Raw genomic sequence first — 115343 nt, 5'->3', positions numbered from 1 at the left:
TTGGCAAAACCGAATTTTCCGGCGTGGAAAAGAAGTTTTTGGAAATGGGCTACAACCGCGTTTATAAACCGGGAACTTTGCCGGAAGATGTGATTCGTGACCTGAAAGCAGATTTGGCGTAAAGGGGACGAGAAAACTGTGAATGTATTACTGATTGATTTTGGTAGTACTTACACCAAGATTACGGCAGTTGACCTGGAAAAAGAAGAAGTGTTAGGTACAGCGAAAGGATTTACTACGGTAGAGACAGACATTACAGAAGGGCTAAAAGCGGCGCAGGAAGAACTATTCCGTCAGACCGGTCCACTGTCTTTTGCTAAAACGCTTGCCTGCTCAAGTGCTGCCGGGGGACTCAAGATGATTGCCATCGGACTAGTGCCGGAGTTAACAGCGGAAGCGGCGAAACGGGCGGCTTTAGGGGCTGGCGCTAAGGTACTTAAGGTATACTGCCACGAGTTAAGTTCTTATGAACTTGATGAAATTCAGTCGTTAGAGCCAGATATTATTCTCTTGGCAGGTGGAACTGACGGCGGGAATAAAAAGGTCTTGTTGCATAATGCCGAGATTTTGACAGGGCTAAAGGCCGATACGCCGATTGTTGTTGCTGGCAATAAATCGATAGCGCCTCAGGTTGTAAGTATTTTAGAAACGAAGTTTTCGAAAGTAGTACCTACTGAGAATGTAATGCCGAAACTCGATCAACTTCATATTGACCCGGCTCGCAAAGCGATTCGTGATATTTTCTTTGAGCGGATTGTGGCAGCCAAAGGGCTCGATAAAGCCAATGCCATGGTAGATCAACTTGTCATGCCTACGCCGGCGGCCGTGCTTCGCGCAGCAGAACTATTAAGTGTCGGTACGGCGAAGGAAACAGGGGTCGGCGATTTGATGGTTGTTGATATTGGCGGCGCTACGACAGATGTGTATTCCTTGGCCAAAGGACAGCCGACCAAGCCGAATGTGCAGCTTAGGGGCTTAGAGGAGCCTTTTGCGAAACGAACCGTTGAAGGCGATTTAGGAATGCGCTATAGTGCCACGGCCTTACTGAAGGCGGCAGGAGCGCCGAAAATTGCTGCTTATGGCGATGTAACAGAAGAATCTGTAACTCGTTATATCGAAAAAATTGATCGTGACAAAGACTACCTGGCAACAACGCAGGAAGAACATACTTTGGAAACGGCCATGGGCAAAGCCTGTACAGCCTTAGCGGCTGACCGGCATGTCGGGCAGATTGAAAGCGTCTATTCTATTGTCGGTACCGTTTTTGTACAGACTGGCAAAGATTTAACAAAGGTAGAAACGGTTTTGGGAACAGGCGGTGTCATTGTCAATCATGGTGAGCCTGAGAAGATTTTGGCAGGCATTGTCTTTGATGAAACGGCGCCGGATTTGTTAAAGCCGCAAAAACCAAACATGTATGTAGATAGACTTTATATTCTCGCGGCTATGGGACTTTTGGCAGAAGCCTACCCTGATACAGCTGTGCGCATGATGAAAAAATATATGTTGGAAAAATAGATGGAGGGAAGCAAAGTGGAACTAAAAAATAAGAAATGGTCCCGCGATGAATTTTTTGCAATGCGTGAAGAGGTGTTGAAACAATGGCCTACAGGTAGTGAGGTCGATTTTGATGAGGCTGTGAAATACCATGAAACGATTCCCGCCAAAAAACATTTTGCGAAACGGCTAGTAAAAGCCAAACGCGATAAAGAAACTTTAACTCAGCCGCGCGCTGGCGTTGCCTTAATTGATGAACACATTCAGCTCTTAAATTTCTTAAAAGAAGAAGGTTTAGCTGATCTTTTACCGACAACGATTGATAGCTATACGCGGCAAAATCAATATAAAGAAGCGCAAAACGGGATTGAAGAAAGTAAACGGGCCGGACGTTCGCTATTAAATGGTTTTCCGGCAGTAAATCATGGCGTTCATGGAGTTCGTCGTTTAATTGAAAGTGTCAACGGACCGCTACAGGTTCGGCATGGTACGCCTGACGCTAGATTGCTTACGGAAATCTCTTTAGCAGGCGGCTTTACTTCTTACGAAGGCGGCGGTATTTCTTATAATATTCCTTACGCTAAAAGCGTTTCATTGGAACAGACGATTTTAGACTGGCAGTATGCTGACCGTTTAGTAGGTCTCTACGCCGAAGCTGGAGTAGAAATTAACCGCGAGCCCTTCGGACCTTTAACAGGAACGCTTGTACCGCCTTGTGTTTCTCATGCTGTAGCAATTATTGAGGGCCTCTTAGCAGCAGAACAAGGTGTAAAAAATATTACGCTTGGCTACGGTCAGTGCGGTAACTTAATTCAAGATATTGCGGCGATTCGGGCCTTGGAAGAATTGGCTGCAGAGTATTTTGCGAAACATGGCTATAATGATTGCGTGCTTACTAGCGTTTTCCATCAGTGGATGGGCGGTTTCCCGCAGGATGAAGCCAAAGCCTTTGGGGTTATTTCCTGGGGAGCTGCTGCGGCTGTATTGTCAGGGGCTACGAAGGTTATTGTCAAGACTCCCCATGAAGCTCTGGGTATTCCGACGAAAGAAGCCAACGCGCAAGGCCTTAGAGCGACGAAACAGGTCGTTAATATGCTGCGTGATCAGGTATTCCCGGTTACCGCGGAAGTGGCGGCAGAAATCGCTGTTATTAAAGCAGAAACTCACTGCATTTTAAATAAAGTGCAAGAACTCGGCAATGGTGACTATGCTGTGGGCGTTGTACGGGCCTTTGAAACAGGCGTTCTTGACGTTCCTTTCGCACCTAGCCGCTACAATTTAAATAAGATTTTACCGGCTCGTGATAATAACGGCGCTGTTCGTCTCTTTGATGTAGGCAATCTGCCCTTTACGGACGACCTCATTGCCTTCCATCGCGATAAAATTGAAGAAAGAGCGCAAGAAGAAGATCGCGCAGCAAGTTTCCAAATGGTAATCGATGATATTTATGCAATTTCCAATGGTCGTCTTGTCGGCAGACCACGCTAAGTACACAGAAACTTTCTAGCCCGGCCTTGCCGGGCTCTGCCTAGTTTCCGTTCATAAATCTACGATAAAAAGTCAGGAGATGGAGTTATGAAAATTGTTGATGTGATTTGTTCCCGTAGTTTAACAGGTTTTTATTTTGATGACCAGAGAGCGATTAAAAATAATGCTGTACATGAAGGCTTTACCTATGCAGGTACGCCGATTACGCCAGGGTTTAAGGCGATTCGTCAAGCCGGGGAAGCTGTATCTGTTACGATTTTATTAGAAGATGGTCAGGTGGCTTACGGCGATTGCGCCGCTGTGCAATATAGCGGTGCTGGCGGACGGGATCCCGTTTTTTTAGCTGACGATTTTATTCCAGTCATTGAACAGCAAATTCGGCCACGCCTTTTAGGCCGCGAGTTGTCCTCTTTTAAAGCGCTTGCCGAAGAAATTGATAGTTTAGCTGATGCCAATACAGGCAAACGGATTCACACAGCGCTGCGTTATGGCGTAACTCAGGCCATTTTGGACGCAGTCGCTAAAGCAAAACATCAATTGATGTGCGAAGTCATTGCCGACGAATACAACACTACAGTCAGCGATCGCGAAATTCCTATTTTTACGCAGTCTGGCGATGACCGTTATGATAATGCCGATAAAATGATCATTAAAGGTGCGCAGGTATTGCCGCATGCGCTTATTAATAATGTCAAAGAAAAACTTGGTGAAAAAGGTGAACTCCTTCTTGATTATGTAACTTGGTTAAAAAACCGCGTCTTAAAACTGCGCACTGATGAAGCCTATCTGCCTACGCTGCATATTGATGTTTATGGTACCATTGGTCTTGCTTTTAAAGGGAATATTGACGCTATGGTCGAATATTTCCGTAGTCTTGAACAGGCCGCTGCGCCGTTAAAACTTCGCATCGAAGGTCCAATGGATGTAGAAGAACGGGAAGGCCAGATGAAAGCTCTTACCGAGCTTACGGCAAAACTTCATAAAGAAAATATCCAGGTAGAAGTAGTTGCCGATGAATGGTGCAATACTTACGAAGACATCAAAGATTTTGCTGACCGGAAAGCTGGCGATATGCTGCAGATTAAGACACCGGATCTTGGCGGTATCAATAACATTATTGAAGCTGTCTTATATTGCAAGGAAAAAGGCGTTGGCGCCTATCAAGGCGGTACTTGCAACGAAACAGATCGTAGCGCGCAAGTCTGCGTGCATGTGGCTATGGCGACCCAACCAGCACAGATGCTGGCTAAACCAGGTATGGGCGTCGATGAAGGTCTCATGATTGTCTATAATGAAATGCAGCGTATCCTGGCTGTTCGCAAGGCTCGTAAAAACAAATAAACAAAAGTTTCAGGAGGATTCATTCATGAGAAGTATGATGCTTGGCGATCATTTGATGTATGCCAGTTATTTTGCGCCGCGGGGCCGCAATCGGATTTATGACCTGGGACAACAGCTTAGCGAAAGATATTTATCTCCCTTAGATCGCCTTATCGGCATTATCGGCGGCCCGGGAGCAGGCAAATCTTCTCTCGTCAAAGGCATGTTTCCGGGACTTGAACTGACAAACGATGATGATGGCGTTAATATTCGACCTTTGCCACTACTCAAGAATATTGATAAAGGCTTTTTTAACAGTCATACCTATCATGTTGATATCCGTTTCGAAATGGCGTTTACGCAGCTTCATGTTTTGGCGGAAGCCGTGCAAAAGGCTCTATCTCATGGCAAGCGGGTTATTGTGGAACATTTTGATCTTCTATATCCAGCCCTAGAAGTCAACGCTGACGTGCTCTTTGGCGTAGGTGGCGAGGTCATTGCGGTAAGACCAACGGTTTTCGGCCCCTTGCCGCAAGAGGTGCTGGAAGTTGTTACTCATACACTGCGGTATCGGAAAATGGCTCATACGGCGGAAGATTTGACAGCTATGATTTTGCGCAACGACTATAATGCCATTTTAGATTTTAGTCATCGTGATGTGCATCATGGCTTTGTTCTTGAGTATCCTTTAAACATCGAAGCCGATTTGGCAGAAGTGGAGAAAAAAGTAAAGGACCTCATTGATGACGGGGTCAAAGTTTGTTATCACGATGAGGCTCATATCCGAATTGGGAAAGATTTATGGGATTGTTCCGGGCCACGGACTCATGTGAAAAATACGGAAGACATTGAAAATTTCCGGCTTGTTCACCATTATACTTATGATCCTAAGACCAAGAGTTATTTGATTATTGGAATTGTCGGCCCTAAAGCTGATGATTTAGACGGCTTTGCCGCTTTGAGCTACTCGGTTCGATAAGTATAGCGGCACCCGTCACAATGGAAAAGAGGAGGCAGACTCGATGCAAAAGCTTCAACCTGCCCAGGCGGGGACCTTGGAATCAAATGATATTCAAATTACTTTATCGCCAGCGGCTGCCGGCAGCGGCATCCAGATTGAGTTGACAAGTGCTGTTCTACTGCAATTTGGCGATCAGATTAAAGCGGTTCTTCTGGCTGTAGCGCAGGAGCAGAATGTAACCGATATTTTGGTGCAAGCCCATGATCGCGGTGCGTTAGATTGTACGATCCGGGCTAGAATGCTGGCAGTTTTAGCCAGAGCCGGTGTGACCATAAAGGAGGCGATGGCATGATTTCGCTTCGGAGAAGTTTGCTTTTTTTGCCGGGGAATAATCCGGGAATGTTGCAAAACGGCGGTGTATTTGGTGCCGACGGTGTCATTTTAGACTTAGAAGATTCTGTAGCGCCTAACCAAAAGGATGCTGCTCGGTTTCTTGTATCTCAGGCCTTAAAAACAGTAGATTATGAACAAAGCGAGACCATTGTCAGGGTAAATCCCCTGGACACTTTTGGGAAAACAGATATTCCGGCCATTGTTGCTTGCCGTCCTTCGGCATTGCTACTACCCAAGGTAGAAAGTCCTGATGATATTTTAGCGGCAGTACGCCTGATTGAAACGGCAGAAAAAACGCCGGGAGAGGTCAAGATTATTGCTCTGTTAGAAACGCCGAAAGGAATTGCCGAAGCCTATTCAATTGCGAAAGCCCATGAGCGGATTGTGGCTCTTGCCTTAGGGGCGGAAGATTACACGGCAGCGCTCGGAGCGAAGCGGACGAAAGAAGGCAATGAAATTTTCTCAGCTCGGACGCAAGTCATCAATTCGGCAGCTGCCGCCGGAATCCAATCGATTGATACACCCTTTACTGATGCGGCTGATGAAGCAGGCTTAATCGCTGATACGATGCTAGCAAAACGTCTTGGCTTCAAAGGGAAATTGAGCATTAATCCGCGGCAAATCGATTCGATTCATTCCGTCTTCAATCCATCGCCTCAAGATATTATCTGGGCTGATCAAGTGATTGCCGCTATTGAAAAAGCCGAATCGGAAGGAGCCGGTGTGGCGTCTTTGAACGGGAAAATGGTTGATGCTCCTGTTGTGAGTCGGGCGCAGACGATTCGTTTTCTGGCAGAACGGTTAGGACTCAAGGGGGAAGATGCGCTATGAAAAATAGTATTGGCAGAGAAGTACCAACAGAGTTGGCTGGACGTACTTTACAGCCCTTTCAAGGAGCCTTTGAGACACCGCCGACAATGCGTCGCGCTGCACCGCCGGTAAAAACGATTCACCCTGGCGAAGACAAACTATTTGACAGTTTGGAAGCCGTTTTTAAAGCGATTCCTGTCCGCGACGGAATGACATTAGGATTCCATCACCATTTGCGTAATGGCGACGGTGTTGTCAATCAGGTGCTAGCCGTAGCTGCCAAGCTTGGCTTGAAGAATTTAACCATTGCGTTAAGTTCGGTTTTTCCGGTTCATGCGCCGCTCGTTGACTATGTAAAACAAGGCGTTGTCGCCAAGTTAGATACCAATTATATGTCTGGCCCTGTAGCGCAGGCTGTTTCGGAAGGTCTTTTCACCGAACCAGTTATGCTCCGTACTCATGGCGGTAGAGCCAGAGCCATTGAGTGCGACCAGCTTCATATTGATGTGGCTTTTGTGGCTGCTCCAGCAGCAGATCCTTACGGGAATCTAAATGGCGTGGCTGGGCAGGCTGCTTGTGGTTCGCTTGGTTATGCTATGCCTGATGCTGAATACGGCGATGTTGTTGTTGCGGTGACAGATCATATTGAAGCGTATCCGCTTGCTCCTGTTTCGATTCCTCAGACGAGAGTAGATTATGTCGTCAAAGTCGATTCGATTGGCGATCCTAAGGGGATTGTATCAGGTACGACGAAAGTGACAAAAGATCCTGTTGCTTTAAAAATTGCGGAATCTGCCGCAAAAGTCATTGATGCTCTTGGCTTTATTAAAAACGGGTTTTCCTTCCAGACAGGCGCTGGCGGCGCTTCGCTGGCTACAGCGGCTTTTGTGAAAAAAATGATGCAGGAACGCCAGGTAAAAGGCAGTTTTGCTTTAGGCGGCATTACTGGTTTCATGGTTAATATGCTGGAAGAAGGCTTGTTTGAAAAGATCATTGACGTACAGGGATTTGATCTGGAAGCGGTTCATTCCATTGCGACGAATCCCAATCATCTCGAAATCAGCGCGGGCGGCTATGCCAGCCCCTTTAATAAAGGTTGTGCTGTAAATCAGCTTGATGTAGTGATTTTAGGCGCTACCGAAATTGATACGAAGTTCCATGTTAATGTTGTAACTGGTTCTGACGGCGTAATTATGGGCGGTTCTGGCGGACATAGCGACGCAGCGGCTGGCGCTAAAGTAACGATTGTTGTAGCAAATTTAATTCGCGGTCGGTTACCGATCATTGTTGATGAAGTGCTTACAGCGACTACGCCAGGTGAAACGATTGATATACTTGTTACCGAACGGGGAATTGCAGTGAATCCTAAGCGTCCGGAACTAACAGAAGCTCTCTTAAAACGGAAGCTTCCCGTAAAATCCATAGAGGAATTAAAAGCAAAAGCGGAGAAAATAGCAGGAAAACCGAAAGCGATCCCCCATGACGGTCCTGTTGTTGCTCTTGTTGAGTATCGCGACGGAACGATCATTGATGTGGTTCGCAAAGTTGTGAGGTAATGATATGTGGAATTCCTTTACGGAGAGAGTTGTAAATCTAAATAATCAGAAGGAAGTTGCGGAAATCAGAGATTTTCTTGCTCCTTTCGAGTTATCTTTTGATGGTCAAGTTGATTATACCGTTGCCATCATGGATAACGATACTTTGATAGCCACAGGATCGCTTAGCGGTCCTGTGCTTCGTAATTTTGCGGTAGATGAAAATTACCAAGGTGAAAATCTTACTGGTAAAGTAGTGACTCATTTACTGAGCGAAGCGGCAAGGCGTGGTCATTTTCACACATTTTTATTTACAAAACCGAAAATTGTCCAACTTTTTACGCAGCTTGGTTTTGCTTTGCTCTGCGAAGTCGAAAAAGCGGCGCTGCTGGAAACGGGCCTTCCGTCGATTGCGAACTATAAGCAAGATCTTGCGGCGCAGACTGCCGATCTGCCCCCAGGGCGGCGGGCTGTTCTGGTGATGAATTGCAATCCCTTTACGAAAGGCCATCAGGCAATTATCGAACAGGCAGCGAGAGAGTGTGATTCGGTAGTCGTGCTTGTCGTCAGTGAAGACCAGTCTGCGTTTCCGTTTGCCGTTCGCTATGAACTTGTCAAGGCAGGGGTGAAACATCTAGCGAATGTTCGCGTTGTGCCAAGTGGTCCCTATACGGTATCGCGGGCTACTTTCCCTGATTACTTTGTGAAAGGGAATGATGCTGTGACGGCGCAAACCCAGCTGGATGCTAAACTTTTTGCTGTGCATATTGCTCCAACGCTGCAAGCAACGGTGCGTTATGTAGGCGAAGAGCCTTATTGTGAAGTAACTAGAGCATATAATAGTGCTTTAGCGGTTGTTTTGCCCCAGCATGGCATCGAAGTAAAAGTAGTCCGCCGTTTAGCTCAGGATGATGAGGCGATTAGCGCTTCGAAAGTTCGCGAACTAATTCGGCAAGGAAAAATAGCCGAAATCGCTGCCATTGTGCCGGAAACTACATATGAATATTTACAGTCTGATCAGGCAAAAGTGATTATTGAAAAAATTCGCACCTTTTCCACGCGACATTAGTCAGAATGGGTTGAATATTGTCCCACTTTTCTATACAATATACATAGAAGCAGTTATTTAGAAAGTATGGGGCTGCTAACTCATTCATGAGGGGGAAGTGTTGTGGATTTAAATGAAGAATCAGTAGAAATGCATAAAAAATACCAAGGTAAACTAGCTGTTGCCAGTAAGGTGCCTGTAACAAACCGTCATGAGTTAAGCATTGCTTATACGCCGGGCGTTGCTGAACCTTGCCGACGCATTAAGGAAAATAAAGATTTGTCTTTTGAATATACTTGCCGTGGTAACATGGTTGCTGTTGTTTCTGATGGAACTCGCGTACTGGGCCTTGGCGACATTGGGCCAGAAGCGGCGCTTCCGGTTATGGAAGGAAAGTCCGTTTTATTTAAAACTTTTGCGGATGTGGATGCGGTGCCAATCTGTATTGACACCAAAGACCCTGCAAAGATTATTGAAACAGTTCGCTTATTGCAGCCTAATTTTGCCGGCATCAATTTAGAAGATATTTCTTCGCCAAAATGCTATGATGTAGAAGATGAGCTAAAGAAAATCATGGATATTCCTGTATTTCATGATGATCAGCATGGTACGGCAATTGCCGCTCTTTCGGCTTTGATCGGTGCGTTGCGTTTTGTAAAGAAAGATATTAAAACAGCGAAGATCATTGTAAATGGCGCTGGTGCTGCTGGTTCCGCTATTGCTCGTCTTATTGTTAATGCTGGGGCAGAAAACCTTTTTGTCATTGATCGCGATGGCGCTTTGTATGATGGTATGGAAGGCTTAAACCGCATTCAACAAGATTTAGCAAAACGGTCAAATAAAAATAAAATCAAAGGCTTCTTGGCTGACATTGCTAAAGGTGCCGACGTGCTTTTGGGTGTTTCAGCACCAAATGTATTTACAAAAGAAATTGTTTCAACGATGAATTCCGGTTCGATTGTGTTGGCTATGGCGAATCCTGTGCCAGAAATCAGCTATGCCGATGCGAAAGCAGCTGGCGCGGCTGTAGCTGGAACAGGCCGCAGCGATGCGCCGAACCAGGTTAATAATGTTACTGTATTCCCTGGCGTATTCCGCGGCGCTTTAGATGTTCGCGCTCGTCAGATCAATGAAGAAATGAAAATTGCCGCAGCTTATGCTATTGCTGGCTTGGTAACGGATGAAGAACTTCGCGAAGACTATGTGCTTCCTGATGCTTTTGATCCTCGTGTAGCTCCTGCTGTAGCAGCTGCTGTAGCCAAAGCAGCTATGGATACTGGCGTTGCCCGCATTACAGTAGATCCTGAAGTGATTCGGGAAAATACAGCAAAACGGGTAAAACGGTAATCAATTTTAAATTTTAAAATTTTAGTAATTATAGCATAGGATACGTATTGACATAACTATGGTCCTATGCTATAATTTTATCTTGTCGGGGATAACTTGAAAGAAAACTTCTGCTAAGCGAGAAAGTACAAAATACGATCTTGGAAAAAAGAAGTTGACAAATAAAAATATCTCTGGTATACTAAGTAAGTCGTTGATCGGGGCGTGGCTCAGTTTGGTAGAGTACCTGGCTTGGGACCAGGGGGTCGCAGGTTCGAATCCTGCCGCTCCGACCATATAAAAACAGTATGCGGGTGTAGCTCAATGGTAGAGCGCTAGCCTTCCAAGCTAGTTACGAGGGTTCGATTCCCTTCACCCGCTCCATAGTAAAATCAAGGCCTCACGGTACTTTCCGTGAGGCCTGTTTTTTTGCTATAACACCTTATTTACACCTTATTGCGAAAAAATAACTGAAAACCAATAACAATAAATGAAAATATGAGGAAAAACTGATTTGACAAGTAGTTTGATATTGGGTGAATTTTAAATTATATATTATAAAAATGATCAATAAGTGAATCTAAAAATAGTCAGGGCGTTGTGGGATTGTTCCACAACGCCTTTTTCTTTTTAAGTAACTATTAAAGATATGGTGACAATAAATCCAATAAGTATTGGCCAAATGTATCTTTTTTAGAATTTTTGCAGGAAGTAAAGTATTCTTTAAGTTTTTCTTTATTTAGTTCTAATCCCATAATACATATTGCGCCTCTATTATTGTGTTTATAAACTCGTTTTTCTAATTCGGTTTTATCTTTGCGATCTCCATAAATATTTCTTAATAGGGCATTTAATTTTTGCGGTGTTAAGGATAGGGGAGTGTTTGAGATTTTAGCCATTCTATGTAGGTAGCATAAAAATCTATGGTGCGAACCGTGGTATTTTTATCGAGATGATTTTCAATATTTGCTTTGCTTAGATCATAGGTGTCAATAGTAAATTCTTCTATAAATTGTTTAATTAATATTTGATCATCAGGAATTGCCTCATCTTCGAATATTGAAGAAGTGTAGCCGATCCAAAAGAGCAGCTATTGAGGGGGAGGCCTCAATAGCTGCTCTTTTATTCCTATATTCGCGGTGTGTAGATTTGACACAAAATCTATATATAAGCAAAGTTATTAAAAAAATATACAAAAATTTTTAGCATAAACTCGCGTAAGGTAATTTTGCCCAAGTTATGTTTTTATTGTAATTAGTCTTTAAAGAGTTATTATCCTAACTTAAGGAAACTATATACATAGTTCAGTTGTATTTTTGCACAAAAGGATAAGATAGGGAAGGGATAAGATTTGTTTAATACCATTGAGAAGGTCTTAGCAAGTATGGGCATTTTATTAGTAGCTCAATTTCTATCTCTTCGTGCCTATTGTATAATAACCAATTATGACCTTGAAGATAAGTTGGGAATTGAAACAATGAGCATGGGCGGTGGCATGTTGGGAATAATATTAATTTTTCTATGGATGGTTTTTAAAGTAGTTTATAGGTTGGAATTAGTATTTTAGGTTGGAATTGATTTCTTCATATAGTAGCAATTAATTGCCGCAAAATCTAATAAAGATGATTTCCGTCAACCAGGCAGAATTGAATTTCGTTATGCAAAGTATACTAATTCTAACTTGGGAGGTACCGTGTGAAATATTATAGGCCATTTATTCATGTGATAATTTACGGGATCGTAATATCACTCTTTTCTTTTAATCATGTATTAGCTGCAAACAAAGAAATCCCTAGTTTTTTTGCACACACTAGCTCTATTTTGTCATCAGATCAAATCGTCAATGATTTCATGGTGGCCGGAGGCGAGGGCACTATTTTTGGCCAAGTCAGAAAGTGTGTCATCGTTATTGATGGTAACTTAGCAATCAAAAATGGAGCAATCGTTGATGGGCAGATTATAATATTAGGCGGCGATGTGCAGATAGAAGATGGAGCAATAGTTGAACGGATTCCATGGATTATAGCACCGCAAGGACATCCTCTTGTTCCATTTTTGGTAGCAATTTTACTAGGCTTGGGAGCCTTCATCCTTATTGTTTTACCACTCTTTCTTTGGTTTATTTATCTACTCTTAAGAAAAACTTCATGGTATTCGAATATAGAGAGGCAATTGTTCTATGTAGAAAAGCGTTGGCCGTTTATTTATGTAACTATCGGCTTATTGATTAGCGGCTTAATGTTAGCTTTGTTTAGTGAAATTGCATGGAATACTCTATTTCGCCATACTCTTGTATTATTTGATGATAGTTTTATTTGGCTTATCAGATATTTTTCCAATCCCTATATGGATAAAGTGATGATAGGCCTATCTGACCTGGGGTTTGGTACTAGTTATATTGTACTTGTAGGACTTGCATTGCTGGTTCTTATTTATAGCAAGCGCTGGAAAGAACTTATGAGTATGGCTATTTGTTTAGCCGGAGGAGCAGTATTAAGTTCTTTATTGAAGAATTTATTTCATCGTGCAAGACCAGAGGCATTCTGGGTAGTTCCCGAAATAGGATATAGTTTTCCTAGCGGCCATGCGCTTGCAACTCTGTGCTTTTATGGTATGGTCGCTTTTTTACTTATGCGTTCTAGCACCAATTGGCACAAAAAAATAGTCGTCGTTGTTCTTACAATGGCAATGGTGGTAGTTGTTGGAATAAGCCGTGTTTACTTAGGTGTTCACTACCCTACTGATGTTATAGCGGGCTATGCTATAGGGTCCATGTGGTTGGCTTTTTGCATATCTTTTCTTTTGTGGTGGGAAGGCACAGAAAGATAGTCGTCTAGGAAAGCGACTTATTTTGCTTTACTATTCAGATGTCTTTATTTTTTAACCAGTGCATATAATTGCACTGGAGGTTTTTACGAATATGGGGCTTATTAGTAAAATTATCTTAATCCCGGTCATTATATGGGGATTTTTAGCTGTGCCTAATTTAAATTTAGGTGCGGATCAGGGAGAATTAAGAAAGATCATTGTGATAGATCCCGGGCATGGTGGTATTGATCCGGGAGCTAATCGACCTGGTATAGAAGAAAAGAATATTAATCTTGCGATTGCCCTTCAAGTTAGAGATCTTTTACAAAAATATAATTATAAGGTTATTATGACACGAGATATAGATCGCGAATTGAGCGACTTATGCGATAATACTAGGGTAAGAGGTCGGTATCATCGAGATCTTTACGCTAGGTTAGAAGCGATTCAAGAATCGCAGGCAGACCTCTTTGTAAGTATTCATGCAAATAGCAATAAGAATCCGGAAAAGCACGGAATTGAATGCTATTATTGGGGGAAATCTGGAAAAGGGAAAGAACTCGCTATAGCAATTCAAAAACAACTAAAAACAGTGACTCCAATTTGTAATCAGGCTAGGTCAGGTGACTTTTTCGTATTACGACGCAATAAGGTGCCTGCTGCTTTAATTGAAGTTGGGTTTATTACAAATCCAAGAGAGTATCAGTTATTGCAAGAGCCGGAATACCAGCATAAAATTGCTAATGCGATAGCTGCAGGAATTAAATTGTTTTATTCAAATTGAAGATAGTTCACATTGGATACTGAGGAATGGGATTATGAAGAAAAAACAAAAAACTGGTTAGCACTGCTTGGTTTTGAAAAAATGATGAAAAACAAAGTGTTTCTATAGCAAATGATGGGGAAAATTCAGAACGAGTTAAGTAGGATATAGCCTCTGAAATGCTTGATTTACAAAGATATTGAAGAACTTTCTAAATTCAAGAAAATGCAAGGAAAGTAAAATGTTGGTTTTTCCGAGCCGAATGAGCAATGTCATTGTTTAGCAGTTTAAAAAATGCTCATGTATGCGTTGGGGCCGTTTGGGGGGGCTTTATGTATGTAAAGAGACAAATACTATCGTCAAAGATTACAAATTTGATTATGGTTGTGTGATAACTCCCATCTTACCATTTGAGAAAAATGGTAAGATGGATTTTTTTTAACTGTTCAACTTTATTTTATTATGAAGCAAATAAAAGAAGCCACCGTAGGGCGATAAAATATTTTTAGTTTAGGATTTGTTTACATTTTTACCGTATACTTAGTGATGAGAGTGTATCCAGGAGAAAATCGGCTCAAGAATCGCAAGGAGATGATTCATACTGTGAAAATGCGAAATATATCTGTCCGAAAAAAGATTATGTTATTTAATTTTATGATGGTTTTGATTCCAGTCGTATTAATCCTGGTAATTGTCACTAGTATTGTAATTGGTTTGAGAATGTCTGGCAATGCTCGGCGCAGTGAAATTGCTTTGTTGTGGCCTGATACAGGACCTTCCTTATCGATTCAGTTGGCTGTTAGTTCTTTGCGGGCAGAGTTGGACCGGAAAAACGGGCCAAAGTTTCATGAAATTCTCGAAGCCTGTGAAGCTTTGGAGGAACAAGGAATACAAGTTGCTGTTACCGATGACAGCCAAGTATTTTATATAACAAAAGGGACAGAATTGCCATATTTGATCGAAAAAATACAAGAACGTTACAGAGGTAATGGATCGGCTTTACTTTGGGACGAAGAGGGGTTTGCTTTTCGCTATAGATCGGTGCGAAGTAATCTAGTAGTAATAGCCAGAGGCGATGTTCCATTATTGGTGCGGGGGAGCTTGTCAGAGGCGACTGCTAAAAATGTATTGGAAATTATGGCGTTGCTTGTCAGTGCCATAACGATAGCAATTATTATTGTCACGGGGGTTTTTCTTTCACGACGGTTATCACGGAAAATTGTAAAACCTTTACAAGAATTACGGCGCGCTGCCGGAGCAATCAGTCAAGGCAACTTGGACTATGCGATTTCTGTTGATGCAAAAGATGAACTTGGTATTGCCTGCCGGGAATTTGATGCAATGAGAGTACAATTGAAAGAGGCCAGACAGATACAGGAACGTTATGAGCAAAATCGCAAAGAGCTTATCGTTGGCATTTCGCACGATCTTTCTACGCCTTTGACAACAATCAAAGGCTATACCAGCGGTCTTTTAGATGGAATTGCTAATACACAAGAAAAACGAGAACGTTACCTGAGCCGCATTTACCAAACAACCTGCACGATGGAATCTTTGGTTGAACGTTTATTTTTGTTTTCTAAATTAGATCTTGGACAGGAAAATTTTTGTTTAGAATCAGTTCAGCTACAAGACTATTTCGCTGATTATATAGAAGAAAATAGAGAGCGTTTGGCAAAACGCGGCGTGAATGTTAATTTTGAAACAGACGGTCTTTGTGCCGTAGTAGCAATTGATCGCATCCAATTTCAGCGGGTCATTGAAAATATAGTAGAAAACACTATAAAATATAAGCAAAATGAGGTTGGGCAATTGATTGTTGCGCTAAAAGCAAATAATTCTAATGAAGCGATTCTCTTATTTAGCGATGATGGCTGCGGCGTTTCTGATGAAGATATTCCTAATTTATTTGAAAGCTTTTTCCGAACTGACCGAGCGCGGACGAACGTAAGCAAGGGAAGCGGCATGGGACTTAGTATTGTAAAGAAAATTATTTTGACAATGGGAGGCGCTGTTTGGGCGGAAAAGAGTAGGATTGGCGGTCTGGCTATAGGTATTTCACTGCCGATACAAGGGGGGATGGAACGTTGAAAAAAATATTAATCATTGAAGATGATGTGAGTATTGCGGAGTTAGAACGAGATTATCTGGAAGCCAATGGATTTTATGTGGAAATCACTGATAATGGAAAAACCGGATTGGAAAGAGCGTTGCTCGAAGATTATGATCTCATTATACTGGATCTTATGTTGCCGCAAGTCGATGGATTTGACGTTTGTCGCCAGATTCGGACTAAAAAAAATACACCGATTCTAATGGTGTCGGCGCGACGGGAAGATATTGATAAAATAAGGGGCTTGGGACTTGGTGCTGATGATTATGTTGTAAAGCCTTTTAGCCCCAGTGAACTGGTGGCGCGGGTTAAGGCGCATATTACGAGATATGAACGATTGACTGGCGGCGGAGATGTTGGCGGGACAAGTCTGCGTTTTGGCGAGTTAGAGATTTATCCTAAAGCACGCCGTGTAGTACTTCATGGCGAAGACGTAGTTTTAAAAAATCGAGAATTTGAATTGCTGGTATTTTTAGCAGAAAATGCCGGAATCGTATTTAGTAAAGAAACACTCTTTGATCGAGTTTGGGGAATGGAGGCTGTGGGCGATACGGCTACAGTGATGGTTCATATTAACCGCATCCGTGAAAAAATTGAACCTGATTCGACAAAACCGATCTACATTGAAACGGTTTGGGGAGCCGGATATCGCTTTCATAGATGCTAGTGATCATATATTGTAATTGCTTAGGAACAAGCTGTTTGATCTGACAAGAATCAGGTCAAACAGCTTGCTTTCTTTATTGGAAAAGTTTTAGAAATGTTTTTATTCTGTTTAGCTTTTGTTTAGATTTGCCATCTATACTGAGTTCATCAAACTGAGAGGAAGAATTAAGATGGAATGGTTTAGCATGACAGATCAAAGTATATTGTTTTGGATACAAGCGCATTTGGTTATGCCGGGAATAACCCCATATATGGTATTTATTACAAATTTAGGGGATGTAGGAGCCATCTGGATTGCCATTGGCTTAGCCTTAGTGGCCATGAAAAAATATCGTTCAACTGGCATCGCCGTGTTTATTGCTCTTGCAATTAGCTTGATTGTCGGAAATGGTATCTTAAAGCATATAGTGGAACGGTTGCGGCCTTGTATCGAGTATCCCTGGGTATCGCTGGCTATTGCAACTCCATTACCGACAGATTATTCGTTTCCTTCAGGCCATACATTCGGATCGTTTTCTGCTGCCACCGCTATCTTTTTTAGAAATAGGCGCGCGGGGCTAGCGGCGATAGCTTTGGCCGCTGCGATTGGTTTTTCCCGGTTGTATTTATTTGTGCATTATCCTAGTGATGTTTTGGCTGGCGTTGTGTTTGGGTTTCTGGCAGGATGGGCCGCTTATTACATGGGACGTTATGTTCCTTTTATCTGGCGAAAAATCAGGAGTGGTGCCATCGCGCCATTTTACGGTAGTCGAACTGTGAAGCAATAATGTAAAAGGAGGAGCTCATGGAATTATTTAATACTTTTTTTCTAGATCTGGAAAGGTTAATAGTCAGAAATTTCTATGCTATACCTTTCTAGGATCACTTCCCTGGACTGCACTGCTTTTATGGGCTGGAATTTTATTAGGAGAAAGTTGGAACGTATTGGTTATTATTGGACATAAGACTGCTATTGCTTTTGTTGGCGGAATTTTGACGATTTTATTTTTATGGTATATACGACAGAAGAGCAATAAAAAAGTCCGTTCCGATTTGAGGAGTTAAGTATGACAACGACAAGAAAACATTTGTTGCTTCTTTTTGTTTTAGGCTTAGTATTGTTTTTCTTTGGTAATTCTCTGATTGCCATTACCGATCCCGTCGAATCAAATTATACATTGACAGCATCAGAAATGCTTCGGTCTGGTGATTACCTGTCACCACGGATATATGGAAACTACTGGTATGATAAACCGGTTTTCTTTTACTGGGAATTGATCGCTGCATTTCAATTATTTGGTGTTAACGAGTTTGCGGCGCGATTTTTTCCTGCTGTTTTTGGTATTCTTGGTATGGGGATGACATATGGTTTTGCCCGGACTATTTATAATGCAAAAACAGGATTGTTTGCTGCAATTATCCTAGGAACTTCTTTTGAATATTGGCTAATTTCTAAAACAGTCATTACCGATATGACATTATTTCTTTTTTTTAATGCTGTACTTGTCTGCTTTTATCTGGCTTATAGAGGGGTTAATAAAAAGTATTACTATCTTTGCTATCTATTTGCCGGCCTTGCTGTTCTTACGAAAGGGCCTATCGGTATTTTACTCCCTGGACTCATTGTGACGGTATTTCTTATTTGCCGTCGGGATTTTGGCGAAATCAAACAGATGAAATTATTGGCTGGTACTGCCATTTTTCTTATAACTGGTGTGAGTTGGTACTATGCGATGTATCAGCTACATGGACCGATTTTTCTTGATACATTTTTAGGTGTTCATAATGTATTACGAGCTACTGTGTCAGAGCATCCGGGCTTTAATGTGTGGTATTACTATACAGCTATTTTCTTTATAGGTTTTTTTCCGTGGTGTTTTAGCCTGCCCATGGCATTTATAAAATACTGGCGTAGTAGACGATGGCCTGCTCTTGATCAGACGACTCTCTTTTTGCTGTTATGGGCAGTTCTGATCAATGGATTTTATCAATCTATGGCGACAAAATATACAACTTATACGCTGCCAGCGTTATTGCCAATTGCCGTTTTGACAGCCCGTCTTCTTTATACTCATACAAGACTTGTTAAAGGCATCGCTTGGGGAAGTATTGGCTTTTATGTGATAATCACTTGGTTTGTGGCCATTCCTTTTTGTAATAACAGTTATTCAGGCAAAGCGATTGCTGCCATTTTGAACGAGCAGATACAGTCTGGCGACATGATTGTAAGCTACGGTGACTATAAAGCATCAGCTGTTTTTTATGGGAATAGACCAGTTTATAATCTTGTCCACAAGGCGGAATTAGAGCAAGTTGCGCCAAAGGCCATGAGCTGGAGCAGTAAAAATGTGATGCCTTTCATTGCTTTCGAAGAGCTGCCGCGTGATAAAAATATCTATCTTATTCTGGATGAACGTAATTATGGACAGTTTAGTCAATACTTTCAGGCTGATGAATGGACCTATATTGCAGCCCTGCCAAAGGCAACCATTTATTTTCATCCGGCGCATTAGGAACCGTTTTCATCCGATAAGTGAGGGAATTTGTTAATGAACAAGTAGTATAGAAACATGAATAAGAAGAATTTAAGCGGTGTGGGTTTATTCTAGTCTTGATGAAAGCGATTTCACAAGGCTATTAAAATAAATACAAAAAAAGAGGGGGGAGAGTAGAATGAATATAGGAGCTGTTTCAACAGGCGGGCAGTATGCGCCGCTTCATCAAGCATTAAGCACGACCGCCAGTATGACGAGAGTCAAAGATAATGACGGTGATTACGATAATGGAACAGGTGCTGATGACGCTGTCAAATCAAAGTCTTTGCAGGCAAATGCACAACCAAACCTTGGCACAAAGGTTGACATGAAAGTATAATCCTGGCTTTTTAGTGGTGGAGAAGAATTCTTCTTCACCACTAAATCTATTAAAAGGGATGCGAGGGATTTTTCAAAGTAGAAAGAATTTTATTGATGGAGGTGAAGCGTATGGATTCGTTGCTTAAAATTGTTGCTATCGGGTTAGAATTTGCAGGAAAACGCATCATAGACTCTCTGTCTTTTCAGGTAAACTGTGGTGACATAGTCGTCGTAATGGGAAACTCAGGCTCAGGTAAAACATCTCTGTTTCGTATGATTAATTTATTGCAAAGTCCTACGTTAGGCAAAATTTTTTATCGGGAGCAAGATATTTTATCTTATCAGCCAACAATGCTTCGTCGGGAAATCGGATATGTTTTTCAAAAGCCATACCTTTTTGGCAATTCTGTTATGGATAACTTGATATATCCTTATCAACTGGCCAAACAAAAGCCAGATGAGGAAGAAATCGATCAGTATTTACGAGAGGCTAATTTGCCAGAGAGCATTAAACTGAAGAAAAATCATGACCTTTCTGGCGGAGAGCAGCAACGTATAGCATTGATTCGTTCGCTTTTGATTAAGCCTAAAGTTTTACTTTTAGATGAGGTGACTTCTTCGCTTGATGAGGAAAATACGCTTGCTATTGAACAACTCATCCGAAAACAGCATGAACAGCGTCAGATGACAATTTTGTTTATTTCGCACAGTTTGCAACAAGCAGAACGGTTGGCACAAAAAATATTGTTTATAAAAAATGGCCATCTCCACTTTTTTGGAAGCAAAAGTGATTATTTTTTAGGAAGAAGGTGCCCGCATGAGTGATACTTCTCTAGCCATGACTTTCAGTTTGATTATCCTGACTCTAGGGCTATCTTATAAAAATAAAATTGGCTTGGAAAAAGAAATTATTGTTGGTAGTATTCGGGCAGTTTTACAACTCACTTTAATCGGATTTGCGTTAACTTATATCTTCCATTTGAATAATTATGGAGTTACAACAATTCTCTTACTGATTATGATTTATAATGCCGCGACTGTTGCAGCGAAGCGCGGGCGCGGTATTCATCATGCTGTAAGGATTGCTTATATTTCTTTGTTTATCGGTCTAGTTGTTACATTGGGAAGTTTGCTTTTGTTTGGGGTTGTTACGTATCAGCCTAGTGAAGTAATTCCAATTAGCGGAATGATTGTAGGGAATTCTATGGTTGCAACTGGTCTAGTTTTTAACAGTTTGAGGGAAAGATTCGAAAAACAAAGAGACGAGATAGAAATTAAATTGTGTTTGGGGGCTACTGCGAAACAGGCTTCGCTGACTATTATCAGGGATACGGTTCGAACTGCTATGTTACCAACGGTTGATTCGATGAAAACTCTAGGAATTGTGCAGTTGCCAGGTATGATGACCGGCCTTATTTTAGCGGGAGTAGCACCGGTGAACGCTATTAAATATCAAATTATTGTCGCGTTTATGTTAACCGGAGCAGTGTCTGTTACTGCTTTTTTGGCAAGTTTTTGGGCTTATAAAACATTTTTCAATAAATTGATACAACTGAAATCAGATTCGTAACTCAACGAAATATGTTTCGTATAAAGATATTAAATTGTTAATGGGTGATCTAAAGCTGGTTTATGCTGCTATTGATGAACAAACTGCACTATATCAACTTGATGCATTTGATGAAAAATGGAGTGGTAAATACCCCCAAATTGCGCTGTCCTGGCGAGCGAATTGGGTTCATTTATCTACTTATTTTAAATATCCACAAGAAGTAAGAACGCTAATTTATACCACAAATGCAATAGAAAACTTTAATCGTTAGTTTCGTAAGGTTACGAAGTCTAAATCAGTTTTCCCCACGGATGACAGCTTGCTAAAAATACTGTATTTAGCAATGATAGATATTATGAAAAAATGGACAGGCCGCCGTAGAGACTGGGGGCAAATTCATTCCCAATTAGAAATATTTTTTGCTGACAGACTTGAATGACTTGACAGTGAGGAACTTTTTCGTATAATGCAAACAAGGGGCAACCAGTCCAGATGACTGTTTTGCCCCTATAAAAGCATATGCTCTTTTTATACCAATTGGCGTTTGCACAAAATGAGGGATACTCCCCAAATTGTACTTAAAAAGCTGTTTTGGGTTATGAAGAGCATCTTAAATAGGAGCAGCCAGACATCAACTTATTTCAATTGTTGTGATTGCTTTTAATGAGCAGGACAATATATAAGTGTTCTATCAGGAAGTATGTAATCACATGAAATCCTTGCCATATGATTTTCAACTAGTATTTTGTTCGTCAGAAGATAGTAAATTTCAAATGTAAGATGGCTAATTTAACCATTGTTTTTTGCCGCAGAATATAGGGCTTAGCGACTTGTCTAAGCCCTATATTTATTTCATTTTTCTTTGAGATAAAACGTAATTTGAAACACTCTGTTTAATATCTTTGAACGTATTCAATTAAAAATAAAACTGACACCGTATAAAAAACGATGCCAGTTTGCGTAATTTCAAGTTATTCTACCTCGGGGAGTTTTATTTTTTGTACGTTGCTTCTGGTTTAGTTCAGCTAGTTACGAGGGTTCGATTCCCTTCACCCGCTCCAGAGTAGATTTAAGACTTTACGGAATTTCCGTAAGGTCTGTTTTTTTGCGTTTATACCTTATTTGCACCTTATTGCGGAAAAATGGATAAACACGATGAAAAATAGGGTAGCGGTTTAAAATAGAATTTTGATTATGTTTTAGTTTCTAATGGTGAGGGATTTTTATATATTTGACAAAGAAAAAACGGCGAATTAGGAATTTCGCCGTTTTAAATACTTTGTGTCATTCCGATAGAATCTATAATTGAATTACTAAAGAATGATAAGTAACCTATTATATGACTTATAAATACCCAGAGCACTTCGCTTACAATTCAGCGTATTCTGCTTGGCCCGCCGTATATTGATTGCCGCCATTACAGTCGATCACAACCGTTACGGGAAAGTTCTCAACTTCAATCACTGCAAGTGCCTCAGGCCCTAAATCAGCATAGTCAATAATACTATAACTTTTTATACGTTTAGAGTTTAGAGCGCCAGCGCCGCCAATTGCTGCAAAGTAAACGCATCCATGTTCTTTCATTGCATTTATAACTTCCTTAGAACGTTGACCTTTGCCAATCATGCCTTTAAGACCCTGTTTTATTATTATAGGAGTGTATTTATCCATACGACTGGAAGTGGTTGGTCCGGCCGCTCCTATGGCATGGCCTGGCAAAGCCGGACTCGGTCCCATATAATAAATAACTCCTTCAGTAAAATCTACTGGTAAGGGTTCTCCGGCCTTGTTTGCTTCCATCATGCGCTTATGGGCAGCGTCCCGGGCAACAAATATTTTACCGGAAATTAATACCTCATCGCCGGCCTTAAGAGAACGAGCAACTACTTCACTTAAAGGAATCGAGACTTGAATACTTTGGCTCACAGTGTACTACCTCCTATAATATCATTTCAACATGTCTTATTGCATGGCAATTTAGATTCACTGCTACTGGCATTGAGCCAATATGGGTAGGCGCCCATTCAATATTTACTTTTAAAGCTGTAGTTTTTCCGCCTAGCCCCTGTGGACCTACTCCGGTTTTATTAACAAGCGTTAATAATTCATCTTCAAGTGCGGCATACTGTGGATCAGGATTTCGACTTTCAATACTGCGGATTGCAGCTTTTTTTGCACATAAAGCGGAATATTCAAGAGAACCGCCAATACCAACTCCAACTAAAAAGGGCGGACATCCGGCAGAACCTGCTTCTTTTACCGTATCTAAAACTACCTTTTTGACTCCTTCAATTCCATCGGCAGGAACAAGCATTTTGACGACGCTTTTATTTTCGGCACCAAATCCTTTAGTTGCTAACTTGATTTTTACTTGTTCACCAGGAACAAAATTTGTGTAAATAATGGCAGGGGTATTGTTTTTTGTATTTACTCGAGTAAATAATGGCTCTGCAACAACGGATTTACGTAAAAAGCCTTCTGTATATCCTTGGGCAACGCCTTGGTTAATCGCGTCTTCTAAGCTACCGCCAACAAAATGAACATCTTGGCCCACTTCTAGAAAAAAGAAGGCAAGACCGCAATCTTGACAGAGCGGTATTTTTTCATTGTGGGCAATTTCGGCATTTTCTCTTAACAATCCCAAAATATTTTTTGCTACTGCTGATGGCTCTGTTTCTCGATATTTTTCAATTGCCTGGCAAACATCAAGTGGAAGCTCTGTGCCCGATGTTTTAATCATTTGGCACACCAGCTTTGTAATATCTGCAACTTGGATTTCTTTCATTTATAAGCCTCCTATGATTTTCCGTATTATTTATGTTTTACTACCATAGACCTAAGAATTTCCACCATGCACCGCCAATGACAAGCCAGATTAATACATTTACTGTGGTGAGAATAAAACCAAGCCGCCACCATTCAGCTTGTGTTACGTAGCCAGCGCCAAAAAGAATTGGTCCGGCGGCGCCACTGTAGTGGGTCAAAGGAATCATAACATTAGATAAGAAGGCAAATCCCAATGCGGCGAGTAAAGGCGGTACACCTACGCCAACGGAGATGGCAAGAAAAGCTGCATACATAGCGCTAATATGGGCGGTAACACTAGCAAAACCATAATGAGAATATACATAAATGACAATCAAAATAATAAAGGCTGTAAGCCAGGGGAAGTTAGCTGTTGCAATTGCGGCGCCTGCGGTTTTGGCAATCCAGGCGATAAAACCGGATTTTGCAAGTTCTGTTGCCAAAGCGACCAGCGAACCCATCCAAAATAAGGTATCCCAAGCTCCCTTTTCCGAAAGGATATCATCCCAGCGGAGAACTTGAAAAATAACGAGTACAGATACGGCACACATGGCTACAACGGTTGCATCAAGCTTGGTAATTTCTGCTGTGGCCCACAGTAGCATGGCGCCGATAAATACGAAGGCCACGACTTTTTCTATTTTTGTCATAGGACCCATTGCTTTTAGTTCGTTTATCGCTAAATCTTTCGCATCAGGCATCTGTTTTAATTCTGGCGCGCAAAGTTTGTAAAGCAAGTAGGGGATTAGCAGCAGTGAAATAAGACCAGGAACAACGGCTGCGACAGCCCAGTTTGCCCAAGTAAGCTGAATACCGATTGTTTTAGAAGCCAGCTCTACTGCTAATGGGTTTCCTGCCATAGCAGTCATAAACATAGCACAGGTAATTGCATTGGCGTGATATTCCACTAGCATGATGTATGCGCCGAATTTACGTGCTGTAGCACCAGGTTCAGATCCCAGTGCTGAAGACAAACTTTTGATGATCGGAAAAATAATTCCGCCTGCCCGAGCTGCACTAGATGGAGTTGCGGGAGATATAATAAGATCGCTAAGGGTAATTGCGTAACCTAACGTCAAAGAAGACTTACCAATAAGCTTTATAACAACAAAGGCTATTCTTTTACCCAAGCCGCTTTTTATAAAGCCTCGGGCAAATAAAAATGCTGAAACAATCAGCCACATAGTCCCATTACCATAACCCATTAGGGCATCATTTACTTTAAGCGTTCCCGACAAAGCCGAAAAAGTAACTGCAATCAAAGCAATTGCCCCAATTGGCAGAGGCTGGAGAATATAACCTAAAATCGTAGTAATAAAAATAGCAAATAAGTGCCAGGCTTTTACACTTAAACCTGCCGGAGCGGGCAAGAACCAAATAATAGCACCAATTGCTAAAACGAGTAATCCCTTGCGTATAGTTCCGTTCATTTTAATATCCCTTCCTTATTGACTTCCCAGCATTTGTGCTGTAAGCCAGCTAACTTTGATGCTAAATAGATCATTATACAGGCTGATTTGCAGCTATTCACATGGCTTTTATGTCGTTACTTAGACCTCCTTACCGAATATAAATCTCACTTGCTCCATGAAATATGCAAAGAGCAATTATCTTGTTTAATGTTAACAGTTTAAAAATCATCAGTGAATTAAGAGTAATTTATTATTTTATAATCTTAATTTATAAAATAATAAATTGAGATTATAAAAACGCTTTAACTATATTTTTATATATACACTTAGTCGTTTTATCACTTTTTACAACGGTTCATAAATTTTATTTATTTTATTATAAAATTATCTTATCGCGCTTTTTTCTTTTAATGACAGCACCTATGATAAAATGAAATATATCACGTCAAGGAGCAGTAAACATGGAATTACGACAACTGGAATATTTTCTTATGGTAAGTAAGACCAATAGCTTTACACGAGCTGCAGAACGTCTTTACGTATCACAACCTGCCGTGACCACTGCGATTCGTAGCTTGGAAGAAGAACTTGGCATCCAATTATTTGACCGTAATCAAAAGCAGGCTTTCTTGACCGCAGAAGGACAGGTATTTTGTAAGCATGTTGAAACTATCATAAGCGGAGTATCAAAAACTATTTTCGAAATAAATGAACTAAAAAATCTTAATAGTGGTGTTCTGACAATTGCTATTACGCCGATTTCTGGTTTGAAAACAATTTCTACCATTTTCAAAGTGTTTCGAGAACGGCATCCTAATATTCAGCTCGTTTTTATTGAAGAAAACGTTGTGACAGTTCAAGAGTTATTAATAGAGGATCGGGCTGATCTTGGAATTATTATTTTAGGTGAGAATGATAATTTGCTTGATTATACGCTTCTCACTTCACAAGAATTAGTAGTTTGTTGCGCCAAAGATCATAAATTTAAGCGCAAGAACTCTATTTTTCTTGATGAATTAGTAGATGAGCCACTTATTTTATTTTCTCAAAACTGTTTGTTGCGAAACCTGGTTATTAAGGAATTTGAGAAACAAAATACACTTCCGAGGATTGCTTTTGAATCTAATCACGTACAAACAATTAAAAGCCTTGTGGCTTGTAACGCCGGTCTTGCTATTTTGCCGCAGGATTTATGTGATAGTTCCCTTGTCACAATTCAAATAGAGACTTCTTTATCGATTGATTACGCAATTGCCACTAAGAAGAATCGGTATCTGTCGCATGCAGGGCAGGCTTTTCTTGCTGTAGTTAACGAAATATTGGTTTAAACTTAAACGATCTTTCACTTTTAGTTTGTAAAGGAGCAGCCACATGGAATTAAAAATAGCGGTATTTGCCAGTGGACAATTAATTGCGCAAGAGGTCGTCAATATAATACAATCCATTATAGATGAGAACCTAATGATCCAAACTTACTTTACACCTGAAATGGTAAACAGGCCGGAGGCTGACATCTATATCTGTACGCCAACCCAAGTTCACCTTCTACAAAAATTAATTCCTAAAGAAGAGATTTTTACAATAGATCTGATGCCAAACTCAAGATTTTTTATTGATGTTGCTCGTATCCCTAAAAACGAAGACGTATATATATTTAATAATTATCTTAAATATATAAATGCGCTCATTAAGTATTGCAAAAAAATTGGCATTGATGGTGTCAACTTTATCCCTATTGCTTATTGGGAGTTGTCAGAAGAAGAAGTTGCTTCACGGATTCAGTGCGCAAAATATATAATTGGCGTTGACCGTTTTGTGGGAGAAGGCGGTCTTTTGTCGCCAACGTATCGTTCTTATCTTCGAAAAGATGTTACTATTATTCCCGCAGTACGCGCCATATCTGTTCCATCAGCGTTAAATCTAATCAAGTGTATTGCTGAAAATTTTCATTATCAAATTGCTGAATCCATAGATGCAATTAAAATTAAACTCGCAAATAACTCTTCGCCCGAAACAATCGTGAAACTTCGCGATGAAGTTACTCAACTGGCCATTGCTAGTAGTAAAATCAAAGATAGCATTCAAAGTGCAGTTATTAAATCAGTTCTGAAAAATATATCTGCCCAAGCTATGATATTGGACTCCTCCCCTGATGTAGTTTCACTTGAAACTCTGTCAATGAACGAACTTTTAACTATGGTTACAGATGCAAACTTCATGCTCAAATTAATAGCCAAGAAGCTGACACATCTAAGCTAAAGCTCTATAAGGATTAATCTAGAAACACTGAGAAACTAGAAAACGCCTGCTTTATAATGAATTTCATTATAGAGCAGGCGTTTTCTAGTTATTATTGATCCATTCAGTGACAACTTGAAATGCGTTGGCATCTCTTCAAACAAGGTAAAAATGATAGATTACGATTTATTATCTCAGCGGTTTTTGATATTGTAGCAGTTGGTGATCATACCGTAGCTTTGTCTACTATGATCATGACACGCCACAGTGGTATAATTAATATGAAGAAAACACTAAATGTAGGTGTATGGGTGATTTGGGGCAATTGTTTTCTTGCGGTTTTCTTATCGATGGTAATCATGGTGTTCTTATGGCAGTTTCTCTACTGGTTGTAGTAAATATACTTAGCAACAGTAGGTGATTTGCTGCTGAAAATATGAAAAAAAGGGGATAAGAAGATGACCGATCAAGCACTAAATAAAGAGCAATCTCAGGTAGTAAGAGTAAAAACAGCGAACAAAATTGCAATTATTACAATGAATCGACCCAAAGCCATGAATGCGTTGAATCAAGACATGGTGAATCAATTGCTTTGTACCTTACAGGAGGTAGAAAATGATCCGATTATCAGGACTGTTATACTGACTGGCGAAGGTCGGGCTTTTTCCGCTGGTGGTGACTTAGAATACATAAATAGTATTACTGACCCGATTGCCGCCAGAAAATTTATTTCAGAAGTAGGGGAAATCGTAACACGAATAATGACCATGAAAAAACCAGTCATTGCTATGGTAAATGGGGTAGCTGCTGGAGCTGGCTTTAATTTGGCATTAGCCTGTGATATCGTATTTTGTGCCGAATCTGCTCGATTTGCCCAGAGCTTTGTGAAAGTTGGACTTATTCCCGACTGTGGCGGCTTGTATTTGTTACCACGGATCGTTGGGATGCATAAAGCGAAAGAACTGATGTTTACTGCTGACCTGATTCATGCGCAAAAGGCATTAGAATTAAACATTATCAATAAGATCTTTGCCGATGCTGAGCTTGAAAGTAAGACGGTTGCCTTTGCTGAGCAGTTAACTAATGGTGCCCCAATTGCACTTAGTATGGTAAAATCAATGGTTAATCGCTCTGGCAATCTGGATTTGGCAAGTGTGTTGGAATTGGAATCTGATTTGCAAACGATTTGTATGCAAACGGAAGACCATAAAGAAGGCGTTAAAGCCTTTAAGGAAAAACGGCTGCCAATCTTTCAAGGAAAATAGCTTGTAATGGAGTAGCGCGTGGCATTGCAGTACATCTCTGTATAACAGAGGATAAGGAGTTGTAAAATGAAGGTTTATATTCTCATGGGAAGCCCAAGGAAAAACGGGAATACCATAGCGCTATTGGAGCCATTTATGGCGGAATTAGAGCAGAACCACGTCGAGCACACTCTGACTTGGCTTCATGAAACACAAATTGAGCCTTGTATTGCTTGTCGAATTTGCCAAAAGGATTGGGGGATTTTCGGCTGTCATTATAAGGATGATGTACAAGAAATTTTCGATAACATTCTTGCTTGTGATGTGATTGTGCTAGCGACGCCAATCTACTCATGGTATTGTACGCCGCCCATGAAAGCTTTATTGGACCGGATGGTGTATGGTATGAATAAGTACTATGGTGAGAAGGTTGGCCCAGCGCTTTGGAGTGGAAAACAGTTAGCGATCATTGCCACTTGTGGATATCGGCCTGAAAAAGGCGCTGATTTGTTTGAAGAAGGGATCAAACGATATTGTAAGCACTCGCAATTACAATATATGGGGATGCTAGCAGAGAGAGATTTAGGTTATCAATCGGTGTTTATGAATGAGGAGAAAGCGCAACATTCCCGTCAGTTTGCACAAAAGATGATTAGTCTAGCTTGAATATGACTTCAGCGGGAATAGATCATATGCGGAGAATAATTGATTATATTCATCAATTATCAGAGCGGCTATTCCATGCTGCTGGAAAATGAATGTTTGGGAATCGGGGTATGGTTTTATGAATGGAACAGAGCGAAGAAATATTAAACCAGGATCAAAGGTTAAAGTGGTACAAAAGATTCATCAAAGAACCGGGCAATTAACCGAAGGCATAGTAAAAGATATTCTCACGAATAGTGCCGTGCATCATCGCGGAATAAAAGTACGGCTGATCGATGGAATTGTCGGGAGAGTTCAAGAAGTAATCGATTAGAAGAATTTTCTCGTTATAAATGATACTCAGAGGTGTATTACTTCTGAGTATCATTTTAAGTTTTTTGCAAGAAATATTGTTGTAACATTTGGATTAGATTGCCCATAACCCAATATAAACCAAGTCCGGCGGGGAAATTCATTGTCATGTAGCCAACGAAAAAAGGCATGATGAGCAGCATTACTTTACTTTGTTCATTGGAAGTTGTTGCAGGCAGGCTTTGTTGCGAAGAAAAATAGGTTGTCAGAGCTGCTAATAAAGGTAAAATGTACAAGTGATCATAGCCAGATAGCGTTTTGATCCAGAGAAACCCGGGATGACTTACATAGTTATAATTACGCAGCGCATAGAACATACCGCTTAAAATTGGCATTTGTACGAGAAGCGGTAAACAGCCTGCGAGCGGGGTTATTTTTGCTTCTTTATATAAAAGAGAAATTTCTTTTTGTAACTGTACTTTGTCATCTTTATATTTTTCCTGCAAAATTTTTAATTGAGGATTTAATGATTTCATTGCGTTCATAGATTTTGTTTGTTTGGCTGCTAACGGAAATAAGATAGTTTTTATAACGAGTGTTAATAAAATGATGGCGATGCCATAATTAGGGAAGCCGAGGCTTAACGTGATATTATAAAAAAAGGTTAGCAGAGATTGCATAAATTCAATAAAATGATCAAACACATATTTCACATCCTTTAATGTGGTACATTCAATAGTAATCTTATGAAAGAGCTTATTCGCCATCGAACAAACAACTCCTTTATTATTGCAAAGTTGTTTGATTTACAAATGATAAGCCTACTTTAGTAATAACCGAATAAAATTTTGTCTGACAGGCATTTCCTAGATTTTTAGGAAATGCCTGTTTTTTGCGCGAATAGAAAACCCCACGCTAGGCGTGGGGTTTTAGAGATCCATACTGCGGTACTGACACAGGTCTATATTTCATCAGTAGCAAAGGTTGTTTTTATATATTCGATAAAAGCTTGAACTGCCGATAATTCCAAGGAATCGGCATGATATAGAAGCCAGGTACGTCGTTTGAGCGGCGTACCATCTTTCCAGAATAGATGTTGTACGAATAGATCATCTTGTTTAGGCAAACCAATTTCAGGAAAGACAGCCCAGCCAAGTCCGTTTAAGACCATTTGACGGCAAGTATCCATGCTATCAACTTCCATATTGATAAGCGGTGGAACGGCAAAAATCTGTCGCCACCACTCTTCAATCATTTTTTTTAGTGCAGAGTCTGTTCCATACGTAATTTGTGGTTTTTTCGGTAAATCCTCTAACGTAAGCGGCGAGGGGGATACAAGACAGATCGGCTCTTCTCGAATCAAATATTTTTCAGTATCCCAAGCAAAGTCACCGCGAACAATGGCGATTGAGATTTCTTCGGTTTGCAGCAAGCGGTTAATTTTTTGACTGAGTCCTGTTTTCAAAGAAATATCCACCAAAGGATACATTTCTAGGAATGTTTTGAGAAGTCGCGGTAACTCGTAGTAAGCAAAGATTGCCGAAGAGCCAAGACGTAAAGTCCCTTGTACCTTACCAGACATATCTTGAATTTTTTCTTTTGCAGCTCTAAACTCCAGAAGCATTTTTTTTGCATAAGCAAGAAGATATTCACCTTCGGGGGTTAGTGTGACGCCGGTCGAATTCCTGGAGACGATCTTCGTAGCAAATTCTTTTTCAAGTTGTTGCAAACGATACGTCATTGAGGGCTGTGCAATAAACAAGCGATTGGCTGCTTTCGTAATATTTTTTTCTTCAGCAATAATTTTTAACATAAGCCAGTCTTTTTCATTCATAAGACATACCTCGCTTTATCTCGATCGAAAAAATCTATGAGGATTAATAGAAATGAAATATTTTATATATTTTAATTATTGTACTACAATCAAAATCAACAGGCAATGTCCTATTTATTATCTGAATACTGTTTTCAGAATAAATTGTTTTTTTGATCATGAAAAATGAATGGAGGCTGGGAAATGGGAAAAAATTTAGTAGAAAAAATCATTGGTGCACATCTTGTCTCGGGAGAGATGACGCCAGGCAGCGAAGTTGGCATTCACGTAGATCAGACCTTAACGCAAGATGCCCTTGGTACCATGGCATATTTACAATTTGAATCTATGGGGATTGATCGAGTTAAAACGCTTTCAGTATCGTATATTGATCATAATACGTTGCAAGACGGTTTTGAAAATGCTGATGATCATCAATATTTGCAGACTGTAGCCGATAAATATGGGATTAAATGTTCTAAGGTCGGAAATGGTATTTGTCACCAGATTCATGTAGAAAGAGTGAGTCGTCCCGGTGAAGTACTCATTGGTTCAGACAGTCATACGCCTACTTCTGGTGCGGTAGGAATGTTGGCGATTGGTGTTGGTGGTCTTGATGTTGCTGTAGCGATGGCAGGCGGTCCTTTCTATCTTACTTACCCCAAAGTTATCAGAGTAAATTTAGAAGGAAAATTGCAGCCTTGGTGTTCGGCAAAAGATATTGTGCTCGAAATGTTGAAAATTCTCACTACGAAAGGGAATGTGGGAACATTAATTGAATATGGCGGCACTGGTCTAGCTCATCTTACCGTACCAGAGCGGGCAACGATTACGAATATGGGAGCAGAAATGGGAGTGACGACTTCTATATTCCCAAGTGATGAATTGACTCATACTTTCTTTAAAGCGCAAGAGCGCGAAGGCGATTGGCAAGAACTAAAACCTGATGCAGATGCTAAGTATGATCAGGTGATTAATTTGAATCTTGCAGCAATTCAGCCTAATGTCGCTTGTCCTCATTCACCTGATAATGTAAAAACGATCCGAGAAATTGAAGGATTAGAAGTGAATCAAGTACTTGTTGGCAGCTGTACGAACTCCTCCTATCGTGATCTGATGATGGTTGCCGCTATGCTAAAAGGCAAAAAGGTACATCCCAAAGTAAGCTTCGGCGTTGCACCAGGAAGTAAGCAGGTTCTTGCGATGATTGCTGAAAATGGTGCACTTGGTGATTTGATTGCAGCTGGAGCGCGGATTTTAGAAACGGCCTGCGGGTTTTGTGTTGGCTGTGGGCAGGCCCCGCAGACAAAAGCAGTATCCCTTAGAACCAATAATCGTAACTATGAAGGGCGCAGCGGCACGAAAGATGCAAATGTGTATCTAGTAAGCCCTGAAACAGCAGTGGCTGCTGCATTGACAGGAAAAGTTACGGATCCTCGTGACTTAGCGCTTGATTATCCGCAAATTGTACTGCCGGAAAAATATCTTATTGACGACAGTTTGATGATTGAACCATCCTGTCAGTCTGATATCGAAGTATTTCGCGGACCCAATATTGGTGAGCCGCCGAAAAATACACCTATGCCAGAAACGCTGACAGCGAAAGTTTCGATCAAGGTAGGCGATAAGATTACTACCGATCATATTATGCCTGCTGGACCTTATTTGAAATATCGCTCGAATGTGCCTAAATATTCGGGATATGTATTTTATCATATAGATCCGACTTTTTCGGAAAAATGTAAAACTAATAAACAATCAGGATTTGATTCAGTCATCGTAGCCGGATTAAGTTATGGACAAGGTTCTTCTCGGGAACATGCAGCACTTTGCCCGATGTATTTAGGCGTTCGCCTGTTGTTAGCCAAGAGCGCTGAACGAATTCACTCCGCTAATTTAATTAACTTTGGAATTTTGCAGCTGACCTTTGTGGATGATGCCGATTATGACCGCTTGCAAGACGGCGATGAGGTTGTAGTAGAAAACGTCTATGAAGCCGTCCAGTCAGAATTGATTACGGTGCTTAACAAAACACAAGGTTATAGCTTTAAAACAAGATGTTTGCTGACAAATCGCCAAAGAGAGATCGTGCTTAGCGGAGGTCTGTTGAATTACGCTGCTAAGGGCGGAAAATAAGCATCGAAGGATGTGGACAAATGAAAGAGTATGTAAAAATCCCAGCATTATATATGCGTGGCGGCACCAGTAAAGGTGTTTATCTAATGACGAAAGATTTGCCGAAAGATCCTGCGAAGCGTGATGAAGTCATTTTGGCGATTTACGGTAGTCCTGATATTCGCCAGATTAACGGGATGGGCGGGGCTGATCCTTTAACAAGCAAGGTAGCTCTTCTTAGTGTTTCCGAGCGCGAAAATGTGGATATTGACTACACTTTCGGTTATGTGGGGATTCAGGATCGCGTTGTCGATTATGAAGGGAATTGTGGTAATATTTCGTCAGGCGTAGGGGTTTATGCTATTTTACAAGGTCTTGTGAAAGCAGTAGAACCTATCACTTCTGTTAGGATTTACAACACAAATACAAAGAAAATTATTGAAGCATCGATCCCTGTGAAAGATGGCGAGGTTGTTACAGAGGGTGATTATGCAATTGACGGCGTGCCAGGAACAGGTGCTAAGATTGTACTCAATTTTTTAAATTCCGGTGGGGCAAAAACAGGAAAGTTGTTGCCAACAGGGAATGTGGTAGATGAAATTACGTTAAAAACAGGGAAAAAGGTACGAGTTAGTTTAGTTGATGCTGCCAATCCTTCTATATTTGTGAAGGCGGAAGATATTGGGCTTACTGGCTTGGAGTTGCCCCAGGATACGGAAACAAATCCGGAAATTTTAGCGATAATGGAAGATTTGCGTACGACAGCTGGTGTCATGATGGGACTTGCTGATAGTAAAGAAAAAGTTGGCCCAGCTGTACCTAAAGTTGCTTTTGTAGCTGCACCTAAGACGTATAAAACGACTACAGGAGCTGAAATACGCGCAGAAGAGATTGACTTGGTTGCTCGTACTAAGGCAATGGCTGTGCTGCATAAAGCGTATGCTGTCACTGGCGGAATTTGTGCATCGACAGCTGCTTTGATTGACGGGACTGTAGTCAATGAAATTGTAAGTGAAACAGCGAAAAAAAGCGGAATTGTCCGTCTAGGCCATCCGTCCGGTGTGCTAGGCTTTGAAATCGAGCTTCTAAATGAACAGAAAAAGTGGAATTTGGTCAAGGCTGGGGTCAGTCGTACAGCCAAGCCCATAATGGAAGGTTTTGTATACGTTTCACGCAAGGTTTTTCATGGTGAAGAGCCAAAATAAAAAGTGAATTGTAGGAGGAAAAGGCATGTCGGAAGTTATAAAAAAGAATCCCTATAAGCCAATTCATATTGGTATTGCGTTAGCTATATTAATCGGTATCGTTTTGTTGCCAAATCCTGATGGTTTGTCAATTGCAGGGCACAGAATGCTTGGAGTCCTTGCTTTTGCTGTGTATATTTGGATTTCAGAAGCAATGCCTTTTCCTGTTAGTGGTATAGCAATTACTTTTTTAATGATTATGCTGCTTGGATTATCACCGGAAAAAGGCGTTTCCGGTAAACTTTTAGGAACTGGGAAAGCGATTCCTATGGCTATGTCGGGTTTTGTGAATTCGGGCTGGGTCTTGGTTGCTGCCGGACTTTTTTTAGCAGAAGCTGTTCGGTTTACCGGGCTCGATCGTCGAATCGCTGTTAATATTCTGCGAGTTGTTGGGACAGAACCGAAGAAAATTATTGGCGGCATGATTATTGCCGGATTTTTACTGTCTTTTATCATTCCATCGATTGCGGCGCGGGCGGCAGCTTTGATTCCAGTGGCATTAGGTCTTATTACTGCGCTGAAAGTAGATAAAAAAAGTGCTTTTGCCAAGCAAATTATGTTAGTTACTGGCTTTACTGCAGCGATCACTGGCGGGACGGTTTTGACGGCAGGTGCACCAAATCCATTTACAGTAGGTCTGTTAGCCAGTCAATTGAATCACACAATTACTTGGTTAGACTGGTTTATTTATGCTGGACCGTTCACTGTGGTTCTGGGAATTATTATGTATGTGCTGGTTATTACCATGAATAAGTTTGAAAAGTTAGAAGGCGGCGAGGCGCTCATTACTAAGTATATGACCGAGCTTGGACCGATGACTTCGAAAGAAAAGCGGATTGGTTGGATTTTTGCGTTTACTATTTTGCTTTGGGGCACTGAGCATACCCATCATATTGATGCAAATACGATTACCGTATTTGCAGCATTGCTAATTTTCCTGACACAGGTGGCTACCTGGAAAGAAATGAGCGATCGCGTTGGCTGGGGTACTTTAGTTTTATTTGGTGCCGGTATTACGATCGGAGAAGTGCTTCTTAAGACGGGTGCTGCGGCCTGGGCTGCCAATGCTGCCCTGGGGCATATGGGGCTGCAATCGATGAGTGCTGCCATGATTCTTGCCACTATTTCGGTGCCGATTATCGTCATTCGTGTTGCTTTTTCTAGTATTGTCGCATTAGCAGCCATTGTTGTACCTACCATGCTCGGCTTATTGACTAACTTTAATAATCCTGATATTCCTATCTGGAGTGTCACTTTAATATCGTCATTTTTGGTTTACTTTTCCTTCTTATTGCCAGTTAATACGCCGGCAACCCTGTTGACTTATTCTACGGGGACCTATGAACAAAGTGATATGCTTAAAATTGGCATTCCGCTTACTTTATTAGGTTTGGGAGCGTATATTTTATTTGTTAACACCTATTGGCATTGGCTGGGATTAATTTAATTCATTAATAGTAGGGGCTTTATGCCCCTGCTCTTTTCATAGTCGCTAAGAGAGAGGATTCGTTATGAAAATAAACACTGTGCGTATTCGTCTTCTCATTTTATTTATACCGCTTTTTGCGGTTTCTTTTATTGTGCTTTCCGGTACTAGTTATTATTTGGCTATGAAAGCATTAGAACAAAGTAATCGAGAAGTTATCAATTCCATTGATTCCGATTACTCCAATCAAGTGAAAACACTTATTAGTAAACGGGTCACTGAACTAGAAGATTTGGCTTCGCAGGAAGCGATTCAAAAGAATACCGATTCAGCTAAAGTGGTAAGTATTTTAAAGGAAATGAAGCAGCGTACTGGCGATTTTGATAATATTAACTGTTTGCAGCCTAGTGGCAAAGGTGTCAGGTTTGATGGATCCACTACGGATGTATCTGATAAAGAGTATGTAAAAAACGTTGTAAAAACTCATAAACTATATATTTCTGATCCCATGTTGACAAGGGGAACAGGAAAGCTGGGCCTGATTATTGCAGTGCCAGTCATCGAAAACGGCATGTTGACTGGGATCGTTACAGGCAATGTATCACTAGAGCATGTTACAAGTTTAATTCAGGATAAGAAGGTTAAGGAAACTGGCTTTATTACTATTTTAGATCAACATGGCATTATTATTTCTCATGCACAAAAGCCAGAATTGAATGGTCAGATCAATATTACGAAAAAACAAATTGATCCGAGTTTTAAAACTGTTTTGCAAGAAGTAGATGAGCGGATGCTTGCTTTATTTCATGAAGCGGAGCAGGGACGACAAAGTAGTGGTCAATATACAAACTTTGATGGTGTAGTGCATCATGGGATCGCATCTTCAGTAGATTTAGGTGGCGGACAAAAATGGGTAGTTTTTGTTTCGGCACCAGAGCAGGAAATCGCAGCAGCAACGAATCAACTATCGCGTGTTCTACTAGTGATTTCTGCAATGTTTTTGCTATTGTCGGTTGCATTGATTGTTTTTTTCAGCAGGAAGTTTTCTTCGCCGATTCGCGAAATTCGCGATGAGTGTCTATTATTGGCTAAAGGCGATTTTAGAAGTCGGGAAGTAAAAGTTCAATCTCATGATGAAATTGGACAGCTTAGTACAGGCTTTATTACTATGAAAAATAATTTAGGTAACTTAGTCGGACAGGTACAGGACAAGTCGGATCATTTGGCGGCGGCAAGTGAAGAGTTTCTTGCCAGTGCGCAACAATCTTCCGAAGCTTCGTTACAAGTTGCTGAATCTATCACAAAAATTGCAGCAGGAACCGCCGATACAGCAGTATTGTCTAATAAGATTGCCACAATTACGCGGCAAATTGCTGAAAGGACAGAGCAGATTTCTTCTGCAAGCGACGCTATGGTTGATATAGCCCGTAATACATCGCAACAGGCAACGCGAGGTACTGTTGCTGTAGAAGAAGCTGTTGCACAAATGCAGCAAATTGGCAAAGGTTCCGAAGAGGTAGAACAAGCTGTTGCTAAATTGGCCGAAGGTTCGATGGAGATTGGTAATATTGTCAATTTGATTTCTCAAATTGCGGGACAAACGAACTTATTGGCTTTAAATGCAGCGATTGAAGCAGCAAGAGCCGGTGAACATGGTCGTGGTTTTGCGGTGGTTGCCGAGGAGGTTCGGAAATTAGCCGAAGCTTCTAACCAAGCAGCGCAGCAGATTGGCGCTTTGATTCAAACGAATCAGCACAATATGAATCAAGCTGTCGTAACAATGGAGTCTGGAACAAAAGGAATTCGGCGAGGGATTGAAGTGGTAACGTCAACTGGAACAACTTTTCAGGAAATTGTCCAATCCATTGTGGTATTGTCACGACAGATTACAGAATTCTCAACAGCCATTCATCAAGTTACCGAACATAGTAAAGGGTTAGTTGATCTTGTGTGTGATATAGATCGAATTACGAAAGACAATGCAGCTGAAACAGAAACGATTTCTGCAGCTGCCCAAGAACAAGCCGCCGCTTTAGGTGAGATTGCCGAAGCAAGTCGTTCTTTAGCTCAATTAGCTGGCGATTTAAGTGAAAATGTGAATCAATTTTTAATATGAAGTTATAAGAATTTTAGTATGAATATGGAGGGATCGAAGTGAGTCAAATTGTACAAATGGCGGTTGCCGGCACGATGGAGTCCAATGATATTTATATCACGGTAGCGCCAGCGACGGCAGGAGCAGGTCTCGCAATTGAACTGACCAGTCCGGTATTGAAACAGTATGGTAAACAGATCAAAGCGGTTATTGAAGCCGTACTTGCCGAAAATGGTGTTACAGAAGCAATCATTAAAGCCAGTGATAAAGGCGCTTTGGATTGCACAATACGGGCACGACTGAAAACAGCTCTTAATAGAGCAATGAAGTGAGGTGCGAGTAGTGGAAAAACTGAGAAGAACAATGATGTTTGTCCCTGGCAATAATCCAGGAATGCTGCAAAATGCTGATATTTATGGCGCCGATACGATTATTCTTGATTGTGAAGACGCAGTCTCTATTGCCGAAAAAGATTCGGCACGTAATTTAGTGTACCATGCCATAAAAGAAATGAATTATCAAACGGAAGTCGCTGTCCGTATTAATCATATTTCGACGCCTTACGGCTGGGATGACCTGGAACTTATTTTGGGAGCAAAACCTGATTTGATTCGTCTGCCTATGGCGCAAGACGCTGACGAAATTAAGCAAATTGATGCATTTATTACGAAAGCCGAAGAAAAACATGGCTTTGAACCTGGCTCAATTCGGATGATGGCAGCGATTGAAACGCCGCGCGGTTTGCGCAATGCCTATGATATTGCTTCGGCTAGCCCGCGTATGGTGGCCATTGCCATTGGCGCGGAAGACTTTATTGCCAATTTAAAAACATCCCGTAGCGCTTCCGGTCGAGAACTGGTAGTAGCTCGCGGCCAACTGATTCTTGCCGCGCGTGAAGCTGGGATTCAGTGCATTGATACCGTGTACTCTGATGTGAATAATGAAGAAGGCTTTAAAAATGAGCTGCAGCTCATTAAAGAATTGGGTTTTGACGGCAAATCGGTCATCAATCCGCGTCAAGTTCCGATTGTGCATCAATTCTTTACGCCGACAGAAAAAGAAATTGATTATGCAGAGCGGGTTCTTGCCGCTTATAAAGAAGCGCTAGCCAAGAATTCTGGCGTAATTTCGCTCAATGGTAAAATGATTGACTTACCGATTGTAGCCAGAGCCGAGCGGACGCTCGCTTATGCCCAGGCTGCGGCCGGACAAGGAGGCAAAGCGTAATGAAAAATGCAATAGGCAGAGAAATTCCCAGTGTAATTGCTGGATTTGATACATTTGAACTTTATGCAGGACCGTTTGCTAGACAACTTTCCGGTTCTGTACGCGGTCCGAAGCTGAGAAGCGTGACGCCGCGCAGTAATAAAATTTTAGCGTCCATTGAAGCAGCGATTGATGCAGTAGGCTTAAAAGACGGTATGACGATTTCTTTCCATCATCATTTCCGTAACGGCGATAAGATTTTAAATCGCGTAGTGGAAGCCATTGCTAAAAAAGGCATTAAAGATATTACTTTATCGCCCAGCTCTTTGAGTACGGTCAATGACGCCATTATTCCATTCATTGAACAAGGCGTTATTACGGCCATTGAAACAAGCGGCGCCCGCGGCAAGCTGGGAAGATTCTTAACAGCAGGCCACAAAAACCTGAAAAAACCGCTCCATATTCGTTCTCATGGCGGTCGCGCCAGAGCGATTGAAAGCGGCGATATTCATATTGATGTAGCGTTCCTTGGCGCACCAGCCTGTGATCGTTTTGGCAACATTAACGGTACACAAGGCCAGTCAGCCTGCGGTTCTTTAGGCTATGCCATTCAAGATGCTGCTTTTGCCGATCAAGTTGTAGCGATTACAGATCATCTAGTGGATCATCCATTGTTCCCGATCAGCATTCCCCAGACGCAGATTGATTACATCGTCGAAGTAGACAGCATCGGTGATGCTGCGGGAATCGCTTCCGGCGCGCTTCGTTATACGAAAGATCCGAAAGAATTGCTGATTGCGCAGTATGCAGCAGGCATTATTGAACACTCCGGCTATCTGAAAAATGATTTTTCCGTACAGCTGGGCAGTGGCGGTGCGTCCATGGCTGTAGGCCGCTTCATCAAGAGCAAAATGCAAGAGCAAGGGATTGTCGGCAGCTTTGGCGTTGGCGGTATGACCGGCGTATTTGCGGAAATGATGGAAGAAGGCCTCTTTAAAATGATGTTCGATGTGCAGAGCTTTGATATTCCGGCTATCGAATCGATTAAGAAAAATCTGAACCATGTAGAAATGTCGGCGTCGTACTATGCGAATCCGTATAATGGCGGCCCAATTGTGAATAATCTCGATGTAGTCATCTTAAGCGCCACGGAAGTAGACGTGGACTTTAACGTCAATGTAATTACTGACTCGAATGGTGTTATTATGGGCGCCTCAGGCGGTCATAGCGATACAGCGGCTGGCGCTAAAATGTCAATCGTTGTAGCACCGCTGTTGCGTGGCCGTCTGCCGATGGTTAAAGAATCCGTGCAGACCGTCGTAACGCCCGGGGAAACGGTAGACGTAATCGTCACGGAACGCGGGATTGCTGTAAATCCGAAACGCCCAGATCTAGTGGATCAGCTGAAACATGCGCCGCTGCCGATTGTTTCCATTGAGGAACTGCAGGCAAAAGCTTATGAATTGGCAGGCAAACCGGAAGAAATTGAAGTCACTGATGATGTTGTTGGTGTGGTAGAATATCGCGATGGTACGATTATCGATGTCATCCGTCGTCCCGTAGAAAAATAATCATAAAAAAACAAAGTCTCAAAATAGGATTTCAGCTATTTTGAGACTTTGTTTTTTTATGATTATTATTTAATCAAGATAATCAGGGAAAAAATCACCTTGCATAATGGCGAGTTCCCCCATATATTTCGATGCTGTATCTAGATCAATATGAAGCTTTTCTTGAATAAAAGTAAGTGTTGTATTTTCATCTTCTTTTTCCGTATGATCAACTTGTGCCAGAAGTAGTAAATTCGCATAAACTATATCCTTGTACGGATGATTTTCAAAGAAGCGACAAAGCTTGTTTAAAATAGCGTCATTCTCTAAAATGGAATTAGACGGAAATGGCGTTTCTAGTTCTTTTAGATAACAATCAAATAGTAGTTTTTGGGGGTAGTTAAAATGTCCTTCTGATTTCATGAGATATAATGCCAGGGCAGAAAAATTTTCTTTTTCTTCAATTGATTTTAGATAGTTTAATAACATAATCAATTCCCCTTTCTTATAAAAATCAGTAAAAATAGTAAAATTACTTATACTTAAGGAGCTAGTTTTACTCTTTATTTTTATTATAATGAATAAAAGCGCAATCTAAAAATAGAAAAAACAGCCTTTTAGTATAGGCTATTTTTATGGGTGGGAGTTTTATGGATATAAAACAGTTGAAATATTTTCAGGCCATTGTGAAAGAAAAAAATATTACGAAGGCGGCGCAACGTTTATTTATGACGCAGCCCTCGTTGAGTCAGCAAGTGAAAGCGTTGGAAACAGAGCTTGGTGTTAAGCTCTTTGAAAGAGGTAGCAGATCAGTTAGGTTGACTGCTGCTGGGGAACTATTACAGAAACGATCAGAAGTCATTTTAGAGTTTTTACGCGCAACGTCAGCAGACTTAAAAGCGTTGCAGAATGGCGAAGAGGGCACTTTGTCAATCGGAATGATTGCTTCAGCTGGGGTCACACTTTTGCCAAGCTTTTTTAAAAAGTTCAACGAGAAATATCCGAAGGTAACATTTCGGTGTTATGAAGGAAATACACAAAGAATTTTAGATTTACTAAATCGAGGCATGATCGAAATTGCTCTAGTTCGCTCCAATTTTAATAAAATGAACTATGTATATATGACTTTACCGTCTGATCCAATGGTTGTTGTTTGCCGAAAGGAACAGGAAAGTACAGTGCTTTCACCAATTGATCTTGACTATTTGAAGAATAAGCCTCTATTGCTTCACTCTAGTAACGAAACCATGATTGTGAAAAGTTGTAGACGCTATGGATTTATACCTAATATTCTTTGCCGGGGCGATGTTGTGAGATCTTTGCTTGTTTGGGCTGAGCAAGGCCTTGGTTATGCAGTGGTTCCTCGATCAGCATTAAAACTAATAGCAGTTTCTAACTTGCAATATTGGGAAGTCACAGATTCCTTGCTACGGATTGAACGATCCCTGATTTGGCTGGAAAAACGAGCCCTGTCTTTACCAGCAAGACGGTTTATTCAGCTCATGTTTCCGAGCGTTAAATTCGAATAAAGCGTTATAGAATAGGAGCAGGCATTGGCAATTTTATGTAAAGATACATTTTCGTGTTATAATAATAGGTAAAGGGGAGATGCAAGATGTTACAAAGAAAATATTGCCGATTATAAAATTACGGAATTTTACCCAACAAAATACGCCGATGCTTTCGCGAATTTTATTGGCTAAGATATAGTTATACATTGAAAAATCGTAATTGATTGACAAGAGGACTTGTTTATGCTAGTCTAAACAAGAATTAAATAGCTTCGTTAGGTGAGGCTCCTAAATGAACATAAGCCACTGCCCAAAAATGTCGAGAGACGCCAATGGGTAGAACAGGTATTACCGGATTAAGGTTTTACATAATGTGGCTGAGCGTTTTTGTATTTTGCTCTACGTTATTTAGTGCTAAAACTCAACGAGTGGGGAAGGAATCTGTTTATTTACGTTGCTTAAAAAGCCTTCCATTAGGGAGGCTTTTATTCTATTTGCGCAATGAAAAGCAAAGCCTTCTTTTTAAAGAAGTGCTTTGCTTTTTCTGTAATAAGGAGGTGGACGACAATGGATGGCGAGAGTGGACCTAGGTTTAGTAAGAGAATGGTTTACCCAGGAAAAACAAAATATGATGATTCAATAAGTCGTCCAGTTCTTTTACAGTAGGGCGCAAGGAGGATACCATGCAAAACGGAAAAGTTATAAACGGTTCCATTGGCATAAATGTCAAAAGTCAGTGGGCTCAAAGGCTCATGACATTTTTGATGGTGATGGGACCCGGTATTATTGTAATGGTTGCAGATAATGATGCTGGTGCTGTGTCAACGTATATACAGGCTGGGGCGAACTATGGACTGCATCTTATGTGGCTTTTAGTTTTATTACTGCCAATTACTTACTTTACGCAAGAAATGGTTGTTCGTTTAGGCATAGCTACAGGTCAGGGCCATGCTGCGATGATTTATAAGCGGTTTGGTAAATGGTGGGGCGCCTTTTCCTTATTTGATCTTTTACTCGTTAATTTTTTTACGTTAGTTACGGAATTTGCCGCTATTTATCTCGGGCTCGAAGGATTAGGTGTTAATCCTTTGTGGGGAGTGCCTGTAACAGCTATTGCTCTTATTGTTTTAGTACTTACGGGAAGTTATTTGCATTGGGAGCGAGCTACCATTGTTCTCTGCTTACTTGATCTATCCTGGGTGTTTTTGGCAAAGGTTGTGTCGCCTGGATGGACTGTAGTTGCTTACCATACAGTTATACCAACTTTGCCGCCAGGGCCGATTACATCTGATTATATTTTTTTAGTTATTGCAATTGTCGGAACAACGATTGCACCATGGCAGTTGTTTTTTCAGCAAAGTTGTATTGCTGATAAGAAATTGCGGTTTTCAGATTTAAAGCATGCTCGCGTTGATACCTTTATTGGTGCGTGCTGCACTATTTTTATTGCTGCTTGCATGATGATTGTGGGAAACTTTGCCTTAGAAAATGGTATTGCCTTTGAAGATCCAGCGAAAATGGCTATTGCGTTAGCGCCATTTCTGGGTGATCTTTTTAAAAATGGCTTACTTGTCTTAATGGTTAATGCCGCTGTATTAGGAGCAACGACTATTTCTCTTTCTAGTGCCTGGGCTTATGGCGAAGTGAAAGGTTTAGCCCATAGCTTACAAAAACCTTTTAGTGAAGCGCCTGGTTTTTACCTAGTCTATGGCTTTTGTGTGCTTGCAGCGGCAGTAATTGTTTTAATCCCCAACGCACCTTTGCAAATGATCATCGTGAGTGTGCAGGTGTTAGCTGGCTTGATGCTTCCTTCGGCCATCGTATTTTTACAGCTGCTCTTAAATGACAAAGAACTGTTAGGTGAACAGTTTGTCAATAAACGTTGGAATAATTGTATTAACTGGCTGGTGATTTTTGTTTTATTTGGGTTGTCTTTAACTTTAGCAGTGCAAGTTATATTACCAGAATGGTTTAATTAGGAGGCCGATAAAATGATTTGTAAAGAAAATGACAATAATAATAGCTTTTATGTAGTTCATCCTTTATTTGATAAGCCGGAAGAAAAATGCAAATTAGAAGGGTTAGGACTTATGAAGATGAGTCCAATGGTAAAATCGTCGTTACTTTTTCTACGGTTGTACTTGGTTTTCATGGTAGGACTTGTTTTTTACCGTGCGCTCAATGAGCTTGGGGTTATATAAGTATTTCCTATAGTTTGTTACTAATAGAGTAACGCCTGCTATATAACGGTTTTCATTGTATAGTAGGCGTTTTCAATTTATTATGAGTTTTTTGGGGGAGATGCATTTGTAATGTGTTACTTCTGATTGACAAGAGGCCGTGATTGCTATAGAATCTTATTGACTAAGGTCAATAAGATTCTTTCTTATCTTGTTAAAGATCTAAAGGGGATAAACTAGCGGGTCAACGTGAAAATATAACCGAAGAGGTGAGTGATACGACTAGAGTTAGAAAAGATCCTGAAGTACGTCAAATTGAGTTGATTGATGCGGCTACGGAGCTATTTTGTTCTAATGGCTACGAAAAAACAATGGTCGCTGATATTGTAAAGCAAGTCGGTGTGGCGAAAGGAACATTTTTTTATTATTTTCCTACCAAGGAAGCAATTTTAGAAGCGATTTGCACGCGCTGGGCTAGTGAACTCGTTGCCTCTGTGCAGTTGCAAAGCCGTCAGTTCACGGCATTACATAAATTGCAATTCTTTATTTCGCAGTTAACAGCTCCTACACAAATAGATATTATGATTGATAAGTTATGGAGTGAAAAGCAATTTAATTTAGTGTATACGACATGGCAGAAACAGGTTGAAAATATCTTCAATCCGCTTCTATCTGATATAATCGAACAGGGAAATCAAGAAGGGTCTATGCAGGTAAATTCTATAAAAGAAACAGCTGCTTTCTTTTGGAGTACCTTAGATTGTTTGTGGGAATCAGCCTATTTAGAAGAAGCGGCCGACGTTCTTTTGGCGAAGGAAAAGATCGCTGAGTCAGTACTGGAACACCTTTTGGGAATCGAGGCAGGCAGGATTAAACTGTCGGCTTTTTAAGCGAAACCTGTATTAGAGAACATCTTTTTTTGCAATGTTACTGACCTGGGTCATCATATTTTTTTGATTTATAACTGACCAGGGTCAATATTGCAATGCTTTTATTTTCAAACTATTAGGAGGATATCTATGCTAAGAAATAAACTTCGGTTTAGAAACGGGATCATCATATTGATTCTAATCGTACTTGTCAGTATGCTTGCTTGGCGAATTTATAATGTCCAGCAGCAAGCTGTTATTATGAATCAGCCGCTAGCAGTAACTACATCAGAGGCAAGAAAGATACAAAAGTCAAATATTCTACCTTTAACTGGCACCGTAGAGGGGATTACTTCTGCTATGATTAGTAGCCGTTTTGCTGGGAAAATTAATCAGATCTTGGTTGAAGATGGGCAAGCCGTCTTGAAAGGAACTATGCTTTTACAACTAGATACAGTCGAGCTGGCTAATGCAGTTCGGATTGCACAAAACAATGTCCGGCAAACTGAGGCCAGCTTAAATACAGCTCAGGCTGATTATGAACGATATAGAACTCTCTATGCCCAAAATGCTGTGACGAAGCAACAACTTGAAACAGCAGAAGCCCGTTTAATCGCTAGTCGCAGTGAAGTCGATAACGCCTATGCGAATTTGAATAATGCGCAAAAGCAAATGGAAGACGGCAGTATCATTAGTCCTGTGACGGGGGTAATTGCTAATAAAGCCGTTACCATTGGTCAGGTTGTGTCACCAGGCAATGCTCTTCTAACGGTAGAACAAATTGACCAGGTCTATGTAGTAGTAAACATTGAGCAAAAAGATATTGCTGTAGCGAAACCAGGCGTTCCTGTAACTATTACAGTAGATGCCTATCCGAATCAGACTTTTACCGGAACGATAGCGATCATCAATCCAGTGGCAGGCAGTGAAAGTCGTATGTTTCGAGTGAAAATTAAGGCAGATAACCCGAATCAGTTATTAAAGCCTGGTATGTTTGCACAAATCGCCTTAATTGCAGGCGAGTCGCAGGCTGTTCTTGTAGTGCCGCGAATGGCGGTTATAGCGCAAAAAGGGTTGAATTATGTTTATGTGGCAGTCGATGGTCAAGCAAAAAAAACATTGGTAGAAATAGGCGAATTAATTGGTGAGCAAATTGAAATCAAAGCAGGTCTTCAGGCCGGTATGCCTGTAGTCGTCAATAACTTAGATAAAATCAAAGCTGGCGATACCTTGTTAGTGAAGGAGGCAGCTAGCCCATGAGTTTACCGGAATTTAGTATTAAACGCCCGGTTTTTGCCACAGTAATCCTCTTGGCGCTTATTTTATTAGGCGCTGTTAGTTATTTTCGCATGAATGTAGATGAAATGCCTGATACAAGTCTACCCTATGTATCAGTTATTATTACCTATGAAGGGGCGCAGCCGGAACAAATTGATGCTCAAATAACGCAAAAAGTAGAAGAAGCAGTGGGGGAAGCCAAAGGCGTAAAACATGTTCGGTCCACTTCGCGTGAGGGCGAAGCCGAAATTGGCGTGGACTTTAATCTAGAGATTGATCCGGCCAGTGCGATTCAAGATGTTAGAGATAAAATCAGTGCAATTCGTAGTGAACTGCCTGACAAGATTAAAGAACCAGTTATTGCCCGTTTTGATATGAAAGCGGCTCCTGTTGTTGCGGTTGCACTTACAAGTGAAACCGCCAATAGTCGCGAATTAAGTGTTTTTGTCGACGACGTAATAAAACCTCGCTTGCAAAAGATTGCTGGTATTGGTCAACTGAAGATATCAGGTCGTCAACAACGAGAAATTCAGTTGTTGCTAGATCAGGAGAAAATGACTTCTTTCGCGCTTTCTATACCGGAGATTACGGAACGGTTACAGCAGGAAAACCTTGATGTTCCTGCCGGAAAACTCAGTGCAAGTAAGCAGGAATTATCAGTACGTACAGCAGGCAACTTCAAAAATCCGCAGGATTTTCTAAATGTTGTCGTCGGTATCAGAAATGGCTCCCCCATCTATTATCGGCAAATTGGGACTGTTAAGGATACCATCAAAGACATTGAGACGATTGCCCGTTACGACAATCAACCGGCTATTGGTCTAGAAATAGGCAAACAATCTGGCGCTAATGCCGTAAAGGTTGGGAATAAAGTAAAAGCTGAATTACAAAAAATTCAAAAGAACTTGCCAACGGGTATGGTATTGCATCTCGTTCGTGATGATGCTCAACGGGTTGAGGACTCCATTCATGAAGTGTGGTTTGATCTTATAATGGGCGGATTTTTCGCCGTATTCGTCGTACTGTGGTTCCTTGGCGATTGGCGGAGTACGTTTATTAGCGCGATAGCGATTCCTGTTTCGATTGTAGCGACTTTTTTCTTTATGAAACTCGCTGGTTTTTCTATTAATAGTATGTCCTTGTTAGGATTGTCCCTATCTGTGGGGCTGCTTATTGATGATGCCGTTGTAGTTATTGAAAATATTATTCGTCATAGGCAAATGGGAAAGAGTGCTATTCAAGCTGCTGCCGAAGGAACTAAGGAAATCTCTTTGGCAGTTATGGCCACCACTTTTACTGTAGTTGCTGTTTTTTTACCTGTCGGCTTTATGTCCGGTGCAGTGGGACAATTTTTTAAAGAATTTGGCCTAACGATTGCTATGGCTGTATTAGTATCTCTTTTTATTTCTTTTACACTGACGCCGATGATGGCAGCCTTATATCTACCAGTAGGACAGCAGCATACTTCAGGTCGGCTGAAAGCTTGGTGGCTAAAGTGGAATGGTTGGTTCGACTGCTTAGCTGAGGCTTATTCAGTGGTGCTGAAAACACTGCTTTACAAGCAACGAAAAAAAGTATTGCTAGGTGCAATGACCTTATTTCTATTCAGCATGATGTTGGTCCCGTATCTTGGATCTTCATTCTTTCCTGTGACCGACCAAGCGCAGTTTACCGTAAAAATAAAAATGCAGGAAGGGCCTACGTTGCCAGAGTTAGCCAATACTCTCAACAAAATGATTGAGGAGCTTCGGACTATTCCTGAAATTCGACATGTTTATGGTATATCGACTAAGGAAGAACAGAGCTTGTTTATAACTTTGGTTCCGAAAAATGAGCGACACCGGAGTCAAGCGGAGATGATCAATGAAGTACGTCAAAGACTCAATCGTATTTCTGGTATCAGAGTGGATATTGAGCAAGGCGATGGTAAACCTGTTGCGATTTCTGTGACTGGCGACTCTGTAGAAAAGCTGAGTGAAATTGCTGCTCGGTTACAGAAAAAAATCGAAAATATAGCTGGGGTGCAAGATGTGGTTTCGAGCTATCGTCCTGGTAAGCCCAATTTAAATGTTTCTATTAAATCACAGCAAGCCAGCGATTTATCCGTTTCCACTGCTACTATTGGTACGAGTTTGCAAACGCTGCTAGGCGGGGCTGTTATTGGAAAATACAGCGATGGTGAAGAGCGGATTGATATTCGTGCGCGGTTGACAGCGATGGATCGCAGTCAACCAGGCAATTTGAGCCATATCTATGTTCCCAGTGAAAAAATAAAAACTGATGGACAAAAAATGCTGATCCCGTTGTCTCAGGTTGCCGAGTGGAAATACACGACAAGTCCTGCTGAAATTAATCGTTATGATCGGCAAAAAGAAATTCGCCTGACTGCCAATTTAGAGAAAACGACTCTCGGTGAATTTAACAATCAACTGGATGGTGATATACAAGATATGCCACTTCCTGTGGGATATCAGATCAGTGCTGTTGGCGAATCCGATGATATGGATGAGTCTTTTTCTAGTATGGGAATTGCGTTAACACTGGCGATTGCCTTTATCTTTATGATTTTGGCGGCGCAGTTTGAAAGCTACAGCGAACCCTTGGCGATTATGCTATCTTTGCCTTTAGCCATCATTGGCGCTTTGCTTGGCTTATTTTTATCTGGCAGTGATCTTAGCATGATTTCAGCAATTGGGATTATGATGCTTTTGGGGCTCGTTACCAAAAATGCTATTCTCCTCATTGATTTTGCGAAGCACCATATCGAAAAGGGGAATTCCTGTAATGAATCTTTAGTAGCTGCCGGACGTATCAGGTTGCGTCCGATACTCATGACTAGTGTAGCTATGATTTTTGGTATGCTTCCGATCGCTTTGGGCGTTGGTCCCGGTGCGGAAGCTCGCGCCCCAATGGCGCATGCCATCATTGGCGGCCTGATTACATCAACGCTACTTACTCTATTTGTTGTTCCTGTCGTTTATTCGCTGTTTCATGATTGGAAGTTGCGAGATTCATGAAGATGATAGAAAGAGGGATTGAACTATGAAAAAGAATATTTTTGATGAAATTATTTTAAGCGAAGTGAGACGGGAAGAGTTTGGTGAAGTAGAAAAAGTTATCTATCATACCCTGGAGTCTACCTTACTCAATGAAAAGATGCTGGCGGTACTAGGGGAAGACGCTGAAACTATGTTGGCGGAAGAAGAGGATAAGCTTTTGGCAGCAGACTTTTTGGGCAGCTGTGGTGTAGCTTATAAAATTACTCATAATCAGGATGTCATTGGCGGAGTTTTTATCACCTTCAATCATGCCAGTCATAGCGGTGAATTAGTGCTTTTTGGACTTCAGCCGGATTATCAAGGTAAGGGAATTGGACAACGGGTTTAGCACTATATTGAAGAATTTTACTCAAACATTGAGCTTTGGGAGTTGGTAACACCGACAGCAGCTTTACTGAATATTGATTTTTACATTAATAAATGCGGCTTTCATATTGTGAAATTTATGAAAGCTACAGAATCCTTTAAATGGAGTTTCTTTAAATTTGAGAAAAGGCATAAATGGAAACCCAAGATCAGTCAAAATTTTTAAAAATCTCTAGAATTTATACTGTAGATTTGATCCAAAAAAACTCAGAAAAGCGGGTATAATCATTGTTGTTTGGGTATTTTGTCCTATTATAAAATATATAGGAGGGTTTAAAAAGAATATGTCGAAACTTAAAAGAATATTATTTGGAAATTTTAGCAATTAATTTTAGATATTAGATAATTAATATAGGGTATTAGGGGAATTATGAATAATCGCATAATAAATCATTTATCTTATGAGGAAACATTAAAAAATTTATTGGAATATGATGAAAAGCATACAAATGAATTATGCGATAGTCTCAAATTCCCTAAATTAGTTTCTACCCGGTTTATTGCTCTAAGAAAAAACGTTGAAATTGGATTTGTCGCTAGTAATTTAACAAAATGGGAACAGCAAAATATTGATAAATATGGTAAGAATCATATTTATCAAGAATATTACCCCGCAATATTTGATTTAGCGAAAAAAATTAGTATTCCTCGCAAAGTGGAATTTTACGGGTGTAATATCGACTATTATTACTTGTTTCCACCAACTTTTTATAAGAATATGATTTATAGTTTTTTTTACATCTTCTTTGCAAAACCTATTTTTAAAAAGTTTCATTCCCACCAAAATTCATTAGAATTAAAGCTTACCGGCGAAGTTTCGGCATTTTTTAGTAGACAAAATAGGTATGGACCCGAGCATATTTCAGTTGCTATCTTAGATAATCAATTTATTACTATTATGATTTCAGGTTTACTGACACCTTTTTTTGAATACATGATACATACAGATAGGGAAGAAGCTTGTTTTATTGAAAATATGCTTGTTTTACAAGCGAAAACCATTTTAGAACAAATTCTTAATAAGTATTTTAATACAGCTATAGACAATCCATTTATTTATTTTGATAAAAAAGCAGATAAATTGATTATATTATCACACCTATCACAAGAAGAATGGGTAAAATTTTTAGATGCAATGTCCGCTTAATTTAGAAGCTATATTTTTAAGAAATATTTTATGATATATTTTAAGGAATATAGTGTAAATTATGCTTGCATTGTATTTAGACGTAGTCTTGTGTTTTTAGTTTCATAGTTTTTTTATAGCAAGTTAGGCAGAACGTTAGATGCGAAGCTGTTTAATATACGCTTGTACTTTTATGTGCAAGCGTATATTTTTTTGTAAATTTATTAAAAATTTCTTTTGGAGCGAGAGGAAGTGCTATGAATTCGTCGCTATGATGGAATCGAAAGTGTAAACCAAAAATAATTAAAAGGAGAGAATGGAACTAATGAATTTTCTAACTAATTTAAAAGTGAGGATGAAATTAAGTTTTTTAATTGCTATTGCTTTCGTATCTTTGGGGATTGTAGGGATTACCGGTTACTATTATTTACAGCAAGCTAGTAAAGATATAGCAATTATGTATGAGAAGCGATTGATTCCTGTACGGCTTTCCGTAGAAATAGCCTCTTTTATAAGAACTGCCAATGGCAATGTATTAGAGCTAATGCTAACGACCGATGAAGCTAAAAATCGTGAATTGAAAAAATCAATTGATGGTCGCGCCGATGCTATCAACAAGAATATGGCGAGTATAGAACAGATGCATTTTGATCCAAAATCCGATGAATTGTTTGCTAAAGTGAAAGAGGCTCAACAAAAATATCGTGTAACTAGAGAGCCTATTATCGAACTTAGTATGCAAAATAAAAATGCTGAAGCCTATGCTCTTTATGTAACGACTTTAGAGCCGCGAGCTAATGAATACATTAGCGCTATGCGCGATTATACTTTATATATTCAAGATTTGGCGGATAAGATGAATACAAATGTTCAAGCAGCTGAGGCTAGATCAATACAGTTGTTAATTGGCATTATTGTGCTTGCGTTTATTATCCTTGGTGTGAGTGGTTGGCTCATTGGTCGAATGATTGCAAATCCGTTACAATTGATGGTAGCCTTTTGCAGTGAATTAGCTAGTGGTGATTTTCGTGAAAAAGTTCGTAAAGTCAGTAGAAAAGATGAAATTGGTCAAGTTGCCGATGCTTTGGCTAGCATGCGCAGTAACCTTCGTCAGGTTTTAAAACAAGTTAACAACTCGGCGGAGCAAGTGGCGGCGTCGTCAGAAGAATTAACCGCTAGTGCAGATCAGTCAGCTCAAGGAGTTACTCAAGTGGCTAGTTCAATTGCTAGTGTAGCATCTGGTGCAGAAAAACAATTAAAGGCTGTGGATGCAACTTTTTCTGTGGCAGAACAAATGTCTGCAGGAATTCAACAGGTTGCTGCCAGTGCGAATCAAGTAGCTGGCAGTACCTCACGAGCCGTAGAATCGGCGAAAGAAGGAACTAAATCAGTTGAGAAAGCGGTTAATCAAATGGTACATATTGAAGAGACCGTTAACCATTCAGCGCGAGTCGTAGCAAAGCTAGGAGAAAGATCCAAGGAAATCGGGCAAATTGTTGATACAATAGCTGGAATTGCTGGGCAAACTAACCTGTTGGCGTTAAACGCTGCGATTGAAGCAGCGAGAGCTGGTGAACAAGGGAGAGGGTTTGCCGTTGTTGCGGAAGAGGTTCGAAAATTAGCAGAACAATCACAGGAAGCAGCAAAACAGATTGCTGATTTAATTGGAGAAATTCAGGGGGATACTGATACAGCTGTACTCGCGATGACCGAAGGTACCCGCGAGGTTAAGGTTGGTTCCGAGGTTGTTACTACTGCTGGGGAGGCCTTTAAAGAAATCGCAAAAATGGTAGCAGATGCTGCTTCAGAAGTAAAAGATATTTCGGCTGCGATGCAACAGATGGCTGGTGGCAGTCAACAAATTGTTGCAGCAATGAAAGAAATTGATGGATATAGCAAAACTGCCGTTGGACAATCCCAGTCAGTATCGGCAGCAACAGAAGAACAATCCGCGTCGATGGAAGAAATTGCCGCTTCAAGTCAGAATCTTGCGAAGCTGGCGCAAGATCTCCAAGCAACTGTGGTACGATTCCAGATTTAACGGTCTATACTGGAAAATTTCTCATAGTTTCTCAAAAAAAATTATCATTTCTCAAATTATAGTGATAAATAAGGGGACGAATTAATGGTTTTTCGCACTTCTTTCCTTGGCATGAATTTTGCATTAATCATTTGATAAGCAAGCTTCATAAATGGAAGGTGAGAAAATTGAATCAAAATATGAATTTAGTAGAAAATCCCCTGTGGAATTCTTTTGTTAAAGCTTTGAAAAATGAAGTGGTGCCGGCAGTAGGATGTACGGAGCCTATTTCGTTGGCGTTAGCCGCTGCTATTGGCGCTCGGCGTTTGAACCAGCCAGTTGAGCGAATTGAAGCGAAGGTTTCTGCTAATTTACTAAAAAACGGCATGGGCGTTACGGTACCAGGAACAGGAACGGCCGGTTTATTAATTGCTGCTGCTGTAGGTGCTTTGGGTGGTGATCCTGAAGCAAAATTAGAAGTATTAAAAAGCCTTACACCAGAGCAAGTCACAGCCGGAAAAGCGATGGTAGCGCATAATCAAGTTCAAATTTCGGTGGCCGATGTTCCTAATATCCTTTACTCTGAGGCAAAACTATTTCATGGCGACCAATGGGTAAAAGTATGCATTGCTGATACACATACGAACGTGGTGAGAATTGAAGAAAATGGCGAGGTTGTGTTTGAGGCGTCTGCCGATAAAGACCAAAATAAGGAAAGCTCTTATTCATTAAGCGGCGTTCGGGCTCAAGATGTTTTTGAATTTGCTTTAACAGCGCCTTTAACGATGATTGATTTTATTTATGAAGCGGCTAGTTTAAATGAGTCTTTGTCCAAGGAAGGGATGAAAGGCGGCTATGGTTTGCGTATTGGCGCTACTATGCAGAGAAACATTGAAAAAGGTTTGATGGACAATAGTCTGTTAACAAAGATTCTTGTGCGTACAGCAGCGGCATCTGATGCGAGAATGGGTGGAGCTGCATTACCAGCTATGACGAATTCGGGATCAGGCAACCAGGGAATTGCGGCAACTATGCCTGTCGTGGTAGTGGCTGAGCATGTAGGCGCTAATCGTGAGAAACTCACGCGGGCTTTGATTTTGTCTCACTTGATGGCTATTTATATTCATGATAAATTGCCTACCCTTTCGGCGCTTTGTGCTGTAACGACGGCATCCATGGGAGCTGCAGCTGGGATGGCATGGCTATTAGATGGCAACTTTGATAGTGTTAGTATGGCCATTTCTAATATGATTGGCGATGTGTCTGGGATGATTTGTGACGGAGCTTCTAATAGTTGTGCAATGAAAGTTTCCACTTCAGCTACAGCCGCTTATAAAGCAGTACTCTTGGCTTTAGAGGGGACGCGAGTTACTAGTAGTGATGGCATTGTTGCTGAAGATGTGGATCAATCTATTGCCAATCTAGGTCAATTAGCTTCGCAAGGAATGGTTCAGACTGATGGACAGATTTTAAAAATTATGTTAAACAAGCAAGTCAATTAAGGAATAGGCAAAAGGAGGGTTTGGCGATTGCCGAACTCTCTTTTTATTTTAGGATGCTATTGTAAAAACACGATTCTTTTATCGTGAAAGCTGTAAATTATAGCTTTCAAAAAAAAAATTCCATTATATAATAAGGATAGAGAGTGAATTTTGCAGAAAGAGTACTTTTTTTGTCAAGGAGATGGTATTGTTAGATATTGCTATCTGATTCTCATTTTGCTATAATGCTCAATATTCCATGTCGTTACTGTGACTCATACTATGAAGAAAGCATGAAGAAAAAGTCTGGCTGCGGGACATATTATAAGAACACAGTAGGAATTGGTCTTTGAACACGACTTAGGCTGTAAAAGAGCAGGTTTTATAATCAGGAGGCTTATAATTGAATGATACGGGAATTACGCAGGATACTTATAGGTAAACCACTTCATAATCAGGAGTTGGCTCACGAAAGGCTGCCGAAATGGAAAGCGCTTTCGATTTTTTCATCAGATGCTTTATCATCTGTTGCCTATGGTCCCGAGCAGATTATGCTTATGTTAGTGTCAGTACCTGGGATTATTGCTTATGGGTACATGGCGCCGATCGCATTATCTATCTTACTATTACTGGGAATCGTTGCTTTATCTTATGTTCAAGTTGCTAAAGCGAATCCAACAGGCGGTGGCGCTTATGCAGTTGCTAAGAAGAATTTGGGAGAAATGCCTGCGCTGATTGTAGCAGGATCGGTTTTTTCCGATTATGTACTGACGGCTGCGGTGAGTGTTTCAGCAGGTACGGCAGCCATTGTTTCCGCTTTTCCATTTCTGTCTGAACACATAGTAGGACTTGATTTATTTGTCTTATTTGGTCTTTTAATGTTAGTGAATTTGCGCGGTGTTCGGGAATCATCCAACGCTTTTGTTGTGCCTACTTACGCCTTCTTGGCAGGTGTAACTGTTTTGATCTTAGTTGGTACCTGGAAAGCGTTTACTGGCGACATGTTTGTTCTACCGCCTGAATCGGCTGCAAAGCAGCAGCTTGATTTTGGCATGATTTTGCTTATTTTACGAGCTTTCGCTAATGGCTGTAGTTCTATGACAGGGATTGAGGCTATCGCTGATAGTGTACCTATGTTTAAAGCGCCGGAATCGAAAAATGCCTCGGTTACGACATACTGGATGGCAAGTATTCTTGGTTTTATGTTTATTGGTATTACTTATTTAATTATGCAAAATCACATTTTACCAATTCCTGAAGTGACAGCCATGTCACAGTTGGCAGAAAGTATTTTTGGCCGGTCTTATATTTACTTTTATATTCAAATTACTACTATGCTAGTTCTTTATTTGGCTGCTAATACAGCGTATAATGGATTGCCTATTCTTCTTTCGATTATTGCGAAGGATGGATACATGCCGCGATACTTAGCTACTAGAGGTGAAAGACTTACTTTTTCCAATGGCATCGTGCTACTAACCATAGCGGCAGCATTATTAATTGTTGTTTTTCACGGGAATACAGATCAACTTATTTCGCTTTATGCTATCGGCGTTTTTATTTCTTTTACGATTGCTCAAACGAGCATGGTTGTTCATTGGTTTAGGGAAAGAGGCAGTGCTTGGCAAATTCGGGCTTTTTTGAATGGTTTAGGCGCGATTACGACAGGGCTTGTCGTTGTTATTATTACTGTTACTAAGTTTATTCATGGTGCTTGGTTAATTTTATTATTTATTCCCATGATGATTTATTTGTTTAAAAAAATCAAGGCTCATTATAATAGTATTGCAGATCAATTGCACTTGCCAGAAGCATGCTATGAGGAAGGTCCGACTGTTTTTCCTAAAGGAAAACATATTGTCATTGTCCCTGTTTCATCACCAACGCGCGTTGTGTATGAATCCATTAAATATGCAAAAATGATTGGCGACAATATTATAGCAGTTCATATTTCCGATGATATAGAGATGCAAAAGAAGATCAAGGAAAAGTGGCGTAAATGGAATCCCGGTGTAGAACTCATCACGATTCATTCGCCCTATCGGCTGTTGATGCGGCCGTTGCTTCGCTTTATTGATAAGGTGGAAAGTAAGAAAGAGCCTGACGATTATATTACGGTCTTAATTCCTGAATTTGAAACGCGAAAATCTTGGCATCGTCTCTTGCATAATCAAACAGGATTGATTTTACGCAATATGCTTGTTTGGCGTCAAAACGTAATCGTTACAACCGTTCCATTTCATTTAAAAGAATAGTTTTTTTAATAAAAGCTCTTTGGCCTAATGCCAAAGAGCTTTTGCTATCTCTGTCATTTTTTTGTCACAAATTTACTGTAAACTAAAATTGATAAAAATGATTCGTTATATTTAGGAGGGACAGACGATGCAGAGAAAAGGAATTCTTTTGTCGATCATGATGCTTTGCATGGTAGTTTTGACCGGCACTGCCTTTGCCTGGACAGGAAAAGCGGATGTAGATGCTTGGGGTAAGCCAGTGCAATTTTATTCTGGTGGCCCCGAAGGATACTATATTTGGCAGGATGACAGAGGCTTTCATCTTTGGACGATGACAAGACCGGGAGAAAGGCACGTATTTACTGGTATGATTCGCACTGACGGTGATTTTTTACATGTAAGAGGTCATAATTTAGAACGTGGCGATTATTATGACGTTACGGAAAATGGTAAGAACCATTTTTGGTTTGATTTTTCGAATCGAAATGGTGATGAACGCATAAGCTTTGGGAATTCCGAAAGAATGAATAGTAATAAAAAAATTCGCTTTCGGCTTGATACCGACAGCCAGTCCGATGGATTGAACTTTAAAGTGCAAAATGCTCAATATGTTGATTTTGAATTATTTGAAGATGGTAAGCCAATTTCTCATAAACTAATTCGAATTGGCGAGATCGGTTGGCACCCTTACGCAAACCATTTCCACTTAGAACAATAAAAATAATTAATTAATAAAGATAATTGTTATCAATTGCGAAAATGTGTGGTATAATAGAAAAAAGAGAATTTTGAAGGAGGTTGTAGATTATGGAAATGACCTCATTGTATATTGCAACTTTACTTTTAGGCGCTTATTCTGGATTTCGCATTTTTGCTTGGAATCAAGTAAAGTCTGAAACAAAACCTGTTTTTTGGACGTCTGAACTTCTTAATATTGCCGAGGTTTGTAAGCGGTCGCCAGGATCTCCTTGTTGGCCTGCTGGAAAACTGACAAGAAATAGGACATCTTTTTAAAATCAAGACGATGATGAAAGCACTTCTTTAGGCTCATAGAGCTGTCAAGAAGTGCTCTTTTATTTATCTGATACTATATAAACTTTTCACGATGAGACTTTTGTTTTATAGTAAAGGAAAGTCTTGTTACGGTTGATTGGAAGGATGAGTATGACAAAGAAGGAAAGCGTGAATTTTTGGACTGTGCCGCAATTAGCAAACTTAGAGTTACTTCATGCAACTTATGTACAGCAGAATTTTTCCAAACATTTTCATGATGGTTTTGCTTTTGGTGTCATTGAGCAAGGAGCGTTACGATTTTCTTATCATGGTGAAAGTCTAGTTGCGGCTAGTGGCTGTATTAATTTGGCTAATCCCGGCGAAGCTCATGACGGGTTTGCTGCAACAGAAGCGGGCTGGACTTATCGCATGTTCTATTTGCAGCCGAAGCTTTTAGAACAAGCTGTCTATGATTTGTCAGGAAAAATCAATACACTTCCTTTTTTTGCAGCGGGAGTTATTGAAGATCCTTATTTAGCTATGTTTATAAGAAAGTTCCATTTCTTGTTGGAAAAGTCTGCTCTAATATTTTTAGAACAGGATTCACTATTGCTTATTATGCTAACAGAATTTATCTCTCGTTATGGCAGAGAGACAGTTCCGGTAAGACGGTTAGGGAAAGAAATGCCTAGAATTCGTTTAGTTCGAGAGTATATTGAGGAGAATTATCAAAGAAACTTTTCGTTGCAGGAGTTAGCCTCACTAGTACAGATTAGTCCTTTTTATTTAATTCGTTTATTCAAGGCGGCGATTGGGTTGCCGCCACATCTATATCTTAAACAAGTGCGAATTCGACGAGCTAAAGAACTTCTTGCTAGTGGTTTATCTTTAGCTTCTATTGCGCAGGCGATGGGGTTTACCGATCAAAGTCATTTTTCACGACAGTTTAAGGAGATTATGGGTATCACTCCTAAAAATTATAGCAAGATCATACAAGAAAAATCCCCCGGATTATTTACAATAAAGTAAAAGGCTTATTTGGTTTTGGCCGATATAAATAGGGGGTTAGTATTATGGTAATTGCTACAGATGCTTGGAGAAAAGATTATAGTGGGTCCATGATGGCGGTTTTAGTAGTAGAAAACTTGATAAATATATCTTTCTGTGAGGCTTTAGAACAGAAAAAACAAGAGATAGAATCAGAGCTACGGGCTCTATTTCAGTCAACGGAGGCTATTCGCGAGCATTTTCCGATTCCTATTTACAGCGACTACTATAAGAGATATAAAAAAACGTATCATGTTATGAAGCAAATCGAATCAATTGCTTTAAAAGCGAAAAAGATTCCTTCTGTAGCCGCGACAGTAGAAGCTATGTTTATGGCAGAAGTAAAAAATGGACTTTTAACGGCTGGCATGACTATGGAGCCCTGAGTTTTCCTTTAATATTAGATGTGGCTAAAGGTGAAGAAAGCTACTTCGGGATTGGCGGAAAAGAACAAAGGACAAAGCCTGGTGATATGATGCTTTCTGATCAGAAAGGAATTATATCTTCTATTATTTACGGACCAGATGATAGAACGCGAATTGAATTAGAAACCAATAAAGCATTATTTGCTATTTATGCGCCAGCGGGAATTTCACAAGCGGTGGTGCAAGCTCATTTTGATGATATTTATGAATTTCTTCAACTTGCATCGCCTCAAGCACAAATTATGCTAACTGAATTTATTAAGTAAATGGGTTTTGATGAAAAAAGGACTTGGCGTGTGCCGAGTCCTTTTTTATAAAAATCTTTATTATAAATTTTATCAAGATATTTATTCTATGTTTGAAATATAGGCTAATGATTCCGTAAGCCAGCCAATTTGGGCTTCTAATTGTGCCATTGCTCCGCGTAAAAGCAGGTAGTCGCCTAGTCTTTCTGGTGTGATTTCTTCACCATCATATTCGCTCATTTTTTGTTTATAACGACTTAACAGTTGACAGCACTTTTTTTGGCGGCTTTGTAGCTTTTCTTTTAATTGATCTTTGCTTAGATGTTCGGCAAAATACATGCGCAGCTTGAACACATCTTTATTTTGCGGCAACGGCGGTTCATCCTCTAGCATCCATTGATTTAGGGCCTGTTTGCCTGTAGCGGTGAGCGTGTATATTTTTTTTTCTAAAGCTTCACCTTGGATTATAATTTCATACTCAATAAGTCCAGCGCTGACTAGCTTTTTTAACTCAGGATAAATTTGACTCTGATTCGCACTCCAAAAATCAGCCACACTGTCATTGAATATCTTGGTTAAATCATAGCCAGTTACTTTTCCTTTATCAATTAATCCTAAAATGGCATAACTTAATATATTCATATAAAATGACTCCTTTTGCTTGACTATCTAAAATTTAGTATATATAATCAATATATAAATTACAACATGTAAAAACATACATATTATAATTTATATATTGATAGGGAGATGGTTTTATGGAAAAGGAATTGAAAAGCTTAATTGGGAAACACTTCATTTACACATATGATAATGGTTGGCAATATGAATTTTATGTTAAAAATGAGAATACTGTTGATTATCGGATTCATAGCGGTATCGTAGGCGGACGCTGGGTTACTGATCAAACAGCTTATATTGTAGCTCTAGGAGAAAATGTATATAAGGTATCCTGGGATGAACCGACAGGGACTTGTGTAAGTCTAGCTTTTAATTTGAGCACTCGTAAAATTCATGGGACGATTTTCTTCCCGGCATGGGTTGCTGAAGATCCAACCAAGACGGTTTGTTATCAAAATGAGCATCTGGCAAAAATGAATGAATATCGTGATCAGGGTCCAACTTATCCTAAAATGGTGGTTGATGAGTTTGCTACCATTACTTTTATTGAAGAATGCGGCGCTGATAATAATTCAGTCATTCAATGTGCGCCAAGCGAGCTGCCGACAGGGTATACAACACGGCAAAATTAAATATAAAAGAGAGGAAGAGAAAGTGTGAATTGGAGCAGTGTATGGCGAGCTTTAGTTATTTCTAGCTTTTTAGTAGTTGGTTTTTCCGGAAATCTTTTGGCGGCGCCCGCGGGAATGGATAGTCAGAACTTAAGCGTGGTTATTGAAAAACCTCTTATTAAATTAATTTCTAATGTTGTGTATGAGCAAGTGCCAATGCGCGGTTATGATAATGTCGCAATGAAAATGGACATATTGAAACCAGAAAAGAATGGAAAAATGCCAACCATTCTTTTCATTACAGGCGGCGGGTTTATTAACGCGAACAAAGATAGCTTTATACAGCAGAGGATGGATCTGGCAAATGCGGGATATGTTGTGGCAAGTATGACCTATCGCGTTGCGCCTACAGCCGTTTTTCCCGAGCCGCTCGAAGATGTAAAAGCTGCAATTCGTTACTTGAAAGCTCACGCTGAGCAATTTAATATTAATCCTGATAAAATTGGTGTTATGGGTGGTTCGGCTGGCGGATATTTATCAGCTTTTTCTGGAACGACTAGCGGTACAGGACTTTTTGATAAAGGCGATAATCTGAATCACACGAGCGATGTTCAGGCAGTTGTTGATTTATTTGGTTTGTCAGATTTGACAAAGGTTGGAGATGATTTTTCACAGCAAGTGCAAAATTATCATAAATCGGCCGGGGCTACAGAAGCCTTATGGGTTAATGGGAGCCCAGTATTTACAGGAAAAGACGGTGGGGTTTTAGCGAATCAAGAGAAAGCTAAATCCGCCAATCCAATTACTTACATTTCTTCAAAAACGCCACCATTTCTTTTGATGCATGGTGATAAAGATACGGTTGTTTCTCCCAGTCAAACAGAGATTTTGCATCAATCTCTTGTTGCTCATGGCATAGAATCAACTCGATATGTTGTGCACGGTGCGCAACATGGCGGAATTTATTGGGCACAGCCGGAAGTAATGAATATCATAATTCATTTTTTTGATGAGCATTTAAAATAGCATGAGGCTGATGGTTAATATTTAATTTAAATATTGCTTTTAACATATCTCTATGCTATAATAAATAAGTCGTAATTATGCGACTTGTGCTTGTAGCTCAGTTGGATAGAGCAACGGCCTTCTAAGCCGTGGGTCGCAGGTTCGAATCCTGCCAGGCACACCAACTTAAAACTAGTAATGGCAAGGCTTCCGAGATTTCGGGGTCTTGCCGTTTTTGTTATATGCTGGGAATGTGGGGCTGATGCTTAGTTCTAGCTTGCTCTGAATACAGAAACTAGCTGCTTTATCTATTGTTATTTGATAATTGCGGTGCTATCATGAGAGACAAAATACCCTTTATAGGGATGGGATGCAATTCGAAATGCATTTCGATAGAGAATTTATATCGTGAAATTTTATCGAGTTCTGTATATGGGAAGACGAAAGAATTCAAGAACAATAGATACAGGATAAATTTGTTAGTTGGAGGGGCTACTATTGGATATTAAAGACATATTGGAGGATTTAGGAACGAAGCGTGAAGGCGGTGAAGATAGTCATAGCTTTAATTCCGAAGAGGTAGAAAAGGGTCTTGCCGAATTAAACAAACAGCTTTTGGGTCTTGTTTCTTCTGGAAACGCTGAAAAAGCTCGCGAATTGGTTGAAGCTATCGCCTTGATAAATAGAAATCTGGGACGCTTGGAAAGCGGTTTCTCGCAGGAAATGCTTATCATGATAAGGCCAGAAAAAATTGAGGAGCCCGAAGAATTCCTAAAAGGCTTGAGGAAATTGGCGAACAGGCATTTAGGCCAGTTTGCTATTGGCAGCAATATTGCTATTGACGGAAAGCCTTTTTTGAAACCGGAAGGAGATCCTGCAAAATTGAATTAGTCATTTCATGAGAACTTATTTTTAACGGTTATTTACTCTTTTATTGTAAATCTATGGTACATTCACACTAACTTAAAACTAGTAATGGCAGGGTTTCCGAGGTTTCGAAACCTTGCCATTTTTATGTATTGGTAAATGAAGTGCAATTATCTACGGAGCGAGTGTTTTCACTGCTGTTATGAACTGGATGGAATAGGAGTCGCTTTGTATGTTATAGTTGATGGCCACAAACTATGTTTACAGGTTATTCTGATAAAGGGGATAAGCATTCGATCAGGATTGAATGCGGAGCCAAAAGTAGTATGAGTTAATAGATTGATTACTGGTGATTTAGAGTATTTCTCCTTTTGAATTACGATACCGCGGTTGACTAAAGTCCCATGTATCCATTGATTTACTAGTGGGGTAATATTTATCTCAATGGCTACAGCGGGCGTAAAGGGGTAGAATTCCTGCTGTAGCTTTGGATTGAAATTTATTGTACTATTATTTTCATAGGTCGAACAACTGCTAAATAATTTTAGCAGCGGATGTATGATAAACTTCGGAAATGGTGAGGAAAAGAAGTCTGATGTTTTGAATAGCACTAATTCGGCTGATTGCAAAAGTATATCACAGGGAATGGAACTAAGATCAAAATACAAATAACTGTAGTAGATATACGTCCTGTCTGTTCCTACGATAAGCTCTGTACTATTTATGTTACTTCGTGGCATTTTATTAGATAAAGTGAGACTTCTATTGGCTGAAATAGTTATTACTGCCATACGACCACTCCTTCAGAATATTCCTTACAACCAATCTGAGTAAGAGGAAGTGGAGATGAATTACATAAATTTATGTAGAGAACCGGAGTAACCAGTTCTCTTAAAAACTTGCTATGAAGAGAATGCAATACATACATGCATTTTTGTTGGATCATAGGTTGCTTCATTAACTAGAGATAAGGGAGTTAAGTCTTTTGATGCTCCTGCAGCTAATGCAGAGACCTGTTCTGAATAATAATACGTTTTTGTTCCCTCATAAATTTGAGTAACATAAAACGTTAGGGCGTTTCCGCCAGAGGCGTTACCGTTAGTTACTGTAACTTGAACGCCTAAGCCTTCATTGTTAGAATCGGCAAGTGAAAAGGGAATGCTGGTAATGCCAACTGCCATAATATAGTTCCTCCTTTTAGTAGGATATAATTCTCCTACATTCCATAATATGTATCGTAAAGTAGAAGGTGATTACAACTCGTCGTGACAAGGTTCGATTTTTACAATGTAACCTAGGCGAGAATATTTAGCTGGTCTTTTTTTGTTTTTCGTATAAAATAGTAGTGATGGGGTGATAAAATGGATGATAAAAAATTGTCGCTTATTTTAGAGAAACTATTGCAACTAGGTGCAGAGCTTAATGAATCGTCAGTAGAGTTTTCTAATGGACTTAAGGATAAGCGTGATTCTGATGATATTATGGCTGCTGTATTTTTAAAGAGACAAAATGAATATTTTAGCTCTGTGTTAGCATTGACACTTAATCAGGGTCACTATTTTCATTCTGTAGCTATAATCGTAAGTAGAATGATTGAGACTATGGCGCATTTATACTATTCAGATCTTGATAAAGAGTACTCTAAAAAGTGGATTGCTTATCAATATATTGATAAGCTTCGCTTATGTGAACAGAAAATATTAAACGGATTTCTCGTGACACAAGAAGAAGAGAATTTGATTATGGACAAACTAAAAGAACATTGCGTGAGATTTGTTAAGCATGAATATGGTAAACTTGTTAGACGCAAATTAGAAGAAAGAGCCTTGCCAAAAGGAAAATGGTTTCATTCGTCGTGGGGAGGCACGATCAGTTATATCATTGATAAAGTGAGTGATGATATTGATGCGCAAAAACACGATGTTTTAAACGAACATACTACAAGCGAATCGCTTAGATATATTTATCATAAATGGAATTTTAAATCACAGATGCTGGCCAGTGAATCTGATGATGCTGAGTATGAATTGAAGTGGGAAATAGAGCGTGCAAGTCAGAAAATCGAATTATTGATTGTTGCTATAGATCTTATGATTCAGACAGTCGATATTGCTAATCGACGATTTCAAGGGAACGAATTAAATACGTTACAGAGCATTGTGAATGATTTTGGCTGTGTTAAAAAGATATACCAAGAGTTGAATTGATCTTATTGAATTATTATTAATGTATTACCGTATGAAAGTAAAGACCTTTGAGGGCGACCTCAAAGGTCTTTACTATTTTGGGAAAAAGTAGATACAACGTTAAAAGCTCCCTGGTTTGCCAAAAAGAACAGAATTGACCGCAATTAGAAAAGGTATTAAGATTAATAATGTTAAAGTTAATTGATTATGTAAACATAAAGAGGTGTAAATATGTCACTTGCTACAAATGAGCGAAAAATGTGGATTAAGCTTGTAACAGGCTTTCTTATTATAACGATTTTAAAAGAAAAATCAGCCTATGGTAATCAAATTGCCGAGGAAATTAGTCGGCTTACGGAAGATACAATTAAGCCCAATCCCAATTTTATTTATCCGTTGCTGCGCCAAATGGAGGAAGATGGCTATGTACACGGAAGCTGGGAGAATCCTAAAACACGGGGAAAGAGGATTTATACTTTAACTGTCTCGGGACTAGCTTATTTTGAACGTGTAAAAGAAGTCGTGAAATTTAAATTTTTAGAACTGGAACAGTGTCAAACCGTAATGCGCCGTCTTTTATTTGGCGAAGCAATTAAAGAAAAGAGTGAGAACTATGATTAAAATAAAGAACTTTAGTAAGCGCCAGATCACGATAGCAGCTAGTGCGGTTGTAGGAGTTCTGACTGCAGCGGGCTTTTGGTGGTGGACTATTTCTAGCAGTATAATTTCGACAGATGATGCTAGAGTTAAAAATAACATAGTCAATGTAAGCACTAAGATTCCTGGACAAATTGATAAATTGCTGGTAAAAGAAGGCGAGTATGTAGAAGTTGGTCAAATTCTTGCTGAGATAGACAGCAGCTCTTTGAAAATTCAGGTGGAACAGGCTCAGGCTAATTTGAATTCGACTCAGGCAAAATTGGCTTCGCTTCAAGTGGGAAGCCGTCCACAGCAAGTTACTCAGTCCGAGGCTTCTGTTGAACAAGCAGCGGCAAATTTAGCGAATGCGCAAAAAAATTATGAACGAGTTGAAAGACTGTTCGAACAAGGCGCTATCGCGGAACAGCAGCGTGACGCGAGTCAAACTGCCCTAAAAGTAGCAGAATCTCAATATAATGGCGCTACAGCAGGATTGAGTCTCATGAACGAGGGGGCGACAGAGCAAGATCGCCAAGCTGCCAAGGCTCAAGTGGATCAAGCGTTCGCTGCATTAAAAAATGCTCAACTACAGTTGGAGTATTCCGTAATCAAAGCGCCTGTTGCTGGTGTTGTTGCTAAAGTGCCTATCGATATGGGAGAGATGGTGGCAGTAGGTCAGACTTTATACAGTGTTACCAATCCGGCTGGCGCTTGGATTGAGGCAAATATAGAGGAAACAGAAGTTGGACAAGTTAAACTAGGGCAGCAAGTCGATTTTATTGTTGATGCCTATCCAGGAAAAACTTTAAAAGGAGAAGTCATGGATATTGGCGCAGCTACAGGATCACAATTTGCATTGCTGCCTGCTGATAATAGTTCAGGCAATTTCACGAAAGTGACGCAACGCCTTGCTGTGAAAATCAAAGTGATTGACGCAGAAAACTTAATTTTAAAGCCTGGCATGTCTTCTACTGTTAAAATTCATACAAGGTAGGTGGAAGAAATGCTAGAGTCTATAACTCAAAAACCCCATAAGTATCTGGTTCTATTTACTGTTTCACTGGGAACCGTGCTAAGTGGTTATGTAACAAGCTCTTTAGATATTGCTTTATCCAATATTATGAATACCTTTGGTTTTACTATGGATACGGTTACCTGGGTATTACTTTCTTACATGATTCCTTATGGTGCTACTTTGCCAATCATGGGGAAGTTTGGTGACCAATTTGGGCGTAAAAAAATGTATGTTAGTGGACTCGTTGTGTTTACTTTGGCAACCATGATGGTTGGTTTAGCTTGGAGTAGCAGTTCTGTCATTGGATTTCGAGTATTGCAGGGGCTTGGGGCAGCGATGTTTTTCCCTAACGCTATGACCTTGGTGTCTGATGCCTTTCCACCGAATGAACGCGGCCAAGCTATGGGGATGTGGGGGGCGTTTGCTGCTTCCGGCGCTGTACTTGGACCGACTGTTGGTGGTTATATTGTCGAGTATATGAATTGGCGCATGCTCTTTAATAGCATTGTACCAATTTCCGCCCTGGGAATTATCTTGGCCGTGACAGTACTGCAGGAGTCGGAACTTGGCAATGTTTCCGAAAAAATCGACTATGTTGGCGGTATCGCGCTGGTAACAAGTTTAAGCACTTTGATTATTGCTTTAAATCGTGGGGCTAAAGAAGGCTGGACTTCCCTTTATATTCTTAGTTTATTTACAATTATGCTTTTCAGTATGGCGGCTTTTTTATATGTAGAAAGTCATAGCCAAGCTCCATTAGTAGATTTGCATTTATTTGAAAACACCACCTTTGCAGCAGCCAATATTGTTGGTTTTCTAACCTTCATGGCTTTAAATGGCGGTTTGTTTTTAATTCCCTTTTTTCTAAGAAATATTTTACACTATACGCCGATTCATGCCGGTCTTGCTTTATTTCCCTTAATTGGTTCAATGATACTATTAGCTCCGATGGGAGGAAAACTGGCTGACCGAGTGGGCGGCAAACTTCCAACTTTAGCTGGAATGACGCTACTATCTATTTCACTCTATTCTTTTCACACGATGACAAGCGATACAGGGTATTTATTTATTGCTGTGCGATTGGTTTTGATGGGGGCCGGGCTCGCATTGACTATGTCTCCTTTATCTAACGCAGCTATGGCCACTTTGCCCAAAGAGAAAACGGGTGTAGGCTCAGGCGTTTTTAATCTATTTAAAAACGTTGGCGGCAGTGTGGGAATTGCTGTTTTAGGGACTATTCTAGATCAGAGACAGGTATTTCATCGTGAGATACTTTCTAACCATATTGATAGTTTTTCCTTACTAGCGCAACAAGTTATATCGACATTGCAGGCCGGTTTTGTACTGAATGGTATGCCGGTAAGCCAGGCTTATACAGCAGCGCTTGCTGTTCTACAGTCAATGGTCGAACAGCAAGCGGCGGTCATGGCCTATGGTGATACTTTTCAGATTGCCGCATTACTAGCAAGTGGCGGCATTATTGCGTCATTGCTAATTGGTAAGTCTGCGAAACCCGTTTTAAAAGAAGCCGCTTTGGGCGATTCGGAGTCTGTATCATCAGTTTCAAGTTCGTAAATTTATAAAGCTATCTGCTTTTTTGGCAGATAGCTTTTTTATAAACTGACGGGAAAATGGCACCTATAAAGCTATTTGAGAATAAAGTATAAGCAGAGGAGGCGTATTCTATTGCGTAAGTATTTATTACAGAAAGATTCAACGGACCTAAGAGATTATATTTTTTGCACAACTTGTTTTAAAGAAGTAAAAGCTTTGCCAGTCAAAATAGACCTTCGCGAGAAATGTAGTCCCATTGTTGATCAAGGGCAGTTAGGTTCTTGCACTGCCAATGCGATTGCCAGTGGCTTACGTGAATATATGCTGAAAACGGCAAATGCCTGGGTTGCCCTGTCACGCTTATTTTTGTACTGGGAAGAACGATATTTAGAGGGAACTGTGAATGAAGATAGTGGAGCGCAAATTCGTGATGGCATGAAAGTATTACAAAAAATTGGCGTGTGTCCTGAAGCGGTTTGGCCATATAATATTCAAACATTTGCACAATCCCCGACAGAGCAAGAGCTTGCCGCTGCTGCTCTTTATAAAATAACGGAATATCATCGGATTACTTCCTTAATTCAGATTAAAGCGTCTGTTGCAGAAGAGCTTCCCGTAGTTATTGGGATGGAAGTGTATTCATCTTTTGAAGGGAAAGACGTAGCTGCTACCGGGATTGTTCCTTTACCTAAAACAGACGTGGAAGAACTGCTTGGTGGCCATGCTGTACTTGTTGTTGGCTATGATGATTCTAACGAGCAATTCATTGTGAGAAATTCTTGGGGAGTAAAATGGGGTGACCAAGGGTATTTTTACCTTCCCTATGACTATTATCGGAAAGGCTATATCAATGACTGTTGGACTAGTAGAGGATAGCTATCAGCGGTTGAGAGGAGAATAGCCACAATGAGTAAGGAGAAGATTAAAATTGTCTTTATTCATGGTGAGGGTTTCGTGTCGGAGACGATTCGGAATATACAGAAGCTTAAAGCTACTGTAAAGGATGGATTCATTCCATCTCACTGCGGTATTATTGTTGATGAGTGTTATGGCGAAGCGCTTATTGATGGTTTTCAGACAAAGGATAAATATTGTTTTGATCCAGAAATTGTGCGTGTCTATGAACTTGAAATTCCTGATATGGAGTCTTGTCGAGCAAAATTCAATGAAATTACGGGCCGAGGCTATGGTTGGCTCGCTGTTTGGAATGGTTTAATTTATACAGTAGCTGGGATCATTACAGAAGGCGATGGCGAAAAAACGGGCGATTGCTCAGAAGATGATACTAGAATTATTCGCGCTGGGGGAATTGACATACTACCGGGGATTCCTGCTGATGATATAACTCCGCTTATCTTAATGGAGGCTGTGCAGAAAATTGGCAGTTTAGTTTTATCGGAGGTTTGCAAAAAATAAATTTTACGCTCAGGCTTATGCACCGAATAATATATTTTCCAAGTAAAGATTTAAGTAGAAAATTTGACAAAGCGTTCGATAAGGTGTAAGATAAGGAAACAACGACGCGGGGTGGAGCAGCTGGCAGCTCGTCGGGCTCATAACCCGAAGGTCACAGGTTCAAGTCCTGTCCCCGCAACCATTTAAACTATAAAACAAGCCCCTGTGTTTAACAGGGGCTTGTTTTATAGTTTCTAGCAGGAAAGTTGCCTTAACTCTTGAATTTTTATGTATATAGTATTTTTAGTCGCTGTATTTTCGTATATTCAAGGAAGATTGCGATGCTCGTGGTTGTGGAGCGGAGGGCGAATTTATGAAGAATAATAAAACTTGTATGTTGCTCCTAGAAAGTATGCAGCGAGATTTGTGCGATTTTAAAGAGCGGTGTCGTGCTGATGTTCATTTAACAAATAAGATGACTTCTGTTATGGAATTTTTATCACAATTGAGCGATGTGAAACAACAGGAAGGGCAGCAACAAAAAATAAGTAATGGCTCTTCGGCTGAGTGTGACAATGTTTTAGGACTTTTAGAAATTTCTGAAACGAATGAGGTTGCTGCACAAATTCTTGATAAAGCGGTACAATTATTTCAAGCATCTCATGGATTTTTCTTTTTTTGGGAAAAACGTCGAGAATTTATTTTGAAACAAGGTTTTGGGTTCTTTCGACAGTTCACAGGACGAGCAGTTCGAGTTAATGAAGGATTTATCGGTGAAATCTGGCATACGGGACAGCCCTTTTTTGTAGAGGATTATTCTGTATGGGAGAAGCGGATTTTTACAGTCGATTTTAAGACGATCATTGGTGTTCCTTTGCTTATAGACGGAAAGATACAAGGGGTTTTAGGACTGGCTTTTGATGAAGTTCGTATTGAAATGGCTAATTATGGCTTATTATGGCTAGCTCGTTTTGCCGAAGTAGCTAGTATTGCCTTTGCTAATACATTGGTATGCTCTAAGGATCTTGATATGGCTGGGGATATTGCAGCATGGGCTGTTGTACAGGAAGAAATACGACAGGTTGCAGCAGCGTTGGAACAAAGCTCGGGTGTTACGATTATTACTGACTTAGATAGTTGTGTTACTTATGCCAGTTCTCATTTTAAGCAATTGACAAAAGCGGTAAATGGTGAAACCTATTGCGAAGAATTGTATCAGGCTATAATAGAGACTGTTTCACAGGGCGAAAAATGGCATGGAGAAGTTTATAATTGGAAAAAAGATGGTCAACGCCATTGGGCCTTGATTTCCATTTCACCTATCAGTACTGAGCAAGGCCATCGGGCCTATGCTTTGGAAGTAGAGCAGGATATTACTGAACAACATGTATTTGAAGAAATATTACAAACGGAGCCCTTTGAATTTACCAACATTTTGGGGAAATTTAAAACACAACAGCATGAATTTCTAAATCTGAAACATATCAAGAAACATTCGCGATTGTATTGGATTTTAGATGATTTTTCTATGCTGCAACAATATTTGGAGCGTATTGTTGCTATAATTCATATTTTTCAGGCGTTGCATGAATTTTCTTTACGAGAAAAAATGATATTACTGCAAACAAAAGCGGACGCAATTACAGAACTAATCAAGAAGCAGAAGCTTGATTATGGCTTGGTTGATTTAGATATGACTTTGGCGGAAACGGATCAACGTTTAAATCATGTGGTAAATATTGTACGAGCTTTGAAGCTTTTTGCTAGAGCCGAACAAGAAGAAACTTTGGCGGAGTATCAAATAAATGAAGGGGTAAAGGCGGCGTTAAGTGTCGTTGCGCATGAGATTCAAGCTGTGGCTGATCTTGTTGTTGAATTGGGAAACGTCCCTTCCTTGTATGTCAGAGAACGTCAGATTAATCAGGCAATTTTTCATCTTTTAACGAATGCTGCGCAGGCTATTGCTTGTCAAAAGTCTGAAAAAAAGGGGTCTATTCGTATTCGAACTTATGAAGAATCGGGGTGGGTTTGCTGTTCCATTCATGATTCGGGGATCGGTATTGATGAGACTGTTTTAAAGGAAATTTTTAATCCATTTTATACAACCAAGTTAACAAAAACAGAAATTGGTCTGGGGCTTAGTATTTCGCGTGATATTATTGTCAATAAACATCAGGGAAGATTACTTGTTACGAGCGAACCGGGGAGTGGCAGCAGCTTTATAATTCAATTGCCTTATACGCTAGAATAGTTAAAAGACAAGATGTTGGGAGGAAAAGCTGTGAAGCGATTGATCTGTTATTTTCGAGATACTCATATTATGAGCCAGAAATCACGAGAGTTTTTGCGCTATATCGGACCGGGAATATTGGTAACGGTAGGATTTATTGACCCTGGCAATTGGGCTGCCAATATGGCGGCAGGTGCTGATTACGGTTATGCATTATTATGGATGGTTACGATATCAACAATTATGCTGATTTTTTTGCAGCATAATGTGGCTCATTTGGGGATTGTTACAGGACTTTGTCTATCGGAAGCCGCCACGATATATTTAAAGCCTTGGATATCACGATCCTTGCTGATTTCCGCTGTTGGCGCCTCTATTGCTACAAGTCTAGCTGAAATTTTAGGTGGCGCCATTGCGATACATATTTTATTTCATCTGCCCATAAAGGTTGCCGCTGTACTTTCAGCTCTTTTGTGTGGCTGGCTGCTTTGGTCTAATTCTTATAAAAAACTAGAAACACTTATTATTGGCTTTGTTTCAATTATTGGCTTTTCTTTTTTGTTTGAAGTAAGCTTGGTAAATCTTGATTGGCCGCAGGCCGCTGTGGGCTGGGTAACACCAGCTGTTCCCGAAGGGGCTATGACTGTAGTTATGAGCGTTTTAGGTGCCGTTGTTATGCCTCATAATTTGTTTTTGCATTCGGAAATTATTCAGAGCCGCCAATGGAACTTGGCAGATCGAGCTGTAATTAAAAGACAGCTTCGTTATGAATTTATTGATACGCTAGCCTCAATGGGCATTGGTTGGGCAATTAATAGTGCCATGATTTTGATTGCTGCAGCTGTTTTTTTCACAAATCACGTGGAAGTCACTGAATTAGAGCAAGCTCAGGAAATGTTGAAGCCTCTTTTGGGGAATCATGCGGCCATGATTTTTGCTGTAGCTCTCTTGTTTTCAGGCATTGCCTCTACGACTACAGCTGGGATGGCTGGCGGAAGTATTTTTGCCGGGATTTTTAAAGAACCCTACGATATAAAAGATCGTCATTCCTGGCTAGGTGTTTTGTTGACCTACGGCTTTTCTGTACTCATCATTCTTTTTATTGACGATCCCTTTCAGGGATTGATTTACTCGCAAGTTGCGCTTAGTATACAGCTTCCTTGGACGATTTTTATGCAGATTTATCTGACCTCTTCGTCGAAAGTAATGGGGGAGTATGCCAATACGAAGTTGCAGAAAATTTTATTATGGTCGATCGGCATTATTGTTTCGGTTCTAAATATTCTTTTGCTTATTGATATGCTGTTTTAATGAATATCCATTGACACTTTTTGTGTTTTATGATATATTTTGCATCATAAGTGTTAAGCAATGAAGCTTGCTGGAGGATTTTTTCAGTAAGCTTTTTATTTTTATTGCATAAATTGCAGGAAAAATAAATAAGATATAGAATATTCTAAAAATAAACCCTTATTGGAAAGGTGGCGGTACCTATGATTTTTACAATTATTGCTGCGCTCTTGTTTGCGACTTTATTAGGATGGTTTTTTGTTCGTCCGCATACCTATGTTACGTTATGTCGCTTATTCGAAGAAAAAGAACATTAAACAATTTTATCATGAATAAAAGCTGCCCTAGCGTTTTTCGCATAGGACAGCTTTTTTTGCGTTGTGACCAGAGTGCAATTTAAAGTTGGAAGCGGAGTAGTGATCCTTGTAGATCGGAAGCTAGTTTGGCTAAGGCTTGACTAGCAGCTGCAATTTCTTCCATCGAAGCAGATTGTTCCTCTGTTGCAGCAGAGACTGTTTCTGTTTCGCTGGAAGCGTTACGACTTACGCGATCAATCTCTTGAACGGAATTAAGGACTTCTTGGCTGGAAGTGGCGATTTCCTTAATTGCAGCAGAAATTTCCCGAGCTTGCTCAGAGACAAGCTGTACTTTTGTACTGATTTCTTGGAAGGATTGGCCCGACGCAGCTACGGTTGTGGCACCTACTTTTACTTCGCGAGTGCCTGTATTCATGGCAGTGACTGCTTTATCTGTATCAATTTGAATTTCTTCAATAAGTGAGGCAATTTGTTTGGCAGCATCTTGGGATTGTTCCGCTAGTTTTCGTACTTCCTCGGCGACGACAGCGAAGCCTCGTCCTTGCTCGCCAGCTCTGGCGGCTTCAATTGCTGCGTTTAAAGCCAGTAAATTCGTCTGACCGGCAATTCCTGAAATGGTGTCGACAATTTGGCCAATCTCTTTAGAACGTTCGCCCAGTTTTTCAACTACTTGGGCGGAGGAAAGAACAGTTGTTTCAATCGATTGCATTTGGTGAACGGCTTTTTCTACCGCCTGATTACCAGCAGAGGCTGTTTCCGTTGTTTCTGATGACTGATTGGCAGCTTCATTCGCCTTTTGAGAGACTTGCTGTAGTGAACTGCTAATTTGATTGACTACAGTGGCTGTTCGATTCGTAGAGACTAACTGAGCTTGAGCGCCGCTAGCTACTGCAGTAATAGATTCGGCTACCTGCGTAGAAGCTAAGGCAGATTGTTCGGCGCTCGCTGTCAATTCTTCTGAGGCGCTAGCAAGTTGCTCAGAAGAACTTTTTACTTGATGCATAAGGGTACGTAAGCTATTTTTCATCGCAACAAGTTCATTGGCTACTGTCCCAATTTCGTCTTGTTGCAATACGGTACGCGGTTTATCGCGAAAATCACCGGATGCCAACTCTTGACAAAATAAGACCATTTTATTTAAAGGTATTGTAATTAAACGTGAGAAATATAAGCCGCTACCGACAAGTAGTAGAAGGGAAAAGAGAATCATCGCTATTGTGATCAGTGATGCAGTAGCTACCGCTTTTTGCGTATTATTATTCGTTGTTTCAGCTAGTTTGTTGTAGTACAATGCAAGTTCGCGCATGTTGTCGACTACTTCTACGGCTATTTTATCAACATCGCGGGCGTAAATCTCATAAGCTTCCTTATTTTTATTTTCTAGAGATAGTTTATAACTTGTTTGACTTATAGCGTGGTATTTTTCCAGTGATTGTTTAACTTTATTGATTAGTTCAGCTGTAGTAGCATCACTGGGAAGTTTTTCTACTAGTGCTACATTATTGCTTAATTTTTCCTTGCGATCAGAAATAATATTTTTTAATTCATCATTTTTTTTCGGATCTGTTGTGAGCATAAGTTCTAATAAAGCGGAATTCATGCGAACTACGTTGGCGCGGCTTTCATTTAAAACCTGTACCGGAATCAGTCGGTCTTTGTATAAATCTTCCATGTCGTGGGCCGACTTTTGTAAGTAAAGATAGCCAGTTGTTCCGACGAGGATCAGACTGAGTACGGCAATACCAATCAGACATCCTAACTTAAAGGGCACTTTTAAGTTTCTAAAAAAGGCCATTTTTTTCCCTCCCTATGTATCTTGTTTAGGCTATTTTATTTTATAATTTTACATGATTTTCTCTTGCTGTCAAAACAAATGTAACAAAATATCTATTTGTGTAAAAAGATGAGACTAAAAACCTAGACAATCAGTTGATGTTAACGAGTATTTTTAATATTTGGAATTTGTTCTAGAGGAATTGACAGTTACTGATAAAGAGAATAGAATAAGTTTAAATCCTAGTAATTCGGTAGGAATAGTATGCTTTTTTATCCAGAAATAATCAGTTTGGGTAAAGCTGTTTGATAAGAATGAATGAGGTGAATAAAATGGCGGAAACTTTGTTAGAAATTCATGATTTACACGCGGCCGTAGATGGCAAGGAAATCTTAAAAGGTCTTGATTTAACAATTCGTAAAGGGGAAGTCCATGTTATTATGGGACCCAATGGTTCAGGTAAATCCACGTTGATGAATTTGATTATGGGACACCCCAAATATGAAATTACCGCAGGTTCTATTCAATTTGAAGGCGAAGATATTGGCGCATTAAAAACGGATGAACGGGCGAGACGGGGTTTGTTTCTTTCGTTTCAAAACCCGGAAGAAATTCCTGGGATTACTGTAGAGAATTTTTTACGTACTGCCAAAAATGCAATTACGGGCGAACCGGTAAAAATTCTTCCCTTTAAAAAAGAATTAAAGAAAACAATGGAATCTCTAAAGATGGACAGCAGCTATGCAGCGAGATATCTTAATGTGGGCTTTTCTGGCGGCGAAAAGAAGCGCAATGAAATTTTGCAAATGATGATTACGAATCCAAAACTGGCTTTGCTTGATGAAACTGACTCTGGTCTTGATGTGGATGCAGTTCGTATTGTATCAGCAGGCGTAAGTCAGTTCAAAAACGAGGACAATGCCGTTTTGATCATTACTCATAACACAAAAATCTTGGAACATTTAGCGGTCGACTGTGTGCATGTATTAATGCATGGCAAGATCATTCAAACAGGTGATGCGGCCTTGATTTCGGAAATTAATGAAAATGGTTTCCTCCATTTAGATGTGGCGGCCAACCAGTAAACGTTGGCCTATTAGGCTAATGGCAGAAACCGTGAGGTGAATAGAGTGGAAAAGAAAAGAACAGCTGTAGCTGATATTGATAGAGGTCTTTATGATATTAAAAATGAAGATCGCTACCGCTATAAAGTTTCCCAAGGATTAACAGCAGAGATTGTGACAAAAATTTCCCGCGAAAAGAATGAACCAGAGTGGATGCTTCAATTTCGTCTCCATTCCTTAGAGGTTTATAATCAGATTGCTCTGCCTGAGTGGGGACCGTCGCTTGATGAATTGAATATGGATGAAATTGTTACGTATGTGCGTCCTGATACAGAGATGAAAGGAAATTGGCAAGAAGTTCCCGACGACATTAAAAATACTTTTGAACGCTTAGGAATTCCTCAAGCTGAAAAAGAATCCTTAGCTGGTGTTGGCGCTCAGTATGATTCTGAGGTTGTCTATCATAGTGTTCGCGAAGATCTTGTTAAACAGGGCGTTGTTTATACGGATATGGAAACAGCGGTGAAAGAATATGAGCCGATGGTTAAGGAATATTTTATGAAGCTGGTTCCGCCAAGCGACCATAAGTTTGTTGCTCTACATGGAGCTGTTTGGTCTGGTGGCTCTTTTGTCTACGTGCCGCCAGGAGTGACAGTAGATATTCCGCTTCAATCGTATTTCCGTCTTAACTCACCGGGTTCAGGTCAATTTGAACATACCTTGATTATTGTTGATAAAGGAGCGAAGCTTCATTTTATTGAAGGGTGTTCTGCGCCGAAGTATAATGTAACAAATCTTCACGCCGGTTGTGTAGAACTTTATGTAAAAGAAGATGCAACGCTACGCTACTCGACAATTGAAAATTGGTCAAGAAATATGCTCAATTTGAATACAAAACGGGCTGTTGTCGAGAAAAATGGTTCCATAGAATGGGTATCAGGATCATTCGGTTCGAAAATTTCGATGCTCTATCCTATGAGTATTTTAAAAGGAGAAGGTGCGAAGGCTGATTTTAGCGGCATTACTTTTGCATCGGCTGGTCAGACCCTTGATACAGGGGCTAAGATTGTTCATGCTGCTCCTTATACATCTTCTAATATTAGCTCTCGTTCTATTTCCAAGGGAGGCGGCGTAGCCGTTTATCGTGGTGCAATTAAAGTCGGTTCTAATGCCCATCACTGTAAGTCGTCGGTAAACTGTGAATCCCTTATGCTCGATTCCGAGTCACGGTCTGATACTTTACCGACCATGGATATTTTAAATGATGAAGTCGATATTGGTCATGAAGCGAAAATCGGCAGAATTAGTGATGAAGCAATTTTTTACCTTATGAGTCGCGGCATTAGTGAAAAGGAAGCCAAAGCGATGATTGTTCGGGGCTTTGCCGAACCGATCGCCAAGGAACTACCCTTAGAATATGCCGTGGAAATGAATAATTTGATTAATTTAGAGTTGGAAGGAACGATTGGTTAGGAGGCGCTCGCATGCAAGAATTGATGAAAAAAATGAACCCGATTCCTGTAAAGACATGGCGATGGCTGGGCGTGAATGAAGTGAATTTAGAAGAAACCATTCCGACTATAATGCCTTATCATAAATCGGTTTTAAAAACCAAAATACCTGACGGTGTTGTTGTGACGGAAGATCACAAGACACGCCAAGATTACGCTGCGTTAGCAGGTAAAATAGCTGCAGGCGTTAGTGAACCTATGGAACAGTTTGTAGCTTTAAATGAAAACAGCGGTCATTTAGTGACGATAGCAAAAGACGCAAAAGTCACTGAACCGATTGTATTTCATTATGAGTTTGATTCGGAAAATCCAACTGTAATAGATCAGCAAGTCGTTGTCGCAGAAGAGGATAGTGAAGCGACGATTATCCTTTGCTATACTGGTGAAAGCACCGCTTTTCATAGTGGTTTGACGAAAGTCTACGCTAAAAAAGGCGCCAAAATCCATATTATCAAAGTGCAGCTTCTTAGCGATCAGTCCTTGCAGTTTGATGGTACTGGTTCGGTTGTAGAAGCGGGAGCCCGCGTTGACTTTACGTTAGTGGAGCTCGGTTCGAAGTGTTCGGTGACGAATCATAAGACGAGTCTTAATGGTAAAGAGGCTGAAGGCAAAGTGTATTCTATTTATTTTGGCGATCAGGCGCGAAAAATTGATATCAATTATGTCATGACCTTTCTTGGTAAGCAAGTAAACGGTGAAATAATCAGCCGTGGCGCTTTGCTTGACGAAAGTCAAAAAATATTTAGAGGTACGCTTGATTTTGTAACAGGCTCACGGGGAGCTGTTGGGAAAGAAGAAGAATATACAGTGCTTCTCAGTCCGAAAGTGCGCAATCGTTCTATTCCGCTCATGCTTTGTTCTGAAGCTGATGTAGAAGGGCAGCATGCTGCTAGCACCGGCCAAATGGATGAAGAACAACTTTTTTATCTGATGAGCCGTGGGATTAGCGAGATCGAGGCGAAAAAACTGATTATAGAAGCTTCATTTCAACCAATTATTGATAAAATACCTGTTGCTGCGATTCAAGAAGCGATTGGCGAATTTATTAGGAGGCGTTTAGCACATGTCGGGTAATCCTTATGTACAAGATTTTCCTATTTTAAACAAACCTATGAATGGCAAGCGGCTAGTGTATCTCGATAATGGCGCAACGACGCAAAAGCCTCTATCAGTGATTCGAGCTGTTGATGAGTATTATGAAACGTTCAATGCCAATCCCCATCGTGGCGCTTATGATTTAAGTGTAAAAGCTACAGAAATCTATGAGAATTCTCGTGAAATTGTCAAAGATTTTATTGGTGCAAGTAAGAGTTGTGAAGTTATTTTTACGAAAAATGCTACAGAGTCTTTAAATCTGATTGCTTATAGTTACGGTATGACCTTTATTCAACCTGGCGATGAAATTGTCATTTCCATTGCCGAGCATCATAGCAATCTTGTTCCTTGGCAGCAAGTTGCTAGGGCGAAGGGCGCCGTTTTGAAATACTTGTATATTAATGACCAAGGCTTAATTACCGATGAAGAGCTTGCTGCTAAAATTACGGATAAAACGAAAATTATAGCAGTGACTCAGATTTCTAATGTACTGGGGATTGTGAATCCCGTTGAGAAAATTATCGCTAAAGCCCATTCTGTTGGTGCTATTGCTATTTTAGACGGAGCTCAGAGTACGCCCCATATGAAAGTGGATGTAACGGCGCTAGACGTAGATTTCTTTGTGTTTTCAGGCCATAAAATGATGTCTCCTATGGGAATCGGCGTACTTTATGGTAAAGAAAAACTGTTGAATCAAATGCCGCCTTTCCTTTGCGGTGGTGATATGATTGAGTATGTACAGGAACAGGAAACAACTTTTGCCGAACTTCCCGCTAAATTTGAGGCTGGTACGCAAAATGTAGGCGGGGCCCTGGGATTGGCCAAAGCTGTGGAGTATTTAAATCAAGTCGGTATGGATACGGTTCATAAAGTAGAGCAAGAGCTTGTTTCTTATGCTCTGGAAAAAATGGCGAAAGAGCCCTACCTGACGATCTATGGTACGAAAGATGCCGCTTTAAAATCAGGAGTTATTTCTTTTAACGTCGAAGACGTTCACCCGCATGACGTTTCATCGATTCTTGATGCTGATGGTGTTGCCATTCGGGCAGGTCATCATTGCGCTCATCCGTTGATGCAATTTTTGCAGGTTAATGCAACTTGCCGGGCAAGCTTCTATTTTTATAACACGAAAGAAGATGTAGATCAGTTGATTTTAAGTTTATCCCGTGTGAGAGGGGTTCTTGGCTATGGATCTAAGTGAAGTATATACAGAGATTATTGCCGAACATAACCAATCAAGACGGAACAAAAGAGCGCTTGAGCAACCGACAGTGGTCTTGAAAGGCCGAAATCCAAGCTGCGGTGATGAAATAGAACTGTCATTGAAACTGTCCGATGGCTTGATTGAAGACGCAGCTTTTACGGGAGTTGGTTGTGCTATCTCTCAAGCATCTACCTCTATGATGATTGATCTTGTTAAGGGACAAACCGTTGAGAAAGCGCAAGAATTGATTCAGACTTTTTTGGGCATGATTAAACGGGAAATTACTGATGACGATGCCTTAGAAGTGCTTGATGAAGCAATTGCTTTAAAAAATATTTCGAATATGCCAGCGCGAGTAAAATGTGCTGTCTTATCTTGGCACACTTTAGAAGGCGCCATAAAAAAAGAATAGTAATGGATTTTTGGTAAATCCTAAAAAGCTGCAGTTCACTTTAAAAGTGCTGCAGCTTTTTTATGTGTGTTGTCATAAAAGTAAAGGGGGGGTTAAAATAAAATTTGATGATTATTAATTTGCAATAACAAATAAAATTTATTAATAAATAATATTGACAAAATAATACGATGTAACTATAATGGTTACAAGAGGAGGTGATCCTCATGAGAACAAGCAGTCGGTTTACTGTAGCAGTACATATCCTTTCAGTCATTGCAATTGCCAAAGAAGTTCTCTGTACTTCCGAATTTATTGCAGCAAGTGTGAATACGAATCCTGTCGTCATCCGCCGTCTGATTGCTCAATTAAAACAAGCTGGTTTCATCGGTGTTTATCCTGGTACTGGCGGTGCCTATTTGACAAAAGGATTAGAGGAAATCACTTTACTAGCAGTCTATCGTGCGGTGGAGAAAAAAGAGCAAGAACGACTCTTTCGGTTTCATGAAAAACCGAATCCACATTGCCCGATCGGAGCTAATTTGCAAGAGATACTTGAAAAATTTTTATGGCAGGCGCAAGTTGCGATGGAAGAGGTTTTGGAAAATATTACATTAGCCTCTGTGATTGCTACATTACAAACTAAGATTTCCTAAATAGATTTACGTAAAAATAAAAGTGAGGCGATTGAAAATGGCAAAAGAATTTTTAACAGCAGTGAAAGACAGACGGTCTTTTTATGGAATTAGCAAAGAAGCGGTGCTTTCTGACGAAAAGATTCAAGAGATCATTCGTCATGCCATCCAGTTTGCTCCTTCAGCTTTTAACTCGCAAAGCGCTAGAGTTTTACTCTTATTAGGAAAAGAGCATGACCGTCTTTGGGAATTGACGAAAGATGTCTTGCGGAAAATAGTTCCCAGTGAAAATTTTGCAGCTACTGAACAAAAAATTGATTCTTTTAAAAATGGCTATGGAACTGTATTGTATTTTGAAGATCAAACAGTTGTGGCTGAATTGCAAAATAAATTTGCTGCCTACAAGGATAATTTTCCTCGGTGGTCAGAACAGTCGTCAGGGATGCTGCAATTTATTATCTGGACGGCTTTAGAAGAAGAGGGGCTTGGGGCTAGTTTGCAGCATTATAGTCCGCTGATCGATGAAGGGGTTCAAAAGAATTGGCAAGTGCCTGATACCTGGAAGTTAATTGCTCAAATGCCTTTCGGCAAACCTATAGCGGTGCCGGATCCGAAAGAAAGCCAGCCGCTCGAAACGCGGTTTAAGGTTTTCAAATAAGCAAGATAAAGCTCTTAGTTCTAGGATCTATACGCTAACATAGTTAAAAAAGCTGTCTCTAGTGGAGTTTTTACTCCTTAGAGACAGCTTTTTCGTTTGTTTTTGCTTATTGGCCAGGCAGAGAATCGCCTTCTTTTACCTCTTTAATATTGCCTGAAGCGATTAATGTTTGTTCTGGTAAGTCTGTTACAATTTCCACAAAATCACCAACGGGATCCCCTAATTGTACGGCTTGTTTTGAAGCTTTTCCGCCTTTGGCAACATAGATATAGGAAAGACCTTTTTCTTCAAACACTGCTGTTTTCGGGACGGCGATAACGGGAACCGTTTGTGTTGTGTAAAAGCGCGCTGTTACGGGCATACCTGGTTTTAAAAGATCATTGGGGTTATCAATTCGAATTTGCGTGCGAAATAATTGGTTAGCCCCAGGAAATATACTTTCTACTTGCGCGGAGAAAGTTTGTCCTGGCAATGCGTCACATTGAATTTCCGCTTTGCTGCCAGAGCGAACAAAATATAAGTCCTTTTGGCTAAGTTGCACGACCGTCTGAACACCCGTACCATTTGACAATGTTAAAAGTTGTTGTCCTGTTTGCACAGTATTGCCGACTGCTAAAGCAAATCCTGTCACAATTCCGTCAGTTGGCGCAGTCACTTTTACAAGACCGCCGCCGACTATTTGGGTCGTAACATTTTCCGCTGGATCAGAAGTAGGCGCCGAAGCGGGTGTTGCTTCGCTTTCGTTGGCGCCTGCTTGAGCGGCTTCTAAGCGGGCGCGCGCCTCATCAAGTTTTTTTCGAGCAATGGCGCCTTGTTCATAAAGTTTCTGATAGCGTTGGTATTCTTTTTCTAGAGTGGCATATTGTCCATTGCCCGCTGCTTGAGAGTCGGTAGGACTGCGCCGATCTATGCTGTAATTCGGTGTACTTGCGGCGACTGCAATGGTTCGTGGGGTTGTTTCAATGGTTAATAGAACTTGTCCTGCTTGAACCAAGTCGCCTTCCTTTACGTTCACTTCTTTTACTTGCCCTAGTGAATCAGCAGATACAGTAGCGGCTTTATGGCCTTCAATTGTACCGCTGAATTGAATCGTTACCGGTTTATCCATTTTACTGACAGGTACTACAATGACATTGCCGGAACCGTAGAAACTTTTGTGGCCAGGCCAATGTCCGGCCCGATAGAGAGCATAGGAAAAGAGGCCCGCAAGAACTAGGGAAATTCCTGTAATACATAAAATACGATGAGTTTGCCATAGCTTTTTCATGGGGTCATCTCCAATAGGGTTAATCGCAATCGCTATTATGTTGCCACTTTTTATTATATTCGTCAAGCCTTAAGAGTACTATAAGCAAATGAAAAAAATGTAACTAAATGTTGAAAGTGAGTTCATAAAATGATAAACTACAATTGAAACACTGTTTAAATCGTAGTTTTAAAAATAGTTTAATTTTAATACATTTACTTTATTGTAATTTGTGCACTGCTTTGCACTTTTATTGCTGGGGAGGAGTCAAAATGAATAAGTTATTTCATGTGGGGATTGATATTGGCTCGACGACTGTAAAACTTGTTGTCTTAGATCAAAATTTACAAATGATTTACCATACATATGAAAGACACTATTCTGAGGTGCGAAAAAAAGCTAAAGAATTATTAGAAGCCGCCTATGCCAACTTTTATGATGCCTATATTACCATTTTGATAACTGGATCTGGCGGTATTTCTGTGGCTAAGGCGCTTAAAGTTGATTTTACGCAGGAAGTCGTTGCGGGAGCACAGGCTGTGAGATCACTGTATCCGCAAACGGATGTGGCGATTGAACTGGGTGGCGAAGATGCTAAGCTTATGTATTTTTCTGACGGCATGGACCAGCGGATGAACGGAACCTGTGCTGGTGGGACTGGTTCTTTTATTGATCAGATGGCGACACTGTTAAAGACCGATGCGGCTGGACTCAATGAGCTGGCTAAGAAACATAAAGTGATTTATCCGATTGCGGCGCGTTGTGGCGTTTTTGCGAAAACAGATGTACAGCCCTTAATTAATGAAGGGGCGGAAAAAGCCGATATTGCAGCTTCCATTTTTCAAGCTGTTGTCGTACAGACTGTGAGCGGCTTAGCTTGCGGTCGTCCAATTCGTGGGAATGTTGCTTTTTTAGGTGGGCCGTTGTACTTTTTATCAGAACTAAGAAACCGATTTATTGCCACACTGGATCTCCAAGAAGATGCGGTGATTTTGCCGCAATCATCGCAGGTTTTTGTAGCGCAAGGAGCTGCCCTCTTATCGGTAAAGGAAAAACCGCTCTTATTCTCAGAACTCATGGGACGTCTTGATCAGCTATTGTTAGAGGGTGGCGAACAGACGAAGACTTTGCCGCCCTTGTTTCACTCGCCGGAAGACTTAGCTCTTTTCCGTCAGCGTCATAGTTTAGCAAAAGTTAAACAAGCGGAGCTTACTCAATATGTTGGAAACTGCTATTTAGGGATTGATGCTGGTTCGACCACGACAAAAGCGGCTCTGATAGGTGAAGATGGCTCACTGCTTTATACGTATTATAGTAGCAATGAAGGGCATCCGCTTCGCTTAGCTGCCGCTATTTTGCGTGAAATTTACAGAAAATTGCCTAAAACGGCGCAGATTGCTTATGCTGCAGTAACTGGTTATGGCGAAATGCTGCTTAAGAAGGCTCTGAAAATTGATATAGGTGAGATCGAAACGATTGCGCATTATAAAGCTGCCGCTTTTTTCTGCCCGGAAGTCGATTTTATCCTTGATATTGGCGGCCAAGATATGAAATGTTTAAAAATTAAAGAGGGTCGTATTGAGGAAATTCTGCTTAATGAGGCCTGCTCCAGTGGCTGTGGTTCTTTTCTAGAGACTTTTGCTAAGTCTTTAGGACTTACGGTGCAAGAGTTTGCCGCAGCGGCGCTTACTGCGCAGGCTCCTGTTGAGCTTGGTTCCCGTTGTACTGTCTTTATGAACTCAAAAGTAAAGCAAGCACAAAAAGAGGGAACGGGAATCGGTGACTTATCGGCTGGACTTTCCTATTCCGTTGTGCAAAATGCATTGTATAAAGTCATCAAAGTACGTAGTAAAGCGGATGTAGGCGATCATGTTGTTGTACAGGGCGGAACTTTTTATAATGAAGCGGTGTTGCGCAGCTTAGAACTTTTACTGGAACGACCTGTGATTCGGCCTGATATTTCGGGAATTATGGGAGCTTTTGGCGCGGCTTTATTGGCAAAAGAAAATTATGAGGCAGGAAAAGAAACGACACTGTTATCAGAAGCTGCCTTAGAAAAATTAACAATGACGACTACGACAGGAAGATGCAGTCGTTGTTCCAATCATTGTTTGCTTACGATTAGTCGTTTTGGCGACGGTGAACACTTTATTTCGGGAAATCGCTGTGAAAAAGGCGCCGGAGCGGAAACCGTTGGTGAAGCGATTCCTAATCTATATCATTATAAGTATGAACGATTATTTAGTTATAAGCCGTTAACAGCAGAGGCGGCGCCGCGAGGCCAGATTGGCTTACCAAGGGTGCTGAATATGTATGCTGATTATCCTTTTTGGTTTACTTTGTTTACCAAGCTTGGCTTTCAAGTTGTTTTATCAGATGGATCATCGAAAGAATTGTACGAATCAGGTATGGAAACGATCCCCTCTGAGTCTCTCTGCTATCCCGGTAAGCTGATTCATGGTCATATCATGAATCTTGTTGAAAAAGGCGTCTCACTAATCTTTTATCCTTCGATTATGCATAGTCCCAAAGAATTTTCGGAAGCGGAAAACCACTATAATTGTCCTATTGTGACATCCTATCCAGAAGTAATTCGTAATAACATGGATATTTTACGCGAGCAGGGTATCCGTTTTTTGAATCCATTTCTGCCGCTGGATCAGAAAAAGGGACTCGCTAAACTATTGCAGTCAGAATTCGCTGCGTATCATTTATCCCGGCAAGAGCTTTATGCTGCCATTGAGCAAGCCGAAGCGGAGCGAAGACGCTTTCAATTGGATATGCAGCAGGCGGGGAAAAATGCTCTAGCGTGGTTGCAAGAAACGGGCCGTAGGGGGATTGTTCTTGCTGGTCATCCCTATCATGTAGATCCAGAAATTCACCATGGCATACCACAGCTTATCACCCAGCTAGGCATGGCTGTTTTAACAGAAGACGCTGTGGCCTTCCTGGGAAAACTTGATGGCACTCTACGTGTAGTTGACCAATGGGTTTATCATTCTAGGCTGTATCGAGCGGCAAGTTTCGTGGCAAAGGCTCCCAATATAGAGCTTGTACAGCTTACTTCTTTTGGTTGCGGTCTTGATGCTGTAACAACAGATCAGGTCCAGGAAATTTTACAGCAAAATGGCAAACTATATACGGGTTTAAAGATAGATGAAGGAAATAATCTTGGCGCTGCGCGAATTCGGTTACGGTCATTAGCGGCGGCTTTACGCGACAGAGATAAAAAGCCTGCTCCAACGGCGTTAGCACCAAAAGTTCAATATAAGCGATCGGTTTTTACCAAGCCGATGAAAGAGACGCATACAATTTTATTGCCACAAATGTCGCCAATTCACTTTGGCTTTTTAGAGGAAGCGTTCCGTTTGTCAGGCTATAAGGCGGTTGTACTGCCTTATGATCATGCGAAAGCCGTTCAGGCTGGACTTCGTTTTGTAAATCATGATGCTTGTTATCCGGCCATTTTGGCTGTGGGGCAGTTGATTGCCGCCTTAGAGTCCGGCGAATATGATCTTTCGCGGACGGCGGTTATGATGACACAGACTGGCGGTGGCTGCCGGGCGACAAACTATATTGGTTTTTTGCGAAAAGCGCTTCATGATGCGGGTATGGGGCAAGTGCCGATTTTATCATTTAATGCGAATGGCCTGGAAAAACAGCCGGGATTTTCTCTGTCGCCACGGCTTTTACATCGTCTGATAATGGGCGTTGTTTACGGCGATGTGCTCATGAAAGTTCTTTATCGTGTGCGTCCTTATGAGCGCGAAAAAGGAACGGCAAATGCTCTTTATGAAAAATGGGCAGCTTATTGTCGTGAGTCTCTGAGAGAAAGCAGTCTTACGACTTATGTAAATAATATTCATTCGATTATGGAAGAGTTTGATCAATTGCCGATTTTGCGACAGCGCAAACCAAAGGTCGGCTTAGTTGGCGAGATTTATGTGAAGTTCCAGGGCGCTGCTAACAACCACATTGTAGATGTGTTGGAAGCTGAGGGAGCTGAAGCGGTTATGCCTGGCCTACTAGATTTTTTACTCTATGCTGCTTTTGATGCTGACTTTCAGGCGAAATATTTGGCGGGTAGTAAAAAGGCGCAGTTATTTGGTTGGGGGGCTATCGCTATTTTAGAGCTTTATCGTCAGGCTTATAAGCGGGCGGCACGTTCTAGTAAACGCTTTTGTGTGCCACCAACCATTCAAGAAATCGCTGCAGGCGCTAAGCCGGTTCTATCACTGGGCCATCAGACGGGGGAAGGCTGGTTTTTAACGGGTGAAATGGTTGAACTCATTCAAAGTGGTGTAAGAAATATTGTATGCATGCAGCCCTTTGGCTGTTTACCTAATCACGTAACAGGCAAAGGTATGATTAAAGAATTGAAGCGTCAATTTGCTAAGACGAATATTATTGCCTTAGATTACGATCCAGGCGCAAGTGAGGTAAATCAACTGAACCGTTTGAAGCTTATGCTGGCTACTGCTTTTGAAGCGGAACGAACTTTACAGGAGCAAGAGCTTTCTGTTGGGGCAACGGGAGTTTTGTCACCGGAAAATATGGATGCTTTGTATGAAACTTGAACATAAAAGAGATGAAAGGAGGAAGGCCTATGCGATGTGAGCACGATCATAAACAGTCGACAAGAGAAAAAATTCTTTTGGCAGCGTTGGATCTGATTGGTAGGGAAGGCGTGCAGCAAGTTACAACCCGGAAAATTGCTGCAGCGGCGGAAGTCAATGTGGCCGCTGTAAACTATTATTTTGGTTCAAAAGATAATGTAATTAACGAGGCTCTTGTGATTTTAACAAATCGTCTAACGAAATCTTTTTGCTGTTTAGAAGATGTTTCATTGGAACCGGAAGAACGATTACGACGCTTTCTCTATAGTTATGCTGAAGCTACCTTAGAGCATGCCGATATATTTCGTAACTTTATGCACCAAATGACAAATTATGGCGAAGTGACTTTTGAATATCGGGAATTTATGCGTCGCGTTGGTTGGGAGACTTTGAAGGTAGTACTGCGGGATATTACGGGGATTGAAGCGGACTCTGTTTTAAATATGAAAATTTTTCAACTCTTTAGCAGTTTGGAATTTCCGGTGCTATTAGGCGAGCAAATGCGCGAGCTATGTTCCTTTGACTATGAAAATCCAGGAGATCGCCGTCAGTATGTCGAATTATTACTCGTGTCGCTGATTCAGCCGCAGAAAATAGCTTTAAGCAGAAAAGAGGCATAAATGATATAGAGGAGGATGAATTTGAAAAGAAATCTGAGTGTCAAAAGCAAGGTATTGCAAAATGTTAAAAAATATTTACTTTTGTTTGTGGGGGCAATTATTGCTTCTATCGGTCTAGAAATTTTTTTAGTTCCCAATGATATTATTGATGGCGGAGTTGTGGGCATATCTATTATGGCCAGCCATTTGACCGGATACCCTTTGGGAGTCTTTCTCATTTTACTCAATCTGCCGTTTTTATATTTGGGTTATAAGCAAATTGGCGCATCTTTTACAATTGCTACGGCATTTTCAATTGCCTCACTTTCCTATTGGGTAAGTATTTTCTTACCGATTCCAGAATTAACGCATGATTTATTTTTAGCTGCTGTCTTCGGCGGGATTATACTAGGACTTGGCGTGGGACTCATTATTCGTTCCGGCGGATCGCTTGATGGAACAGAAATTGTAGCAATTTTACTTGATAAACGTACCAGCTTTTCTGTCGGGGAAGTGGTCATGTTTTTCAATCTGTTCATTTTAACAAGTGCTGGCCTTGTCTTTAGCTGGGATAAGGCAATGTATTCGTTGGTAGCTTACTTTATAGCTTTTAAAGTGATTGATGTAACGATTGAAGGTCTGAATGAATCAAAAGCGGTGTTAATTGTTTCGGAGCAACCTGATGAAATTGCGGATGCCCTGATGGCGCGACTCGGCAGGGGAGTAACAATTCTTCATGGTGAAGGCGGTTTTACGAAAGAAAAGAAAAATGTTTTATATTCTGTTGTTACTCGCCTAGAAATAGCTAAATTAAAATCGATTGTTGATGAAATTGATGATAGTGCTTTTGTAACGATTAACGATGTCCATGATGTAATGGGCGGACGATTTAAGAAAAAAGCAATCCATTAAAATAGACAGAAAACCTAGACAATTCCCTCTAAAATAGGGATGTCTAGGTTTTATTTTGTAAACTTATCATAATAAAAAAGGTTTTATTTGTTTCTGATTGCATTTTGTAATAAAAGAGAAAATTCGAAATTGACGCAAGTGATTTTCTTTTTGTACGTTGTATTTTGTATCTATTATATCAGTAAAATCTGTGATAGAATGAACTCAATCGTATGTGGGTATGTTTGAATACAATCACTCATACGGCGATCAGAGTGGATAATTTTAGTAGTAAGTGTTTTCTTAGAAGCAGGAGTTTATGACTCCTTTAGACAAATAAACAAGTGGGACGCATTTACTCCGGTTTATCCACCAAAATTGCAAAGAAAGAAGGATGTATTCATGGCAAAAATGAAAACCATGGATGGAAACACAGCTGCAGCTTATATTTCTTATGCATTTACAGATGTGGCAGCGATCTATCCTATCACACCTTCGTCTCCAATGGCTGAACATGTAGACGAATGGGTAGCAAAAGACCAGAAAAACCTTTTCGGACAACCAGTGAAAGTCGTAGAAATGCAGTCAGAAGCTGGTGCCGCCGGAGCGGTTCACGGGTCATTGCAAGCAGGGGCGTTAACGACGACTTATACTGCTTCGCAAGGTTTATTGCTCATGATTCCGAACATGTACAAAATTGCTGGTGAATTACTGCCTTGCGTATTTCATGTAAGCGCCAGAGCCCTGGCAGCCAATTCTTTGAACATTTTTGGCGATCATCAGGATGTTATGGCTGCAAGACAGACCGGTTTTGCTTTGCTTGCTGAAAGCAGTGTACAACAGGTTATGGATCTTAGCGCAGTAGCTCATCTTTCCGCAATTAAAGGACGTGTTCCTTTCGTAAACTTCTTTGATGGATTTAGAACTTCTCATGAAATTCAAAAGATTGAAGTCCTTGATTATGCTGATCTTGACAAAATGCTTGATCGTGAAGCAGTAAATGCTTTCAGAAGAAGAGCTTTAAACCCTGATCATCCAGTTGTTCGTGGTACGGCGCAAAATCCGGACATTTATTTCCAGGAAAGAGAAGTTTCCAATAAATGCTACGAAGCAATTCCGGCTATTGTTGAAGATTATATGGCACAGATTAGTAAAGTAACAGGCCGTGAATATCATTTATTTAATTACTATGGAGCAGAAGATGCAGATCGTTTGATCATCGCTATGGGTTCTGCTTGCGAAACGATAGAAGAAACTGTTGATTACTTAATGGCGAAGGGCGAAAAAGTCGGTTTACTGACAGTTCACTTATATCGTCCGTTCTCTCTGGAACATTTCTTTAAATATATTCCTAAAACAGTGAAGAAAATTGCTGTTCTTGATCGTACGAAAGAACCAGGCTCCTTAGCTGAACCGCTTTATCTTGATGTTAAGAGCGCTTTCTATGGTAAAGATTGGCAGCCGATGATTGTTGGCGGCCGTTATGGTCTTGGCTCGAAAGAAGTTGTTCCTGCCAATATCGCTGCTGTTTATGACAATCTGAAAGCAGATCAGCCGAAAGATGGTTTCACAATCGGTATTAATGATGATGTAACCTTTAAATCGATCGCTCCTGCTGCTGATATTGATGCAACGCTTCCTGGTACGAAAGCATGTAAGTTCTGGGGTCTTGGCTCTGATGGTACGGTTGGCGCTAATAAGAGTGCAATCAAGATTATCGGTGACCATACTGACATGTATGCTCAGGGATATTTCGCGTATGATTCGAAAAAATCCGGTGGTATTACTGTATCACATTTGCGTTTTGGTAAAAAACCGATTAAATCGCCTTATCTCGTTGATAAAGCCGATTTCGTCGCTTGCCACAACCAGTCTTATGTTGATAAATATGATGTACTTGCTGGCCTTAAGAAAAACGGCACTTTCCTTCTGAACACTATTTGGGGTCAGGATGAAGTGGAAGAACATTTACCAAACTTCATGAAACGCTACATTGCTAATAACAACATTAGCTTCTATACGCTGAATGCTGTTAAGATTGCCCAGGAAATTGGTCTTGGCGGTCGCGTTAACATGATTATGCAATCGGCTTTCTTTAAACTGGCTGACATTATTCCAGTTGAAGATGCAGTAAAATATCTGAAAGACGCTGTTGTTTCTTCCTATGGCAAAAAAGGCCAGAAGGTTGTTGACATGAACAATGCCGCTATTGATCGCGGGATTGAATCCATTGTGAAAGTCAATGTACCTGAAAGCTGGAAAACCATTGCTGACAGAACAGAAGACATTCAGAAAATGGAATGTGCTTGCAGTAGCACAGCTACGAAAGAAGTACCTGAATTCATCACGAAACTTCTTGTTCCGATGAATCGTCAAGAAGGCGACGCACTTCCTGTCAGCGCTTTTGTTGGTATGGAAGACGGTACGTTCCCTGTAGGTACTTCCGCTTATGAAAAACGTGGTATTGCTATTAATGTTCCTGAATGGCAGCTCGATAAATGTATCCAATGTAACCAATGCGCTTACGTTTGCCCTCATGCTGTAATTCGTCCGGTACTGGCAACTGCAGCTGAAGTAGATATGGCTCCAGAAGGTTTCGCTACGAAACCGGCTGTTGGCGCTAAAGATCTTCAGTTTAGAATTGCTGTTTCTCCGCTTGACTGTACTGGTTGCGGCAACTGTGCACAGGTTTGCCCAGCTAAAGAAAAAGCGCTTGTTATGCAGCCGCTTAGCACGCAGCTTGGTCAAGAACCGCTGTGGGATTATGCTCAGTCCTTAGCTCCGAAAGATAACCCTATGAATAAACAAACTGTAAAAGGCAGCCAGTTCGAACAGCCTCTGCTCGAATTCTCCGGCGCTTGCGCAGGTTGCGGCGAAACGCCTTATGCAAAACTTGTTACGCAGCTTTATGGCGATCGTATGATGATCTCCAATGCTACAGGCTGTTCCTCCATCTGGGGCGCTAGTGCACCAGCAATGCCTTATACAACGAACCACAGAGGCCATGGTCCTTCTTGGGCTAACTCCCTCTTTGAAGACAATGCTGAATATGGCTTTGGCATGTATTTAGGTACAAAACAAGTTCGTGAAAAAGTTTCCACCGATATGCAGGCTGCTATTGCTGCTGGCATCAGTGCTGAACTTAGCGCTGCTTTCACGGACTGGATTGAAAACTTTGCTAACAGCAATGGAACTCGCGAACGGGCTGATAAATTGATCGCTCTTCTCGAAGCTGAAAAAGGTTCGAATGCTCTCTTAAATGAAATTTATGAAAACAAAGACTTCTTCGTGAAAAGATCTCACTGGATCTTCGGTGGTGACGGTTGGGCTTATGATATCGGTTTCGGCGGCCTTGACCATGTACTTGCTTCTGGTGAAGATGTTAATGTTCTCGTATTTGATACCGAAGTATACTCTAATACAGGCGGTCAGTCTTCCAAATCGACTCCGACTGCAGCTATTGCACAATTTGCTGCCAGCGGTAAGAGAACGAAGAAAAAAGATCTTGGCATGATGGCTATGAGCTATGGTTATGTTTATGTTGCTCAGATTTCTATGGGCGCAGACAAAAACCAAACCTTAAAAGCAATTGCTGAAGCAGAAGCTTATCCAGGACCTTCCTTGATTATTGCTTATGCTCCTTGTATCAACCATGGTATTAAAGGCGGCATGGGTGTTAGCCAGCTTGAAGCTAAAAAGGCAGTTGAATCAGGTTACTGGGCGATGTACAGATTTAATCCTGAACTGAAAGAACAGGGTAAAAATCCATTTGCTCTCGATTCCAAAGAACCTGTAAGCGACTTTAAAGAATTCCTCATGGGCGAAGTTCGTTATGCTTCTCTTAAAAAGGCATTCCCAGAAATTGCTGATAAACTGTTCGATAAAACCGAAAAAGACGCCAAGGATAGATTGGCGGGTTATAAAAAATTGGCTTCTGAATAAGTCAAAGCAAAAAGAGAACCGCCGCGGTTATCGCGGCGGTTTCTTTGTTTGTAGGCAGATTTAGCAGGAGCCCTTTTATTTGTTGCCGAACCAATACATAATTATGTTATGTAGGGAGTCGATTATCTGATGCTGGACAAATATGAAGAGACCGTGCTAGTGGAGATTGCCCGTCATATTGTAGAACCGGGATCGTTAGTTAAAGTGGCTGGTTTAGTTGCTCGCCCGTTAGAAAGTGTCCTGTCGACAGTCCGATCAGGTAATAATCCTTTGATACAACGTGTAGAAAAAACGGTAAGCCAGGCGGCACAGCGTGGGATCGAAAAAGTGATTACTACGGCAGGTTCCTTCACTAAAGAAATGAATATTTTGCAGCAGTATCAAAAAAATCGTATCTATCTGGCGTCGCTTGGTGATATTAAAAATTTACGACTTGAGTATATTGATAAAGTAGCCGCTGCTTATACGTGGGATAATCGAGCCCTGATCGGTGCGGAAGGAGTCGTTATGGGGGCTGCTACTGCGTTAGCCGAAGGTAGTATAATTGGTACAGCAGCTGTTCCTGCTTTAATTACAGCTGATGTTTCTTTATCGTTTGCCTTTTTGGCAAGAGCCGTTTGTCAGACGTCCGCAATCTATGGCTATGCTCCGCGTGATCCGTTACATTTACCGCATTTACTTGCGGCGTTAGTACCGCATCAGAGCTTGACAGAAGAGAGTTATTTTGCTGGTAAGGGGTTAGCGGTTCAGGCCATTTTACAGTCAAAGCAGTTTTTGTTGCAAAATGCTGGTCGCGCGATGGAAGAAAAACTGTTAAAACAGCAAGCGCCACAACTATTAAGATTGATCACTTTTGTTCTTTCGCGAGTTGGATTATTGATTACGGAGAAAGAACTTGCTCTGCTGCTGCCGGTGGCAGGGGCTGCATTAAATAGCGGTGCCAATCTTTTGTTTCAGGAGATTACGAAAAAAGCTGCGAAAGATTATTTTCGCCTTCTTTTCTTAGAAGATCGCTATGGTTCAGAACTGATTCAAAATCGCTTAGCCCTAGAAATCGAACGGTTACGGCGACAATGACTTTTCATTATAGCGTAAAAGGAGTATACTATTTTAGAAAACTTGATATTTATTATAAAACAGAAAGAAGTCGTGGAGTGACACTATGAAAGAACGGTTTATTTCTTTGTTGCAACAGGTAGAACGCAATGGCATTGAAGAATTTATTGCCTACCTTGAACAGGATACAGATTTTTTTTCCGCACCAGCCAGTGCGTATCATCATGGGAATTATATGGGAGGCCTTGTTGACCATTCCGTAGCTGTATATGATAATCTTGTAAAAATTATTGAAACTTTTGACTTGAGTCAGCGTTATGATAAAGAGACTTTAATTTTATCCGCTTTATTGCATGATTTATGTAAAGCAAATTTCTATCGTAAAGTGCTCAGAAATCGTAAGAATGAAAAAACAGGTCAGTGGGAAAAGGTTGAGATTTATGAAATTAATGATCAGTTTCCTATTGGCCATGGTGAAAAATCAGTGATTCTGTTAAGCCGCTATATTGCGTTGACCGAAGACGAAATGCTCGCAATTCGCTGGCATATGGGTGGTTTTGATGATGCGGCTAGAGCGTATACAGGTGGGCAGAGCTTGTCAAAAGCGATGAAATCGACGCCGCTTGTGGCTGCGTTGCATATGGCTGATATGGCAACTTGCTATTTTGAAGGAGTTTAAGTCTAACAATAAAATTTATCTGGATTTGCTGCGGCGAGATACTTTATAATAACATCAGGAGGTGGGGCTATGCGCCGTCTGATTCAAAAAGCGGAAGAAACAGGAAGCTTAACGAAAGATGAATTAATTACTCTGCTAACTTCATCGGAAGAGGATGATGTTTTATTTCAAGCAGCTGATCGGGTACGTAAACTCTATATGACAGATGCAGTGCATTTGCGAGGCCTTATTGAATTCTCTAATATTTGTAAGCAAAACTGCCTCTATTGCGGTCTGCGACGGGATAATCATGTAGTAGAACGATATCGTTTGGAAGAAGAAACGATTCTTGATTTTGCGAAAAAAGCAAAAGCTTATGGTTATAAGACTGTTGTTTTGCAGTCCGGTGAGGATAGTTACTATACAATAGAGAAAATGACCTCGATTCTTCGCCAAATTAAAGCGCTCGATTTGGCAATTACCGTAAGTATCGGTGAAAAAAGCCGCGAAGAATATGAAGCCTATCGGAAAGCCGGTGCTGACCGTTATTTATTACGCATTGAAACGACCGATAAAGAGCTTTATGAACGCCTTGACCCAGGGATGAGCTGGGATAACCGAGTTCGTTGCCTCATGGATTTAAAAGATCTAGGCTATGAGGTGGGGAGCGGCTCGCTTGTGGGCCTTCCTGGCCAAACAATAGAATCTTTAGCTGATGATATTTTATTTTTTAAAAATCTCGATGTGGATATGCTAGGTATTGGGCCGTTTATTCCCAATGGCGATACGCCACTCAAAGATGCTCCCGGTAATCATTTTATGATGGCTGTAAAGGTGATGGCACTAGCGCGACTGTTATTACGGAATATTAATATTCCGGCCACTACAGCTATGGAAACGCTGCATCCGCAGGGTCGTATTTTTGCGCTAAAAAGCGGTGCTAATGTAGTTATGCCTAATGTAACAGAAGGCGATTATCGGCGGATGTACGCCTTGTATCCAGGAAAGATCTGTATTAATGATACACCGGCTCATTGTCGTGGCTGTATTACTGGCAAGATTCAAGCGATTGGCCGCCATGTGTCCGAAGAGTATGGCTTTCGCCCCAACGGCGTGGCAAAATAAGTTGAGCAGGAGTGTGGCAACTTGGGCTCAAGTAATTCACACTCCTGCTTTTAAGCTTTGTTTTCCTTGTTTCATAGAGGTTTTTTGCCAGTTTTCTAATTGAAAATGAACTTTTTCATTGAATTATAAAAATATCCTTGACAGATGAAACTTATATTGCTATAATATCAAAGTAGTCGCAAGACAGTAGACATAATAAATGACTCCGTAGCTCAGCTGGATAGAGCGTTTGACTACGAATCAAAAGGTCGCAGGTTCGAATCCTGCCGGGGTCACCATTTTATTAAATCTACCAAAACTTCATTATGACTCCGTAGCTCAGCTGGATAGAGCGTTTGACTACGAATCAAAAGGTCGCAGGTTCGAATCCTGCCGGGGTCACCATTTAAAACCACTCATATATGGGTGGTTTTGTTTTGTGTTTTTTGTAATTTTTATGTATGATTCTTCTTTCATAAAAATTATTTTGAAAGATAAAATAGGGACTTGGTATAATAAGATAAAGTAGAATTTTGACGCATTTGAGAAATGAGGCGAAGTGATGACATCTATTTTTTCGAAGGAGAGCACAGTGCTTATTGTAGTGATGGTGGCTTCTTTTTTAACTACCTTTATCGGCAGTTCGATCAATCTTGCTTTGCCTTCAATTGGAACGCAATTTCAGGGAGGCGCTTTGCTCTTAAGCTGGATTGTTACGGCTTATTTATTAGCCACAGCGGCCTTTTTGCTGCCCTTTGGGCGTTTAGCTGATATGCTTGGTCGCCGGAAGGTGTTTTTAACTGGTTTGGCGCTTTTTTCCTGTTCGTCTTTTTTATCAGGTATGGCCTGGTCGGTAGAGGTGCTTTTTTTCTTTCGAATTATCCAAGGAATGGCAAGTGCTATGATTTTCAGTACAGGAATGGCCATTTTAGTGTCTTCTTATCCAGCAGAAAAGCGCGGTAAGGTGATCGGGTTTAACTCTGCGGCTGTTTATATTGGGTTATCGCTAGGGCCAGTGCTGGGCGGATTTTTAAATTATTATTTTGGCTGGCGAAGTATTTTTTATTTTACTACGGTTTTAAGTGTTGTTGCCTTTGGTCTTACTTTGCTGCAATTCAAAGAGGCTAAAAGTAAAACCCAGGAAGAAACTTTTGATTTTGCTGGCAGTATTGGCTATATGATTGCCATTGTAGCTACGCTCTATGGTTTTTCCGACTTAGCCCGCGCTGCGAGCGCTAAATATATTTTGGGGCTGGGCATTTTCATCATGATATTATTTTTATATTATGAGACGAAACAAAAACAACCACTTTTTCCTGTGTCACTCTTTTTCGAGAATATGCAGTTTGCTTTTTCTAATTTAGCAGCTATGGTTAATTATAGTGCTACTTTTGCTATCGGTTTTTTACTGTCATTGCATTTGCAAGTCGTTGTACAGTTGGATTCGCAGGCTGCTGGTTTAGTTTTATTGGCGCAACCGTTAGTGATGGCCTTATTTTCACCCTTTGCTGGAGCGCTTTCTGATCGACGTAGCCCTACTGTTGTCGCCTCCATTGGTATGGCCATTAGTGCTATCGGTTTATTTTGTTTTAGCTTTATTACGATAGAAAGTTCTCTCTTATGGATTATTGCTGTTCTTGCTTTGGTGGGGTTTGGTTTTGCCTTGTTTGGGCCTCCCAATAATAATGCTATTATGGGCTCTGTGACGAAAGAGTTCTATGGTGCCGCCTCCTCGGCGTTAGCGGCGATGCGATTGATTGGACAAGCTGTTAGTATGGCCATTGTTACCTTACTGTTATCAGATCATTCTCAGTCACTTCGCGCCGACTTAGCCTATAAACAACAATTGATTGACGATTTTCATAAAGCCTTCCTAATTTTTGCTGTTTTGTGCACACTAGGCATTGTGGCATCGGTGGCTAGGGGTAGGAAAAGAACCAAAGGATAAAGTTAAAAAGAAAACGAAAAAAGTACTTGCAACTTTAAATAGGATTTGTTATAATAACTTCTGCCGCTAGTAATCGACAAACGATGAAAAGTGGTTGTTGAAAAAAGTTTTAAAAAGTATTGACACAACAAGATAAAGATAGTATAATAAATTCTGTTGTGACATGAAACTTGGTGGCTGTGGTGAAGTGGTTAACACGCCGGATTGTGGCTCCGGTACTCGAGGGTTCGAGACCCTCCAGTCACCCCATTTAATTCAATACTTTTTGTTGGGGCGTAGCCAAGTCGGTAAGGCACGGGACTTTGACTCCCGCACGCGTTGGTTCGAGTCCAGCCGCCCCAGCCATTATCATGATCCACTAGCTCAGTCGGTAGAGCACCTGACTTTTAATCAGGGTGTCCCGCGTTCGAGTCGCGGGTGGATCACCACTTGCGGAAGTGGCGGAATTGGCAGACGCACCAGACTTAGGATCTGGCGCTTTACGGCGTGGGGGTTCAAGTCCCTTCTTCCGCACCATCTTTAAAAAGGCCTCGCGGCATTCGCGAGGTCTTTTTTCTACATTAGTTTAGTGCGCAAATGTAGTAACCCTGTAGCAAAGAAAAAAAGACAGAGAGCGATCAATGTTGTATAATAAAAACATTGGATTAAATAAGGAGACTCATAGGTCATATGAAAAATGTCTACGAAAAAATTCGTCTCTTTTACGATAAGTATAGTGATGAGGCGGTGCCAATCCGTCAGGATTGGATTGAGGGATTTTTGCGTCATAAGGCTTGGCAGGGAGCCAGTGAAAAAGAACTAAATCATTTGTGGCGCAACATGATGTATTTTTTGCAATTTATGGTTGAGACACGAATTTCATCCATTGAATCATTTGGCATAGAAACATATTATATTTTGCTTTCTTGGCTGGATCTTGTGCCAGAGTTTAAGGTCTCGCTTGCATCCATTCGAGAGTTGTTTGCGATTTTAACAGCTTTCTACGAGTATCTTGCATCACGCCATTTGTTATACGATTGGCAAGATATTCTTACAGCGTCACAAGAAATTGCCGGTGGGGAAGAATTACACCGTCACAAGACGATTTTTGATGGTATCTCCGCGCTGGAAGGGGAAGAAAATTTTTCAGCGTTAGAGCAAAAGCCGCAAACGGAAGAAGAATTTGCTTACCGCATTACGGCAGCTGTGGAAAGCCTTATGAACAAGTTGGGAACATATTTTCAGCAGAATATGTTTATGAATGATTTTGAAAGAGCTTTGTTTTTGTATGCTGGTCCATTTGAAAGTGTCCCAGAAGAAGAATACCATGAATTCTGGCTTGGCTTTTGGGACTATTTTTTGTTTGATTACCACTTGCTTGATAGTGATGCTACGCCGCTGCGATTTTTTACTAAGGGAAAGAATTTGAACTTGTCGCGGGAAGAAAAACAACTCCTACAGGAACTCTTAAAAGCTCGTTATACCGTATTTTATATTAGCCGAATTATTGATGAGAACTTTGTAGAGTGTGTAAATTTATTTACGGAAGAAGTATTTCGATTGCCTCAACCTGACTTTGAGTATAAGAAAATCAAAAAGCTACTCTTTTTCGGCCATGTTTTTTCCGGAGAAATGACTTTGATTAATTATGTTGCTAGTATTGAAGTGAGCCCCAATTTAAAGCGCCGTATCAAGGAAGAGATTATCCGGCAAAAGGATATTTTTACGATTAAACAACCGGAGGCAACCTGGGATGATTTTTTTGCTCGCCATGCGTTAAATATAAAATATACTGTTGATGTTTTATTATCACTGGCCAAGGTGAATGTAACGCCATTTCAAATCTTGCAGCGTCAGTATAAACAGAGCGAATTGCCAGCACGGCAAGATGGTGTCTCTGACTCTATAAAGAGAATATTGCCTGCTTACGGTTTTTCGTTGTATGACATAAGTATGGCACAGAAACTTTGGGCGGATTATGCTCATTTTTCTGTGGCAAAAGTACGGGATGAACGCTTGTGGGCGGCGGCTGTTGCTTATGTTTATAGCAAAATGAATGGCCATAAACGAATTATGGCCACGCGGCTTGCTGATGAATTGGAGCAGACAAGTGCTAGTATTTATGCCTGCGCCAATAAAATTAAAAAAGTATTGGAGTTAGAAGAGTTTGATCCTCGTTATTTAAGCGAAGAAGGATTTGTGTTTTTATTATTAAAAAGTTAATGGGTTCTGGTTTGGTTTAAAAGCGGCCTGTATCATTAAATTTAGGTAATGTACGATCTTGAAACTGTTCGACCATGGCTTTTGCTGTGGCGAGCAGTTTTTCTTTGTCTTCTGGTAGGGTACCGGCTAATGGCAGCAGGTTTGATACGTGATTGCTGCGGAAAATACAGGGACGTTTTACGTCGATGTGTTCGAGCATAAGGGCAAGCTCCGTCATAAGCTCAGAAGGACTTAGCATGGTAAACTTGCCAGCTTCAGCAAGTGCTCTTAATTCGGTTCCTTCATGAAGCATCAGCGTCAGCGCGCTTAGCATAGTAGGTTCAATAGCGCTGACTACTTCAGCTGTGTGAATCGCATGTTCGCGAGAGCGTTCAATTCCCCCGGCGCCGAGAATGACCATCATCGACAATTTTAAACCAGAGGACACTACCTTTTGGCCGGCTTGAATCATTTCTGAAGGCGTAGCTCCTTTGCCAAGCAGCGCTAGGACTGCTTCATCGCCGCTTTCGAGGCCGAGGTAAATGATTTTTAATCCGGCTGCTTTTAAGGTTGCTAACTCTTCTGGGGTTTTGCGTAAAATATCCTGTGGACCGCCGTATAGAGTAATTCGTGTTAAATGCGGAAAAGCTTCATGGAGCCACCCCATAATAGTCAGGAGTCGTTCTGTCGGCAGAACCAAGGCATTACCATCTGCTAGAAAAATTCGGCGAGTTGTCGGAAATTCTCTTGCCGCCTGCTCGATAAGATGTTTTACTTCCTCTAACGGGCGGGGACGAAATTGCACGGAACGATACATACTGCAAAAAGTGCAGCGATTATGAGAACAGCCGATCGTAACGCGTAAAATCAGACTGCGCGCCTCACTGGGGGGGCGAAATACCATTCCTTCTGCCGGATCAAAGTACATTAAATATTCCTCCCTTGCTGTATAAGTTCGTGTTTTAGGATTTGGTATTTTTGTGTATAATAAGGCTGATTTTGGGCTTCACGATGATCAAAGCCAAAGGCGCGACGACTGATAGCCAGTACGGGCGGCGCTTGGATTCGTTTAGCGATTCCCATGCCAGAATAAAGATTCCACCAACGTTCTAAATCGCTAATAAAGGCGTCGGCAGTGGCAAAATGTTTTTGAATGAGGCCTTGTTTACAGCCAAGTTTGTCCTCGAGAATGCCCTGACTATACCAAAGCAGGATATCTTCTGGGGTCGCTCTCTGCCAATGCTCGACAAAGGCGCGAAAGAGGTAGTCATGGTAAGGGTAAATAATCGGATCACCTTTGCCTTCATCTACAGACTGATTGGCTGACAATTCAGCACTGGGAACGAGTTGAATTGATTCTTGGGGAATTACTTCGCGTTCATAAACAGAATCATTTAGGTAGCGAGCTAGCTCATAAACCTGATGTTTCCATAAGTCGGCAGTTGCAGCTAAACAGCCGGCTTCATCGCCATAAAGCGTACAGTAACCGACGGTCATTTCACTTTTATTGGCATTACAGGTAAAGGCCCCGCCAAAGGCGGCCGCTACTCCGGCTAAAAGACGTGAGGAACGGTCGCGGGCCTGGATATTTTCTTTTACAAGATCGGTTAAGGTAAGATACTGTGTTTTAGAATCAGAAAAATGATAGATAGGCGTTGTGGTAAGCTGGTTGATTGTATGCTGAACAGCTTCTTCAATAGGGAGAACGCCATAATGGCAGCCGAGATTTTTAGCTAGTTTTTCGGCAGCCGAGATTGTTGTCTGTGAATTATAGCGACTGGGCATATTAACAAGCAAAATATGATCGGCGCCTAGAATGCGACTATAGAGTGCGGCATTCACGGCGGAGTCAATACCACCAGAAATGCCGATTACAATTTTATTTATTCCTGTCTGAATTAAAAATTTTTTCATGCCGTATTGAAGAGCATTATAGATTGTTTCAATTGTGCTGTCATCTTGGGGTTGTACTGGCTTGCTACAATTCAACTCAAACTGGTCGTCAAAGGTGACGCATTCGAGTGTTTCTAAAAAGGAGTTACAGCTATGTTGTATTTGCCCTTCTTTGTTATAGACGGTACTATAGCCATCAAAAGTATAAATTGTTTTTCCGTTGTTTTGCATACCTACAGCATTTACATAAATGAGTGGTACAGAGGCTGCTTTCACTTGTGCCGAGAAGAGACGATTTCGCTTATTGTTTTTGCCTGCCGTAAAGGGGGAACTGGAAATGTTGATAAAAAAGTCGGTAGTTGCTGTAGCTGTTTGCGCTAGCGGTTTTATCGAATAATCATCAGACCAACCGTCCTCGCAGATTAAGCAGCCAATATGATAGGTCTTATCTTTCATCGTAACTGGTAATGGTTTGAGGAAGTTTTCGATGGGTTCGCCAAAATCACAAGCGAGTTCCTGAAGGCTATAAAAGTGGCGCGAATCATCAAACTCGCGATAGTTAGGTAGCAATGTTTTAATACGGAAGGGATAGGGAAAAGCAGGATCTTTGACAAATCTCCCATTTTGCGCGGTAAAAAAGGCGTTATATTTGCGGTAGCGACCGTCATGATTTTTCTGATTCCAGTCCATTGCAATATTGCCGAACATCACTGTAATATCTTGCGCTGCCTGGGCAATTTGTCTTCCGTAGTCTTCGCAATCTTTCAAAAAGGCTTTTTGCTCCCAAAGATCGCCTAGCAAATAACCGGGAATTGCCATTTCGGGAAACACAATTAAATCAGCGTGCTGTTGCTTGGCTTTATTTATCATGTGAAGCATTGTTTGTGTATTTAAATCAGGTCGGCCAGGAATGACTTCCATTTGGCCAAGTGCGACAGTTAGCAAAATAGTGACACCTCTTTAAAAGTTTTCTTACCATTTCTCTATATTTCCCGTTATGTCCTGTTTGTTTCACCTTTTTTATAAAGTTTTCGTCACTTTTCTCTTTTTTTGCAGGAGATTTTAAACAGGATATAAAATATGTAACAATTAAGTTCTATATGCGTTTAACTTCATCAGGCCTAGTTACTTTAGGATAGTAGAAGCGGAAAGGCGGAGGAATTATGGAAAATTGCTCAATGATTATGGCGATTTTACAGGAAAATCGTGTTGAAACAGCTAAGGCAGTGCAGGATGTACTTACAAAATACGGCTGTTTTATCAGAGTCAGGCTGGGAATTCACGATTCAGCAGTTGATCAATGTAGCAATAGTGGTATGATTCTCTTACAGCTTTGCGGTGAAAATCTTCCGGCTTCGGAAATGGAGCAGGAGCTTCAGTCAATTCCTTATGTAAAGGTCAGGTATATGAAACTTGATTTTTGAAGTAATTGAGCGCGGGAAGCCGCGCTCCTACTTTTACCTGTTATGAGTAGTCAATAAGGAGATTATAGTAGTACGATGAAAAAAACAAATGCGGCTCGTATTTTAGATTCTTTACACATTTCTTACGAAATCAAAGAATATGAAGTAGACGAAAATGATCTGGGGGCGCAGCATGTGGCAGAACTTGTACAAATGCCTGTCAATCAGGTCTTTAAAACCCTTGTAGCAAAGGGCGATAAACAAGGAATCTTGATGGCTGTTGTGCCTGGCGGCGCAGAACTGAATTTAAAGGCGCTGGCTACAGCCAGTCAAAATAAAAAGGTAGAGCTTGTTGCGCTAAAGGATGTACTGCCGCTCACTGGTTATGTGCGTGGGGGAGTTTCCCCGTTAGGGGCGAAAAAAAAGTATCCCGTATATATTGATGATAGCTGTCTTGTTTGGCCAGCTCTTTCAATCAGTGCGGGTCAGCGGGGCGTGCAGATTTTTTTAGCGCCACAAGACTTGATTCGAGCAGTGAATGGGACCGTTTGCCCGATTGCCAGGCAGGAGGAAAAAGATGCAGATCACAATTCATGAAAATGTAAGCCAAGTAGTGCCTCACTGTCGACTGGGTTATGCCTTGATTACCGATGTAGCAGTGAAAGGATCACCGCCGCCCTTAGCGCAGGCCTTTTTTAAACTACAGCAAGAAGCGGCTGCGGCCTATAAGATTGATTTATTGACTAAAGTGCCTCGTATTGCTGCAGTTCGCTCGATGTTCAAAAAACTATCCTATGATCCTACTCGCTATCGTCCTGCCTCAGAAGCCTTGGTGCGGCGCGTTTTAGGCGGTAAGGGGCTCTATTATGTTAATAGTGCTGTGGATGTGAATAATTATTGCTCGCTGAAATATTTGTTGCCTTTTGGTCTTTATGATGCTGATCAGATTCACGGTGATATTGTTTATGCTAAGGCGGCATTAGGGCAGTATCAATGTATTTCCGGTCAGGAACGTCCTACGGGAAATCGACCTTTCCTTCATGATGGAGAAGGCGTTTTTGGTAACCCCACAGCTGACGCAGCGCGAACAGCTGTAACTTTACAGACTAAGACGCTGCTTTCCGTGCTCTATGCCGATGAAGAGGTTAGCGACGAAGAGATGAAGGAAATTATTGCTTTTACCGCTAATATGCTGGTGGAATTTAATGGTGGACAAGTTGTAGAACAAGGAATTGCGTTTGCATAAAGGGAGGACTAAGATCATGTTTATCAGTACGCGAGGCGGCAGCCAATCAGTGACTTCTGCCGAAGCTATTATTGCCGGTTTGGCCGAAAATGGCGGCTTATTTGTGCCAGAGGAAATTCCGCAGCTTTCTTTAGACCAGATTGCGGAATGGGTAGATCTTACGTATCAGCAGCGAGCTTTAGCTATACTGCGGTTATTTTTAACGGATTATAGTGAAGGTGAATTGAAACAGTGCATTGATTCGGCTTACTCAGTGCCTAAATTTGATGCTGCTGCCATTGCTCCATTAAAGACAGTAAAAGAGAATTTTTCCGTACTGGAATTGTGGCATGGTCCAACTAGTGCATTTAAAGATATGGCGTTGCAGCTTTTACCACGCCTGTTGTCGACAGCTCTTGTAAAAACAGAAAAGCAAGAAAAAATAGTAATTCTCGTTGCAACTTCAGGTGATACTGGTAAGGCCGCGTTGGAAGGCTTCCAAGATGTCAATCAGATTGAGATTATTACGTTTTACCCTGAAGATGGTGTTAGCGCCATTCAAAAACTGCAGATGATTACACAGGAAGGGAAAAATGTAGCTGTCGTAGCGGTAAAAGGAAACTTTGATGATGCCCAGACTGGCGTTAAGGAAATCTTTCAAGATACTGCGTTTAATCAGGAGTTGGCGAAACAAGGTTTGCAGCTTTCTTCGGCGAATTCGATTAACTGGGGCAGACTTGTACCGCAGATTGTCTACTATTTTAGCGCCTATCTTGACGGTGTAAAACAAAACCTCTTTGCTTTGGGAGATGCAGTCAATTTTAGTGTACCGACAGGTAATTTTGGCAATATCTTAGCGGGATATTATGCAAAAAAAATGGGCCTTCCTATTGGAAAACTTCTTTGTGGTTCGAATGCGAACCATGTTTTGACAGATTTTTTTGAGCAAGGTGTTTATAATGCTAACCGACCTTTCTACAAGACTTCGTCGCCCTCGATGGATATTCTAGTTTCCAGTAATTTAGAACGACTTCTCTATCTGGCTACGCAAGGGGATAGTGAAAAAGTAACTACATGGATGACGGAGCTTAAGACGAAAGGTGATTATGCCATAACAGGCGATTTGGCCAAGGCACTATCAGAAGATTTTTACGCTCTGTGGGCCAATGAGACAGAGATCACTGCTACGATTCATGAAGTATTTACTGCTTCCTCTTATTTACTGGATCCACATACGGCTGTTGCCTGGCATACGGCGAAAGTATATCGGGAACGTACTGGCGATGAAAGACACTGCATTGTGGTGTCTACAGCAAGCCCTTTTAAGTTTAATGACAGTGTGATTGAGGCCTTAAAGCCTGGCGCGTCCAGCGGGAAAGATGAGTTTGCTTTACTTGATACTTTGACAGATTTGTCAACTTGGCAAGCTCCTATCGGCCTAGCTTCGCTCAAAGGAAAAGCAAAGCTGCATCAGCGTTGTTGTGAAAAAGGCGCTATGAAAGAAACGGTTTTAGCAATTTTAGAAAAATAAAGATAAGAAAGCGGCTGCTCTTTGAGCAGCCGCTTTTTTCTGAACAGCTATGTTTTAAACTTATAATAAGGCTTCTAATTTGTCGAGCAGTTGGGAAAACTTAACTAAAGTCTGTTCAATTGGTTTGCCTGATGCTAAATCAACTCCACCTGCTTTTAAGAGATTCAGAGAATAATCAGAACCGCCACTGCTTAAAAAGTTTAGGTATTGTTTCTGGGCAGTTTTTTCATCGGTACTGAGATGATTGGCAAAGGCGGTTGCGGCGGAATACCCTGTAGCGTATTTGTAAACATAAAAGCTGCGATAAAAATGCGGGATTCTTGACCATTCACTGACGAGGCTGTCGTCAATGACTAGTTCAGGCCCGTAATATTTGGCATTTAACTCACGCCAGAGATTTTCAAAAAGCTCGGCTGTGAGGCTTTCCCCTGTTTCAGCTAACATATAAACCTTTTGTTCAAATTCAGCGAACATGGTTTGGCGGTACACAGTGGTGCGAATGGATTCCAGATATTGATTTAAGAGGTAGGCTTGGATAGAGCGGTCAGCTGTGGTAGCGAGTACATGATCAATTAAGAGGATTTCGTTGGTTGTAGAAGCAACTTCAGCGCAAAAAATGGTATAAGATGACGTAGGGTACGGTTGCTTTTTTTGACTATAATAGCTATGCATAGCGTGGCCGAGTTCATGGGCTAAAGTCGATACGTCATTGTATTTGCCGTCAAAATTGAGGAGGACGAAAGGATGAACGCCGTAGACGCCCCAGGAATAAGCGCCTGTCTGCTTTCCTTTATTCTCGTAGACATCAACCCAGCCTGAAGCAAGACCAGTTGATAGATCAGCGAGATATTCTTTGCCGAGCGGGGCGAGGGCTTGTTTTACTAGTTTTACGGCCTCTTCATAAGAATAAGCGAGGCGGATCTGGTTCGTCAGGGGAGCATACATATCATACATGTGCAGCTCTGGTACGTTAAGAATCTTTTTTTTGAGAGATACGTAACGCTCCATGGCGGGAAGATGTTTATGAACTGTTGCGATTAGCTGATCGTAAAAGGAGAGCGGAATTTCATCAGGTTCCAGGGAAGCTGCCAAATGAGAGCTGTAGTGCCGTGTCTTTGCATAAAAAATATCTTTTTTGATATTGCCTCGCAGCGTTGAGGCAAACGTATTTCGATAGTTCTTATAAGTGCCCAGGAGATTTTTAAAAGCCTGCTGGCGTACTTGACGGTCTGGTGATATCATGAAAGAATGGTAGCGGCCTTCACTTAAAGGAAGCTCCTGTTTTGAAGTGTCATAAACCGCTGGAAAAGTTATATCAGCCCGCGCTAGCATCTGAAAGGTTTCGGCAGAAGCCTGTGCTACATCACCAAACGCCGACAGTAAAGCTTCTTCTTGTGCTGAGAGAATGTGTTTTTTTTGTTTTGTGAGATTTTCTAGATAAAAGCGATACTCTTCAAGTCCCTGTTCTTCGCGAAGGAAGTTTTCCAATGTTTTTGTTGGCAGTGTCAGAATTTCTGGCTCCATAAAGGCGTAAGCGGCTGAGGCTTCTGCTTCAAGGGCTTGAATTTTATTTGTCATTGCTTGGTATACGGGACTGGCGGCGTTTTCATCACGATGCATGCGAGCATAGGCGAAAAGCTTTTCGAGTGTTTGGTTGATTTTACTGCGGAGATCGAGCGCAGTCCAGAGCAGGTGGGCTGATTGGGTGATTTGACCTTTTTTGCTTTGAATTTGTGGCATTTGTTTTTTTACAGCGTCAATATCGCTTTCCCAAATTGTATCGGTAGCATAAATATCGGTTAATTTCCATTGGAATTCAGCGGAGATTTCGTTTCGTTCGGGAATGATAAACTTGTCCATATGAGCAGGCTCCTTTGTAAATGAATTGGTATAGTATATAGTATTAGCAAATCAATGCATCTTTCCTGTAGGATGGGGCAACTTTTTTATAGATTATACTTTAAAATATTGCATAATTCCTTCAAAAAGCGCCTCGGCAGCGCTGGCACGACCATCAGCACTGGCAAGTAAAACCTCTTCTTCGGGATTAGAAATAAAACCAACCTCTACCAGAGCTGCTGGCATGGATGCATAGCGGATTACATAAAAGCTGCCAAAACGAGCATTACGGTCTTTCGTTCCTAAGCGATCAACTAGTTTTTTTTGCAGACATTGGGCCAGGCGGGAAGAGTCTCCTTTACTGTAATAATAAGTGGTTGTACCTGACGCTTCTTTGCTGGTGAAGGCGTCATTATGAATGCTCAAAAACAAATCGGCTTGATTATCATTGGCAATACTGACGCGGCTACGCAATTCTTCTACTGTCGTTTCGGCGGTGACTGTAGCGAAATGGTCGCCGTCGCGTGTTAGGAGAACTTGAGCGCCGTTATTTTCTAATTTATCGCGTAAAGCTAGGGCGATGGCCAGCGTATTGTTTTTTTCAAAAGTTCCTGTGGGACCAACCGCCCCGGGGTCTTTGCCGCCGTGTCCAGGATCAAGGCAGATTTTTTTCCCCAGCAGTCGAATGCTTTCAGGAACTTCGGTAGCAAGAGTGGCAGGGCGCTCGGCAGTTGGCGCTGGAATTGCCTGCGATTTGCTATTAATATAGATCACTTCTTTTAAGGGATCGTAAAAAACGCCCCAGCCGAGCTGGCGGCTTAAGGCTTTGATGGTCGTGAGCAGATCGCGGCTGACTTTTACCATAAGCGGAAGCTGTTGTCCGTCAACGAAAAGGCGCATAAAGAAACCTCCATTCAGTGAGCTTTGTTTATGTTATGCACCGATCATAGCGACGGTGAAAAAACTCAGTAGGTGATTTGATGAATATTTTATTAACAACTTTAAACGCGAAATATATCCATTCTTCTTTAGCGCTTCTGACCTTGCGGCAAGCTTGTCGCGAGCAGATTTTAAGCCCAATTCGGGTAGAAGAATATACGATTAACCATTCTTTACTTGACATTGTCAGCGACATATTTGCGGCGCGGCCTGATGTAATTGCTTTGGCTTGCTATATTTGGAACTGGGAAATGACGAAAGATCTTGTGTCGTTACTTCGGAAAGTACTACCTGAGGCAAAAATTATTTTAGGCGGTCCAGAAGTTTCCTATGATCCAAAAGTAATTTTTGCCGAATGTGCGGAAGCTGATTTTGTGATTAGCGGCGAAGGAGAAAACGCTTTGCCAGCATTGCTGCAAAAGCTCGAATCAAAAACGTCACACTCTCTTGTGATTCCTGGCGTGACAGCTAGAGAAGATGCTATTTCGGCGCAGCCTGTCGCAGTGGCCGATCTTGACGCACTGCGCTTTCCTTATGAACCAGGCGATATGGAACCGCTTAAAGAAAAGATTATTTACTATGAAAGCTCGCGCGGCTGTCCTTTTTCCTGTCAGTACTGTCTTTCCAGTGCAAGCCAGGGGGTAAGGTATCGTAGTCTAGAAAAAGTTTTGGCAGAAATTGATTTTTTTGTTGCCAATAAGGTTCGACAGGTAAAATTTGTTGATCGGACTTTTAATGCTTTTGAAAAGCACTATTTTCCCATTTTGCAGCATATAAAAGAACTTGAAACAAAGACTAATTTTCATTTTGAAATTGCCGTAGAACTTTTAAATGATGAAATCATTGAGTTTTTGGCGGATATGCCTAAAGGACGAATTCAATTTGAGATTGGCGTACAATCGACTCATGAACCAACTTTGGTGGCGATTGATCGAAAAAATGATTGGCAGGAGATTGTTCGTAAGGTAACTCAGCTAAGATCCTATAACAATATGCATTTGCATCTTGACTTAATTATCGGGTTGCCCTTTGAAGACAAAAAAACCTTCGGCCGTTCTTTTAATCATTTATATGCATTGCAACCTCATATGCTGCAGCTAGGTTTTTTAAAAATGCTCCGCGGTGCAAAAATTCATTCTCATGCTATAGAACATCACTATATCTGGATGGATCAGGCGCCATATGAGGTGTTAGCCAACGATGTATTACCTTATGAAGATGTACGTCAATTGAAGATTTTTGAAGAGGTTTTTGAACTTTACTATAATAAGGGGCGTTTTCAAGCGACTCTGACCTACATGACGCTGTTAGCAGGCGATGCCTTTACTTTTTATGAGAATTTTAGTCAGTGGTGGGAACAGCAGGGATTTCATAAAATTTCTCATTCGACAAAACAGCTATATCAACATTTGCTTGATTATGGGCGGTTGTATTATGAGGAAAAGATACTTCTTTTAGTACAATTATTAAAGTTCGATGCTTTAACGAATGACCAGGGGAAAATTAGACAAGAAGGACTCGACTGGAATGAACGCCGTTTTGATAAGGAAATTACAGCATTTTGGCGCAGTGAGAAAGCAGAGCAGTATGTAGCTGATTTTTCTTTTCAGACTTGGCGAACGCTGCAGAAAGAATTCCACATAGAAGTATTTACAGCGGCTGTGAAAGATTTTGTCACAACGGGGCAGCTAATAACTAGACCAACAGCTTATCTTTTTGATTATCGCCAGAAGGACGTTTTATGCTGTGAAATTGCTTGTGAAGATTTTTGGCTGGAGGAGACAAGACCGTGAATCGATATAGAACTTATTCTACATATTTAAAAGAACGTTATGGAGAAAAGGTTTATAAGTTACCTGTAAGTATTCCCGTTACCTGTCCCAATCGCGATGGTTCCTGTGGGGTTGGCGGCTGTATTTTTTGCGGAGAAATCGGTGCTGGTTATGAGAATCTGCCTGCTTCCATGACTGTCGCGATGCAGCTTAATGCGAATAGAGAACATATTGCTCCTAAGTATAAGGCGGAAAAATACATTCCTTATTTTCAGAATTTCAGTAATACCTATTTGCCTGTAGCTGATTTGCGCCGTTATCTTGTGGAAGCCTGTGAAAATGGGCGACAACATAATAATGACATTGTGGGAATTGCTATTGCTACGAGACCGGATTGTGTGGCAAAACCTTATCTAGAACTTTTTCAAGAAATTCGCGAACACTACGGTGTGGCTATTTTTCTCGAATTGGGTTTGCAGACTGTGAATTATCACACGCTTGCTAAAATTCAGCGAGGCCATGGTTTAGCCGAATATGTCGATGCTGTGCTTATGGCTAAAGCTTATGGCGTAGAAATTTGTACGCACTTAATTTTAAATCTGCCGTGGGACGATGAAGCAGATGTCATTGAAAATGCGAAGCTCATGTCGGCTTTACGGATCGAACAAGTAAAACTTCACGCACTTTATATTGTAAAGGGAACTTTGATGGCCCAATGGTATGAAGAACAACGCTTTGCGCTTATATCCAAAGACGAATATGTACAACGAGTTATTACCTTTTTGAACTACCTCCATCCTGATATTGTTTTGCAGCGATTAATTGGGCGGGCGCCAGAAAGCAATACTCTCTTTAGTAATTGGCAGACTGGTTGGTGGAAAATTCGCGATCAAATTGAGGCGGATCTTATTGCAACTGACAGTTATCAAGGGAAGTTGTGTGATTATTTAGGGGGTAAGCAGAGTCGGAAATTCTTTTAATCGCTTTTTGAGAAATTTCTAAGCAGGAAAAATAGATTTTTAGGAAGAAAATAGAAATGGAGTTTTTTGACGAATTATAGGACAAAGTTTATGGATAAGTGAATCGCTTTTGTAGAGTTAAATGGAGGGAAGTGTGATTATTGTGAAAAAATTTACTGGTATTGGAGCATCACCAGGAATTGCGATTGGCAAGATTACGTATCTCCACAATGAGAGCCTGTCCTATTCCCGTGAGCCGCAAGGGACGGTAGAGGAAGAACAAGCTCGTTTTGTTTCCATGCAAAAAGCGGGGGTTAGTGAGTTAAAGCTACTAGAACAAAAAACAGAAACAACCATGGGGGCGGAGGCCGCTCAAGTTTTTGCCGCCCATGCACTTATGTTAGAAGATCCTATGTTTGAGTCTGCTATTAAAGATAAAATTAATTCTGGCCTATCGGCAGAGGCTGCTGTGGAAGACGCCGGAGCCGAAATTGCCGCTATGTTTCAGGCCTTAGAAGACGAATATATGCGAGAAAGAGCGGCCGATATTAAAGATATTTCCAAGCGTCTGATCCGTTTGCTTCAGGGAAGGCCAGCGGCGGAGAATCTTTCCGGTATTATTGTAGCCGAAGATTTGTTGCCATCTGATACGGCTATGCTTGATTTGTCGACAGTACAGGGGTTTATTACTGCTTTGGGCGGCAGAACATCGCATAGCTCCATTTTAGCTAGAGCAGCGGGGATTCCTGCTGTAGTGGGAGTGGGACAGCATCTTGCTGAACTTACTGAAAACGATCAGGTCATTTTAGATGGTTCAGCGGGGCTAGTTGTTTTACTGCCTGATGAAGAAACTTGCGAAGAATATAAGGAAAAAATTGCAGCAGACGAGCGCGAAAGAGAAAGATTAGCGGCTCTGCGAACTTTACCTGCGGTTACGACGGATGGGATTCGTTTAGAAGTAGCTGCTAATATTGGCTCACCTGAAGACATGAAAAAAGTTCTTGACGCTGGTACTGATGGAATAGGGCTGTTCCGTACAGAGTTTTTGTTTTTAAAGCGCGAATCGCTTCCCTCAGAAGATGAACAAGTAGAAGCTTATCGCCAAGTCTTGGCAGCTATGCCTGAGAAAAAAGTGATTATTCGTACCCTTGATGCTGGCGGTGATAAAGAATTACCTTACTTAGAAAGCAGTGAAGAGGCGAATCCGGCGCTTGGTTTGCGAGCCATTCGGCTTTGTTTGTCACGACGAGATATTTTCAAGACACAATTGCGGGCTCTACTTCGCGCTAGTACGGCAGGTAATCTCCATATTATGTTTCCCATGATAGCCACAGTGGAGGAATTAGAAGCGGCAAAAGCTTTATTAGCAGAAGTAAAGCAAGAACTGACTTTGGCGAAAGCTCCTTTCAAAAAAGATATTCCTGTAGGAATTATGATTGAAGTGCCGGCAGCAGCTGTGAACGCGGGCTTGCTAGCGCCAGAAGTAGATTTCTTTAGCATTGGTACGAATGATCTTGTGCAGTATACTTTGGCGGCGGATCGTATGAATGATAAGGTTTCTTATTTAGGTGACTATTTCCAGCCAGCCGTGATTCGACTCATTCGGGCGGTAACTGATGCCGCCAGGGAATGTGGAAAATGGGTTGGAATGTGTGGCGAAATGGCTGGTGATCCTTTAGCTACGCCGTTGTTAGTTGGTTTAGGCGTGACCGAGCTTTCGATGGCGGCGCAATCTGTACCAGCTGTAAAACAGAGAATTCGCAACATGAGTCTTTTAGCGGCCAGAGAGTGGGCTGCCTGTGCTGCGACTTTTAAACGTTGTGGTGAAGTGCGAGAGTATTTGGAAAAGCTTTCTGAACGTCTTACTCAGGAAATGGATGTTAAGGTGCTCGATCAAAAGAAACCGCTGCGGAAAATTGCTATTATGACAAGTGGTGGCGACTGTCCTGGCATGAATGCGGCAATTCGTGCGGCAGTTCGTGTAGCGCTCAAACAAGATATGGAAGTATGGGGTATTAAAAATGGCTATTTGGGAATGACGGCGAATGAGTTTATTCCACTTGACTCGCGGTCAGTAGGCGACATTATCCAAAAAGGCGGGACTTTCTTAGGTACAGCTCGGTCAGAAGAATTCAGAACTTCGGCAGGACGTCAGCGGGCTTTTGATAATATGAAACGCCGTGGGATTGAGGGGCTGCTTGTTCTCGGTGGCGATGGTTCACTTACAGGAGCTTCGCTTTTAGGCGATCTCGGCATGAATATTGTAGGGTTGCCAGCGACGATTGATAATGATATTTATGGCACGGACTATACAATCGGTTTTGATACAGCTGTGAATACGGCAGTAGACGCTATTAATAAGCTAAGAGATACTGCTTCATCGCATGGCCGTGTTATGGTGATCGAAGTAATGGGCCGCCATTGTGGTGCGATTGCTGTTACTGCGGGCCTTGCTGGTGGTGCCGAAAGTATTTTAGTACCAGAGGCCTCTTTTGATCTTGATCAAATTTGCAAGCAACTCGTTGCGTCCAAAAATGCTGGCAAACAGTATAGTATTGTCGTAGTTGCTGAAGGGGTAGGCAGTGCTATTCCGATTGGCGAGCGAATTGCGAGTCAAACTGGTCTTGATACGCGTGTATCCGTTCTGGGGCATATACAACGAGGTGGTGCGCCGAGTGTATTTGACCGTATGTTGGCGAGTGAATTGGCTGAAAGAGCTGTTCTTGGCCTCGCTGCAGGGGTTTCACAAGTTATGTATGGCATTCAAGCTGGTAAAATTGTTCCGATTGAACTTCATGAAGTGGTAAGCCGTAAAAAACGCTTTGATGGCAACCTAAGCATTCTTGGTGATACATTGTCTAAATAAAGGGTATATGTTCGAATCAGCAGTAACTTGTTTGGGTGATCTACCGAAGTGAGCATATGGTTTTGCAAAGTATAGTGTCGCTGCTTGCTGAATGGCTGCAAGCAGCGATAACTTGTTCTTTTGACGGTAGTTTCGTGAAAATGTAAAAATGAAGTATAAAAAGTGTTGACAAAAGTAAAAGCAGTATGCTATTATTAACAAGTCGCCGATGGGCGGCACGAAAACAGAAAAGAATCATCGCTTCTGCAAACGAAGACGAAACGGTTAAAAAAGAAACTTTGAAAAAAAGTGCTTGACAAACTGGTTCGAAAGATGGTAAACTATCTAAGCTGCTTCGGTAGCGGCTCTCTGAAAACTAAACGATGGATAAGTAACAACAAGCCAGATGTGCGGGTTTCGTAAGAAACCAACTTAAATAATTTCTTTATTTTGTAATTAGAGCCTTATCGGTTCTTCATAAAACTTTTATGGAGAGTTTGATCCTGGCTCAGGACGAACGCTGGCGGCGTGCCTAACACATGCAAGTCGAACGGAGATTCAGCAATGGATCTTAGTGGCGA

Annotated in this window: 99 protein-coding genes, 10 tRNA genes, 1 rRNA gene, 1 pseudogene and 1 riboswitch (1 of these 112 running past the window's edge); of the genes and pseudogenes, 95 read left to right on the top strand and 16 right to left on the bottom strand. The window is 41.0% G+C overall.

The features are described from left to right. From glmS to AC0MXB_RS11515, 12 genes are all read left to right on the top strand, one after another. Positions 1-122 carry the 3' end of a methylaspartate mutase subunit S gene (gene glmS, locus AC0MXB_RS11570; protein WP_474039841.1) on the top strand. It extends 292 nt beyond the left edge of the window, so 122 of the gene's 414 nt are visible here — the last part of the coding sequence; its start codon lies beyond the left edge, outside the window; its stop codon occupies positions 120-122. Positions 123-138: 16 nt separating this feature from the next. After that, positions 139-1518: a methylaspartate mutase accessory protein GlmL gene (glmL, locus tag AC0MXB_RS11565; RefSeq protein WP_474039840.1), complete on the top strand. Its 1380-nt coding sequence runs from the start codon at positions 139-141 to the stop codon at positions 1516-1518. A 15-nt stretch (positions 1519-1533) separates the two neighbouring features. Further along, positions 1534-2985, top strand: a complete 1452-nt coding sequence (locus tag AC0MXB_RS11560) for a methylaspartate mutase subunit E (RefSeq protein ID WP_474039839.1) — start codon at positions 1534-1536, stop codon at positions 2983-2985. 87 nt (positions 2986-3072) lie between these two features. Then, the gene (locus AC0MXB_RS11555) at positions 3073-4326 is read left to right on the top strand and encodes a methylaspartate ammonia-lyase (protein WP_474039838.1); all 1254 of its coding nucleotides are present in this window, start codon (positions 3073-3075) and stop codon (positions 4324-4326) included. Between the two features lie 25 nt (positions 4327-4351). Then, positions 4352-5284, top strand: a complete 933-nt coding sequence (locus AC0MXB_RS11550) for an alanyl-tRNA editing protein (RefSeq protein WP_474039837.1) — start codon at positions 4352-4354, stop codon at positions 5282-5284. Positions 5285-5327: 43 nt separating this feature from the next. After that, a complete protein-coding gene (gene citD / locus AC0MXB_RS11545; RefSeq protein WP_474039836.1) occupies positions 5328-5618 on the top strand; it encodes a citrate lyase acyl carrier protein in 291 nt (96 codons plus the stop codon). Next, complete coding sequence (locus AC0MXB_RS11540; RefSeq protein ID WP_474040066.1) at positions 5618-6490, top strand: HpcH/HpaI aldolase/citrate lyase family protein; 873 nt, start codon at positions 5618-5620, stop codon at positions 6488-6490. Before citD (AC0MXB_RS11545) ends, AC0MXB_RS11540 begins: the two co-directional genes overlap by 1 nt. Next, positions 6487-8025, top strand: a complete 1539-nt coding sequence (gene citF, locus AC0MXB_RS11535; protein ID WP_474039835.1) for a citrate lyase subunit alpha — start codon at positions 6487-6489, stop codon at positions 8023-8025. Before AC0MXB_RS11540 ends, citF (AC0MXB_RS11535) begins: the two co-directional genes overlap by 4 nt. Before the next feature lie 4 nt (positions 8026-8029). Next, on the top strand, positions 8030-9073 hold the full coding sequence (citC, locus tag AC0MXB_RS11530; protein ID WP_474039834.1) for a [citrate (pro-3S)-lyase] ligase: 1044 nt from the start codon (positions 8030-8032) through the stop codon (positions 9071-9073). Between the two features lie 102 nt (positions 9074-9175). Then, positions 9176-10399 carry an NAD(P)-dependent malic enzyme gene (locus tag AC0MXB_RS11525; RefSeq protein WP_474039833.1) on the top strand — a complete coding sequence of 408 codons (1224 nt, stop codon included), beginning with the start codon at positions 9176-9178 and terminating at the stop codon, positions 10397-10399. Between the two features lie 198 nt (positions 10400-10597). Then, positions 10598-10674 (top strand) — tRNA-Pro (locus AC0MXB_RS11520). A 14-nt stretch (positions 10675-10688) separates the two neighbouring features. Beyond that, positions 10689-10762 (top strand) — tRNA-Gly (locus tag AC0MXB_RS11515). 257 nt (positions 10763-11019) lie between these two features. Here AC0MXB_RS11515 and AC0MXB_RS11510 read toward each other — a convergent pair. After that, entirely contained in the window at positions 11020-11277 is a 258-nt protein-coding gene (locus AC0MXB_RS11510) for a hypothetical protein (RefSeq protein WP_474039832.1), read from the bottom strand. Between the two features lie 452 nt (positions 11278-11729). Here AC0MXB_RS11510 and AC0MXB_RS11505 point away from each other — a divergent pair, with 452 nt between their 5' ends. The 11 genes from AC0MXB_RS11505 (at position 11730) to AC0MXB_RS11455 (ending at position 21385) form a co-directional block, all read left to right on the top strand. Beyond that, positions 11730-11945 carry a hypothetical protein gene (locus AC0MXB_RS11505; RefSeq protein ID WP_474039831.1) on the top strand — a complete coding sequence of 72 codons (216 nt, stop codon included), beginning with the start codon at positions 11730-11732 and terminating at the stop codon, positions 11943-11945. 128 nt (positions 11946-12073) lie between these two features. Beyond that, positions 12074-13207 (top strand): phosphatase PAP2 family protein, encoded by a 1134-nt coding sequence (locus AC0MXB_RS11500; protein ID WP_474039830.1) that lies wholly within the window; start codon positions 12074-12076, stop codon positions 13205-13207. Positions 13208-13298: 91 nt separating this feature from the next. Then, positions 13299-13970 (top strand): N-acetylmuramoyl-L-alanine amidase family protein, encoded by a 672-nt coding sequence (locus AC0MXB_RS11495; protein ID WP_474039829.1) that lies wholly within the window; start codon positions 13299-13301, stop codon positions 13968-13970. Between the two features lie 588 nt (positions 13971-14558). After that, positions 14559-16040, top strand: a complete 1482-nt coding sequence (locus AC0MXB_RS11490) for a sensor histidine kinase (RefSeq protein WP_474040065.1) — start codon at positions 14559-14561, stop codon at positions 16038-16040. Then, a complete protein-coding gene (locus AC0MXB_RS11485) occupies positions 16037-16729 on the top strand; it encodes a response regulator transcription factor (protein WP_474039828.1) in 693 nt (230 codons plus the stop codon). Before AC0MXB_RS11490 ends, AC0MXB_RS11485 begins: the two co-directional genes overlap by 4 nt. 169 nt (positions 16730-16898) lie before the next feature. Continuing rightward, on the top strand, positions 16899-17495 hold the full coding sequence (locus AC0MXB_RS11480; protein WP_474039827.1) for a phosphatase PAP2 family protein: 597 nt from the start codon (positions 16899-16901) through the stop codon (positions 17493-17495). 279 nt (positions 17496-17774) lie between these two features. Further along, complete coding sequence (locus AC0MXB_RS11475) at positions 17775-19220, top strand: ArnT family glycosyltransferase (RefSeq protein ID WP_474039826.1); 1446 nt, start codon at positions 17775-17777, stop codon at positions 19218-19220. A gap of 160 nt (positions 19221-19380) precedes the next feature. Then, positions 19381-19581: a hypothetical protein gene (locus tag AC0MXB_RS11470; protein ID WP_474039825.1), complete on the top strand. Its 201-nt coding sequence runs from the start codon at positions 19381-19383 to the stop codon at positions 19579-19581. 110 nt (positions 19582-19691) lie between these two features. Then, positions 19692-20387 carry an ABC transporter ATP-binding protein gene (locus AC0MXB_RS11465; RefSeq protein ID WP_474039824.1) on the top strand — a complete coding sequence of 232 codons (696 nt, stop codon included), beginning with the start codon at positions 19692-19694 and terminating at the stop codon, positions 20385-20387. Beyond that, the gene (locus tag AC0MXB_RS11460; protein ID WP_474039823.1) at positions 20380-21132 is read left to right on the top strand and encodes an ABC transporter permease; all 753 of its coding nucleotides are present in this window, start codon (positions 20380-20382) and stop codon (positions 21130-21132) included. Before AC0MXB_RS11465 ends, AC0MXB_RS11460 begins: the two co-directional genes overlap by 8 nt. Before the next feature lie 40 nt (positions 21133-21172). Then, positions 21173-21385 (top strand): transposase, encoded by a 213-nt coding sequence (locus tag AC0MXB_RS11455; protein WP_474039822.1) that lies wholly within the window; start codon positions 21173-21175, stop codon positions 21383-21385. A 1097-nt stretch (positions 21386-22482) separates the two neighbouring features. On the opposite strand, the gene AC0MXB_RS11450 is transcribed toward AC0MXB_RS11455, so the two are convergent. From AC0MXB_RS11450 to AC0MXB_RS11440, 3 genes are read right to left on the bottom strand one after another with little or no spacing between them, the layout of a single operon-like run. After that, the gene (locus AC0MXB_RS11450) at positions 22483-23040 is read right to left on the bottom strand and encodes a Fe-S-containing hydro-lyase (RefSeq protein ID WP_474039821.1); all 558 of its coding nucleotides are present in this window, start codon (positions 23038-23040) and stop codon (positions 22483-22485) included. Between the two features lie 13 nt (positions 23041-23053). Beyond that, positions 23054-23899, bottom strand: coding sequence for a fumarate hydratase (locus tag AC0MXB_RS11445; protein WP_474039820.1), 846 nt, complete (start codon positions 23897-23899; stop codon positions 23054-23056). Positions 23900-23939: 40 nt separating this feature from the next. Next, positions 23940-25349 (bottom strand): anion permease, encoded by a 1410-nt coding sequence (locus AC0MXB_RS11440; protein WP_474039819.1) that lies wholly within the window; start codon positions 25347-25349, stop codon positions 23940-23942. A 443-nt stretch (positions 25350-25792) separates the two neighbouring features. On the opposite strand from AC0MXB_RS11440, the gene AC0MXB_RS11435 reads away from it, so the two are divergent. The 5 genes from AC0MXB_RS11435 (at position 25793) to AC0MXB_RS11415 (ending at position 29792) form a co-directional block, all read left to right on the top strand. After that, positions 25793-26659, top strand: a complete 867-nt coding sequence (locus AC0MXB_RS11435) for a LysR family transcriptional regulator (RefSeq protein ID WP_474039818.1) — start codon at positions 25793-25795, stop codon at positions 26657-26659. Positions 26660-26702: 43 nt separating this feature from the next. After that, positions 26703-27590, top strand: a complete 888-nt coding sequence (locus AC0MXB_RS11430) for a hypothetical protein (RefSeq protein WP_474039817.1) — start codon at positions 26703-26705, stop codon at positions 27588-27590. Positions 27591-28027: 437 nt separating this feature from the next. After that, a complete protein-coding gene (locus tag AC0MXB_RS11425) occupies positions 28028-28834 on the top strand; it encodes an enoyl-CoA hydratase/isomerase family protein (protein WP_474039816.1) in 807 nt (268 codons plus the stop codon). A gap of 66 nt (positions 28835-28900) precedes the next feature. After that, complete coding sequence (locus tag AC0MXB_RS11420; RefSeq protein ID WP_474039815.1) at positions 28901-29479, top strand: flavodoxin family protein; 579 nt, start codon at positions 28901-28903, stop codon at positions 29477-29479. Between the two features lie 88 nt (positions 29480-29567). Continuing rightward, on the top strand, positions 29568-29792 hold the full coding sequence (locus tag AC0MXB_RS11415) for a YwbE family protein (protein WP_474039814.1): 225 nt from the start codon (positions 29568-29570) through the stop codon (positions 29790-29792). Between the two features lie 55 nt (positions 29793-29847). Here the strand turns inward: AC0MXB_RS11415 and AC0MXB_RS11410 are convergent, their stop codons facing one another. Further along, positions 29848-30537 (bottom strand): YidC/Oxa1 family membrane protein insertase, encoded by a 690-nt coding sequence (locus tag AC0MXB_RS11410; RefSeq protein ID WP_474039813.1) that lies wholly within the window; start codon positions 30535-30537, stop codon positions 29848-29850. Positions 30538-30731: 194 nt separating this feature from the next. Then, complete coding sequence (locus AC0MXB_RS11405) at positions 30732-31604, bottom strand: LysR family transcriptional regulator (protein WP_474039812.1); 873 nt, start codon at positions 31602-31604, stop codon at positions 30732-30734. Positions 31605-31787: 183 nt separating this feature from the next. Here AC0MXB_RS11405 and AC0MXB_RS11400 point away from each other — a divergent pair, with 183 nt between their 5' ends. From AC0MXB_RS11400 to citF (AC0MXB_RS11370), 7 genes are all read left to right on the top strand, one after another. Beyond that, positions 31788-33719, top strand: a complete 1932-nt coding sequence (locus AC0MXB_RS11400) for an aconitate hydratase (RefSeq protein ID WP_474039811.1) — start codon at positions 31788-31790, stop codon at positions 33717-33719. 20 nt (positions 33720-33739) lie between these two features. Next, the gene (locus AC0MXB_RS11395; RefSeq protein WP_474039810.1) at positions 33740-34903 is read left to right on the top strand and encodes a PrpF domain-containing protein; all 1164 of its coding nucleotides are present in this window, start codon (positions 33740-33742) and stop codon (positions 34901-34903) included. A gap of 25 nt (positions 34904-34928) precedes the next feature. Beyond that, the gene (locus AC0MXB_RS11390) at positions 34929-36389 is read left to right on the top strand and encodes an SLC13 family permease (protein WP_474039809.1); all 1461 of its coding nucleotides are present in this window, start codon (positions 34929-34931) and stop codon (positions 36387-36389) included. A 64-nt stretch (positions 36390-36453) separates the two neighbouring features. Beyond that, a complete protein-coding gene (locus tag AC0MXB_RS11385; RefSeq protein ID WP_474039808.1) occupies positions 36454-38484 on the top strand; it encodes a methyl-accepting chemotaxis protein in 2031 nt (676 codons plus the stop codon). Between the two features lie 38 nt (positions 38485-38522). Beyond that, positions 38523-38795, top strand: coding sequence for a citrate lyase acyl carrier protein (citD, locus tag AC0MXB_RS11380; RefSeq protein ID WP_474039806.1), 273 nt, complete (start codon positions 38523-38525; stop codon positions 38793-38795). A gap of 10 nt (positions 38796-38805) precedes the next feature. Then, positions 38806-39690, top strand: a complete 885-nt coding sequence (locus tag AC0MXB_RS11375; RefSeq protein ID WP_474039805.1) for an aldolase/citrate lyase family protein — start codon at positions 38806-38808, stop codon at positions 39688-39690. Continuing rightward, a complete protein-coding gene (citF, locus tag AC0MXB_RS11370; RefSeq protein ID WP_474039804.1) occupies positions 39690-41240 on the top strand; it encodes a citrate lyase subunit alpha in 1551 nt (516 codons plus the stop codon). Before AC0MXB_RS11375 ends, citF (AC0MXB_RS11370) begins: the two co-directional genes overlap by 1 nt. 69 nt (positions 41241-41309) lie before the next feature. Here the strand turns inward: citF (AC0MXB_RS11370) and AC0MXB_RS11365 are convergent, their stop codons facing one another. Next, positions 41310-41708, bottom strand: a complete 399-nt coding sequence (locus AC0MXB_RS11365; protein WP_474039803.1) for a hypothetical protein — start codon at positions 41706-41708, stop codon at positions 41310-41312. A 161-nt stretch (positions 41709-41869) separates the two neighbouring features. Between AC0MXB_RS11365 and AC0MXB_RS11360 the strand changes: the two genes are divergently transcribed. From AC0MXB_RS11360 to AC0MXB_RS11285, 16 genes are all read left to right on the top strand, one after another. Then, the gene (locus tag AC0MXB_RS11360; protein ID WP_474039802.1) at positions 41870-42748 is read left to right on the top strand and encodes a LysR family transcriptional regulator; all 879 of its coding nucleotides are present in this window, start codon (positions 41870-41872) and stop codon (positions 42746-42748) included. 246 nt (positions 42749-42994) lie between these two features. Further along, positions 42995-43170: riboswitch (M-box (ykoK) riboswitch) on the top strand. Positions 43171-43413: 243 nt separating this feature from the next. Beyond that, positions 43414-44709: an Nramp family divalent metal transporter gene (locus AC0MXB_RS11355; RefSeq protein WP_474039801.1), complete on the top strand. Its 1296-nt coding sequence runs from the start codon at positions 43414-43416 to the stop codon at positions 44707-44709. Positions 44710-44721: 12 nt separating this feature from the next. Then, positions 44722-44931, top strand: a complete 210-nt coding sequence (locus AC0MXB_RS11350) for a hypothetical protein (RefSeq protein WP_474039800.1) — start codon at positions 44722-44724, stop codon at positions 44929-44931. A gap of 248 nt (positions 44932-45179) precedes the next feature. Next, entirely contained in the window at positions 45180-45800 is a 621-nt protein-coding gene (locus AC0MXB_RS11345) for a TetR/AcrR family transcriptional regulator (RefSeq protein ID WP_474039799.1), read from the top strand. 129 nt (positions 45801-45929) lie between these two features. Next, the gene (locus AC0MXB_RS11340) at positions 45930-47039 is read left to right on the top strand and encodes an efflux RND transporter periplasmic adaptor subunit (protein WP_474039798.1); all 1110 of its coding nucleotides are present in this window, start codon (positions 45930-45932) and stop codon (positions 47037-47039) included. Next, entirely contained in the window at positions 47036-50074 is a 3039-nt protein-coding gene (locus tag AC0MXB_RS11335) for an efflux RND transporter permease subunit (RefSeq protein ID WP_474039797.1), read from the top strand. Before AC0MXB_RS11340 ends, AC0MXB_RS11335 begins: the two co-directional genes overlap by 4 nt. A 25-nt stretch (positions 50075-50099) precedes the next feature. Continuing rightward, positions 50100-50444, top strand: coding sequence for a GNAT family N-acetyltransferase (locus AC0MXB_RS11330; protein ID WP_474039796.1), 345 nt, complete (start codon positions 50100-50102; stop codon positions 50442-50444). Between the two features lie 408 nt (positions 50445-50852). After that, positions 50853-51629, top strand: a complete 777-nt coding sequence (locus AC0MXB_RS11325) for a Na-translocating system protein MpsC family protein (RefSeq protein ID WP_474039795.1) — start codon at positions 50853-50855, stop codon at positions 51627-51629. A gap of 304 nt (positions 51630-51933) precedes the next feature. Continuing rightward, positions 51934-53649, top strand: coding sequence for a methyl-accepting chemotaxis protein (locus AC0MXB_RS11320; protein ID WP_474039794.1), 1716 nt, complete (start codon positions 51934-51936; stop codon positions 53647-53649). 158 nt (positions 53650-53807) lie between these two features. Continuing rightward, positions 53808-55130: an L-cysteine desulfidase family protein gene (locus tag AC0MXB_RS11315; RefSeq protein ID WP_474039793.1), complete on the top strand. Its 1323-nt coding sequence runs from the start codon at positions 53808-53810 to the stop codon at positions 55128-55130. A 386-nt stretch (positions 55131-55516) separates the two neighbouring features. After that, on the top strand, positions 55517-57364 hold the full coding sequence (locus AC0MXB_RS11310; protein ID WP_474039792.1) for an APC family permease: 1848 nt from the start codon (positions 55517-55519) through the stop codon (positions 57362-57364). Between the two features lie 127 nt (positions 57365-57491). After that, positions 57492-58061 carry a hypothetical protein gene (locus AC0MXB_RS11305; protein WP_474039791.1) on the top strand — a complete coding sequence of 190 codons (570 nt, stop codon included), beginning with the start codon at positions 57492-57494 and terminating at the stop codon, positions 58059-58061. An 89-nt stretch (positions 58062-58150) separates the two neighbouring features. Next, the gene (locus AC0MXB_RS11300; protein WP_474039790.1) at positions 58151-58357 is read left to right on the top strand and encodes a hypothetical protein; all 207 of its coding nucleotides are present in this window, start codon (positions 58151-58153) and stop codon (positions 58355-58357) included. Positions 58358-58507: 150 nt separating this feature from the next. Next, entirely contained in the window at positions 58508-59365 is an 858-nt protein-coding gene (locus AC0MXB_RS11295) for an AraC family ligand binding domain-containing protein (protein WP_474039789.1), read from the top strand. A gap of 44 nt (positions 59366-59409) precedes the next feature. Then, positions 59410-59769: a hypothetical protein gene (locus tag AC0MXB_RS11290; RefSeq protein WP_474039788.1), complete on the top strand. Its 360-nt coding sequence runs from the start codon at positions 59410-59412 to the stop codon at positions 59767-59769. Positions 59770-59789: 20 nt separating this feature from the next. Next, entirely contained in the window at positions 59790-60074 is a 285-nt protein-coding gene (locus tag AC0MXB_RS11285) for a hypothetical protein (RefSeq protein ID WP_474039787.1), read from the top strand. Positions 60075-60155: 81 nt separating this feature from the next. On the opposite strand, the gene AC0MXB_RS11280 is transcribed toward AC0MXB_RS11285, so the two are convergent. Next, entirely contained in the window at positions 60156-60695 is a 540-nt protein-coding gene (locus AC0MXB_RS11280) for a PadR family transcriptional regulator (protein WP_474039786.1), read from the bottom strand. A gap of 116 nt (positions 60696-60811) precedes the next feature. On the opposite strand from AC0MXB_RS11280, the gene AC0MXB_RS11275 reads away from it, so the two are divergent. The 4 genes from AC0MXB_RS11275 to AC0MXB_RS11260 all read left to right on the top strand — a co-directional run bounded on the left by AC0MXB_RS11275 (position 60812) and on the right by AC0MXB_RS11260 (position 63181). Beyond that, complete coding sequence (locus tag AC0MXB_RS11275; RefSeq protein WP_474039785.1) at positions 60812-61306, top strand: phenolic acid decarboxylase; 495 nt, start codon at positions 60812-60814, stop codon at positions 61304-61306. A 24-nt stretch (positions 61307-61330) separates the two neighbouring features. After that, positions 61331-62311 carry an alpha/beta hydrolase fold domain-containing protein gene (locus AC0MXB_RS11270; RefSeq protein WP_474039784.1) on the top strand — a complete coding sequence of 327 codons (981 nt, stop codon included), beginning with the start codon at positions 61331-61333 and terminating at the stop codon, positions 62309-62311. Positions 62312-62397: 86 nt separating this feature from the next. Beyond that, positions 62398-62474: transfer RNA gene (locus tag AC0MXB_RS11265), tRNA-Arg, on the top strand. A gap of 314 nt (positions 62475-62788) precedes the next feature. Then, positions 62789-63181: a hypothetical protein gene (locus tag AC0MXB_RS11260; protein WP_474039783.1), complete on the top strand. Its 393-nt coding sequence runs from the start codon at positions 62789-62791 to the stop codon at positions 63179-63181. A 176-nt stretch (positions 63182-63357) separates the two neighbouring features. On the opposite strand, the gene AC0MXB_RS11255 is transcribed toward AC0MXB_RS11260, so the two are convergent. Together AC0MXB_RS11255 and AC0MXB_RS11250 are read right to left on the bottom strand one after the other, a co-directional pair. Then, positions 63358-63948, bottom strand: a complete 591-nt coding sequence (locus tag AC0MXB_RS11255) for a DNRLRE domain-containing protein (protein WP_474039782.1) — start codon at positions 63946-63948, stop codon at positions 63358-63360. Between the two features lie 111 nt (positions 63949-64059). Then, positions 64060-64338: a hypothetical protein gene (locus AC0MXB_RS11250; RefSeq protein WP_474039781.1), complete on the bottom strand. Its 279-nt coding sequence runs from the start codon at positions 64336-64338 to the stop codon at positions 64060-64062. A gap of 180 nt (positions 64339-64518) precedes the next feature. On the opposite strand from AC0MXB_RS11250, the gene AC0MXB_RS11245 reads away from it, so the two are divergent. From AC0MXB_RS11245 to AC0MXB_RS11205, 9 genes are all read left to right on the top strand, one after another. Next, complete coding sequence (locus AC0MXB_RS11245) at positions 64519-65364, top strand: hypothetical protein (RefSeq protein WP_474039780.1); 846 nt, start codon at positions 64519-64521, stop codon at positions 65362-65364. A gap of 210 nt (positions 65365-65574) precedes the next feature. Beyond that, positions 65575-65964 (top strand): PadR family transcriptional regulator, encoded by a 390-nt coding sequence (locus AC0MXB_RS11240; RefSeq protein ID WP_474039779.1) that lies wholly within the window; start codon positions 65575-65577, stop codon positions 65962-65964. After that, complete coding sequence (locus AC0MXB_RS11235) at positions 65957-66976, top strand: HlyD family secretion protein (protein WP_474039778.1); 1020 nt, start codon at positions 65957-65959, stop codon at positions 66974-66976. The genes AC0MXB_RS11240 and AC0MXB_RS11235 overlap by 8 nt, the downstream gene beginning before the upstream one ends. Before the next feature lie 9 nt (positions 66977-66985). Then, a complete protein-coding gene (locus AC0MXB_RS11230) occupies positions 66986-68572 on the top strand; it encodes a DHA2 family efflux MFS transporter permease subunit (protein ID WP_474039777.1) in 1587 nt (528 codons plus the stop codon). 111 nt (positions 68573-68683) lie between these two features. After that, positions 68684-69427 (top strand): C1 family peptidase, encoded by a 744-nt coding sequence (locus tag AC0MXB_RS11225; protein ID WP_474039776.1) that lies wholly within the window; start codon positions 68684-68686, stop codon positions 69425-69427. Between the two features lie 30 nt (positions 69428-69457). Then, positions 69458-69967 (top strand): hypothetical protein, encoded by a 510-nt coding sequence (locus tag AC0MXB_RS11220; RefSeq protein WP_474039775.1) that lies wholly within the window; start codon positions 69458-69460, stop codon positions 69965-69967. 105 nt (positions 69968-70072) lie between these two features. Beyond that, positions 70073-70148 (top strand) — tRNA-Met (locus AC0MXB_RS11215). Between the two features lie 171 nt (positions 70149-70319). Further along, entirely contained in the window at positions 70320-72197 is a 1878-nt protein-coding gene (locus tag AC0MXB_RS11210) for an ATP-binding protein (protein ID WP_474039774.1), read from the top strand. Positions 72198-72266: 69 nt separating this feature from the next. Then, positions 72267-73487, top strand: a complete 1221-nt coding sequence (locus AC0MXB_RS11205; RefSeq protein WP_474040063.1) for an Nramp family divalent metal transporter — start codon at positions 72267-72269, stop codon at positions 73485-73487. A gap of 375 nt (positions 73488-73862) precedes the next feature. Here the strand turns inward: AC0MXB_RS11205 and AC0MXB_RS11200 are convergent, their stop codons facing one another. After that, entirely contained in the window at positions 73863-75578 is a 1716-nt protein-coding gene (locus AC0MXB_RS11200; protein ID WP_474039773.1) for a methyl-accepting chemotaxis protein, read from the bottom strand. A 311-nt stretch (positions 75579-75889) separates the two neighbouring features. Between AC0MXB_RS11200 and sufC the strand changes: the two genes are divergently transcribed. The 7 genes from sufC (at position 75890) to AC0MXB_RS11165 (ending at position 82115) form a co-directional block, all read left to right on the top strand. Continuing rightward, positions 75890-76642 (top strand): Fe-S cluster assembly ATPase SufC, encoded by a 753-nt coding sequence (gene sufC / locus AC0MXB_RS11195; RefSeq protein WP_474039772.1) that lies wholly within the window; start codon positions 75890-75892, stop codon positions 76640-76642. A 45-nt stretch (positions 76643-76687) separates the two neighbouring features. Further along, positions 76688-78094 (top strand): Fe-S cluster assembly protein SufB, encoded by a 1407-nt coding sequence (gene sufB, locus AC0MXB_RS11190; protein WP_474039771.1) that lies wholly within the window; start codon positions 76688-76690, stop codon positions 78092-78094. Positions 78095-78105: 11 nt separating this feature from the next. Beyond that, entirely contained in the window at positions 78106-79206 is a 1101-nt protein-coding gene (gene sufD, locus AC0MXB_RS11185) for a Fe-S cluster assembly protein SufD (RefSeq protein ID WP_474039770.1), read from the top strand. Then, positions 79196-80428: a cysteine desulfurase gene (locus tag AC0MXB_RS11180; protein WP_474039769.1), complete on the top strand. Its 1233-nt coding sequence runs from the start codon at positions 79196-79198 to the stop codon at positions 80426-80428. The genes sufD and AC0MXB_RS11180 overlap by 11 nt, the downstream gene beginning before the upstream one ends. After that, entirely contained in the window at positions 80415-80843 is a 429-nt protein-coding gene (sufU, locus tag AC0MXB_RS11175; protein WP_474039768.1) for a Fe-S cluster assembly sulfur transfer protein SufU, read from the top strand. Before AC0MXB_RS11180 ends, sufU begins: the two co-directional genes overlap by 14 nt. 206 nt (positions 80844-81049) lie before the next feature. Beyond that, a complete protein-coding gene (locus AC0MXB_RS11170) occupies positions 81050-81478 on the top strand; it encodes an Rrf2 family transcriptional regulator (RefSeq protein WP_474039767.1) in 429 nt (142 codons plus the stop codon). Positions 81479-81515: 37 nt separating this feature from the next. Beyond that, positions 81516-82115, top strand: coding sequence for a nitroreductase family protein (locus AC0MXB_RS11165; RefSeq protein WP_474039766.1), 600 nt, complete (start codon positions 81516-81518; stop codon positions 82113-82115). Between the two features lie 106 nt (positions 82116-82221). On the opposite strand, the gene AC0MXB_RS11160 is transcribed toward AC0MXB_RS11165, so the two are convergent. Then, positions 82222-83382, bottom strand: a complete 1161-nt coding sequence (locus AC0MXB_RS11160) for an efflux RND transporter periplasmic adaptor subunit (protein WP_474039765.1) — start codon at positions 83380-83382, stop codon at positions 82222-82224. A 251-nt stretch (positions 83383-83633) separates the two neighbouring features. Between AC0MXB_RS11160 and AC0MXB_RS11155 the strand changes: the two genes are divergently transcribed. The 15 genes from AC0MXB_RS11155 (at position 83634) to AC0MXB_RS11085 (ending at position 100377) form a co-directional block, all read left to right on the top strand. Next, the gene (locus AC0MXB_RS11155; RefSeq protein WP_474039764.1) at positions 83634-87938 is read left to right on the top strand and encodes an acyl-CoA dehydratase activase-related protein; all 4305 of its coding nucleotides are present in this window, start codon (positions 83634-83636) and stop codon (positions 87936-87938) included. Between the two features lie 29 nt (positions 87939-87967). Further along, entirely contained in the window at positions 87968-88597 is a 630-nt protein-coding gene (locus tag AC0MXB_RS11150) for a TetR/AcrR family transcriptional regulator (RefSeq protein ID WP_474039763.1), read from the top strand. Between the two features lie 33 nt (positions 88598-88630). Next, positions 88631-89488 carry a YitT family protein gene (locus tag AC0MXB_RS11145; protein WP_474040062.1) on the top strand — a complete coding sequence of 286 codons (858 nt, stop codon included), beginning with the start codon at positions 88631-88633 and terminating at the stop codon, positions 89486-89488. Positions 89489-89869: 381 nt separating this feature from the next. Then, positions 89870-93409, top strand: a complete 3540-nt coding sequence (gene nifJ, locus AC0MXB_RS11140) for a pyruvate:ferredoxin (flavodoxin) oxidoreductase (RefSeq protein ID WP_474039762.1) — start codon at positions 89870-89872, stop codon at positions 93407-93409. A gap of 129 nt (positions 93410-93538) precedes the next feature. Continuing rightward, positions 93539-94486, top strand: a complete 948-nt coding sequence (locus AC0MXB_RS11135; RefSeq protein ID WP_474039761.1) for an EcsC family protein — start codon at positions 93539-93541, stop codon at positions 94484-94486. Positions 94487-94571: 85 nt separating this feature from the next. Next, positions 94572-95144 (top strand): HD domain-containing protein, encoded by a 573-nt coding sequence (locus AC0MXB_RS11130; protein WP_474039760.1) that lies wholly within the window; start codon positions 94572-94574, stop codon positions 95142-95144. Between the two features lie 69 nt (positions 95145-95213). Beyond that, positions 95214-96248: a [FeFe] hydrogenase H-cluster radical SAM maturase HydE gene (gene hydE / locus AC0MXB_RS11125; protein WP_474039759.1), complete on the top strand. Its 1035-nt coding sequence runs from the start codon at positions 95214-95216 to the stop codon at positions 96246-96248. A 201-nt stretch (positions 96249-96449) separates the two neighbouring features. Beyond that, a tRNA-Arg gene (locus tag AC0MXB_RS11120) sits at positions 96450-96526 on the top strand. 29 nt (positions 96527-96555) lie between these two features. Beyond that, a tRNA-Arg gene (locus AC0MXB_RS11115) sits at positions 96556-96632 on the top strand. Between the two features lie 187 nt (positions 96633-96819). Then, the gene (locus tag AC0MXB_RS11110) at positions 96820-98175 is read left to right on the top strand and encodes an MFS transporter (protein WP_474039758.1); all 1356 of its coding nucleotides are present in this window, start codon (positions 96820-96822) and stop codon (positions 98173-98175) included. 173 nt (positions 98176-98348) lie between these two features. Then, positions 98349-98424 (top strand) — tRNA-His (locus AC0MXB_RS11105). A gap of 20 nt (positions 98425-98444) precedes the next feature. Beyond that, a tRNA-Gln gene (locus AC0MXB_RS11100) sits at positions 98445-98520 on the top strand. Positions 98521-98527: 7 nt separating this feature from the next. Beyond that, a tRNA-Lys gene (locus tag AC0MXB_RS11095) sits at positions 98528-98603 on the top strand. Positions 98604-98606: 3 nt separating this feature from the next. Beyond that, positions 98607-98691, top strand: a tRNA-Leu gene (locus tag AC0MXB_RS11090). A 153-nt stretch (positions 98692-98844) separates the two neighbouring features. Further along, a complete protein-coding gene (locus tag AC0MXB_RS11085; protein ID WP_474039757.1) occupies positions 98845-100377 on the top strand; it encodes a hypothetical protein in 1533 nt (510 codons plus the stop codon). 16 nt (positions 100378-100393) lie between these two features. On the opposite strand, the gene AC0MXB_RS11080 is transcribed toward AC0MXB_RS11085, so the two are convergent. Both AC0MXB_RS11080 and nadE read right to left on the bottom strand, forming a co-directional pair. Beyond that, entirely contained in the window at positions 100394-101284 is an 891-nt protein-coding gene (locus AC0MXB_RS11080) for a radical SAM protein (RefSeq protein ID WP_474039756.1), read from the bottom strand. Further along, complete coding sequence (gene nadE, locus AC0MXB_RS11075) at positions 101284-103194, bottom strand: NAD(+) synthase (RefSeq protein ID WP_474039755.1); 1911 nt, start codon at positions 103192-103194, stop codon at positions 101284-101286. The genes AC0MXB_RS11080 and nadE overlap by 1 nt, the downstream gene beginning before the upstream one ends. A 218-nt stretch (positions 103195-103412) precedes the next feature. On the opposite strand from nadE, the gene AC0MXB_RS11070 reads away from it, so the two are divergent. The 4 genes from AC0MXB_RS11070 (at position 103413) to thrC (ending at position 106408) form a co-directional block, all read left to right on the top strand. Continuing rightward, positions 103413-103673 carry a CPF_0552 family protein gene (locus AC0MXB_RS11070; protein ID WP_474039754.1) on the top strand — a complete coding sequence of 87 codons (261 nt, stop codon included), beginning with the start codon at positions 103413-103415 and terminating at the stop codon, positions 103671-103673. Between the two features lie 75 nt (positions 103674-103748). Then, complete coding sequence (gene ybaK, locus AC0MXB_RS11065; RefSeq protein WP_474039753.1) at positions 103749-104249, top strand: Cys-tRNA(Pro) deacylase; 501 nt, start codon at positions 103749-103751, stop codon at positions 104247-104249. Beyond that, complete coding sequence (locus AC0MXB_RS11060) at positions 104230-104898, top strand: B3/B4 domain-containing protein (protein WP_474039752.1); 669 nt, start codon at positions 104230-104232, stop codon at positions 104896-104898. The genes ybaK and AC0MXB_RS11060 overlap by 20 nt, the downstream gene beginning before the upstream one ends. Before the next feature lie 16 nt (positions 104899-104914). Next, positions 104915-106408 carry a threonine synthase gene (gene thrC / locus AC0MXB_RS11055; protein ID WP_474039751.1) on the top strand — a complete coding sequence of 498 codons (1494 nt, stop codon included), beginning with the start codon at positions 104915-104917 and terminating at the stop codon, positions 106406-106408. Positions 106409-106468: 60 nt separating this feature from the next. Here the strand turns inward: thrC and pepF are convergent, their stop codons facing one another. Both pepF and AC0MXB_RS11045 read right to left on the bottom strand, forming a co-directional pair. Beyond that, positions 106469-108268 (bottom strand): oligoendopeptidase F, encoded by a 1800-nt coding sequence (gene pepF / locus AC0MXB_RS11050; RefSeq protein WP_474039750.1) that lies wholly within the window; start codon positions 108266-108268, stop codon positions 106469-106471. A 93-nt stretch (positions 108269-108361) separates the two neighbouring features. Beyond that, a complete protein-coding gene (locus AC0MXB_RS11045; protein ID WP_474039749.1) occupies positions 108362-109147 on the bottom strand; it encodes an N-acetylmuramoyl-L-alanine amidase family protein in 786 nt (261 codons plus the stop codon). 80 nt (positions 109148-109227) lie between these two features. Here AC0MXB_RS11045 and AC0MXB_RS11040 point away from each other — a divergent pair, with 80 nt between their 5' ends. The 5 genes and pseudogenes from AC0MXB_RS11040 to AC0MXB_RS11020 form a co-directional block, all read left to right on the top strand. After that, positions 109228-110979 (top strand): B12-binding domain-containing radical SAM protein, encoded by a 1752-nt coding sequence (locus AC0MXB_RS11040; protein WP_474039748.1) that lies wholly within the window; start codon positions 109228-109230, stop codon positions 110977-110979. Continuing rightward, the gene (gene mnmL / locus AC0MXB_RS11035; protein WP_474039747.1) at positions 110976-111938 is read left to right on the top strand and encodes a tRNA modification radical SAM protein MnmL/YtqA; all 963 of its coding nucleotides are present in this window, start codon (positions 110976-110978) and stop codon (positions 111936-111938) included. The genes AC0MXB_RS11040 and mnmL overlap by 4 nt, the downstream gene beginning before the upstream one ends. 121 nt (positions 111939-112059) lie before the next feature. Further along, positions 112060-113748 (top strand): annotated as a pseudogene (ptsP, locus tag AC0MXB_RS11030) (phosphoenolpyruvate--protein phosphotransferase); the annotation flags it as partial. A gap of 42 nt (positions 113749-113790) precedes the next feature. Continuing rightward, complete coding sequence (gene pfkA, locus AC0MXB_RS11025; protein WP_474040061.1) at positions 113791-114783, top strand: 6-phosphofructokinase; 993 nt, start codon at positions 113791-113793, stop codon at positions 114781-114783. 464 nt (positions 114784-115247) lie between these two features. Beyond that, a 16S ribosomal RNA gene (locus AC0MXB_RS11020) occupies positions 115248-115343 on the top strand; the annotation flags it as partial.

The sequence above is a fragment of the Pelorhabdus sp. sgz311001 genome (assembly GCF_055901755.1).
The sequence above is the reverse complement of the archived record's forward strand: the minus strand, read 5'-3'. Positions and strand labels throughout refer to the sequence as shown.

Excerpts from the sequence above, each read along its gene's own strand:
- AC0MXB_RS11555 (WP_474039838.1), top strand. The coding sequence starts at position 3,073 with ATGAAAATTGTTGATGTGATTTGTTCCCGTAGTTTAACAGGTTTTTAT.
- AC0MXB_RS11550 (WP_474039837.1), top strand. The coding sequence starts at position 4,352 with ATGAGAAGTATGATGCTTGGCGATCATTTGATGTATGCCAGTTATTTT.
- citD (WP_474039836.1), top strand. The coding sequence starts at position 5,328 with ATGCAAAAGCTTCAACCTGCCCAGGCGGGGACCTTGGAATCAAATGAT.
- citF (WP_474039835.1), top strand. The coding sequence starts at position 6,487 with ATGAAAAATAGTATTGGCAGAGAAGTACCAACAGAGTTGGCTGGACGT.
- citC (WP_474039834.1), top strand. The coding sequence starts at position 8,030 with ATGTGGAATTCCTTTACGGAGAGAGTTGTAAATCTAAATAATCAGAAG.
- AC0MXB_RS11510 (WP_474039832.1), bottom strand. The coding sequence starts at position 11,277 with ATGGCTAAAATCTCAAACACTCCCCTATCCTTAACACCGCAAAAATTA.
- AC0MXB_RS11495 (WP_474039829.1), top strand. The coding sequence starts at position 13,299 with ATGGGGCTTATTAGTAAAATTATCTTAATCCCGGTCATTATATGGGGA.
- AC0MXB_RS11490 (WP_474040065.1), top strand. The coding sequence starts at position 14,559 with ATGCGAAATATATCTGTCCGAAAAAAGATTATGTTATTTAATTTTATG.
- AC0MXB_RS11480 (WP_474039827.1), top strand. The coding sequence starts at position 16,899 with ATGGAATGGTTTAGCATGACAGATCAAAGTATATTGTTTTGGATACAA.
- AC0MXB_RS11475 (WP_474039826.1), top strand. The coding sequence starts at position 17,775 with ATGACAACGACAAGAAAACATTTGTTGCTTCTTTTTGTTTTAGGCTTA.
- AC0MXB_RS11470 (WP_474039825.1), top strand. The coding sequence starts at position 19,381 with ATGAATATAGGAGCTGTTTCAACAGGCGGGCAGTATGCGCCGCTTCAT.
- AC0MXB_RS11465 (WP_474039824.1), top strand. The coding sequence starts at position 19,692 with ATGGATTCGTTGCTTAAAATTGTTGCTATCGGGTTAGAATTTGCAGGA.
- AC0MXB_RS11460 (WP_474039823.1), top strand. The coding sequence starts at position 20,380 with ATGAGTGATACTTCTCTAGCCATGACTTTCAGTTTGATTATCCTGACT.
- AC0MXB_RS11455 (WP_474039822.1), top strand. The coding sequence starts at position 21,173 with ATGGGTGATCTAAAGCTGGTTTATGCTGCTATTGATGAACAAACTGCA.
- AC0MXB_RS11445 (WP_474039820.1), bottom strand. The coding sequence starts at position 23,899 with ATGAAAGAAATCCAAGTTGCAGATATTACAAAGCTGGTGTGCCAAATG.
- AC0MXB_RS11440 (WP_474039819.1), bottom strand. The coding sequence starts at position 25,349 with ATGAACGGAACTATACGCAAGGGATTACTCGTTTTAGCAATTGGTGCT.
- AC0MXB_RS11435 (WP_474039818.1), top strand. The coding sequence starts at position 25,793 with ATGGAATTACGACAACTGGAATATTTTCTTATGGTAAGTAAGACCAAT.
- AC0MXB_RS11430 (WP_474039817.1), top strand. The coding sequence starts at position 26,703 with ATGGAATTAAAAATAGCGGTATTTGCCAGTGGACAATTAATTGCGCAA.
- AC0MXB_RS11425 (WP_474039816.1), top strand. The coding sequence starts at position 28,028 with ATGACCGATCAAGCACTAAATAAAGAGCAATCTCAGGTAGTAAGAGTA.
- AC0MXB_RS11420 (WP_474039815.1), top strand. The coding sequence starts at position 28,901 with ATGAAGGTTTATATTCTCATGGGAAGCCCAAGGAAAAACGGGAATACC.
- AC0MXB_RS11415 (WP_474039814.1), top strand. The coding sequence starts at position 29,568 with ATGAATGTTTGGGAATCGGGGTATGGTTTTATGAATGGAACAGAGCGA.
- AC0MXB_RS11410 (WP_474039813.1), bottom strand. The coding sequence starts at position 30,537 with ATGGCGAATAAGCTCTTTCATAAGATTACTATTGAATGTACCACATTA.
- AC0MXB_RS11405 (WP_474039812.1), bottom strand. The coding sequence starts at position 31,604 with ATGAATGAAAAAGACTGGCTTATGTTAAAAATTATTGCTGAAGAAAAA.
- AC0MXB_RS11400 (WP_474039811.1), top strand. The coding sequence starts at position 31,788 with ATGGGAAAAAATTTAGTAGAAAAAATCATTGGTGCACATCTTGTCTCG.
- AC0MXB_RS11395 (WP_474039810.1), top strand. The coding sequence starts at position 33,740 with ATGAAAGAGTATGTAAAAATCCCAGCATTATATATGCGTGGCGGCACC.
- AC0MXB_RS11390 (WP_474039809.1), top strand. The coding sequence starts at position 34,929 with ATGTCGGAAGTTATAAAAAAGAATCCCTATAAGCCAATTCATATTGGT.
- AC0MXB_RS11385 (WP_474039808.1), top strand. The coding sequence starts at position 36,454 with ATGAAAATAAACACTGTGCGTATTCGTCTTCTCATTTTATTTATACCG.
- citF (WP_474039804.1), top strand. The coding sequence starts at position 39,690 with ATGAAAAATGCAATAGGCAGAGAAATTCCCAGTGTAATTGCTGGATTT.
- AC0MXB_RS11365 (WP_474039803.1), bottom strand. The coding sequence starts at position 41,708 with ATGTTATTAAACTATCTAAAATCAATTGAAGAAAAAGAAAATTTTTCT.
- AC0MXB_RS11360 (WP_474039802.1), top strand. The coding sequence starts at position 41,870 with ATGGATATAAAACAGTTGAAATATTTTCAGGCCATTGTGAAAGAAAAA.
- AC0MXB_RS11355 (WP_474039801.1), top strand. The coding sequence starts at position 43,414 with ATGCAAAACGGAAAAGTTATAAACGGTTCCATTGGCATAAATGTCAAA.
- AC0MXB_RS11350 (WP_474039800.1), top strand. The coding sequence starts at position 44,722 with ATGATTTGTAAAGAAAATGACAATAATAATAGCTTTTATGTAGTTCAT.
- AC0MXB_RS11340 (WP_474039798.1), top strand. The coding sequence starts at position 45,930 with ATGCTAAGAAATAAACTTCGGTTTAGAAACGGGATCATCATATTGATT.
- AC0MXB_RS11335 (WP_474039797.1), top strand. The coding sequence starts at position 47,036 with ATGAGTTTACCGGAATTTAGTATTAAACGCCCGGTTTTTGCCACAGTA.
- AC0MXB_RS11330 (WP_474039796.1), top strand. The coding sequence starts at position 50,100 with ATGAAAAAGAATATTTTTGATGAAATTATTTTAAGCGAAGTGAGACGG.
- AC0MXB_RS11325 (WP_474039795.1), top strand. The coding sequence starts at position 50,853 with ATGAATAATCGCATAATAAATCATTTATCTTATGAGGAAACATTAAAA.
- AC0MXB_RS11320 (WP_474039794.1), top strand. The coding sequence starts at position 51,934 with ATGAATTTTCTAACTAATTTAAAAGTGAGGATGAAATTAAGTTTTTTA.
- AC0MXB_RS11310 (WP_474039792.1), top strand. The coding sequence starts at position 55,517 with ATGATACGGGAATTACGCAGGATACTTATAGGTAAACCACTTCATAAT.
- AC0MXB_RS11305 (WP_474039791.1), top strand. The coding sequence starts at position 57,492 with ATGCAGAGAAAAGGAATTCTTTTGTCGATCATGATGCTTTGCATGGTA.
- AC0MXB_RS11300 (WP_474039790.1), top strand. The coding sequence starts at position 58,151 with ATGGAAATGACCTCATTGTATATTGCAACTTTACTTTTAGGCGCTTAT.
- AC0MXB_RS11295 (WP_474039789.1), top strand. The coding sequence starts at position 58,508 with ATGACAAAGAAGGAAAGCGTGAATTTTTGGACTGTGCCGCAATTAGCA.
- AC0MXB_RS11290 (WP_474039788.1), top strand. The coding sequence starts at position 59,410 with ATGGTAATTGCTACAGATGCTTGGAGAAAAGATTATAGTGGGTCCATG.
- AC0MXB_RS11280 (WP_474039786.1), bottom strand. The coding sequence starts at position 60,695 with ATGAATATATTAAGTTATGCCATTTTAGGATTAATTGATAAAGGAAAA.
- AC0MXB_RS11275 (WP_474039785.1), top strand. The coding sequence starts at position 60,812 with ATGGAAAAGGAATTGAAAAGCTTAATTGGGAAACACTTCATTTACACA.
- AC0MXB_RS11255 (WP_474039782.1), bottom strand. The coding sequence starts at position 63,948 with ATGGCAGTAATAACTATTTCAGCCAATAGAAGTCTCACTTTATCTAAT.
- AC0MXB_RS11250 (WP_474039781.1), bottom strand. The coding sequence starts at position 64,338 with ATGGCAGTTGGCATTACCAGCATTCCCTTTTCACTTGCCGATTCTAAC.
- AC0MXB_RS11245 (WP_474039780.1), top strand. The coding sequence starts at position 64,519 with ATGGATGATAAAAAATTGTCGCTTATTTTAGAGAAACTATTGCAACTA.
- AC0MXB_RS11240 (WP_474039779.1), top strand. The coding sequence starts at position 65,575 with ATGTCACTTGCTACAAATGAGCGAAAAATGTGGATTAAGCTTGTAACA.
- AC0MXB_RS11235 (WP_474039778.1), top strand. The coding sequence starts at position 65,957 with ATGATTAAAATAAAGAACTTTAGTAAGCGCCAGATCACGATAGCAGCT.
- AC0MXB_RS11230 (WP_474039777.1), top strand. The coding sequence starts at position 66,986 with ATGCTAGAGTCTATAACTCAAAAACCCCATAAGTATCTGGTTCTATTT.
- AC0MXB_RS11220 (WP_474039775.1), top strand. The coding sequence starts at position 69,458 with ATGAGTAAGGAGAAGATTAAAATTGTCTTTATTCATGGTGAGGGTTTC.
- AC0MXB_RS11210 (WP_474039774.1), top strand. The coding sequence starts at position 70,320 with ATGAAGAATAATAAAACTTGTATGTTGCTCCTAGAAAGTATGCAGCGA.
- AC0MXB_RS11205 (WP_474040063.1), top strand. The coding sequence starts at position 72,267 with ATGAGCCAGAAATCACGAGAGTTTTTGCGCTATATCGGACCGGGAATA.
- AC0MXB_RS11200 (WP_474039773.1), bottom strand. The coding sequence starts at position 75,578 with ATGGCCTTTTTTAGAAACTTAAAAGTGCCCTTTAAGTTAGGATGTCTG.
- sufC (WP_474039772.1), top strand. The coding sequence starts at position 75,890 with ATGGCGGAAACTTTGTTAGAAATTCATGATTTACACGCGGCCGTAGAT.
- sufD (WP_474039770.1), top strand. The coding sequence starts at position 78,106 with ATGCAAGAATTGATGAAAAAAATGAACCCGATTCCTGTAAAGACATGG.
- AC0MXB_RS11180 (WP_474039769.1), top strand. The coding sequence starts at position 79,196 with ATGTCGGGTAATCCTTATGTACAAGATTTTCCTATTTTAAACAAACCT.
- sufU (WP_474039768.1), top strand. The coding sequence starts at position 80,415 with ATGGATCTAAGTGAAGTATATACAGAGATTATTGCCGAACATAACCAA.
- AC0MXB_RS11170 (WP_474039767.1), top strand. The coding sequence starts at position 81,050 with ATGAGAACAAGCAGTCGGTTTACTGTAGCAGTACATATCCTTTCAGTC.
- AC0MXB_RS11165 (WP_474039766.1), top strand. The coding sequence starts at position 81,516 with ATGGCAAAAGAATTTTTAACAGCAGTGAAAGACAGACGGTCTTTTTAT.
- AC0MXB_RS11160 (WP_474039765.1), bottom strand. The coding sequence starts at position 83,382 with ATGAAAAAGCTATGGCAAACTCATCGTATTTTATGTATTACAGGAATT.
- AC0MXB_RS11155 (WP_474039764.1), top strand. The coding sequence starts at position 83,634 with ATGAATAAGTTATTTCATGTGGGGATTGATATTGGCTCGACGACTGTA.
- AC0MXB_RS11150 (WP_474039763.1), top strand. The coding sequence starts at position 87,968 with ATGCGATGTGAGCACGATCATAAACAGTCGACAAGAGAAAAAATTCTT.
- nifJ (WP_474039762.1), top strand. The coding sequence starts at position 89,870 with ATGGCAAAAATGAAAACCATGGATGGAAACACAGCTGCAGCTTATATT.
- AC0MXB_RS11135 (WP_474039761.1), top strand. The coding sequence starts at position 93,539 with ATGCTGGACAAATATGAAGAGACCGTGCTAGTGGAGATTGCCCGTCAT.
- AC0MXB_RS11130 (WP_474039760.1), top strand. The coding sequence starts at position 94,572 with ATGAAAGAACGGTTTATTTCTTTGTTGCAACAGGTAGAACGCAATGGC.
- hydE (WP_474039759.1), top strand. The coding sequence starts at position 95,214 with ATGCGCCGTCTGATTCAAAAAGCGGAAGAAACAGGAAGCTTAACGAAA.
- AC0MXB_RS11085 (WP_474039757.1), top strand. The coding sequence starts at position 98,845 with ATGAAAAATGTCTACGAAAAAATTCGTCTCTTTTACGATAAGTATAGT.
- AC0MXB_RS11080 (WP_474039756.1), bottom strand. The coding sequence starts at position 101,284 with ATGTACTTTGATCCGGCAGAAGGAATGGTATTTCGCCCCCCCAGTGAG.
- AC0MXB_RS11070 (WP_474039754.1), top strand. The coding sequence starts at position 103,413 with ATGGAAAATTGCTCAATGATTATGGCGATTTTACAGGAAAATCGTGTT.
- ybaK (WP_474039753.1), top strand. The coding sequence starts at position 103,749 with ATGAAAAAAACAAATGCGGCTCGTATTTTAGATTCTTTACACATTTCT.
- AC0MXB_RS11060 (WP_474039752.1), top strand. The coding sequence starts at position 104,230 with ATGCAGATCACAATTCATGAAAATGTAAGCCAAGTAGTGCCTCACTGT.
- thrC (WP_474039751.1), top strand. The coding sequence starts at position 104,915 with ATGTTTATCAGTACGCGAGGCGGCAGCCAATCAGTGACTTCTGCCGAA.
- pepF (WP_474039750.1), bottom strand. The coding sequence starts at position 108,268 with ATGGACAAGTTTATCATTCCCGAACGAAACGAAATCTCCGCTGAATTC.
- AC0MXB_RS11045 (WP_474039749.1), bottom strand. The coding sequence starts at position 109,147 with ATGCGCCTTTTCGTTGACGGACAACAGCTTCCGCTTATGGTAAAAGTC.
- AC0MXB_RS11040 (WP_474039748.1), top strand. The coding sequence starts at position 109,228 with ATGAATATTTTATTAACAACTTTAAACGCGAAATATATCCATTCTTCT.
- pfkA (WP_474040061.1), top strand. The coding sequence starts at position 113,791 with ATGGATGTTAAGGTGCTCGATCAAAAGAAACCGCTGCGGAAAATTGCT.